At 64.7% G+C, this 113,727-nt stretch carries 105 protein-coding genes and 1 tRNA gene (2 of these 106 cut by a window edge); 63 read left to right on the top strand and 43 right to left on the bottom strand.

All coding sequences use genetic code 11. The annotated features are described in order from the left end of the window. On the bottom strand, positions 1-271 hold the 5' portion of the coding sequence (locus AB7008_RS45090) for an acyl-CoA synthetase (RefSeq protein WP_304491693.1). It extends 1,274 nt beyond the left edge of the window; 271 of the gene's 1,545 nt are visible here — the first part of the coding sequence; its start codon is at positions 269-271; its stop codon lies off the left edge, out of view. Between the two features lie 191 nt (positions 272-462). Continuing rightward, a complete protein-coding gene (locus tag AB7008_RS45085; RefSeq protein WP_304491692.1) occupies positions 463-1,635 on the bottom strand; it encodes an acetyl-CoA C-acetyltransferase in 1,173 nt (390 codons plus the stop codon). A 237-nt stretch (positions 1,636-1,872) separates the two neighbouring features. Here AB7008_RS45085 and AB7008_RS45080 point away from each other — a divergent pair, with 237 nt between their 5' ends. The 8 genes from AB7008_RS45080 to AB7008_RS45045 all read left to right on the top strand — a co-directional run bounded on the left by AB7008_RS45080 (position 1,873) and on the right by AB7008_RS45045 (position 11,038). Beyond that, positions 1,873-2,451: a TetR family transcriptional regulator gene (locus AB7008_RS45080; RefSeq protein ID WP_244463965.1), complete on the top strand. Its 579-nt coding sequence runs from the start codon at positions 1,873-1,875 to the stop codon at positions 2,449-2,451. Positions 2,452-2,521: 70 nt separating this feature from the next. Further along, positions 2,522-3,280, top strand: a complete 759-nt coding sequence (locus AB7008_RS45075) for an SDR family NAD(P)-dependent oxidoreductase (protein WP_028157772.1) — start codon at positions 2,522-2,524, stop codon at positions 3,278-3,280. A gap of 195 nt (positions 3,281-3,475) precedes the next feature. Next, positions 3,476-4,282 carry an enoyl-CoA hydratase/isomerase family protein gene (locus AB7008_RS45070; RefSeq protein ID WP_028157773.1) on the top strand — a complete coding sequence of 269 codons (807 nt, stop codon included), beginning with the start codon at positions 3,476-3,478 and terminating at the stop codon, positions 4,280-4,282. Between the two features lie 44 nt (positions 4,283-4,326). After that, a complete protein-coding gene (locus tag AB7008_RS45065) occupies positions 4,327-6,198 on the top strand; it encodes an AMP-binding protein (RefSeq protein WP_304491691.1) in 1,872 nt (623 codons plus the stop codon). 143 nt (positions 6,199-6,341) lie between these two features. Next, positions 6,342-7,469, top strand: coding sequence for an acyl-CoA dehydrogenase family protein (locus tag AB7008_RS45060; RefSeq protein ID WP_304491690.1), 1,128 nt, complete (start codon positions 6,342-6,344; stop codon positions 7,467-7,469). 118 nt (positions 7,470-7,587) lie between these two features. Beyond that, positions 7,588-8,832 carry an acyl-CoA dehydrogenase gene (locus tag AB7008_RS45055; protein ID WP_441260949.1) on the top strand — a complete coding sequence of 415 codons (1,245 nt, stop codon included), beginning with the start codon at positions 7,588-7,590 and terminating at the stop codon, positions 8,830-8,832. A gap of 123 nt (positions 8,833-8,955) precedes the next feature. Then, positions 8,956-10,200, top strand: a complete 1,245-nt coding sequence (locus AB7008_RS45050) for an acyl-CoA dehydrogenase (RefSeq protein WP_304491688.1) — start codon at positions 8,956-8,958, stop codon at positions 10,198-10,200. 136 nt (positions 10,201-10,336) lie between these two features. Continuing rightward, positions 10,337-11,038 carry a nitroreductase gene (locus AB7008_RS45045; RefSeq protein ID WP_028157778.1) on the top strand — a complete coding sequence of 234 codons (702 nt, stop codon included), beginning with the start codon at positions 10,337-10,339 and terminating at the stop codon, positions 11,036-11,038. 97 nt (positions 11,039-11,135) lie between these two features. Here the strand turns inward: AB7008_RS45045 and AB7008_RS45040 are convergent, their stop codons facing one another. After that, on the bottom strand, positions 11,136-11,684 hold the full coding sequence (locus AB7008_RS45040; protein ID WP_014491704.1) for a sigma-70 family RNA polymerase sigma factor: 549 nt from the start codon (positions 11,682-11,684) through the stop codon (positions 11,136-11,138). Further along, positions 11,684-11,914 (bottom strand): NepR family anti-sigma factor, encoded by a 231-nt coding sequence (locus AB7008_RS45035; protein ID WP_028157779.1) that lies wholly within the window; start codon positions 11,912-11,914, stop codon positions 11,684-11,686. Before AB7008_RS45035 ends, AB7008_RS45040 begins: the two co-directional genes overlap by 1 nt. A 221-nt stretch (positions 11,915-12,135) precedes the next feature. On the opposite strand from AB7008_RS45035, the gene AB7008_RS45030 reads away from it, so the two are divergent. From AB7008_RS45030 to AB7008_RS45000, 7 genes are all read left to right on the top strand, one after another. Continuing rightward, on the top strand, positions 12,136-12,942 hold the full coding sequence (locus tag AB7008_RS45030) for a response regulator (RefSeq protein WP_028157780.1): 807 nt from the start codon (positions 12,136-12,138) through the stop codon (positions 12,940-12,942). A gap of 139 nt (positions 12,943-13,081) precedes the next feature. Continuing rightward, positions 13,082-13,696, top strand: coding sequence for a nuclear transport factor 2 family protein (locus AB7008_RS45025; protein WP_441260948.1), 615 nt, complete (start codon positions 13,082-13,084; stop codon positions 13,694-13,696). Positions 13,697-13,980: 284 nt separating this feature from the next. Further along, positions 13,981-17,610, top strand: a complete 3,630-nt coding sequence (locus AB7008_RS45020; RefSeq protein WP_441260947.1) for a hypothetical protein — start codon at positions 13,981-13,983, stop codon at positions 17,608-17,610. Positions 17,611-17,999: 389 nt separating this feature from the next. After that, positions 18,000-18,425: a hypothetical protein gene (locus AB7008_RS45015; protein ID WP_248880211.1), complete on the top strand. Its 426-nt coding sequence runs from the start codon at positions 18,000-18,002 to the stop codon at positions 18,423-18,425. Positions 18,426-18,561: 136 nt separating this feature from the next. Beyond that, positions 18,562-20,439 (top strand): molecular chaperone HtpG, encoded by a 1,878-nt coding sequence (gene htpG / locus AB7008_RS45010; protein WP_441260946.1) that lies wholly within the window; start codon positions 18,562-18,564, stop codon positions 20,437-20,439. A gap of 127 nt (positions 20,440-20,566) precedes the next feature. Further along, entirely contained in the window at positions 20,567-20,845 is a 279-nt protein-coding gene (locus tag AB7008_RS45005) for a DUF3551 domain-containing protein (RefSeq protein WP_028157785.1), read from the top strand. 26 nt (positions 20,846-20,871) lie between these two features. Next, the gene (locus AB7008_RS45000; protein WP_248880209.1) at positions 20,872-21,141 is read left to right on the top strand and encodes a DUF3551 domain-containing protein; all 270 of its coding nucleotides are present in this window, start codon (positions 20,872-20,874) and stop codon (positions 21,139-21,141) included. A gap of 44 nt (positions 21,142-21,185) precedes the next feature. On the opposite strand, the gene AB7008_RS44995 is transcribed toward AB7008_RS45000, so the two are convergent. Then, positions 21,186-21,881: an SGNH/GDSL hydrolase family protein gene (locus AB7008_RS44995; protein ID WP_441260945.1), complete on the bottom strand. Its 696-nt coding sequence runs from the start codon at positions 21,879-21,881 to the stop codon at positions 21,186-21,188. A 287-nt stretch (positions 21,882-22,168) separates the two neighbouring features. On the opposite strand from AB7008_RS44995, the gene AB7008_RS44990 reads away from it, so the two are divergent. The 5 genes from AB7008_RS44990 to AB7008_RS44970 all read left to right on the top strand — a co-directional run bounded on the left by AB7008_RS44990 (position 22,169) and on the right by AB7008_RS44970 (position 26,797). Next, on the top strand, positions 22,169-23,983 hold the full coding sequence (locus tag AB7008_RS44990; protein ID WP_441260944.1) for a long-chain-acyl-CoA synthetase: 1,815 nt from the start codon (positions 22,169-22,171) through the stop codon (positions 23,981-23,983). 148 nt (positions 23,984-24,131) lie between these two features. After that, complete coding sequence (locus tag AB7008_RS44985; RefSeq protein ID WP_014491754.1) at positions 24,132-24,377, top strand: acyl carrier protein; 246 nt, start codon at positions 24,132-24,134, stop codon at positions 24,375-24,377. Next, the gene (locus tag AB7008_RS44980; RefSeq protein ID WP_441260943.1) at positions 24,364-25,746 is read left to right on the top strand and encodes a class I adenylate-forming enzyme family protein; all 1,383 of its coding nucleotides are present in this window, start codon (positions 24,364-24,366) and stop codon (positions 25,744-25,746) included. The genes AB7008_RS44985 and AB7008_RS44980 overlap by 14 nt, the downstream gene beginning before the upstream one ends. Further along, a complete protein-coding gene (locus tag AB7008_RS44975) occupies positions 25,739-26,461 on the top strand; it encodes an SDR family NAD(P)-dependent oxidoreductase (RefSeq protein ID WP_014491756.1) in 723 nt (240 codons plus the stop codon). Before AB7008_RS44980 ends, AB7008_RS44975 begins: the two co-directional genes overlap by 8 nt. Before the next feature lie 126 nt (positions 26,462-26,587). After that, a complete protein-coding gene (locus AB7008_RS44970; protein WP_248880204.1) occupies positions 26,588-26,797 on the top strand; it encodes a hypothetical protein in 210 nt (69 codons plus the stop codon). Positions 26,798-26,801: 4 nt separating this feature from the next. Here the strand turns inward: AB7008_RS44970 and AB7008_RS44965 are convergent, their stop codons facing one another. Further along, the gene (locus AB7008_RS44965) at positions 26,802-27,188 is read right to left on the bottom strand and encodes a hypothetical protein (protein WP_441260942.1); all 387 of its coding nucleotides are present in this window, start codon (positions 27,186-27,188) and stop codon (positions 26,802-26,804) included. 222 nt (positions 27,189-27,410) lie between these two features. Between AB7008_RS44965 and AB7008_RS44960 the strand changes: the two genes are divergently transcribed. Then, on the top strand, positions 27,411-28,556 hold the full coding sequence (locus AB7008_RS44960; protein WP_441260941.1) for a DUF3095 domain-containing protein: 1,146 nt from the start codon (positions 27,411-27,413) through the stop codon (positions 28,554-28,556). 136 nt (positions 28,557-28,692) lie between these two features. Here AB7008_RS44960 and AB7008_RS44955 read toward each other — a convergent pair whose 3' ends face one another. The 3 genes from AB7008_RS44955 to AB7008_RS44945 form a co-directional block, all read right to left on the bottom strand. Then, on the bottom strand, positions 28,693-29,127 hold the full coding sequence (locus AB7008_RS44955) for a DUF2147 domain-containing protein (RefSeq protein ID WP_304491680.1): 435 nt from the start codon (positions 29,125-29,127) through the stop codon (positions 28,693-28,695). Between the two features lie 107 nt (positions 29,128-29,234). Then, entirely contained in the window at positions 29,235-30,620 is a 1,386-nt protein-coding gene (locus AB7008_RS44950; protein ID WP_441260940.1) for an MATE family efflux transporter, read from the bottom strand. 82 nt (positions 30,621-30,702) lie between these two features. Continuing rightward, a complete protein-coding gene (locus AB7008_RS44945; RefSeq protein ID WP_248880200.1) occupies positions 30,703-31,230 on the bottom strand; it encodes a GNAT family N-acetyltransferase in 528 nt (175 codons plus the stop codon). A gap of 245 nt (positions 31,231-31,475) precedes the next feature. Here AB7008_RS44945 and AB7008_RS44940 point away from each other — a divergent pair, with 245 nt between their 5' ends. The 13 genes from AB7008_RS44940 to AB7008_RS44880 all read left to right on the top strand — a co-directional run bounded on the left by AB7008_RS44940 (position 31,476) and on the right by AB7008_RS44880 (position 43,815). Next, positions 31,476-32,072, top strand: coding sequence for a superoxide dismutase (locus AB7008_RS44940; protein WP_014491764.1), 597 nt, complete (start codon positions 31,476-31,478; stop codon positions 32,070-32,072). A gap of 268 nt (positions 32,073-32,340) precedes the next feature. Next, entirely contained in the window at positions 32,341-32,952 is a 612-nt protein-coding gene (locus AB7008_RS44935; RefSeq protein ID WP_028157795.1) for a permease, read from the top strand. Beyond that, positions 32,949-33,449: a hypothetical protein gene (locus AB7008_RS44930; RefSeq protein WP_008138982.1), complete on the top strand. Its 501-nt coding sequence runs from the start codon at positions 32,949-32,951 to the stop codon at positions 33,447-33,449. The genes AB7008_RS44935 and AB7008_RS44930 overlap by 4 nt, the downstream gene beginning before the upstream one ends. A 44-nt stretch (positions 33,450-33,493) precedes the next feature. After that, entirely contained in the window at positions 33,494-33,730 is a 237-nt protein-coding gene (locus AB7008_RS44925; RefSeq protein WP_041954190.1) for a hypothetical protein, read from the top strand. 2 nt (positions 33,731-33,732) lie between these two features. Further along, positions 33,733-34,485, top strand: coding sequence for a metal ABC transporter ATP-binding protein (locus AB7008_RS44920; protein WP_441260939.1), 753 nt, complete (start codon positions 33,733-33,735; stop codon positions 34,483-34,485). 6 nt (positions 34,486-34,491) lie between these two features. Further along, a complete protein-coding gene (locus AB7008_RS44915) occupies positions 34,492-35,361 on the top strand; it encodes a metal ABC transporter permease (protein WP_441260938.1) in 870 nt (289 codons plus the stop codon). 2 nt (positions 35,362-35,363) lie between these two features. Beyond that, positions 35,364-36,227: a metal ABC transporter solute-binding protein, Zn/Mn family gene (locus tag AB7008_RS44910; protein WP_039154266.1), complete on the top strand. Its 864-nt coding sequence runs from the start codon at positions 35,364-35,366 to the stop codon at positions 36,225-36,227. 54 nt (positions 36,228-36,281) lie between these two features. Further along, positions 36,282-37,325: a CobW family GTP-binding protein gene (locus tag AB7008_RS44905; protein WP_028157801.1), complete on the top strand. Its 1,044-nt coding sequence runs from the start codon at positions 36,282-36,284 to the stop codon at positions 37,323-37,325. Beyond that, positions 37,325-38,344, top strand: coding sequence for a WD40 repeat domain-containing protein (locus tag AB7008_RS44900; RefSeq protein ID WP_304491674.1), 1,020 nt, complete (start codon positions 37,325-37,327; stop codon positions 38,342-38,344). Before AB7008_RS44905 ends, AB7008_RS44900 begins: the two co-directional genes overlap by 1 nt. Positions 38,345-38,555: 211 nt before the next feature. Further along, on the top strand, positions 38,556-41,723 hold the full coding sequence (locus AB7008_RS44895; protein ID WP_441260937.1) for a beta strand repeat-containing protein: 3,168 nt from the start codon (positions 38,556-38,558) through the stop codon (positions 41,721-41,723). Positions 41,724-41,831: 108 nt separating this feature from the next. Further along, positions 41,832-42,548, top strand: coding sequence for an MgtC/SapB family protein (locus AB7008_RS44890; protein ID WP_028157803.1), 717 nt, complete (start codon positions 41,832-41,834; stop codon positions 42,546-42,548). Positions 42,549-42,649: 101 nt separating this feature from the next. Further along, positions 42,650-42,982, top strand: coding sequence for a hypothetical protein (locus AB7008_RS44885; RefSeq protein WP_304491672.1), 333 nt, complete (start codon positions 42,650-42,652; stop codon positions 42,980-42,982). Between the two features lie 92 nt (positions 42,983-43,074). Continuing rightward, the gene (locus AB7008_RS44880; protein ID WP_041954186.1) at positions 43,075-43,815 is read left to right on the top strand and encodes an acetoacetate decarboxylase; all 741 of its coding nucleotides are present in this window, start codon (positions 43,075-43,077) and stop codon (positions 43,813-43,815) included. Positions 43,816-43,878: 63 nt separating this feature from the next. On the opposite strand, the gene AB7008_RS44875 is transcribed toward AB7008_RS44880, so the two are convergent. The 5 genes from AB7008_RS44875 to AB7008_RS44855 form a co-directional block, all read right to left on the bottom strand. Continuing rightward, positions 43,879-45,321 (bottom strand): homospermidine synthase, encoded by a 1,443-nt coding sequence (locus AB7008_RS44875; protein ID WP_304491671.1) that lies wholly within the window; start codon positions 45,319-45,321, stop codon positions 43,879-43,881. A gap of 64 nt (positions 45,322-45,385) precedes the next feature. Continuing rightward, a complete protein-coding gene (locus tag AB7008_RS44870; protein WP_028157807.1) occupies positions 45,386-45,775 on the bottom strand; it encodes a RidA family protein in 390 nt (129 codons plus the stop codon). A 135-nt stretch (positions 45,776-45,910) separates the two neighbouring features. Continuing rightward, positions 45,911-46,498, bottom strand: coding sequence for a GNAT family N-acetyltransferase (locus AB7008_RS44865; RefSeq protein ID WP_304491670.1), 588 nt, complete (start codon positions 46,496-46,498; stop codon positions 45,911-45,913). 132 nt (positions 46,499-46,630) lie between these two features. Then, entirely contained in the window at positions 46,631-47,773 is a 1,143-nt protein-coding gene (locus tag AB7008_RS44860) for a type III PLP-dependent enzyme (protein WP_041954178.1), read from the bottom strand. Positions 47,774-48,448: 675 nt separating this feature from the next. Next, positions 48,449-48,703 (bottom strand): hypothetical protein, encoded by a 255-nt coding sequence (locus AB7008_RS44855; RefSeq protein ID WP_028157810.1) that lies wholly within the window; start codon positions 48,701-48,703, stop codon positions 48,449-48,451. Positions 48,704-48,841: 138 nt separating this feature from the next. Here AB7008_RS44855 and AB7008_RS44850 point away from each other — a divergent pair, with 138 nt between their 5' ends. Genes AB7008_RS44850 through AB7008_RS44840 form a run of 3 tightly spaced genes read left to right on the top strand, consistent with a single transcriptional unit; the run spans position 48,842 to position 52,697 of the window. Continuing rightward, entirely contained in the window at positions 48,842-50,923 is a 2,082-nt protein-coding gene (locus tag AB7008_RS44850; RefSeq protein WP_304491669.1) for a M3 family metallopeptidase, read from the top strand. Then, positions 50,923-51,561 (top strand): DUF1007 family protein, encoded by a 639-nt coding sequence (locus AB7008_RS44845; RefSeq protein ID WP_028157812.1) that lies wholly within the window; start codon positions 50,923-50,925, stop codon positions 51,559-51,561. The genes AB7008_RS44850 and AB7008_RS44845 overlap by 1 nt, the downstream gene beginning before the upstream one ends. Beyond that, entirely contained in the window at positions 51,552-52,697 is a 1,146-nt protein-coding gene (locus AB7008_RS44840) for a nickel/cobalt transporter (RefSeq protein WP_304491668.1), read from the top strand. The genes AB7008_RS44845 and AB7008_RS44840 overlap by 10 nt, the downstream gene beginning before the upstream one ends. 175 nt (positions 52,698-52,872) lie before the next feature. Here the strand turns inward: AB7008_RS44840 and AB7008_RS44835 are convergent, their stop codons facing one another. Then, positions 52,873-53,271 carry an MAPEG family protein gene (locus AB7008_RS44835; RefSeq protein WP_304491667.1) on the bottom strand — a complete coding sequence of 133 codons (399 nt, stop codon included), beginning with the start codon at positions 53,269-53,271 and terminating at the stop codon, positions 52,873-52,875. Positions 53,272-53,353: 82 nt separating this feature from the next. Between AB7008_RS44835 and hemH the strand changes: the two genes are divergently transcribed. From hemH to AB7008_RS44810, 5 genes are all read left to right on the top strand, one after another. Continuing rightward, on the top strand, positions 53,354-54,385 hold the full coding sequence (hemH, locus tag AB7008_RS44830) for a ferrochelatase (RefSeq protein ID WP_304491666.1): 1,032 nt from the start codon (positions 53,354-53,356) through the stop codon (positions 54,383-54,385). 11 nt (positions 54,386-54,396) lie between these two features. Then, entirely contained in the window at positions 54,397-55,374 is a 978-nt protein-coding gene (locus AB7008_RS44825) for an ABC transporter substrate-binding protein (RefSeq protein ID WP_304491665.1), read from the top strand. A gap of 184 nt (positions 55,375-55,558) precedes the next feature. Next, positions 55,559-56,008, top strand: a complete 450-nt coding sequence (locus AB7008_RS44820) for a hypothetical protein (RefSeq protein ID WP_304491664.1) — start codon at positions 55,559-55,561, stop codon at positions 56,006-56,008. 195 nt (positions 56,009-56,203) lie between these two features. Beyond that, positions 56,204-57,208: an SPFH domain-containing protein gene (locus AB7008_RS44815; protein ID WP_028157818.1), complete on the top strand. Its 1,005-nt coding sequence runs from the start codon at positions 56,204-56,206 to the stop codon at positions 57,206-57,208. Positions 57,209-57,320: 112 nt separating this feature from the next. Next, positions 57,321-57,764, top strand: a complete 444-nt coding sequence (locus AB7008_RS44810; RefSeq protein WP_304491663.1) for an NfeD family protein — start codon at positions 57,321-57,323, stop codon at positions 57,762-57,764. Positions 57,765-57,943: 179 nt separating this feature from the next. Here the strand turns inward: AB7008_RS44810 and AB7008_RS44805 are convergent, their stop codons facing one another. Beyond that, positions 57,944-58,270 (bottom strand): winged helix-turn-helix transcriptional regulator, encoded by a 327-nt coding sequence (locus AB7008_RS44805; protein WP_304491662.1) that lies wholly within the window; start codon positions 58,268-58,270, stop codon positions 57,944-57,946. 72 nt (positions 58,271-58,342) lie between these two features. Between AB7008_RS44805 and AB7008_RS44800 the strand changes: the two genes are divergently transcribed. Beyond that, complete coding sequence (locus AB7008_RS44800; RefSeq protein WP_304491661.1) at positions 58,343-58,897, top strand: carboxymuconolactone decarboxylase family protein; 555 nt, start codon at positions 58,343-58,345, stop codon at positions 58,895-58,897. 230 nt (positions 58,898-59,127) lie between these two features. Here the strand turns inward: AB7008_RS44800 and AB7008_RS44795 are convergent, their stop codons facing one another. After that, positions 59,128-60,135, bottom strand: coding sequence for a KpsF/GutQ family sugar-phosphate isomerase (locus AB7008_RS44795; RefSeq protein ID WP_028157821.1), 1,008 nt, complete (start codon positions 60,133-60,135; stop codon positions 59,128-59,130). A 191-nt stretch (positions 60,136-60,326) separates the two neighbouring features. On the opposite strand from AB7008_RS44795, the gene AB7008_RS44790 reads away from it, so the two are divergent. Then, a complete protein-coding gene (locus AB7008_RS44790; protein ID WP_304491660.1) occupies positions 60,327-62,069 on the top strand; it encodes an outer membrane beta-barrel protein in 1,743 nt (580 codons plus the stop codon). A 211-nt stretch (positions 62,070-62,280) separates the two neighbouring features. Here the strand turns inward: AB7008_RS44790 and AB7008_RS44785 are convergent, their stop codons facing one another. Beyond that, positions 62,281-63,732, bottom strand: coding sequence for a glutamate synthase subunit beta (locus tag AB7008_RS44785; protein ID WP_304491659.1), 1,452 nt, complete (start codon positions 63,730-63,732; stop codon positions 62,281-62,283). A gap of 145 nt (positions 63,733-63,877) precedes the next feature. Next, positions 63,878-68,611 carry a glutamate synthase large subunit gene (gltB, locus tag AB7008_RS44780; RefSeq protein WP_441260936.1) on the bottom strand — a complete coding sequence of 1,578 codons (4,734 nt, stop codon included), beginning with the start codon at positions 68,609-68,611 and terminating at the stop codon, positions 63,878-63,880. A gap of 491 nt (positions 68,612-69,102) precedes the next feature. Between gltB and AB7008_RS44775 the strand changes: the two genes are divergently transcribed. After that, the gene (locus tag AB7008_RS44775) at positions 69,103-69,882 is read left to right on the top strand and encodes a hypothetical protein (RefSeq protein ID WP_441260935.1); all 780 of its coding nucleotides are present in this window, start codon (positions 69,103-69,105) and stop codon (positions 69,880-69,882) included. Positions 69,883-69,989: 107 nt separating this feature from the next. Here AB7008_RS44775 and AB7008_RS44770 read toward each other — a convergent pair whose 3' ends face one another. Together AB7008_RS44770 and AB7008_RS44765 are read right to left on the bottom strand one after the other, a co-directional pair. After that, positions 69,990-70,760: an alpha/beta fold hydrolase gene (locus AB7008_RS44770; RefSeq protein WP_441260934.1), complete on the bottom strand. Its 771-nt coding sequence runs from the start codon at positions 70,758-70,760 to the stop codon at positions 69,990-69,992. A 155-nt stretch (positions 70,761-70,915) separates the two neighbouring features. Beyond that, complete coding sequence (locus tag AB7008_RS44765; protein WP_028157827.1) at positions 70,916-71,377, bottom strand: Hsp20 family protein; 462 nt, start codon at positions 71,375-71,377, stop codon at positions 70,916-70,918. A 207-nt stretch (positions 71,378-71,584) separates the two neighbouring features. On the opposite strand from AB7008_RS44765, the gene AB7008_RS44760 reads away from it, so the two are divergent. Further along, complete coding sequence (locus tag AB7008_RS44760) at positions 71,585-72,532, top strand: alpha/beta fold hydrolase (RefSeq protein ID WP_028157828.1); 948 nt, start codon at positions 71,585-71,587, stop codon at positions 72,530-72,532. A 175-nt stretch (positions 72,533-72,707) separates the two neighbouring features. On the opposite strand, the gene AB7008_RS44755 is transcribed toward AB7008_RS44760, so the two are convergent. Further along, on the bottom strand, positions 72,708-75,518 hold the full coding sequence (locus tag AB7008_RS44755; protein WP_441260933.1) for a di-heme-cytochrome C peroxidase: 2,811 nt from the start codon (positions 75,516-75,518) through the stop codon (positions 72,708-72,710). A 190-nt stretch (positions 75,519-75,708) separates the two neighbouring features. After that, positions 75,709-77,505, bottom strand: coding sequence for an adenylate/guanylate cyclase domain-containing protein (locus tag AB7008_RS44750; protein WP_441260932.1), 1,797 nt, complete (start codon positions 77,503-77,505; stop codon positions 75,709-75,711). A 214-nt stretch (positions 77,506-77,719) separates the two neighbouring features. Here AB7008_RS44750 and AB7008_RS44745 point away from each other — a divergent pair, with 214 nt between their 5' ends. Beyond that, positions 77,720-78,352: a LysE family translocator gene (locus AB7008_RS44745; RefSeq protein WP_028157831.1), complete on the top strand. Its 633-nt coding sequence runs from the start codon at positions 77,720-77,722 to the stop codon at positions 78,350-78,352. 66 nt (positions 78,353-78,418) lie between these two features. Next, positions 78,419-78,829, top strand: coding sequence for a GFA family protein (locus AB7008_RS44740; protein ID WP_441260931.1), 411 nt, complete (start codon positions 78,419-78,421; stop codon positions 78,827-78,829). A 3-nt stretch (positions 78,830-78,832) separates the two neighbouring features. Here AB7008_RS44740 and AB7008_RS44735 read toward each other — a convergent pair whose 3' ends face one another. Continuing rightward, the gene (locus tag AB7008_RS44735) at positions 78,833-79,585 is read right to left on the bottom strand and encodes a sulfite exporter TauE/SafE family protein (RefSeq protein ID WP_441260930.1); all 753 of its coding nucleotides are present in this window, start codon (positions 79,583-79,585) and stop codon (positions 78,833-78,835) included. 92 nt (positions 79,586-79,677) lie between these two features. Here AB7008_RS44735 and AB7008_RS44730 point away from each other — a divergent pair, with 92 nt between their 5' ends. Next, entirely contained in the window at positions 79,678-80,568 is an 891-nt protein-coding gene (locus tag AB7008_RS44730; RefSeq protein ID WP_028157833.1) for a LysR substrate-binding domain-containing protein, read from the top strand. A gap of 38 nt (positions 80,569-80,606) precedes the next feature. Here the strand turns inward: AB7008_RS44730 and AB7008_RS44725 are convergent, their stop codons facing one another. From AB7008_RS44725 to AB7008_RS44715, 3 genes are all read right to left on the bottom strand, one after another. After that, positions 80,607-81,572, bottom strand: coding sequence for a Bug family tripartite tricarboxylate transporter substrate binding protein (locus tag AB7008_RS44725; RefSeq protein ID WP_441260929.1), 966 nt, complete (start codon positions 81,570-81,572; stop codon positions 80,607-80,609). A 33-nt stretch (positions 81,573-81,605) separates the two neighbouring features. Next, positions 81,606-82,388: a histidinol-phosphatase gene (gene hisN, locus AB7008_RS44720; protein ID WP_014491808.1), complete on the bottom strand. Its 783-nt coding sequence runs from the start codon at positions 82,386-82,388 to the stop codon at positions 81,606-81,608. Positions 82,389-82,935: 547 nt separating this feature from the next. Continuing rightward, entirely contained in the window at positions 82,936-83,826 is an 891-nt protein-coding gene (locus AB7008_RS44715; protein WP_014491809.1) for an N-formylglutamate amidohydrolase, read from the bottom strand. A 329-nt stretch (positions 83,827-84,155) separates the two neighbouring features. Here AB7008_RS44715 and cpdR point away from each other — a divergent pair, with 329 nt between their 5' ends. Beyond that, complete coding sequence (gene cpdR, locus AB7008_RS44710) at positions 84,156-84,515, top strand: cell cycle two-component system response regulator CpdR (protein ID WP_007597092.1); 360 nt, start codon at positions 84,156-84,158, stop codon at positions 84,513-84,515. Positions 84,516-84,588: 73 nt separating this feature from the next. After that, positions 84,589-84,663 (top strand) — tRNA-Val (locus AB7008_RS44705). A 199-nt stretch (positions 84,664-84,862) separates the two neighbouring features. Here the strand turns inward: AB7008_RS44705 and AB7008_RS44700 are convergent. Both AB7008_RS44700 and AB7008_RS44695 read right to left on the bottom strand, forming a co-directional pair. Continuing rightward, the gene (locus AB7008_RS44700; protein ID WP_028157835.1) at positions 84,863-85,387 is read right to left on the bottom strand and encodes a hypothetical protein; all 525 of its coding nucleotides are present in this window, start codon (positions 85,385-85,387) and stop codon (positions 84,863-84,865) included. A 159-nt stretch (positions 85,388-85,546) separates the two neighbouring features. Further along, positions 85,547-86,845, bottom strand: coding sequence for a heme-binding protein (locus AB7008_RS44695; protein ID WP_441260928.1), 1,299 nt, complete (start codon positions 86,843-86,845; stop codon positions 85,547-85,549). A gap of 449 nt (positions 86,846-87,294) precedes the next feature. Between AB7008_RS44695 and AB7008_RS44690 the strand changes: the two genes are divergently transcribed. Together AB7008_RS44690 and AB7008_RS44685 are read left to right on the top strand one after the other, a co-directional pair. After that, a complete protein-coding gene (locus AB7008_RS44690; protein ID WP_304491652.1) occupies positions 87,295-87,768 on the top strand; it encodes an L-2-amino-thiazoline-4-carboxylic acid hydrolase in 474 nt (157 codons plus the stop codon). An 11-nt stretch (positions 87,769-87,779) separates the two neighbouring features. Then, complete coding sequence (locus AB7008_RS44685) at positions 87,780-88,025, top strand: hypothetical protein (RefSeq protein ID WP_038935633.1); 246 nt, start codon at positions 87,780-87,782, stop codon at positions 88,023-88,025. A 104-nt stretch (positions 88,026-88,129) separates the two neighbouring features. Here AB7008_RS44685 and AB7008_RS44680 read toward each other — a convergent pair whose 3' ends face one another. After that, positions 88,130-88,603 carry an NUDIX hydrolase gene (locus tag AB7008_RS44680; protein WP_304491651.1) on the bottom strand — a complete coding sequence of 158 codons (474 nt, stop codon included), beginning with the start codon at positions 88,601-88,603 and terminating at the stop codon, positions 88,130-88,132. A 231-nt stretch (positions 88,604-88,834) separates the two neighbouring features. On the opposite strand from AB7008_RS44680, the gene AB7008_RS44675 reads away from it, so the two are divergent. Continuing rightward, positions 88,835-89,257: a RidA family protein gene (locus tag AB7008_RS44675; RefSeq protein WP_304491650.1), complete on the top strand. Its 423-nt coding sequence runs from the start codon at positions 88,835-88,837 to the stop codon at positions 89,255-89,257. A gap of 9 nt (positions 89,258-89,266) precedes the next feature. On the opposite strand, the gene AB7008_RS44670 is transcribed toward AB7008_RS44675, so the two are convergent. Then, positions 89,267-90,358: an enolase C-terminal domain-like protein gene (locus tag AB7008_RS44670; RefSeq protein ID WP_441260927.1), complete on the bottom strand. Its 1,092-nt coding sequence runs from the start codon at positions 90,356-90,358 to the stop codon at positions 89,267-89,269. A 194-nt stretch (positions 90,359-90,552) separates the two neighbouring features. On the opposite strand from AB7008_RS44670, the gene AB7008_RS44665 reads away from it, so the two are divergent. Next, complete coding sequence (locus AB7008_RS44665; protein WP_304491648.1) at positions 90,553-92,115, top strand: adenylate/guanylate cyclase domain-containing protein; 1,563 nt, start codon at positions 90,553-90,555, stop codon at positions 92,113-92,115. 170 nt (positions 92,116-92,285) lie between these two features. Here AB7008_RS44665 and AB7008_RS44660 read toward each other — a convergent pair whose 3' ends face one another. The 5 genes from AB7008_RS44660 to AB7008_RS44640 form a co-directional block, all read right to left on the bottom strand. Continuing rightward, positions 92,286-93,509 (bottom strand): ABC transporter substrate-binding protein, encoded by a 1,224-nt coding sequence (locus tag AB7008_RS44660; protein ID WP_304491647.1) that lies wholly within the window; start codon positions 93,507-93,509, stop codon positions 92,286-92,288. Between the two features lie 450 nt (positions 93,510-93,959). Then, complete coding sequence (locus AB7008_RS44655) at positions 93,960-94,892, bottom strand: alpha/beta hydrolase (RefSeq protein WP_304491646.1); 933 nt, start codon at positions 94,890-94,892, stop codon at positions 93,960-93,962. Positions 94,893-95,035: 143 nt separating this feature from the next. After that, positions 95,036-95,551, bottom strand: coding sequence for a hypothetical protein (locus AB7008_RS44650; protein ID WP_304491645.1), 516 nt, complete (start codon positions 95,549-95,551; stop codon positions 95,036-95,038). A gap of 20 nt (positions 95,552-95,571) precedes the next feature. Then, entirely contained in the window at positions 95,572-97,194 is a 1,623-nt protein-coding gene (locus tag AB7008_RS44645; protein ID WP_441260926.1) for a flavin monoamine oxidase family protein, read from the bottom strand. A 328-nt stretch (positions 97,195-97,522) separates the two neighbouring features. Next, the gene (locus tag AB7008_RS44640; RefSeq protein ID WP_304491643.1) at positions 97,523-98,092 is read right to left on the bottom strand and encodes an alpha-ketoglutarate-dependent dioxygenase AlkB; all 570 of its coding nucleotides are present in this window, start codon (positions 98,090-98,092) and stop codon (positions 97,523-97,525) included. A 79-nt stretch (positions 98,093-98,171) separates the two neighbouring features. Here AB7008_RS44640 and AB7008_RS44635 point away from each other — a divergent pair, with 79 nt between their 5' ends. Continuing rightward, the gene (locus AB7008_RS44635; RefSeq protein WP_007597071.1) at positions 98,172-98,312 is read left to right on the top strand and encodes a hypothetical protein; all 141 of its coding nucleotides are present in this window, start codon (positions 98,172-98,174) and stop codon (positions 98,310-98,312) included. 84 nt (positions 98,313-98,396) lie between these two features. Here the strand turns inward: AB7008_RS44635 and AB7008_RS44630 are convergent, their stop codons facing one another. The 3 genes from AB7008_RS44630 to AB7008_RS44620 are packed head-to-tail and all read right to left on the bottom strand — an operon-like array spanning position 98,397 to position 102,197. Further along, a complete protein-coding gene (locus AB7008_RS44630; RefSeq protein WP_304491642.1) occupies positions 98,397-99,983 on the bottom strand; it encodes an ATP-binding protein in 1,587 nt (528 codons plus the stop codon). Then, on the bottom strand, positions 99,980-100,684 hold the full coding sequence (locus tag AB7008_RS44625; protein WP_304491641.1) for a response regulator: 705 nt from the start codon (positions 100,682-100,684) through the stop codon (positions 99,980-99,982). Before AB7008_RS44625 ends, AB7008_RS44630 begins: the two co-directional genes overlap by 4 nt. Before the next feature lie 16 nt (positions 100,685-100,700). Then, the gene (locus AB7008_RS44620; RefSeq protein WP_304491640.1) at positions 100,701-102,197 is read right to left on the bottom strand and encodes a DUF4153 domain-containing protein; all 1,497 of its coding nucleotides are present in this window, start codon (positions 102,195-102,197) and stop codon (positions 100,701-100,703) included. A 189-nt stretch (positions 102,198-102,386) separates the two neighbouring features. Here AB7008_RS44620 and AB7008_RS44615 point away from each other — a divergent pair, with 189 nt between their 5' ends. Next, positions 102,387-103,793: a glycoside hydrolase family 3 N-terminal domain-containing protein gene (locus AB7008_RS44615; RefSeq protein ID WP_441260925.1), complete on the top strand. Its 1,407-nt coding sequence runs from the start codon at positions 102,387-102,389 to the stop codon at positions 103,791-103,793. Here the strand turns inward: AB7008_RS44615 and AB7008_RS44610 are convergent. Both AB7008_RS44610 and AB7008_RS44605 read right to left on the bottom strand, forming a co-directional pair. After that, positions 103,788-105,410: an ABC transporter substrate-binding protein gene (locus AB7008_RS44610; protein WP_304491638.1), complete on the bottom strand. Its 1,623-nt coding sequence runs from the start codon at positions 105,408-105,410 to the stop codon at positions 103,788-103,790. The two genes, AB7008_RS44615 and AB7008_RS44610, sit on opposite strands and share 6 nt — an antisense overlap. A gap of 109 nt (positions 105,411-105,519) precedes the next feature. Then, positions 105,520-106,410, bottom strand: coding sequence for a LysR family transcriptional regulator (locus AB7008_RS44605; RefSeq protein ID WP_028157853.1), 891 nt, complete (start codon positions 106,408-106,410; stop codon positions 105,520-105,522). 97 nt (positions 106,411-106,507) lie between these two features. On the opposite strand from AB7008_RS44605, the gene AB7008_RS44600 reads away from it, so the two are divergent. Then, on the top strand, positions 106,508-107,185 hold the full coding sequence (locus AB7008_RS44600) for a peroxiredoxin-like family protein (RefSeq protein ID WP_304491637.1): 678 nt from the start codon (positions 106,508-106,510) through the stop codon (positions 107,183-107,185). A gap of 233 nt (positions 107,186-107,418) precedes the next feature. Continuing rightward, positions 107,419-108,132 (top strand): outer membrane protein, encoded by a 714-nt coding sequence (locus tag AB7008_RS44595; RefSeq protein ID WP_304491636.1) that lies wholly within the window; start codon positions 107,419-107,421, stop codon positions 108,130-108,132. An 18-nt stretch (positions 108,133-108,150) separates the two neighbouring features. Here the strand turns inward: AB7008_RS44595 and hydA are convergent, their stop codons facing one another. Then, complete coding sequence (hydA, locus tag AB7008_RS44590) at positions 108,151-109,605, bottom strand: dihydropyrimidinase (RefSeq protein WP_441260924.1); 1,455 nt, start codon at positions 109,603-109,605, stop codon at positions 108,151-108,153. A 114-nt stretch (positions 109,606-109,719) separates the two neighbouring features. After that, positions 109,720-110,328, bottom strand: coding sequence for a TetR/AcrR family transcriptional regulator (locus AB7008_RS44585; protein WP_304491634.1), 609 nt, complete (start codon positions 110,326-110,328; stop codon positions 109,720-109,722). Positions 110,329-110,431: 103 nt separating this feature from the next. Between AB7008_RS44585 and AB7008_RS44580 the strand changes: the two genes are divergently transcribed. From AB7008_RS44580 to AB7008_RS44565, 4 genes are all read left to right on the top strand, one after another. Beyond that, positions 110,432-111,127 (top strand): PspA/IM30 family protein, encoded by a 696-nt coding sequence (locus AB7008_RS44580; RefSeq protein ID WP_304491633.1) that lies wholly within the window; start codon positions 110,432-110,434, stop codon positions 111,125-111,127. A gap of 40 nt (positions 111,128-111,167) precedes the next feature. Continuing rightward, positions 111,168-111,443, top strand: a complete 276-nt coding sequence (locus AB7008_RS44575; RefSeq protein ID WP_014491840.1) for a YiaA/YiaB family inner membrane protein — start codon at positions 111,168-111,170, stop codon at positions 111,441-111,443. A gap of 261 nt (positions 111,444-111,704) precedes the next feature. Beyond that, positions 111,705-112,766 (top strand): amidohydrolase family protein, encoded by a 1,062-nt coding sequence (locus AB7008_RS44570; protein WP_304491632.1) that lies wholly within the window; start codon positions 111,705-111,707, stop codon positions 112,764-112,766. A 71-nt stretch (positions 112,767-112,837) separates the two neighbouring features. Continuing rightward, positions 112,838-113,727 carry the 5' portion of an amidohydrolase family protein gene (locus tag AB7008_RS44565; protein ID WP_248880157.1) on the top strand. It continues 223 nt past the right edge of the window, so only the first 890 of its 1,113 coding nucleotides appear in the window; it begins with the start codon at positions 112,838-112,840; its stop codon lies off the right edge, out of view.

Raw genomic sequence — 113,727 nt, 5'->3', positions numbered from 1 at the left:
AGTCGATCTCGTCCTGCTTCAGATAGCGGCTGATGGCGGTGTAATAGAGCCCGCTGCGTTGCGCCGCCCAGCAGATCTCCATGAACGCGAGACGGTTTTCCATCAAGAGCGCGATGTGGTCGCCGGCCTTCAGGCCGAGCGAGCGGAACAGGTTCGCGCCCTGGTTCGATAGCTCGTCGAGCTCGCGATAGGTGATCGCCTTGCCGGTCCCGGCCATCTGGTAGGCGATCTTGTCGGGCGTGGTGCGGGCGTAGATGGAGGGATGGGTCATAAGCGCAGGTCTCGCAACAGGAAAGGTGTCATCCCGGCGAAGGCCGGGATCCATAACCACAGGCCTTGGTTGTTGAAACGAGATGGGGCTCCAGCGCGGCATAACCACAGCCTTCTGTGGTTATGGGTCCCGGATCGGCGCGCGCTTTAGGCGCGCTTGTCCGGGACGACACCATCTGTGTGGAAGCAAGCTTACAGCCGCTCCACGATCGTCACGTTGGCCATGCCGCCGCCTTCGCACATGGTCTGAAGACCATAGCGCTTGCCGCGCTGGTGCAGGGCGTGGACCAGCGTCGTCATCAGCTTGGTGCCGGAGCCGCCGAGCGGATGGCCGAGCGCGATGGCGCCGCCATTGACGTTGAGGCGGGCCGGATCGGCGCCGGTGGTCTTCAACCAGCCGGTGGGCACCGAGGCGAAGGCCTCATTGACTTCGAACAGATCGATATCGTCGATCTTCATGCCGGCCTTCTCCAGCGCGCGCTTGGTGGCGTGCAGCGGAGCATCGAGCATGATGACGGGATCGCCGCCGGTCATGGTCATGTGATGGATTCGCGCCAGCGGCGTGAGGCCGAGCTGCTTGAGGCCGCGCTCGTTCACCACCATCACGCCGGAGGCGCCGTCGCAGATCTGGCTGGCGCTGGCCGCGGTGAGCTTGCCGTTCTCGGCGATCAGCTTGACGCCCTTGATGCCGTCGAGCGTTGCGTCGAAGCGGATGCCTTCATCGATGTGGTGGGTGTCCTTGCTGCCGTCGGCGCGGGTGATCTCGAGCGGCACGATCTCCTTCTTGAAGTGGCCGGCTTGCGTCGCCGCGATCGCGCGCTGATGGCTGTTGAAGGAGTATTCGTCGAGGTCATCCTTCGACAGCCCGTACTTCTCCGCTATCATCTCGGCGCCGGTGAACTGGCTGAACACGATGTTCGGATATCTCGCTTCAATGCCCGGGCTCTTGTAATTGCCAAAGCCGTTCTTGGCCGGAAGCTGCGAGGACAGGCCCATCGGCACGCGCGTCATCGATTCCACGCCGGCGGCGATCACCACGTCCATCGTGCCGGACATCACGGCTTGCGCCGCGAAGTGCAGCGCCTGCTGCGACGAGCCGCACTGGCGGTCGATCGAGGTGCCCGGCACGCTCTCCGGCAGCTTCGAGGCCATGATCGCGTTGCGTGCGACGTTGTTGGACTGCTCGCCGACCTGCATGACGCAGCCCATGATCACGTCCTCGACCAGGGCTGGATCGACCTTGGTGCGATCGACCAGCTCGTCCAGCACTTTTGCGGCGAGATCGGCCGGATGCCAGCCGGCGAGGCGGCCCCCCTTGCGCCCGCCCGCGGTACGCGCAGCGGCGACGATGTAAGCCTCGGCCATGTCGGTCTCTCCCTGGATTGTTCTGTATCGCGTTGGATTGTCGGCGCGGATTTAATGGGCGCGATATCGTTTAGTCAATCGATCAATTAACTCTTGTGATGAGGCGCTGCTTCGGCTTATCTGCGGCCGCTTCAAGCGGCGAGAACAGGGAACTCCGTGACTACCAGCGTACCGAACAGGCTCCCGAGCGGAAAGAATTCCACGGCAGAGAAATTGCTCGTGGCCGCGAGCGAGCTGATGATCGAACGCTCCTCGATCGAGATCTCGCTCTCCGACATCGCCCAGAAGTCGGGCGCCAATGCCGCGCTGGTCAAATATCATTTCGGCAACAAGGACGGCCTGTTGCTGGCGCTGCTCGCGCGCGATGCCGCGACCGAGATGTCCAACCTGGAATATCTGCTGGCGCAACCGATCGCATCGACGGCGAAGCTGAAGCTGCACATCGCCGGCATCATCCGCGCCTATTACCGGTTCCCCTACATGAACCGGCTGATTCACTATCTGCTGCATGAGACCAATGCCGGCTCTGCCGACGAAGTCTCAAAGTTCTTCGTGGCGCCGCTGCTGGATTTCCATCGCCGCCTGCTCGCTGAGGGCATCAGCCGCGGCGAGTTCCGCGCCACCGATCCGGTGCTGTTCTACACCAGCCTGATCGGCGCCTGCGATCACCTGTTCTTCGGCCGGCACGCGATGTCTCGCGCGACCGGCGTCGGTCCGGTCACCGATGATGTCTGCCGGCAATACATCAAGCACATGGAAACGCTGATTTGCGGCGGCATCCTCACGCAAGCCGGGGAAGCTGCCGCGGCCGGATAATCCGGCATCACTTGTGAATCTGAAGACTTGCAAGTCTAGAGAAGAAACGCCCAAGGAAAGGTAGATTACGATGGAGTTGAAAGACGTAGCCGTTCTCATCACCGGCGGTGGTTCGGGCCTCGGCGAAGCGACCGCTCGTGCCATGGCGGCCAAGGGCGCCAGGATCGGCGTGATCGACCAGAACAAGGAGAACGCCGAGAAGGTCGCCGCCGAGGTGAAGGGCGTAGCCCTCCATGCCGACGTCACCAGCGAAGAGCAGATCAAGGCGGCGATCGCGAAGGCGGAAGCCGCGCACGGCGTCGCCCGCGTGCTGATGAACTGCGCCGGCATCGGTGGCTCGCAGCGCATCGTCGGCCGCGACGGCGTCTATCCGCTGGAAAAATTCGCGCGCATCATCAACGTCAACCTGATCGGCACCTTCAACTGCCTGCGTCTGTTCGCCGAGCGCCTCGTCACCATCGAGCCGGTCGGCGAAGAACGCGGCGTCATCATCAACACGGCTTCGGTGGCCGCCTATGAAGGCCAGATCGGCCAGATCGCCTATTCGGCCTCGAAGGGCGGCGTCGTCGGTCTGACCCTGCCGGCCGCGCGCGACCTCGCCAGCCAGAAGATCCGCGTCAACACCATCGCGCCCGGCCTGTTCTTCACGCCGTTGCTGATGGGCCTGAACGAGGAAGCCCGCAAGAGCCTGGGCGCCCAGGTGCCGCATCCCTCGCGCCTCGGCGATGCCAAGGAATACGGCGCGCTCGCGGTGCATATCGTCGAGAACGCGATGCTCAACGGCGAGACCATCCGTCTCGACGGCGCCATCCGCATGGCGCCGCGGTAGTAGAGGCGTACTCCGCTGCCGTCCTTCTCTCCTGGTGGGAGAAGGTGGCGCGAAGCGCCGGATGAGGGGTTCTCTCCGCGGAGACAGACCCCTCAGCCCAAGCGAACTCTGGGCTCACAGCGATCATGCCCTCTCCCACAAGGGGAGAGGGCGCAGCAATCGGCACCGCGATCGGCGGCAAGCAGGAGCGCTCCCATGTCCCAACCGCTGCTGATCGAGCATGACGACGGCGTCGATACGGTGACGCTCAATCGTCCTGAAAGCCTCAATGCGCTCGATCCCGCGCTGATCGATGCGCTCAACGTCTATTTCCAGGGCCTCCAGCGCAACCGTGACACCCGCGTCGTCGTGCTGAAGGGCGCCGGCAAGAATTTTTGCGCCGGCCTCGACCTCAAGGCGGCGATGGCCCGCCGTGCCGGGCAGCAGGAACTACCCGGCGTTACCGAGTCGCTCGACTCGCAGCGTCGCATCGCCGACATCGTGATGCTGATGCGGCGTTGTCCGCAGCCGATCATCTCGCTGGTGCAGGGCGCGGCGGCCGGCGGCGGGTTCGCGCTGGCGCTTGCCTCCGACATCCGCATCGCGACGAAGTCGGCGCGGATGAACTGTGCCTTCATCAAGCTCGGCCTTGGCGGCTGCGATATCGGCACCAGCTACTTTCTGCCGCGGCTCGTCGGCGTCTCAGTCGCATCCGAGCTGATCCTGACCGGACGCTTCATCGGTGCCGAGCGTGCGCTCGCGGTTGGGCTCGTCTCGGAAGTCGTCGACGAAGGCAAGCTCGACGAAGCCGCTGAACCTTACGTCGATGCGATGATGACGGCCTCACCGGTGGGGCTGCGCCTGTCAAAAGAATGTCTCAACATGAGCGTCGATGCGGGGTCGCTGGAATCCGTGATCGCGACGGAGGACCGCAACCAGGTCCTGTGCAGCCGCTCCGAGGAATTTTCGGAAGGCGTCAGGGCCTTCCTTGAGAAGCGAAAGCCTGTCTATATCAGGCGCTGAAACGAGAACGATCCGCAAAGGACGATAATTCCGGGAGACGCAAAATGAGTGGAAGCGCGGCGGCCGTGATGACGAAGCCCGCCTTTCGCAAGGTGGAGTGGCTCGCGCGCGACATCGACGTCGAGCGCCGCGGCGACGGCACCGTGGTGCTGAAGTCGCGCATTCCGCTGCAAGCCTACGAGACGCATCTTCCCGCCTCGCTGGCGAAATGGGCGAGGCAAGCGCCTGAGCGCATCTGGCTCGCACAGCGCGGGGGAGCGAACCGCGAATGGCGCAAGGTCTCCTACGGCGAGGCCAAGCGTACCGTGGATGCGCTGACGCAGGCGCTGCTCAATCTCAGGCTCGACGGGCGCCCGGTCACGATCCTCTCCGGCAATTCGATCGAGCACGCGCTGATGACGCAGGCCGCGATGCAGGCGCGCTCGCCGGCGGCTCCGGTGTCGCCGGCCTACTCCTTGATGAGCCATGATCACGTCAAGCTGAAATATCTGTTCGATCTGATCAAGCCGGCCGTGGTGATGGTGCAGGACGGCCCGACCTTCGAGAAGGCGCTGAACGCACTCGACCTCACCGGCGTTACCGTCGTTCACGTCGCGCGTCCCTGCGACGGCATCAAGAGCGTCAGCTTTGCCGAGCTCGCGGCAACGTCCGTGACCGCCGACGTCGAAGCATCGATCGCGAAAATCACGCCGCAGACCGTGGGCAAACTGTTGTTCACCTCCGGCTCGACCGGCATGCCCAAGGCGGTCATCAACACGCAAGAGATGATGTGCGCCAATGCGGCGATGATGATGCAGGTGCGGCCGCGTGATCCCAGCGGTCCGATCTCGACCATGCTGGACTGGATGCCATGGAACCACACCATGGGCGGCAATGCGGCGTTTCACCCGGTGCTGGTCGACGGTGGCACGCTCTATATCGATGACGGCCGGCCGATGCCGGGCCAGTTCGAGGAGACGCTGCGGAATCTGCGCGAGATCTCGCCGACCTATTACGCCAATGTGCCGGCCGGCTATGCCGCGCTCGCGGCGGCCATGGAGAAGGACGATGCGCTGTGCCGCTCGTTCTTCAAGAACCTCTCGATCATGGCCTATGGCGGCGCACGCCTGCCCGACGATCTCTATGAGCGCATGCAGGCCCTCGCCGTGAAGACGACCGGCGAGCGCATCGTGTTCTACACCGGCTGGGGCTCGACCGAGACGGCGCCGACCTCGACCGGCACCTATTGGGACACCGAGCGCGTCGGCCTGATCGGCCTGCCATTCCCCGGCGTCGAACTGAAGATGGTGCCGTGCGGCTCGAAATACGAATTGCGCCTGCGCGGCGTCAACGTCACGCCCGGCTATTTTGGCCAGCCGGACCTGACGAAGAAGATGTTCGACGAGGAAGGCTTCTACTGCATCGGCGATGCCGGCATCTTCGTCGACGATGCCGATCCGGTGAAGGGCATCATCTTCGCCGGCCGTGTGGTCGAGGATTTCAAGCTCACCACCGGCACCTTCGTCCATGTCGGATCGCTCCGCACCGACGCGATTGCCGCGACGACGCCCGTTGTGCATGACGCGTTGGTTGCCGGGCAGGATCAATGCTCGATCGGTCTGCTGGCCTGGCCCAATCTGCATGCGTGTCGCCAGCTGGTCGGCAATCCCGATCTGAGCTTCGAGGACGCCGTGAAGCATCCCGAGGTGATCGCCTGCTTCAGACGCGGCCTCGAAGCGCACAACGCGGAGTGTGGCGGCGCCAGCAGCCGCGCTATCGCGCGCGCGATGCTGATGGCCGAGCCGCCCTCCATCGACGGCAATGAGCTCACCGACAAGGGCTACATCAACCAGCGCGCCGGCCTGGAACGCCGCGCGGCGCTGGTGGAGCGGCTCTACGCGGACAAGCCGGATCAGGACGTGATCGTGCTGCGATGAATCAAGACTCTCTCCAATCGTCATTCCGGGGCGCGCGCAGCGCGAACCCGGAATCCATCGGGCCGCAAGCGCGTGGCGAAATGGATTCCGGGCTCGCGACTTCGTCGCGCCCCGGAATGACAGTAAGAAAAAGGTAGCCCGCCATGAACTTCGATTTCTCTGACGACCAGAAACAGCTCCGCGACCAGGCGCGCAAATTCCTCACCGAGAAGTGCTCGCCCAAGGCGGTGCGCGTCGTGCTCGACGGCAAGGCTCCTTACGACAAGGAGCTGTGGAAGGGCCTCGCCGAGATGGGTTTTCTCGGCGTCGCAATCCCGGAAGAATATGGCGGTGCGGGCGCGGGCCATCTCGAGCTTTGCGTGATCGCGGAGGAGATGGGCCGGGCGAATGCGCCGGTGCCGTTTTCCTCGACGGTGTATCTTGCCGCCGAAGCGCTGTTGATCGCGGGCAGTGACGCCCAGAAGAAGAAATGGCTGCCGGCGATCGCCTCGGGCGAGGCGATCGGCACGCTGGCGCTGTTCGAGGGCAAGGGCAATCCGTCGCCGAAGAACGTCAAGCTCACCGCCGCAAACGGCGTGCTCAACGGCGTCAAGAAGCCGGTCGCCGATGGTGCGATCGCCGACTTCGCTGTCGTCGCCGCGCGCACCGGATCGAGCGGACGTGACGGCGACATCTCGCTGTTCCTCGTCGACCTCAAGGCCGGTGGCGTCGCGGTGAAAAACCTCACCAATCTCGATCCGACCCGCGGGCAGGCCGAGATCACCTTCAAAGACTGCAAGGCGGAGCCGCTCGGCGCGGCCGGTGAAGGCTGGAGCATTTTGACGCAGGTGCTCGACCGCGCCGCGGTGCTTTGCGCCTTCGAGCAGGTCGGTGGCTCCGACCGCGCGCTGGAGATGGGCCGCGACTACGCGCTCGACCGCATCGCCTTCGGCCGCCCGATCGGCTCGTTCCAGGCGGTCAAGCACATGCTCGCGGACATGTATGTGTCGGCGACGCTGGCGCGCTCCAACAGCTATTACGGCGCCTGGGCGCTCTCGACCAACGCAGCCGAGCTGCCGGAAGCCGCAGCGGCGGCACGCATCAGCGCGACGCAGGCGTTCCAGCACTGCGCCAAGAACAACATCCAGGTTCACGGCGGCATGGGCTTCACCTGGGAGTTCGACTGCCACATGTACTACCGCCGCGCCAACGCCATGGCGCTGGGGCTCGGCAGCCTGTCCTACTGGGAAGACCAGTTGATCGACCGCATGCGCAAGAAGAACGCGGCGTGATGTTGTCGTCATTCCGGGGCGCCGCAAGGCGGCGAACCCGGAATCTGGAGATGAGTGAATAACGTCGAGATTCCGGGTTCGCGCTACGCGCGGCCCGGAATGACAGAGAGAAAAGACCATGAACTTCGACGACACCCCGCAGGAAGCCGAATTCCGCAGCGTGGCCCGCGCCTGGATCCGCGCGAACGCGCCCAGGCAGTACGAGGAAGAGCTGCGCAAGTCCTCGCTCGGTCGCACCCAGCTCAAGAACGCCAATATTCTCGAGGTCGCCAAGGCCTGGCAGAAGAAGAAGGCTGATGCCGGCTGGGCCTGCCTGCACTGGCCGAAGGAGTATGGCGGCCGCGGCTCGTCGCCGATCGAGCGCGTGATCTGGCAGCAGGAAGAAGGGCCGTTCGGCCAGCTCTCCCGCATGTTCATCATCGGCCATGGCATGTGCGGGCCGACCATGATGGCGTTCGCGCGCGAGGAGCATAAGCGCACGTACCTGCCGCCGCTCGCCTCCGGCGAAAAGGTCTGGTGCCAGCTGTTCTCCGAGCCGGCTGGCGGCTCCGACGTCGCGGGCCTGCGCACGCGCGCGGAAAAGGACGGCGACGACTGGGTGATCAACGGCCAGAAGATCTGGACGTCGGGCGCGCATTATTCGGACTACGGCATCCTGCTCACCCGCACCGATCCGACCGTGCCCAAGCACAAGGGCCTCACCATGTTCTTCCTGGACATGAAGAGCCCGGGCGTCGAGGTGCGGCCGATCAAGCAGGCGAGCGGCGCCTCCGACTTTAACGAGGTCTATTTCACCAATGTCCGCATTCCCGATCATCAGCGTCTCGGCGAGGTCGGTGACGGCTGGAACGTCTCGCTGACCACGCTGATGAACGAGCGCAGCGCGATCGGCGCGGCCGTCTCGACCGGTTTCCCGGAGCTGTTCGAATATTGCTCCAGCCTCATGTTGGATGACGGTCCGGCGATCGAGGATCGTGCGGTGCGCTCGAAGCTTGCGAACTGGGCGGCGAAGGCGAGCGGGCTGAAGTACACCAGCATGCGCGCGATCTCGGCGCTATCGAAGGGCGAGCGCCCGGGTCCGGAGAATTCCATCGGCAAGCTGGTGGCGGGCTCGATGATCCAGGACGTCGCGACCTACGCGCTGGACCTGCAGGGTGCGAGCGGCGTCGTCAGCGGCGAGGATGCCCAACTCGCCGGCCGTTTCCAGGCGATGCTCTTGCGCGCGCCCGGCACGCGCGTCGAAGGCGGCACCGACGAGATCATGCGCAACATCATCGCCGAGCGGGTGCTGGGCCTGCCCGGCGATATCCGTGTCGATAAGGACGTGCCGTTCAACAAGATCCCGACGAAGGGAAGAGGTTAGAATTGTAGGGTGGGCAAAGGCGCGTAGCGCCGTGCCCACCAATTCTGTCGAGAACGAGGGAAGGTGGTGGGCACGCTTCGCTTTGCCCACCCTACGCACCGAGCACGAATTGAGAGGTTCGCCATGAATTTCGACGACACCCCGCAGGAAGCCGCTTTCCGCGAGACCGCGCGCAACTGGGTCGCGGCCAACGCGCCGAAGGAGTTCGAGCAGGAGCTGTCCAAATCCTCGCTCGGCCGTATCCGGCTGGCCAATCATGACATCGTCGATGTCGGCAAGGCCTGGCAGAAGAAGAAGTTCGAGGGCAATTGGGCCTGCCTGCACTGGCCGAAGGAATATGGCGGCCGCGACGCCACGCCGATCGAGAAGGTGATCTGGCAGCAGGAAGAGGGCGTCTACGGCAAGCTGACGCAACCGTTCCAGATCGGCGAGGGCATGTGCGGCCCGACCGTGATGGCTTTTGGCAGCGAGGATGCCAAGCGCCGCCATCTGCCGAAGCTCGCCTCCGGCGAGGAGATCTGGTGCCAGCTGTTCTCCGAACCGTCCGCCGGCTCAGACGTCGCGGGGCTGCGGACGCGCGCGGAGAAGAAGGGCGACAATTGGGTCGTCAACGGCCAGAAGATCTGGACCTCGGGCGCACATTATTCCGACTTCGGTCTGTTGATCGCGCGGACCGATCCGAATGTGCCCAAGCACAAGGGCCTCACCATGTTCTTCCTGGACATGAAGAGCCCGGGCGTCGAGGTCCGCCCGATCAAGCAGGCCAACGGCATGCAGGAGTTCAACGAGGTCTATTTCACCGATGTGGTGATATCAGACAGCCAGCGCCTCGGCGCCGTCGGCGAGGGCTGGAGCGTGTCGCTGACGACGCTGATGAACGAGCGGATGTCGATCGGCTCGCGGCTTGCGACCGGCGTCCCCGAAATGTTCGAGTTCTGCTCCAATCTGATGCTCGAGGACGGGCTCGCCATCGACGATCCCGCCGTGCGCTCGAAACTCGCGAGCTGGGCGGTGAAGTCGAGCGGGCTGAAATACACCAGCTACCGCGCGATCTCGGCGCTCTCGAAGGGCGATCGGCCGGGGCCGGAGAATTCGATCGGCAAGCTCGTCTCGGGCATGATGCTCCAGGACATCGCGACCTACGCCATGGACCTCCAGGGCGCGGCCGGTGTTCTCACCGGCGCCGACGAGGAGACGGTGCAGGGCCAGTTCCAGCAGATGCTGCTGTCCTCGCCCTCGATGCGCATCGCCGGCGGCACCGACGAGATCTTGCGCAACATCATCGCCGAGCGCGTGCTGGGATTGCCGGGCGACATTCGCGTCGACAAGGATTTGCCGTATAACAAGATCCCGACCAAGGGTCGGTGATCGAGCCTCTCGCTGTATCGCGTAGGGTGGGCAAAGCGAAGCGTGCCCACCATATGCAGATGCGCCGGGGTAAGTCTGTCGGTGGGCACGGCGCTATCGCGCCTTTGCCCACCCTACGAGGAGCGCGAGCCAATTCATGGATGCAAAAGTGAGCCAGACCCAAGACCGCATCGGCGTGCTCGAGGAGCTCCTTAACGAGCGCTACTCCGTCCGCGCCTTCCTGCCCAAGCAGGTCGACCGCGCGACCATCGAGCATGTGCTGGCCACCGCGCAGCGCACCGCGTCCTGGTGCAACAGCCAGCCCTGGCAGGTCATCATCGCCAGTGGCGCGGCCAAGGAGCGCTTCCGCCAGGCAATCTACCAGGAAGCATCGGGCGGATTGGGTGACGATTACGACTTCACCCCGCCGCGCGAATATGTCGGCGTCTATCTCGAGCGCCGCCGCGAGAGCGGCTTTCAGCTCTACAACACGCTCGGCATCGCGCGCGGCGACAGAAGCGCTTACGCAAAGCAGGCGCTGGAGAACTACAATTTCTTCGGCGCGCCGCATGTCGCGATCATCCACACCAACGAGCCGCTCGGCATCTACGGTGCGATCGATTGCGGCGCCTATGTCTCGAATTTCATGCTGGCCGCCCAGGCGCTCGGGCTCGGCACGATTCCGCAGGCGGCGCTGGCGCGCCATTCCGGACTGATCCGCCGCCACTTCAATCTGCCCGACGACCGCCGCGTCGTCTGCGGCATCTCGTTCGGCTATGCCGACGACGCCCACAAGGTCAACAGCTACCGGACCTCGCGCGCGACCGTCACCGACACCGCCACCTTCGCGGACGAATGATCCAGTCTCGCACCCGCCGTCCGGTTTTCACACACGCGCAAAGGCGGCCGCAGACACGGCCGCCTTCACATTCGTCGCGGTCCGGTTGACGAGGCCGTTATCCGCCGCTGCCGCCGATCACGGCGCGCACGGTCTCGTCGGGCCCGAAGTCCTCGGCGCCATCGACATAAAGCAGCGCAGCGAGCTTCGAGCGCGCGCGATTGACGCGACTCTTGATCGTGCCGACTGCACAGCCGCAGATCGAAGCTGCGTCCTCATAGGAGAAGCCGGAGGCGCCGACCAGGATCAAGGCCTCGCGCTGGTCCTGCGGAAGCTTTTCGAGCGCGCCGCGGAACTCCTCGAACTCGAGATGCGCGTTCTGCGACGGCTGCGTCTTCAGCGTCTTGGCATAGTTGCCCTCGGCATCCTCCACCTCCCGCCGCCGCTTGCGATAGTCGGAGCGGAACAGGTTGCGAAGGATCGTGAACAGCCACGCCGGCAGGTTCGAGCCGGGCTGGAACGAGTCGATGTTGGCGAGCGCACGCAGAAGCGTTTCCTGCACCAGATCGTCGGCGCGATCCGCATTGCCGCTCAGCGAGATCGCGAACGCGCGCAGACTGGGCACGGCCGCGAGGATGTCGTCACGTAGGGAGTCCGTGAGAGGCATTAATCCCTCCCATTGTTGTCGTTGGAGCTCCTGTCTGGTTCCACTTGGGGTGCGCCTCCCGGCGCATCAAGCTTCTTGATCAGTTCCGCGAACCGGTCCGGAACCCCCTGCCGCACCACGTCGTCGTACATGGCGCGCAGCTGGTGGCCGATCCGGGACTGGATTTCCGGAGTGAGGCCTCCCTTGCCGGGGGTCGTGCTTTTGCTGGCTTGAGACTTGAGATCTTTCATGACCTGTTCCACGTTTCCCCGAGTTAAGTAACTGTAAAATCGAGAAGTTCTCTCAACCGGGAGCCGTTCCCTGGATAGGCACAATTCCAGGTTCGACAAAAAGTTCCCAGGTAAGCGGAACTTTTCTTGGCGTGAGGCGTAGACAGCCCAGCAGGGGAACCCGGGCCTCCCCGCTTGTTGCGTGGTTCGTCAAGGTCGGCCCGAAGATGAATGGAGTGGGGATGTCCCGTTCGCAGCTTGTTGCTGAACACTTGCCGTTGTTGCGCCGGTACGCGCGCGCCCTGACGGGCAGCCAGGCCTCCGGTGACGCCTATGTCGCAGCCATGTTGGAAGCGATGCTCGGAGATCCGTCCGTGCTCGACGAGAGCCATGGTCCGCGCGCCGGCCTGTTCCGGCTGTTCACCCAGATATGGAATTCGGTCTCCGTCAACGACGATGCCGAGGTGACGACCTTGCCGATGCCGCCGGAGCGGCGGCTGTCGAACATCACGCCGCTGCCGCGGCAGGCATTCCTGCTGCTCTCGCTGGAAGGATTCTCGGAAGAGGAAGTCGGCTTCATCCTCGGCACCGACGTCGCCGAGACGCGGCGGCTTGCCGATGCCGCGGGACGCGAGATGGCGGCCGAGATCGCGACCGACGTGCTGATCATCGAGGACGAGACCTTCATCGCCATGGACCTCGAGAGCCTGGTGAAGAATCTCGGTCACAATGTCGTTGGTGTCGCGCGCACCCATGCCGATGCGGTGGCGCTGGCCAAGAACAAGCGGCCGGGCCTGATCCTCGCCGACATCCAGCTTGCCGACGGCTCGTCGGGCCTGGACGCCGTCAACGAGCTGCTCCGCACCTTCGAGGTGCCGGTGGTGTTCATCACCGCCTATCCGGAGCGCTTCCTGACCGGCGAGCGCCCCGAGCCGGCGTTCCTCATCTCAAAGCCGTTCCAGCCCGCGATGGTGTCGGCGGTGGCGAGCCAGGCGTTGTTCTTCCAGCGCAACTCGCGCAACCGCGCGCCGAAGGCGCCGGCGGCGTAAGCAAGGCGCAATTTGGCGAAACAATCTGATCCGGCGTGCTGTCAGGCACGCCGGATTTTTCGTGGCCGCTCCGCCGCGCTTGACGGCCATCGCGTTCGCCGCTCATACCTCATGCATCGCCCCAATCGGAGATGTGCCAATGGACCAGCAACTCCTCGATCGCCTCGCCATCCGCGACCTCGTCGAGAACTGGGCGGTGTGGCGCGATGCCGGCGACTGGGAGCGCTTTGCCACGGTCTGGCATGACGAGGGCTGGATGTCCGCCACCTGGTTTCAGGGGCCGGCGCGGGATTTCATGCGGGTTAGTCGGGAGGGGTTTGCCAAGGGCGTGCGCATCCTGCATTTCCTCGGCGGCACCAGCATCGATTTGTCCGGCGAGCGCGCCATCGCGCAAACCAAGATGACGATCTCGCAGCGTGCCCCGGTGCATGACGTGCTCTGCGACGTCGTCTGCACCGGGCGCTTCTACGATTTCCTCGAGAAGCGGCATGACCAATCAGGTATTGGAAAATGGGGCATCGTCCGCCGCCAGCCGATCTACGAGAAGGACCGGATCGATCCGGTCGATCCCGCCGCAACGCTTCAGCTCGACCAAAAAGCGCTCGCTGCGCTGCCCGAAGGCTATCGCCACCTCGCCTACATGCAGGAGCTGATCGGCTACAAGGTCAAACGCGACATGCCGGGCCTGATCGGCACTGAAGTCGAGAAGCTCTATGGCGAGGGGCGGGACTGGCTCGCGGGGAAGCCGAAGTAAATCCCGGACAATTCTTGACGCGCCATGATCCGCTTCTAACGCGGATGCCTCGTGCAAATCTTGAATGCGCGTGGTCGCCGCAATTTTCGTCACGCTGCTGATAAATTCATCCAGCAATATTCACGCGCATACGCCTCACGGCTTTGTCACTGATCAACACCGTGGCGAAAAATATGCGCGGCTTGACAGGCATTTTCAGCCGTCGCAGTTTTAAGTTGAAATGGTCGTCGAATGATTTTGCTTTGCTCGTTTGATTTTCCAGGCACCAAACGCGGAGCATTCATATGACGGCTATTCCTCCCGCCAGTGGCGTTACGCTCCACGACGGTGACACGATGGATGTCAGTGGCGGCATTTCCGTCGATAGCACGACGATTTTTGTTGGCGGCTTGCAGACGGTCGGCGGATCCTTCGCGACGAGCACGGCAACCCACACTGTCATCTATGGCGGAGAACAGGACGTCGTCTTTGACGGCGTCGCCAGCTATACGACCATCTACCAGGGCGGCATCCAGCGCGTCACCGGCCAATATATCCATGAAGGTCCAACCCCGGGCGCAGCCGATCACACCACGATCAATGGCGGCGGCGAGCAGGACGTCGACACGGGAAGCGCAACGGCGACGACTGTCAATTCCGGCGGCCTCCAGAACGTGACGAATGGTGGCAGCGCCAGCGGCACCATCGTCAATTCCGGCGGTGTTCTCAAGGTTTCGGGTGAAGCGGTCGAAACGGCGCCCGTGTATCCGGAGCCGGTCATCCGAAGCGTGGCGACCGCTGCAACCATCAACTACCAGGGCGAATTCGACGTCACTGGCGGCGGGACTGCAGTGAATGCCGTCATCAACGGCGGCGTCATGACTGTCTCGGGATCGATACCCGATCCGTTCGCCAACGTCCCCGGCCAGCCGGCCGTCGACGCCAGCATGGCGACGGGCACCATCGTTGAAGGTTTTGGAACATTGACGGTGTCGGACGGAGCGGTCGTATCGGGCACGATACTCCAGAACTTCGGCACGTTGAACGTTGATGCAGGCGGCACTGCCACCGGCACGACCATCAATTACGGAACGATGGTGCTGTCCGCCGGCGCGACGGCGACCAACACGACCGTCAATCAGTATGGCGGCCTCATTGTGCTTGGCAACGCCGATTTTTCGGGGACAGTCTTTAACGCCGGCAGCACCTTGCAGATCGGCGATGGCACGATTGAAAACGGATTTGTTGTCGCGAACAGCGTGACGCTCGCCGTCCTGGACGGCGGTGTCGCCAAAAACACTGTTGTTTCCGCAGGCGCAACGCTCATCGCTGAAACTGGCGCGACGCTGTCCAATACGACGTTCCAGAGCGGCGCAACGTTTATTGTCGACTACGGCTACACGGAAAACGGCTTCACCGTATCGAACGGCGTATTGTTCAAGGTGTTCGGCACGGCCACGAACACGACGATATCAGCGGGTGGCAAGGAAATCCTGGGCAACTTCGACTTGGGAGCCACCGCCAGCAACACCGTTATCAATGGCGGCGAACAGGATGTCGGCCTTAGCTCCACCGCGAGCTACACCACGATCAACATGAGCGGCATTCAACGTGTCGCCGGCATCTATCTGCACGATGCGCCGGGGCCGGGCCGGGCCGATCACACCATCGTCAACAATGGTGCCGAGCAGGACGTCGATACCGGCATCGTGACGTCAACCACCGTCAATGCCGGCGGCGTCCAGAATCTCACCAATGGGGGCTTTGCCAGCGCCACCATCGTTCACTCGGGCGGCGCCATCAATGCTTCGGGAGAGACGCTCTATCATTCTCCCGGGGCCCCTTACAGCACCGTCATCAGAAGCGAAGTCGATTTTGCGGTTGTCGACAGCGGCGCCGAACTGCACCTGTTCGGGGCGGGGATCGCCAAGAAAGCCACCATCAATGGTGGTGTGATGGCGGTTTCGGGATCCATTGCAGACCCCACGAACGACCCAAGCGTACCGGCGGTCGATGCCAGTGCGGCGAGCGGGACGATCCTCAATTCAGGAAGCATCTCCGTCTCGGACGGTGGCATCGTCACCTCCACGACTCTGAACGGCGGCACGCTTGACGTGCTCGATCATGGCACCGCGAACGCTTCGACAATTTATCACGGCGCCACAGAATTCGTCGAAGCGGGTGGCATTGTCGGCGCGACCACGATTGCCGGCGGCATGCTTGATCTCAAGGCGGGTGCGATTTCCGACGACGCGATCACCTTCTCCGGCCAAGGCATGCTCAAGATCGAGCAGAAGCTGGTTTCGGGCCAATCGACCTTTGCGAGCCAGCTCAAGGGCATCGTGCTCGGCGACCAGATCGACCTGTCCGGGCTGTCCTATACAAGCGGCGCAACGGTGACTGTATCCGGCTCGAAGCTCACGGTCAGCAACGGTGCGGCCAGCGAGACCTTCACACTGGCGGATACGTCGGTCACGCGCTTCGGCATCGCGAAAGACAGCTCCGGCGGCATTCTGCTGACAGCCGCAGCCCTGCCGACCATCGCTGGAGCCGTGTCGGGACAAACGACCAGCAACGGAGCTGCGATCAATCCATTCTCGAGCGTAACGATCACAGATCCGAACGCAGCAGCAACGGACAGTTTGATCATCACGCTCGCGGGTGCCGCCGGCATCCTGTCCGGAGCAGGATTGATCTCGCTTGGAAACGGAACCTACGAGCTGACGGCGACCACCGCCGCCAACCTGACCGCCGAGTTGCACGCCCTCACCTTTGTCGCCTCGCCGCACGGAGACGGCAGCGCAACGACCACTTTCACCCTGAGCGACACGAGCAGCGTCGGCGTGACCGTCAGCGACGCCCACACGTCCGTCACAGACACGCATCAAGCCGGGAGCACGACGATCGACGGCCCGGCATCCGGTTATGCGGTCATTCAGGGCACGACGGGCAACGACATCATCCACGCCTACGGCATGTTCAATACCATCCACGGCAATGGCGGGAGCGACACGATCTACGCCGGATCATACGGTACGGTTGATGTGCCGAGCGGTGACAGCACCGTCTATCTGGAGGGGATCGTCAACCACGTAACCGGCGGCAACGGCAACATCGCGGTGACGGGATCGACGGGCGCCACGACGATCGCCCTCGGCGACGGCAACGACACCATTAATGCCGGCGGATATGGGAACGTCATCACGCTGGGCAACGGCAACGATGTTGTCCATCCCGGTGACGGCGCGAGCCAAACGACGGCCGGCAATGGCAACGACCGCGTGACGCTGTCCGGATATGGCAACACGGTTCTGCTTGGCAATGGCAACGATGTCGTCACGGGCGGAGATGGCGCCAACAGTGTCACTCTCGCCGATGGCAACAACACCGTGAATCTCGGCGGGACGGGAAACCAGATCACCGTCGGCTCGGGAACGAACACGATCATGGCCGGCAGCGGATCCGACAACGTCGTTGCAGGCGCGGGCCACGATACGATCACGCTCGGCGGCGCTGCCAATCACGTGGTGCTCAACGGGTCCCAGGCAAATGTGACAAACCAGATTGGCCAGGACGTCATTACGGTCAATGGCGGATCAGACCAGTTTAACTTTGTCGGGTTTGGCAATCAGGCCATCATCAATGGCCCGGCCCACGTCAACATCGTTGATCACGGCACGGGTCTGGCAGTCTCGATCAACTCCAGCAGCCAGGTCGATACGATCTCCGGATTTGGAAATGACACGCTCGGCGTCGTCGCTCTTGCGAACGGCATAGGTGATTACCATTCCGTCGTCGACATCATGGGCGCTCTCAGGAGCGATGGGCATGGCGGGGCCCTGCTTGCGCTGGGGAGCAGTCCTGACGCAGGGTCCATCGACTTCGTCGATACCGCAGTCAGTCAATTGCACGCATCGAATTTCATGATCGTGTAGAGACCCAGCCTCCCTGCAACGATAGCGAAGCATTCGGTCCCATGAGGGCGCCCTTGAGGTTTGCCCTCGCTGGCCTGGCCGGCCGGCGCGGAAGATGGGGGCGGAGCCAAAAAACTTGGAAAATTCCCCCGGACAAAAGTAAGGCGCGACTGGCATCACCACAGTCGCGCCCTACGTCGCCGGCTTATGGGGCAGGGGGGAATAGCCGGCTGTTGAGACGACTCTCGGGCCCGGGAGTCGTTCCAGGCTGGTGAAAATTTTTTTGTGCGGCCTTTTTATGCGGCCTGCCGTGAATTTCGCACACGGTTAAGTGATCTGAACGGCTGAGAACTGCCGGTCCTCCCATCGCGTTGTTCCCGGGATCGCCATGGGGCGAGGGATTGTCAGTCATGTTACAGATTCAAAAGGTATTTTTGGGTGCTGTCGCGATTGCTGCGACCTTTGGTGCCGTCCAGGTCGGTGCCGTGCAGCTGGCCTCCGGCCATGATTTGGCCGCCCGCTGGCAGGCGGTCGCCGACAGACCCACGCAAGATGTGGATCACAACGTCAACCGTTCTGGCAAGGCCGACCGGTTCGCCGACCTGAAGCAGGCCCGGGTTCCCACCCGGACCGTGTCGATGCGGCTGAACGATCTGGCCGAGACGTCGGTCCTGCTGCGGGTCCCCGCAGTCATCGAGACCGGCAACGCCAAGCCGCCGGTGCTGCTCCAGAACCTGAAGCAGGGCCCCAAGAGGCCGACGATTGCCTGCGAGCCGATGGTCAGCTCCCTGACCGAGGTCGCAAAACTGCTCCAGCCCGGCCGCTGTGTGACCTGATCCTTCTTCGCCGCCCTGGCCACCATGGACAATTCGCCCTCCTACCGGGAGGGCGATCTTTCACGTCCACTTGATCCCCTATCCCCTCGCGTTATATCCCGGGTTTCTTTCCCCCCTTAATTGACCGGATAAACGCATGACGACGTCAGATACGGCCGCGCATACGCAGCCTTTCCAGGCCGAGGTTTCCGAGCTCCTGCACCTCATGGTGCACTCCGTCTATTCCGAGACCGACATCTTCCTGCGCGAGCTCGTCTCCAACGCATCCGACGCCTGCGACAAACTGCGCTATGAAGCCATCGCCAGCCCGGCGCTGCTGGGCGAGGGCGACGCGCTCAAGATCCGGATCATCCCCAACAAGACGTCCGGAACGCTCACGATCGCCGACAACGGCATCGGCATGGAGCGCCAGGAGCTGATCGACCATCTCGGCACCATTGCCCGTTCCGGCACCAAGGCGTTCGTCTCGAAGCTGAAGGAGGCCAAGGACGGCCTCGGCCTGATCGGCCAGTTCGGCGTCGGCTTCTATTCCGCCTTCATGGTCGCCGAGAAGATCGTCGTGGTCAGCCGCCGTGCCGGCGAGAGCGACGTGTGGAGCTGGACGTCCTCCGGCGGCTCCGGCTTCGAGATCGCGCGCGCAAGCGATGAGGAAGCGGCGCGCGTGGCGCGCGGCACCGAGATCGTCCTGCACCTGAAGGACGACGCGAAGAAATATCTCGAGACCCACGAGATCGAGCGCATCGTCAGTGCCTATTCCGACAACATCCTGTTCCCCATCGAGCTGGTGCCCGAGGAGGGCGAGCCGCGCCAGATCAACTCGGCGAGCGCGCTGTGGCAGCGTTCCAAGTCCGAGCTGACGGCCGAGGACTACAAGAAGGCCTATCAGCAGATCGCATCGGCCTTCGACGATCCCGCGATGACGCTGCACTACCGCGCCGAGGGCCGCTATTCCTACGCCGTGCTGCTGTTCGCGCCGTCGACGAAGCCGTTCGACCTGTTCGAGCCGAACCGCAAGGGCCGGGTGAAGCTTTACGTCCGTCGCGTCTTCATCACCGACGATGCCGATCTGTTGCCGGGCTATCTCCGCTTCATCCGCGGCGTGGTCGACAGCGAAGATCTCCCGCTCAACATCTCGCGCGAGATGCTCCAGAACAATCCGCAGCTCGCGCAGATCCGGAAAGCCGTGGCGACCCGGGTCGTATCCGAGCTCGAAAGCCTTGCCGACAAGGACCCGGAGAATTTTGTCAGGATCTGGGACGCCTTCGGCGCAGTGCTGAAGGAAGGCATCTACGAGGATTTCGAGCGGCGCGAAAAGCTGCTGTCCTTGTCGCGTTTCACCACCACCTCGGGCGAGAAGCGTTCGCTGAAGGACGTCATTGCCGGTTTCAAGCCGAACCAGACCGAGATCTATTATCTCGTCGGCGACAGCATCGAGCGGCTGAAGTCCAATCCGCGGCTGGAAGCCGCGACCGCGCGTGGCATCGAGGTGCTGCTGCTGTCGGATCCGGTCGACGCCTTCTGGACCTCGATGCCATCGGAGTTCGACGGCAAGCCGCTGAAATCGCTGAGCCAGGGCGATCTCAATCTCGACCTGATCCCGCGCACCGACGAGGCCGACGAGGCGAAGCAGGACGAGCCGGCCGCCGACGAGGCCGCCACCATCGCGGTGATCAAGGCCGCGCTCGGCGAGCGCGTCAGCGACGTCAAGGTCTCGACGCGCCTCACCAGCTCCGCCTCCTGCCTCGTCGCCGACAGCCAGGGCCCGAGCCGCGAGCTCGAGCGCATCTTGTCGCAGCAGAACCGCGGCATGCGCACCAAGCCGATCCTCGAGATCAATCTCCGCCATCCGCTGGTGACGGCGATCACCAGGGCGCAGGCCGGCTCCAGGGCGGTCGATGATCTCAGCTTGCTCCTGCTCGAACAGGCGCAGATCCTGGACGGCGAACTGCCCGAAGACCCTGCCGCGTTTGCGGCAAGGTTGAACCGGCTGGTCCTGCAGGGGCTGGGCGGGTAGCGCGCGCAGCGCACCCCGCTCACCTTGCCGTCATCCGCCGGAGGAACAGTCGCCTCCGGCGTGGTGTTATGCCATAGGAGGATGTCGGCACGAGATTCGACGCCGCCATCGATTCGAGGATGTCTCCATGCGCCTGCCTCTCCTGACCCTCACCGCGATTGCCGCGCTGTTCGCGGCGGCAGATGCCGACGCCCAGACCTATGATCCGCGCTATCCGGTGTGCATGCACGTCTATACTTCGGGCGGCCGGGGCGGTGGCGGCGACTATTACGACTGCTCGTTCACCTCGATCCCGCAGTGCCGGGCGACGGCGTCGGGCCGCGCGGCGAGCTGCGACGTCAATCCCTACTATGTCTTCGATGAACCGCCGCCGCCGCCGCGCCGGCGTCACAAGAAGTCGAATTAGCGATTGCGATTTCGGGGACATTTTTCATGCTTCGCTCATTCGGCCCGATCGCGTTCGTCGGTGCATTGCTCATGGCCGCGCCGTCGCATGCGCAGACCTTCGATCCCAGCTTTCCCGTCTGCATGCACGTCTACTCAGGCGCGAACGGTGGCGGCGGGGAGTGGTACGATTGCTCCTTCACTTCGCTGCCGCAGTGCCGCGCCACGGCGTCAGGCCGCCCGGCGAGCTGTGACGTCAATCCTTATTATCCGGTCAACGTAGCGCCGCCGCGCCCACGTTACAGGCGAGGCGGCTAGCGCCTATCGCTCGTTCGGCGCCCGGTCCGACGGAGCATGCAGAACTAGGTGTCGTGAGGCGTCGCCGCGAAGATCGCGTCGGTCAATTGCCAGGTCATCTTGTCCGTGGTCCAGTCGCTGGCGTGCAGCCTGGTGTCATCGCCCGGGTCGACCAAACGGTCGAACGAGATCCTTGCGACCTCGTGCCAGCCCTTCATCAGCGCGAAACGGCGGAAGACGCTGACCTGTTTCTCGTAGGCGATCTGGCTGATCGCCTCGACCATGGCGTCCGCTTTCTGGCGCTTGGCCGGTGTCAGCACCGCAGGCACATATTGAAGGTCCATCAGGATCACGTCGATCCGTTCGGCGCGGAGTAGCCGGTCGACACCCTCCCGGATGGCCTTCGTGGTGTCCGCGAACGAGGGACCGTCGGCTTGCCACACCGAATTGGTGCCGACCTGCCAGATGACGAGATCGGGATTGAGATCGAAGACGTCGTGCTCGAACCGCTTCAGCTCCAAAGGAGCGTCTTCGCCGCCGACGCCCCGGTTGATCACCTCGATTCCGACATTTGGAAATTTGATCCGAAGATCCGCCAGCAGCCGTTGCGGATAGGGCGCGATGCCGCCTTCGCCCGCGGTGGTCGACGAGCCGATCGCAACCACCCTGGCCTGTCCACCCTTCACGCGGTTGGCGAATTTCGTCAGGCGCTGCCCGAACGGCGTGGCCTGGACCGGAAACTCTGACGGATCGAGAGCCACGGGACGCCTCCCTTTTCGTAACCCTGACAACGCAGGGTAGAAAAGCATAGCCCGTTTACCAGGGAGCGCCTAGCCTCGGCGAGGCCGGATCGCTGCGCCTTCCTGATCCCTGACAAACTCGACCACCTTGCGCCAGCGCTCGGTCGCCGCCGTCCGCATGCCACCAGACGCGCCCGCGTCGGATGGCCAGAGTTAATCACGTCCTAACCTCGCTTTACCTTGTCTCTTAACACCTGGGCAGGGCGTGCGAGCTAAGCTTGGGGAAACAGCAGATACGTTCCGAAAGAATGGACGGCATGACCACCGGCGTCATCGAGCAACCGAAAGTCGCGCGCGCACCTTCGGCTTCAAAGATCTGGCTGAAGGCGATCGAGCTCACCGCGCGCATCGAGACGCTGCCGGGCCGGCTGTTCGCCGACGTCGTCGACGATTGGGCGCAGCGTCAGCCCGATCGCACCGCGCTGGTCGCAGATGAGACAACGATCGACTACGCAGGCCTCGCGAAGCGCATCAACCGCTATGCGCGCTGGGCGCGCTCGGCCGGCGTGGCCAAGGGGGATATCGTTGCGCTGATCATGCCGAACGGCATCGACTATGTTGCCGCGTGGCTCGGCATCAGCCGCGTCGGTGGCGTGGCCGCGCTGATCAACACCAGGCTCGTCGGCCAGTCGCTCGCGCATTGCCTCGATGTCGCCAGGCCGTCGCACATCATCGTCGCGTACGAGCTCGTGGAAGCCTTGGACGGCGCGTCGCCGCACCTGAAGACAGCAGCAAAAGTCTGGACCCATGGCGATGCCCGCAGCGAGCGCGCGATCGACGTCGCACTTGCCGCGCTCGAGGACGGGCCGCTCTCGCCGGACGAGCATGGCGAGGTGACGATCAACGACCGGGCCCTGCTGATCTACACCTCCGGGACCACCGGCCTGCCGAAGGCGGCGAGCATCAGCCACCGCCGGATCCTCAACTGGGGCTTCTGGTTCGCCGGCCTTACCGGCGCCACCCCGCAAGACCGGCTCTATGATTGCCTTCCGCTGTTCCACTCGGTCGGCGGCATTGTCGCCCCGTGCAGCATGCTGGCTGCCGGCGGCTCGGTGGTGATCGCGGAAAAATTCTCGGCCTCGAACTTCTGGCCCGACATCGTGCGCCACGATTGCACGCTGTTCCAGTACATCGGCGAGCTCTGCCGCTATCTTCTGAAGGCGGCGCCGTCGGAATACGAGAACCGTCACCGCCTGCGGCTCGTCTGCGGCAACGGCCTGCGCGGCGACATCTGGGAGGATTTCCAGAACCGCTTCGCCATTCCGCGCATCCTCGAATTCTATGCGGCAACGGAAGGCAATTTCTCGCTGTTCAACGTCGAGGGCCAGCCGGGTGCGATCGGCCGCGTTCCGCCATTGCTCGCGCATCGTTTTCCGGCGGGGCTCGTCAAGCTCGATCCTGATAGTGGTGCACCCTTGCGCAATGAAGAAGGCTTTTGCGTTGCGTGCGCCCGGGGCGAGGCCGGCGAAGCCATCGGCCGCATCGGCACCGCGGACGAAGGCGGCGGCCGTTTCGAGGGCTATACCGACGCCGGCGAGACCGAGAAGAAGATTCTGCGCGACGTCTTCGCCAGGGGCGATGCCTGGTTCCGCACCGGTGATCTGATGCGGCTCGACGACAAGGGCTTCTTCCATTTCGTCGACCGCATCGGCGACACCTTTCGTTGGAAGGGTGAGAACGTCGCGACATCGGAGGTCAACGACGCCGTCCGCGATTTCACCGGCGTGATCGATGCCACCACCTATGGCGTCAGCATCCCCGGCACCGATGGCCGTGCCGGCATGAGCGCGATCGTCGTGAACGAGGGGTTTGATATCGAGGGGCTGCCGGCCCACCTCGCGCAGCGCTTGCCGGCTTATGCCCGCCCCGTCTTCGTTCGCATCTCCCGTGAGCTCGATGCGACCGAGACGTTCAAGCAGAAGAAGGGCGAACTGACCCGGGAGGGCTTTGATCCGGGGCCGATAAGCGATCCGCTGTTCATGCTCGAGCCGAGGTCCGGCGGCTACATCGCCTTGGACGCGGACGTGTACGCAGGGATCATCGATGGCGCGATCAGGCTCTAGCCACACGAAAATCCGCCAGATAGGTCCAATTTTATCTGAATTGTCCAAGAAGCCATTTACTTCTGTCGGGTAAACAACACGGGCCTTGGGGAGGCGGTCATCAAGAGCCGCTGCAACACGAACCAGCAATAACAAGAGTGAGCCAGCCATGTCGGTAAGGTCTAAGGTCATCGAGGCGATCCAGCAGATCGCCAAGGAGCAGCACGTCACGCTTCCCGCACTCTCGGACGATCTGTCGCTGCACGAGACCGGTTTCGATTCCCTCGCCTTCGCAATTCTGGTGGCGCGCCTCGAGGACGAGACCGGCGTCGATCCCTTCACCATTTCCGAGGACGTAGCGTTCCCCGCCACCGTGGGCGATTTCGTGCGGGCCTACGAAAATGTCCCCGCGTGAGATCTTCGCGCTTCGCGACTATCTAGGCCCGGAGCTCAAGGGCCGTACGATCTCCGACGCCCATCATGTGGTGTCGCTGACGGACGTCCTCGCGCATACGGTTCTGGGCGGCCGCCTGCGTGAGCTGGCGGGCCGCTCTGTCCTGCTGAAGCTGTCGGACCAGCTCAAATCCGGCCTCGCCATGATCGAGCTCGACGGTGTCGCGCGGCGCATGCTGCTGTGCCCGCCCGATCTCAATCCCGACCATCTCGATGCGCTGATCGCGGACGCCGAGATCGATGCCGTCGTCACCGACGAGCCTGCGCAATGGGCCGCAAAGGCGGTCGCGCTCGTCGTCACCGCGCAATTGCCGCTTCAGGCCGCCACGCCGGCCAGGACCGAACGCGCCACGGAATGGCTGATGCTGACGTCCGGCACGTCGGGCGTGCCAAAAATCGCCGGCCATACGCTGGAAGCGCTGACGGGCGCCATCGTCGCGGAAGGCCCTGCGCGCGGACCCGCGCCGGTCTGGGCGACATTCTACGACATTCGCCGCTATGGCGGCCTGCAGATCTTCCTGCGCGCGGTTCTCTGCGGCGGCTCGATGGTGCTGTCCGATCCGCATGAAGCGCTCGGCGACCACGTCGCGCGCCTGAACGCGGGCCGCGTCTCCCATATCTCCGGCACGCCATCGCACTGGCGCAAGCTCTTGATGAGCGGCTCGGCTGCGCAGTTCGCGCCGGGATATGTCCGTCTCTCCGGCGAGATCGCCGACCAGGCGGTGCTCGACGGCCTGAAGGCCGCGTTCCCCAATTCCTCCGTCGGTCATGCCTATGCCTCGACCGAGGCAGGTGTCGGCTTTGCCGTCAATGACGGGCTGGAGGGTTTTCCGGCCGATTATCTCGGCAACCGCAACGGCGTCGAGATGAAGGTCGTGGACGGCTCGCTGCGCATCCGCTCGACGCGCACGGCGCATGCTTACATCGGCCGCAATGCGGCCGCGCTCACCGATGACGACGGGTTCGTCGACAGCGGCGACATCGTCGAGTTGCGCGGCGACCGCTATTATTTCGTCGGCCGCCGCGGCGGCATCATCAACATCGGCGGGCTGAAGGTTCATCCCGAGGAGATCGAGGCGGTCATCAACCGCCATGCCGACGTGCGAATGTCACGGGCGAAATCGCGCCGCAGCCCGATCACCGGCGGCATCGTCGTCGCCGACGTGATCCTCGCCGACGGCACCGATCAGGCGCAGGTGAAGGAGATCCGCGACCAGATCATGGACCAGTGCCGCGCGCAGCTTGCTTCTCACAAAGTGCCGGCGGTGATCCGCTTCGTCGAGGCGCTCGATGTCACCCCGGCCGGAAAACTGGCGCGCACCGATGCATAATGTCCTCGTCACCGGCGGCAGCCGCGGCATCGGCCTTGCCATCGGCAGGCGGCTGGCTGATGCCGGCTATAACGTGATCGCGGCGGCACGGCGCGAGAGCGACGAGCTCAGGGCGGCGATCGGCCTCTCCGAAGGGCGCCTGCATTTCCGCGCCTGCGACCTCGCCGTGATCGACGCGATCCCGGCGTTCGCGAAGCTTATCCGCGACGAGTTCGGCCCGATCTACGGCCTCGTCAACAATGCCGGCCTCGGCACCGAAGGCCTGCTCGCCACCATGCACAATTCCGAGATCGAGGCGCTGGTGCAGCTCAACGTGCTGTCGCCGATCATTCTCACCAAATATGTCGCGCGCCAGATGATGGCCGACGGCGCCGGCCGCATCATCAACATCTCCTCGATCATCGCGACCACGGGCTACAACGGCCTCTCCGTCTATGGCGCGACCAAGGCCGCCGCCACCGGCTTCACCCGCTCGCTCGCGCGCGAGGTCGGCAAGCTCGGCATCACCGTGAACGCGATCGCGCCTGGTTTCATCGACACAGAGCTGACACACAATCTCTCCGACGAAGGACGCAAGCGCATCGCCGGCCGCAGCGCACTGCGCCGCCTGCCGGAGACCGACGATGTCGCGCGCATGGTGGAATATCTGCTGGGCGAGGGCGGCCGCAATGTCACCGGCACCGTGTTCACGATCGACGCGGGGAATACGGCGTAAGCGGAACTCCGCCGCCACAATTGAGTTGATCCGGCGCAATGACATCAAGCCGGATTTGGTCGTAAGATGCCCCGCAATCGATTGGGTTACGTCAATCGATCTGCCCTAATCGAAGGGGAGCAGTCGATGGCCGCGCAAAGCATGACCGCTTCAAATCAGAGTCGGACCGAGCAGCCTCTTGCGAAGCCGGACGACATCCATTGCACGCCGATGACAAATCAGAATTCGGGCAGTCACGGCTATGAGATGTATCCGCAGCAATTCGTGCGCCTCGTCGGCTGCCACGACGCCTCGCTCGAGGCCTTTCGCAAGCGCGAGGACGAAAAGCTGCACTAGGCGTTCACGTCGCTTGCTTCGGCAGATCAATCCGGTCGTGTGAAAATTCCGGCGGTCCTTCGGTCAGGCGGCGAATGCGGCGTTCGCGTTCGTCCGTCGGCAATGCGGGGTCGAGCAGCCGCTCGATCTCGTGCACGGCCAGCGCCTCGATCCTGGTGGCGTCGGATACGACCGGCTGGGCCGACGTGAATGCCGGGGGCGCGACCTTCAGGCCCAGTTCGACCAGCTTGCAGATCGCAGCCGAGCGAGACAGGTGATGAGCTTCAGCCCAGGCATCGACGGCCGCGGTCAGTCGCTCCGGCATCTTCACCGCGCTGATCGGGTCGAGCCCTGTGCGCCGGTGCACCGGAGCGGTCGAGTCCTTGTTGCCGAAGTCGGGCACCTCGATCATCCCATCATCTCTGGAGATGCCCCTACCATAGCCGCTCTTCCGGCCGGCTGTTTGACACCGATCAATGACGGACCGCGGCATTCGCGGCGGCGCGATCTTGTTGTCCGGGTGCATTTCGGCCAATGATCGGGAATCGAACGAGCGGACGCCGGTCGCCGAACCCGGATCGATCCTGCCTCGTATCTTCCTCGGACGCGCTTCCCAACCATCCGGCATCACCCGATGACATCAGGCGAATCCTTCTACGGCGGCATTCCCGTCTTCCGCGGCTTCACCAGCCTGATGGATCCCGGGCTCTATTCGCCATTGCCTGACGACTGGAGCATCGGCGTTGCCGACATCGTCGATTCCACCAAGGCGATTGCGGCGCAGCGCTACAAGGCGGTCAACATGGCCGGTGCCGCCGTGATCGCGGCGGTGACGAACGCATTGGAGGGGCGCGAATTCCCCTTCGTGTTCGGCGGCGACGGCGCGAGTTTTGCGGTCGCGCCGTCCGATCTGGAGGCCGCCCGCGAGGCGCTGGCTGCGACCGCAACTTGGGTGCGGGAAGATCTCGATCTGACGATGCGCGTGGCGCTGGTGCCGGTGAGCGCCATCCGCGCACAGGGCCTGGACGTGCGCGTCGCGCGCTTCGGTCCGTCGGCCAATTTGTCCTATGCGATGTTTTCCGGCGGCGGGCTCGCCTGGTCCGACGCCGCCATGAAGCGCGGCGAGTTCGCGGTCGCCGAGGCGTCCGCCGGCACGCAGCCCGATCTTTCCGGCCTGTCCTGCCGCTTCGAGGTGATGCCGGCCGCGCGCGGCCTGATCCTGTCGGTGCTGGTGATGCCGGCCCGCGGTGGCGATCCGCAAGCCTTCCGCAAGGCGATCGAGGACATCATCCACCTCGTCGAGCGCAGCCCTGACGGCGGCCGCCCGGTGCCGCCGCAGGGGCCGCCGCTGAAATGGCCGCCGCAGGGGCTGGAATTCGAGGCCCGCACCAAACGCGGCGGTCCGCTGGTCGCGCGCCGCGCCCGCGTGCTGGCCTACACGCTGTTCGTCTACCTGATCATGCGCTTCGACCTCAACGTCGGAGGCTTCGTGCCAAACGTCTACAAGCGCCAGGTGGTCGAGAACTCAGACTTCCGCAAATACGACGACGGCCTGCGCATGATCCTCGACTGCACTCCGCAGCTCGAGCGCGCGTTGAGCGACCGTCTCGCGGCCGCGGCGCGCGACGGCGTCGTGCGCTACGGCCTCTACCAGCAGGACGCCGCGATGATGACCTGTTTCACGCCATCGGCCCTGCGTAGCGACCACGTCCATTTCATCGACGGCGCACGCGGCGGCTACGCGTCGGCGGCAACGGCTTTGAAGGCGATGATGGGATAAGGCGATTCTCGTGTCCCGGACGCGCTGCGGCACGCAGTGACGCTGCGCAGAGCCGGGACCCACACTGCGATGGGCCCCGGTCTGCAGCGCATCACTATGTGCTGCGCTGCGTCCGGGGCACGAGAGTTCGTCGACCTCAGCGTCCCGCGCGCGTCCAGGTCTCGCCGCCGCAGAGCGCGCCGACGCAGCCTTCGACCCGCAGCGAATCCGCACCAGTCACGGAGACGTTGCTCGCATAGGTGCTGCCGTCATCGGCATTGTAGATCTGGCCCGACCATTTGTTCGGCCCTGAAGGCTCCATGCCGCTGAACAGCGGCAGGCCGATCATCGCGCGTTTGGCGAGCGCGGGATTGGGATTCTTGCTGTCGGTCGCAGGCTGGCCAGTTGCGGTGTCATAGGGCTCGCGCAACCAGACGATATGGCCGCAGATGCCGCCGCCGCATTTGCTGATCTTGACGCGCGCATCGCCGGCCTGCGTCAGCCAGGTCCCATCGGCGCTCTGTGCGTGGGCGGCGGTCGCACCGAACAGTGCGGTCAGGACGACGGAAAGGATGGCGAATCTGCCGAACATAGAGAGCCCCTAAAATGGAGGCGCCTCAATAGCAGTCCGGCAGGATAGTGCAACGCTGGATGGAATCACATTCCTGCGTTTATCCGCTCACGTTCATTTGCCTGCGCTCATTTGCCCCAGCGGGCGAAGGCGACCGAGGCCGCGGTCGAAAGTCCGAACACGACCATGGCGCCGCCGACCAGTGCGAACAAGGTCCAGGCCGGCGCCTGCGCCGTCATGAGACCGACGCCGCCGATCGCGACGATCAGCAGCCGCGCCGTGGATGCGAGCACCGGACCGCCGACGCGCGCCGCGCCTTGCGAAGAGAAGTACAGCGACACGCCCATGCCGAAGAACACGAAGGCCGGACCGGCCCAGTGGAAATAGCTGTGCGCCGCCGCGGTGACGCCGGGATCCGCGGTGAAGAGCGATACCCACAATGCCGGATCAAGCGCGATGACGAGGCCGATCAGGCCGACGGTCAATCCCGAGGCCGCGGCCGCGGTCCAGGCGACACGTCGGGCGCGTTTCAAATGTCCGGCGCCCATCGCCATGCCGACCATCGGCACCGAGGCGATGCCGAAGGCGAAGGTGATCGGAATCAGCAGGAATTCCAGCCGCGAGCCGATGCCGTAGCCGGCCAGCATCTCGGTGCCGAAGGTCGCGAGGATTTTTGTGAAGATCAGAATCGTGAGCACGGTCTGGAGCGGCGACAGGCAGGCGACCGCGCCGACCTTGAGGATGTCCAGGAACATCGCGCGTTCGAAATGGAAGGCGCGGATCTTCAACGGCAGCCGGCTGCGGCCGGACAGGAGATACCAGACGAAGAAGATCGCCGCGCAGGTGAAGGCGATCAGCTGGCCGGCGGCGACACCGGGCATGCCGAATTGCTTCACGCCGAACAGGCCGAGCCCCAGCGTGCCGCCGAGCACGATCTGGAGCGCGCTCGCCCCGATCAGAATCATCGAAGGCAGGCGCATGTCGCCAGTGCCGCGGATCACCGAGGCCAGCGTGTTGACGAGCCAGATCGCGACCGCGCCGGAGAATAGCATTTGCGAATAGCCGCTGGCTTCCTCGAGCACGCGCTCGCGTCCGCCGAGTAGCGTGAAGAAGCTGCGGCCGAAGGCGAGCATCATCACCGTGAAGAACAGTCCGCCGCAGAGGCCGATGATGGCGGCGTGCAGCGCCAGCGTCGCGGCGCGGTCACGATCGCCTGCGCCGAGCGCGCGGCTGATCGCGGACGAAACGCCGCCGCCCATCGCGCCCGCGCTCATCATCTGCGTCAGCATTGCGAACGGAAATACCAGCGCGATCGCCGCCAGCGGAATGGTACCGAGCCGGCCGATATAGGAGGTTTCGGCAATCGCAACCAGCGTGCTGCCGACCATCGCGATCATGTTGGGGATCGCGAGCCGCAGCAGTGTCGGCAGGATCGGCGCCGTCAGCAGGCTCGCAATGGGGGAAGCGACCGGTGCACGTGGCGGCGCGGCGTCTGCGGAGGCGTCGATCGTCATGTTCACCGGGCGGAATATTGGATGATGATCGACATCTTATAGGGCGCGGCACCTTCGCGCCAGTCCTCCCCTCACGCAGGGCTCACCACGGCAGGCCGCATAGGTCGATGGTGCCCAGCGTCGGCGCGCGGACGATGTTGAAGACGTAGGGCGCCATGTAATCGAAGCGGATCCGCCCCTCCGGCTGCTCGCAATAGACCTCGCCCTTGAAGGGCAGCCAGCTGCGGGCTTCGTAGAACGCAAAATTGTTCGGTTCGGAGAACAGCAGCCCGAACCGGACCGCCTCGTTGGCGCGCATGGTGTGGATGGCTGCGTCGATCGCCATGGTCGCGTAGCCGCGACCGCGCCGGTCCTCGCGCGTGCAGACCCCGCCGATGCCGCCGACATGGACCTTCTGCCCGTTCCAGGTGACGGTGCGGAAATAGATGCCGACATGGCAGACGAGGCCGTCCTCGGGCGTCTCGATCAGCACGCGAAGGTCGGCATTGGCCCATTTGACCTGGGCCCAGGACGGTTTCTCGGCGGCGTCACGTCCCCAGACCGCGCTGAGCAGGGGCTGTGCGATCGGCCACGAGGCGTCGCCATTCAAAATGTCGATCTCGATGCTCATCGTTCTGTCTTTCGCAGCTCCGTTCCGTGGAGCATTCGTTCTGTCATAAGCGCTTCAAAGGCAATGATATTTTGCGGACCAACGCTCGCACTTGGAGAAACATTCGCTTGCCCGCGTCGATTTTATGCAATCCGGCCAAGCGGCCGCATCACGCATTTTCGCAAATTGGCGGTATTTTACGACGGTGGAACCTTCTATAAGAGTCCCCGTTAAGCCAATTCCCCATCAGTCGCGGACAACAACCCATGACCTTTACGCTGCCCCCACTCCCTTACGCCTATGACGCCCTCGGCCAGTTCATGTCGAAGGAGACGCTGGAATTCCACCACGACAAGCATCATCAGGCCTACGTCACCAACGGCAACAACGCGCTTAAGGGCACCGAATGGGAAGGCAAGTCCCTTGAGGAGATCGTCAAGGGCTCGTTCGGCAAGAACCCCGCGGTGTTCAACAATGCCGGCCAGCACTACAACCACATCCACTTCTGGAGCTGGATGAAGCCCAATGGCGGCGGCACCAAGCTGCCGGGCAAGCTTGAGAAGAAGATCAACGAGGACCTCGGCGGCTTCGAGAAGTTCAAGACGGACTTCCAGGCGGCCGGCGTCGGCCAGTTCGGCTCCGGCTGGTGCTGGCTCCAGGTCAAGAACGGCAAGCTCGAAATCTCCAAGACCCCGAACGGCGAGAATCCGCTGGTGCACGGCGCCACCCCGATCCTCGGCTGCGACGTGTGGGAGCACTCCTACTACATCGACTATCGCAACCGCCGTCCGGACTATCTCAAGGCGTTCGTCGAGAATCTCGTGAACTGGGAATACGTCGAGTCCCTGTTCGACAAGGCGTAAGGCTTCCTGGTCATTCCGGGGCGGCGCGTCAGCGCCGAGCCCGGAATCCATCGGGCGTCAGTCCTCGTGGACAAATGGATTCCGGGCTCGCGCTCCGCGCGCCCCGGAATGACGAAAAGGCGGTCGCATGTGCGGCCGCCTTTTTGCTGTGCGGAATTCGCCGAACTAGTCCTGCGCAGTGCGCGCATCGGCCTGTGATCGTATCGTTTGCACCGCGTGGACGCCGCCCTTAATCAGAATGGGCATCACCCTCGATCCGACCGAGCCGTTGTCAGAACCTTCCCCGAACAATCCGGCGCCTGCCGAGGACGCTGAGTCCGAGCCGCGGCCGGGGCGTGTGCGCAAGCCGATTGGCTGGTCGACCATCATCATCGCGGCGCTGGTGGCGGTGAGCGCGGGCCTGGTCTGGCGGCGTGATGGCACAGACGGTGTCCTGGAGATTCTCACGCACGACCTCTCGCTGTTCGGCGGCATCCTGCCGCGGGTGCTGGCGGGCTGCCTGCTCGGGGCCTTCATCTCCGAGATCCTGCCGCACGAAAAAGTCTCGCGCTCGCTCGGGCCGAAATCCGGCCTGATGGGCCTTTTGATCGGCACCGCCTTCGGCGCGATCCTGCCGGGCGGACCCTTCACCGCCTATCCCGTGGCGAGCGCGCTGCTCGCCGTGGGCGCCGATTTCGGCGCCACCATCGCCATGGTCGTGAGCTGGACCCTGATCGGCTACGGCCGCGCGGTTGCCTGGGAAATTCCGATCATGGGCACCGACTTCACGCTGTGGCGGATCCTGATCTCGTTGCCGCTGCCGGTGCTCGCCGGCGCGCTCGGCCGCTTCGTCTATGTCCGGATCTATCCGCAGCCGGCCGCGAAGGACGACGAGAATTGAGCGCGGCGCTTCTGATCGACATCCTGCTGTGGGGCTCGGTGTTCGGCGTCGGCCTGATCGCCTTCCGCCGCGGCCCGCCGGTGTTCAAGGCCTCGCTCCGCGAAGGCTCCATGGACTTCATCAACATCGTGCCGCGCATCGCGCTCGGGGTGATCGGCTCCGGCTACATCGCCGCCATCATCCCGCAGGAGGTGATCACCGGCTGGCTCGGGCCGGACAGCGGCTGGCTCGGGGTTGCGACCGCCGTGGTCGCCGGCGCCGCTACCCCTGGCGGACCCGTGATCGGCTTCTCCATCGGCACGGTGGCGCTGAAGTCCGGCGGTGGGGTGCCGCAGGTGGTCGCCTATGTCGTCGCCTGGGCCCTGTTCGCCTTCCAGCGGGTGATTTTGTGGGAAATCCCGTTCATGCCGGCCCGGTTCGTCTGGTTCCGCTGTGCGGTGTCGGTGCCGTTCCCCTTCGTCGCGGCCGCCATCGCGATGGTGATCGGCAAGCCCTGAGCCGGCCGTGGACAGGGGTAATGTTATAATATAACGTCGCTGGCATGGTTCCCGCCGCGTCCCACGCCCATCACCACGACCACGTTCATGGCCATTCTCATGATCACGCCCATTCGCATGGGCACGACCATACCCACGCCCACGTCCACGATGCGGCCTCGCCCCATCCGGCCCAGGACGCGCCCTGGTCGATCCTGCGCATGACCTTGGCCGGCCGGCTCGCGGCCGCGCTTGCCGTCTGTGCCCTGCTCTGGGGCGTGGTCTTCCTGGCGATGAGGTGAGCATGTCGGCCGTGCACTTCCATAATGTCACGCTCGGCTATGACCGCCACCCGGCCGTGCATCATCTCAACGGCGAGGTCGCGCGAGGCGCGCTGGTCGCCGTGATCGGCCCGAATGGCGCCGGCAAGTCGACGCTGTTGCGCGGCATCGTCGGCATCCTCCGGCCGCTCGACGGCAGCATTCATCTCGGCGGGCTCGACAGCCGCGATATCGCCTATCTGCCGCAGAGCGCGGAGATCGACCGCAGCTTCCCGATCTCGGTGTTCGACTTCGTCGGCACCGGGCTGTGGCGCGACGCGGGCCTGTTCGGCGGCATCGGCAAGGCCGCGCGGGAGAAGATCCTGCGCGCGATCGCTTCCGTCGGTCTCAACGGCTTCGAGAACCGCCCCATCGGCACGCTCTCGGGTGGCCAGATGCAGCGCATCCTGTTCGCGCGCGTGCTGCTCCAGGACGCGCGCCTGATCGTGCTCGACGAGCCCTTCAACGCCATCGACAGCAAGACCACGGCCGATCTGCTCGCGCTGGTGAAGCACTGGCACGGCGAAGGCCGCACCGTGCTCGCTGCGCTGCACGACATGGAGATGGTGCGCAACCATTTCACCGAAACGCTGGTGCTGGCGCGCGGCCCCGTGGCCTGGGGACCGACGGCGGAGGTGCTGACGCCGGAAAACTTGCTGGTCGCGATGCGGATGTGCGAGGCTTTTGACGATAGCGCCGCGGCTTGCGCCGAGGACGGACGCTCGCGGGCGGCGTGATCGCAGATGATCTATGACGCACTGATCGGCCCGTTCACCGAATTCGAGTTCATGCGGCGCGCGCTTGCCGCCGTGATCGCGCTGTCGCTGGCGGGGGCGCCGATCGGCGTGTTCCTGATGCTGCGGCGCATGAGCCTCGTCGGCGATGCCATGGCGCATGCGATCCTGCCCGGCGCTGCCGTCGGCTTCCTGCTCTCCGGCCTCAATCTGTTCGCGATGACGGCCGGCGGCCTGGTTGCAGGCTTTGCCGTCGCGATCCTCGCCGGCGTTGTCGCCCGCTCGACCGGGCTCAAGGAGGACGCTTCGCTTGCGACCTTCTATCTGGCCTCGCTGGCGCTGGGTGTGACCATCGTCTCGATCAAGGGCACCAACATCGACCTCTTGCACGTGCTGTTCGGCAACATTCTCGCGATGGACGACCAGACGCTGCTGGTGGTCGCCTTCAACGCCACGGTGACGCTGCTGGTGCTCGCGGTGATCTATCGCCCGCTGGTGATTGAGAGCGTCGATCCCCTGTTCATGCGCACGGTCAGCCGCGCCGGCGGCCCCGCGCATCTCGCCTTCCTCGCGCTCGTCGTGATCAACCTCGTCAACGGCTTTCAGGCGCTCGGCACGCTGCTCGCGGTGGGCCTGATGATCCTGCCGGCGGGCATTGCCCGGTTCTGGTCGCGCGATCTCACTGCCATGATCTGCATCGCCGTCGTCGCTGCCGCCGTCGCGGGCTATGCGGGCCTTGTATTGTCGTTCCAGACCCGCGTGCCGTCGGGCCCTGCGATCATTCTGGTGGCGACCGTGCTTTACATCGTCTCGGTGCTGTTCGGCCGCGTCGGCGGTATTGTCCGGCAGATGTTTCCCGGCCGGCATCTGGAAGCGTGACGATGCGGCGTCTCCTGCTTTGTGTGCTCCTGCTGATCGCCTCGCCGCTGCATGCAGCCGAGCGGCTCAACGTCGTCGCGAGCTTCTCGATCCTCGGCGATTTCGTCCGGAACGTTGGCGGCGATCGGGTCGACGTCACGACGCTGGTCGGCCCCGACAGCGACGTCCACGTCTACACGCCCGCGCCAAGCGATGCGAAGCGGATTGCGGATGCAAAGCTCGTCATCGTCAACGGGCTGGGCCTCGAGGGCTGGCTGCCGCGTCTGGTGCAGTCCGCAGGAAGCAAGGCGCAGGTGGTCACCGTGAGTGCCGGCATCGCGCCGCTGAAGCTCGGCTCGGCCGCGGATCCGCATGCCTGGCAGTCCGTCCCGAACGCCAAGATCTATGTGGGCGACATCGCCAATGCGCTGGCCGCGGCCGACCCTGACGACGCCGAGTTCTTCCGCGCGCGGGCAAAGGCCTATCTGGACAAGCTCGAAGCGCTCGACCGCGAGGTGCGGGAGGCCGTGGCGAAAATCCCACTGGGCCGGCGCAAGGTGATCTCCACCCACGACGCCTTCGGCTATTTCGCGGCCGAATATGGTGTCCAGTTCGTGGCCCCCTTGGGGGTCTCCACGGAGACCGAGCCCAGCGCGCGGGACATCGCCGCCATCATCGGCCAGATCAAGACCCAAAAGATCCCGGCCGTGTTCCTGGAAAACATCAGTGATGACCGCCTGATCCGGCGGATCGCGGCCGAGACCGGGGCCAGGGTCGGCGGGACCCTGATTTCGGACGGTTTGACCGGCGAAAAGGGGCTTGCACCCACTTACATTGATATGGTCAGGCACAATATAAAGGCCCTGACCAGCGCGCTTGACCACTAGGGCAGGGGGCCACCCCGCCGTGCGTCGCGCGGAAAAGCCCGACCCGGAGTTGCTATGTCTGAAGCGTCCCCCAAAATTCCCGTGACCGTGCTGACCGGCTATCTCGGCGCCGGCAAGACCACACTGTTGAACCGCATCCTGTCGGAAAACCACGGCAAGAAATACGCCGTCATCGTCAACGAATTCGGCGAGATCGGCATCGACAACGACCTCATCATCGGCGCCGATGAGGAAGTGTTCGAGATGAACAACGGCTGCATCTGCTGCACCGTGCGCGGCGACCTCGTGCGCATCATGGACGGCCTGATGAAGCGCAAGGGCAAGTTCGACGCCATCATCGTCGAGACCACCGGCCTTGCCGATCCCGCACCCGTTGCCCAGACCTTCTTCGTCGACGAGGACGTGCAGAAGAATGCGCGGCTCGACGCCGTCGTCACGGTCGCCGACGCCAAATGGCTGTCCGACCGGCTCAAGGACGCGCCCGAGGCCAAGAACCAGATCGCGTTCGCCGACGTCATCGTGCTGAACAAGACCGATCTCGTCACCAAGCCGGAGCTCGCCGAGGTCGAGGCCCGCATCCGCGGCATCAACCCCTACGCCAAGCTGCATCGCACCGAGCGCTGCTCGGTGGCCCTGGCGGACGTGCTCGACCGCGGCGCGTTCGACCTCGACCGCATCCTCGACATCGAGCCCGATTTCCTGGAGGCCGATGATCATGACCACGACCATGATCACCACCATCACGGCCACGATCACCACCACCATGATCACGGCCACGGCCTGAAGCATTATCACGACGAGGACATGCAATCGCTGTCGCTCAAGACCGACAAGCCGCTCGATCCGAACGTGTTCATGCCCTGGCTCCAGAACCTGGTGCAGGTCGAGGGCGGCAAGATCCTGCGCTCCAAGGGCATCCTCGCCTTCCACGACGATGATGACCGCTATGTCTTCCAGGGCGTCCACATGATGCTGGAGGGCAACCACCAGCGGAAGTGGAAGGACGGCGAGCCGCGCGAGAGCCGCCTCGTCTTCATCGGTCGCGAATTGCCGGAAAAGGCCATTCGCGAGGGTTTTGAGAGCTGCATCGTCTCGTGATGAAAGAGTTTACGCCGGCCCCCGATTCCGCCTCGATCGTCTCCGTCACCGATCGCGTCAAGCCTGTTACGCTCGGCATGGGCGTGACCTCGGTGCATTTCCTTGGGCCCCGCGCCGCCTTCGTCGGCGGCGAGGAGAATGTCGCGCTCGTCGACGCCAAGGGCGAGATCACGACGGTCGCCGTGCATAGCGGCGGCATTCTCTCCACCGCCTCCGACGGCAAGCGCCTCGTCATGGGCGGCGACGACGGCAAGGTCGTCTCGCTCGACGCCAAGGGCGAGGTGACGCTGCTCGCCACCGACCCCAAGCGGCGCTGGATCGACGCGGTGGCGCTGCATTCGGACGGCGCCTTCGCCTGGTCGGCCGGCAAGACGGCGACCGTCAAGAGCGGCAAGGCCGAGGAGAAGTCGCTCGAGGTGCCCTCGACCGTCGGCGGGCTCGCCTTCGCGCCGAAGGGCCTGCGGCTCGCGATCGCGCACTACAATGGCGCGACGCTGTGGTTTCCGAACATGGAAGGCTCGGCCGAATTCCTGCCCTGGGCCGGCTCGCATCTCGGCGTCACCTTCAGCCCGGACAACAAGTTCCTGGTCACCACGATGCACGAGGCGGCGCTGCACGGCTGGCGGCTTGCCGACAACAGGCACATGCGCATGACCGGCTATCCCGGCCGCGTCCGCTCGATGTCCTGGAGCGCGGGCGGCAAGGGTTTGGCGACTTCGGGTGCCGACACAGTCATCATCTGGCCGTTCGGCAGCAAGGACGGCCCGATGGGCAAGGAGCCCGCGATGCTTGCGCCGCTGCAGGCGCGCGTGTCGGTGGTCGCGTGCCATCCCAAGAACGACATCCTCGCCGCCGGCTACAGCGACGGCACCGTGCTGATGGTGCGGCTCGAGGACGGCGCCGAGATTCTCGTTCGCCGCAATGGCACGCCTCCGGTCGCAGCGATCGCCTGGAACGCCAAGGGCACGCTGCTGGCCTTCGCCGACGAGAACGGTGACGGCGGATTGCTGGAGCTGTGAGGCCGACTATCCTCAGCCTCTCCACGTTATGTTATTTTTGTTAACGTGTAACATAATCGACAAGCAGCCTCTGTAGGGTCGCAGATGTAGAGAGCACGGCGTGCAATTTCGAATTGCCGTCGTGCGGTCAATTGCGCACGGCGCCGGTCTCCCCGGAGTTTGCGTGCAATTCGATTTCTCGCATCAACACGCGCGACCGCAGGGAATTCAGATGCCCGTCATCCCCGATCTTCCGACCATCACCAGCATCACAGCGACCGATCCGACCCAGACCGACGCCGGAACGGTGCACTACACCGTCACCTTCTCGAAGCCCGTTCTCGGCGTCACGATCGATCAGTTCAGCCTTGCAACGAGTGGCAGCATCGGCGGCGCGGGCATCACCGACGTGACACCGGTCGCCGGCAGCAACCTTTCGAGCTATACGGTCACGGTGAATACCGGATTCGGCTCCGGCTCGGTGGCGCTCCAGTTCGCGGGAAGCAACGTCCACGATACCAATGGTTACTATGTCGGACCGTACCAATCCGAATCGAAGCTGACCGTAAACAGCCCGACGTCCTTCGCGATCGGCGACGTCAACGGAGACGGGAAGCTGGACGTCGTGATGGGGACAAACTTTTTCGTCAACCCGAGCTATATCAGCGTGGCGCTGAACGACGGGACCGGTCACTTCTCCTCAGCCTCGAACACCTCGAGCCCAGGCCTATTGCCCTTGCTGGCGCTTGCCGATCTGAATGGCGACGGCAAGCTGGACATCGCACAGGTCACCCTCGACGGTACCGTGACTGTTCGTCTCGGCAACGGTAACGGCACGTTCGGGGCCAACACGAGCTATTCCGCCGGCAGCGGCGTCTATCAAACACCTAAAGTGATCGACGTGACCGGCGATGGCGTGCTCGACATCGTCGTCGGCAGCACGGTCCTGCCAGGAAATGGCAATGGTACGTTTGGGACTGCCATCACCACGAATCTCGGCGTCGGCTCCATCGCCTATGGCGACTTCAATGGAGACGGCAAGCTCGACCTCGTGACGAGGAATTCGACCAATCTGGCAATAGCGCTGAGCTTCGGCAATGGTGACGGCACGTTCCAGGCTCCGTCGTCCCCGGTCGGGACGGCGACATCTGTCCTCACCGGCGATTTCAACGGTGACGGCAAGCTCGACATGGCGGCCGTCAGCAGCGCCACAATCTCGATCCTGCTCGGCAACGGCGACGGTACTTTCACCTCGTCCGGGACGACTCTTCAGGCGGCGGGTACGATCGGATCCGGCGCGGTCGCCGACATCAACGGCGATGGCGTGGCTGATCTCGTGGTCGTCGGAACCAACAACACGCTCTCGACCTTCTTCGGTCACGGCGACGGCACGTTCGGGCAAGTGAGGATCTCGCCGCTCGACAAGACCGCCGGGCAGATCGGCGTCGGTGACCTGAACGGCGACGGCAAGGCCGACGTTCTGGTCGGATATCAATTCGGCACCAATCCTTTCACTCAAAGTTCGGGCACCGATATCCTGCTGACCGGTTCATCCAGCGAGACGGGACCGGCGTACACGATCGTGCGGACGTCGCCGGCGCTGACCATCACCGACGGGGACGTCACCCTCGGCGCCGACGGCAACAACTACATCAACGCGGCGCATTTCCATGGTGGGGCGACGACGTTGGCCGGCACCGGCAATGCCGGCGACACCATCTCGGTCACCGACGCCGTGACTCACGCAGTCGTCGGCACGGCCACGGTCGGCCAGAACGGTACGTGGAGCCTCGGCGTGTCCGGCCTGCAGGACGGCACCACTTACAGCTATGTCGCGGCTGCGACCGACTCCCTGGGCAACAGCACCGTCGGCCCGGCGTTCACCTTCACGGTCGATGCGACGGCGTCGCTCGGGATCACGGGCATCAATTTGTCTGCCGACTCGTCGGTGTCAAACCCGAAGATCACTCTGCAGGGGACAACCGACGTGGCGGCACAGGTGACCGTCTCGGTCGGAGGGACCGACGTGATCGTCTCCAGCGCGACCGGATCGTGGCAGTTCAACAGCCAGGTCCAGCCGTTCGGATTGACGACGATCGCGGCTAGATTCTCGGATGTGGCAGGCAATGTCGGCACCTCGCCGACCTATACGCTCATCAGGGGCGGCTATACGCTTGCCCAGAACACGCAGCTCGCCAACGCGGTGGTTGTCGACAGTTTCTTCACCGTGGATTTCAACGCCGCGGAAACCGGCGCGATCGTTCTCTCTGGAGCGGGCGAAATCGTCCGCGGGACCTCGACCGGGGCAACGATATACAGTGGTGGGAGTCAAGGGCTCGAATATGGCATGGCGTCCGGGGCCCTGGTGCAGGCTGGCGCCACTCAGCTCGTGAGCTTCCAGGGGACCGCCAAGGACACGGTGCTTTATGGCACGCAAACGGTCGGCAACACGGCGATCCACACTACGATCAAGGCGGGCGGACTCCAGAACGTCTACGTCAACGGCAGCACCTACGGCACCGTCATCGAGGCTCTTGGCACCCAAAGCACGGCCGGCGCTGACCACGATGCGATCGTCTTCGGCACGCAATATGTGACGGGCAGCAGCGCGAATGCCACGATCGGCGCCGGCGGCAATCAATACGATTACGGCACAGCGGCCGGTGCGCTGGTCCAGAGCGGCGGCGCCCAGCACATCTATCAGGGCGGCAGTGCCAGCGGCACCACCGTTGCTGCGGGCGGCTACCAGGATGTTTACCAAGGGACCGTCACCGACGCCGTGCTCGACGGCAATCAGCAGGTGCTCGACAATGGCCACGCGGCCGGCACCGTCATCAATGCCGGCGGGCGGCAATATGTCGGCTCCGGTGGCGCGACAACGGGCACGACGATCGCAACCGGCGGCTTCCAATATGTGGACGCCGGCGCCACCGACGGCAGTGCGACGATCAATGGCGGCTATCAGTTCGTCGCAGGTGCTGCGACCGCCGCAACTGTCAGCGGCGGTGGCGAGCAGGAAGTGGGCGCGGGCGGCATCGCCTCGAACTCGCATCTCGACGGCGGCAGCGAGCATGTCTACGCGGGCGGCCTCGCCCAGAACGTCGATTTCGGCGGCTCCGGCGGCGCAACGCTGGTGCTGGACACGCCGGCGGGCCTGGCCGGCTCGATCGCCAATTTCGGCGCCGATGACACCATCGACTTCCGCAACACGGTGATCTCCAGCGTCGATGTCGACGGCGCGAACAATCTGACGGTCACGACCGACGGCGGCCAGAGCTACTCCTGGGCTCTGCTCGCGCAGTACTCGGCCTCGTCCTTCGCGCTCTCGGCCGACGGCAATGGCGGCACAGTGCTGAGCTATACGCCGCCCCAGCAGACGTTGCTCGCGGCCGCTCACTAAAGCAGAGAGAACAAGACGACCGGGCATCGGCTTCCACAGCCGGTGCCCGTTCAAATTGACCTCGTCGGCACTCTCGCATAGATCGTTTGCCAACCCGTGCGAGGGACCATGCGGTTTTTGACGACATTCCAGATTGCTGATTTCGCCGACACGCTGGTCAGCCTGTTCACGGCCTTCGTGCTGGGCACGCTGATCGGTGCCGAGCGGCAATACCGCCAGCGCACCGCGGGCCTGCGCACCAACGTGCTGGTCGCGGTCGGCGCCGCCGCCTTCGTCGATCTCGCGATGCATCTGACCGGCGCCGACGGCGCGGTCCGCGTGATCTCCTATGTCGTATCAGGCATCGGCTTCCTCGGCGCCGGCGTCATCATGAAGCAGGGCATGGACGTCCGCGGGCTCAACACCGCGGCGACGCTGTGGGCTTCGGCCGCAGTCGGCTCCTGTGCCGGCGCCGACATGGTCGCGCAGGCGGCCGCGCTGACCGTGTTCGTCATCGCCGGCAACACCATGCTGCGCCCGCTGGTCAACGCCATCAACCGCATTCCGCTGAACGAGAAGACCTCGGAGGCGACCTACTACTTCAAGCTCGCCGTCGCGGCCGACGCCCTGCCCGACATGCGCGACCGGCTCGTCGACAAGCTGGAGGCCGCGAAATATCCGGTGGCCGATGTCGACGTGGTTGAGATCGGGGATGATATTCTCGAGGTCGTCGCAAAGCTGGTTGCGACCGCAGTCGATCCGAACGAGCTGAACGCGGTGGCCACCGATCTCCAGCACCTGCCGGGTGTGCGCCACGCCACCTGGGAAGTCAGCACCTCAGACTGAGAGCGGCGTTTTGGCGCGAGAAGGCAGGGTTCCCGCCTCGTCCGGCACGGAACCGCAGTCGGGCAAGTTCGTTGATCCCGCGGATAAAGGCGGTGATCGACATGCCCGGCCCAAATGACAAGCGCAGACTGAAACGCGACCTGATGATCGCCTGCTCGCTGTTCGCGGCCGGCGTCGTGGTGTCAGGTCTATCGCTGGCGCAGATCCGCGCCGAGAGCCGGATGCTGACGGCGCAGGCGACGCAACCGCTCCAGGGCACGCCGTCCAACGATCAGGACAAGATGCCCGCGGAAGCCAAGCCCGGTGGCGACCGGCCGACCACGCCGGCCCCCGAGCCCGCGCGCCCCGACCCGCAGACGCAGGGTGCGGCGACCAGGCCGGCACTGCCGGCGGCGCCCGCGGAGAAGATGGCGCCGCCGATCAAGGAGAAGTAGCCCGGCGGCGCGTATTGTGACGCGCATTTGATCTCGCCTCGGCAGCCGGCCCGTTCCATAATCTGTCGTGCCAACGACAGATGGGGCCTCCCATGAAGATCGAAGACGTCCGCCGCACCGCTTATTCGATGCCGCTCACCAACCCGTCATTCCCGCCGGGGCCATATCGCTTCTTCGACCGCGAATATTTCGTCATCACCTACAGGACCGATCCCGAAGCCCTGGCTGCCATCGTGCCCGAGCCCCTTGAGGTGACGGAGCCGGTGGTGAAATACGAATTCATCCGCATGCCCGACTCGACCGGATTTGGCGACTACACCGAAACCGGGCAGGTGATCCCGGTCCGCCTCAAGGGCGAGGAGGGGGCCTACACCCACGCGATGTATCTGGACGACGAAGGACCGATCGCCGGCGGTCGCGAACTGTGGGGCTTTCCGAAGAAGCTGGCGCGGCCGAAGATCGAGGTCGAGAGCGACGTGCTGGTCGGCTCGCTGCATTACGGCTCGGTGCTCTGCGCTTCGGCCACTATGGGCTACAAGCACCGCAAGGTCGACCATGACGTCGTGCTGAAGTCGATGGCAGCGCCGAACTTCATCCTGAAGATCATCCCGCATGTCGACGGCAGCCCGCGGATCTGCGAGCTGGTGCGCTTCCATCTCGAGGACATCACGCTGAAGGAAGCCTGGACCGGCCCGGCCGCGCTCGGCCTGTTTCCCCACGCACTCTGCGACGTCGCCCGCCTGCCGGTGCGCGAGGTGGTCTCGGCGCTGCATTTCAAAGCGGACCTGACGCTCGGGCTCGGCAGCGTGGCGTTCGATTACTTGGCGAAATAGATCACGAAACGACAATGCCCGGCACGAAGCCGGGCATTGCGATCGTTCGAGTCCGTTGGGCGATCAACGCACCAGGACATTCCGGAACTGCCAGGGATCGCTCGTGTCGATATCTTCCGGGAACAGGCCCGGACGATCCGTCAGCGGCGTCCAGTCGGTGTAGAAGCCCTTCACCGGGCCGAGATACGGCAGCTGGATTTCCAGCAAACGATCGAAATCCATCTCGTCGGCTTCGACGATGCCTTCGTTCGGGTTTTCCAGCGCCCACACCATGCCGCCGAGCACGGCGGAGGTCACCTGCAGGCCGGTGGCGTTCTGATAGGGCGCGAGCTTGCGGGTCTCCTCGATCGAGAGCTGCGAGCCGTACCAATAGGCATTGTTGTCGTGGCCGAACAGCAGCACGCCGAGCTCGTCGATGCCGTCGACGATCTCGTTCTCGTCGAGGATGTGGTGCTTTTCCTGCATCTTCGCGGCGCGGCCGAACATTTCGTGCAGCGACAGCACGGCATCGTCGGCCGGGTGATAGGCATAGTGGCAGGTCGGCCGGTAGACCGCCGTGCCGGATGCGTCGCGCACCGTGAAGTAATCGGAGATCGAGATCGACTCGTTGTGGGTGACGAGGAAGCCGTACTGCGCGCCGCGGGTCGGGCACCAGGTGCGGACGCGCGTGTTGGCGCCGGGCTGCATCAGATAGATGGCGGCACCGCAGCCGGCTTCGTGGGTCCGCGCGTTCTCGGGCATCCATTTTTCATGGGTGCCCCAGCCGAGCTCGGACGGCTGCACGCCTTCCGACAGGAAGCCTTCCACCGACCAGGTGTTGACGAAGACATCAGGCTCCTTGGGCGATTTGGAACGCTGGGTGTCGCGTTCGGCGATGTGGATGCCCTTGATACCGGCCTGCCGCATCAGGTCCGCCCACTCGGCCTTGGTCTTCGGCTTGGGGGCATTGAGCTTCAGATCCGCGGCGACATTGAGCAGCGCCTGCTTGACGAAAAAGGAGACCATGCCGGGATTGGCACCACAGCAGGAGACGGCCGTCGTCGAGCCCGCCGGGCGCGCCTTCTTGGCGGCCAGCGTCACTTCGCGCAGCGCGTAGTTGGAGCGCGCCTCCGGGCCCTTCGAGGAGTCGAAATAGAAGCCGAGCCAGGGCTCGTTGACGGTGTCGATGTAGAGAGCGCCCAGCTCGTTGCAGAGCTCCATGATGTCGGTGGAGCCGGTATCGACCGAGAGATTGACGCAGAAGCCCTGGCCGCCGCCTTCGGTGAGCAGCGGGGTCAGCAACTCGCGGTAATTGTCCCGGGTCACGGCCTTCTGGATGAAGCGGACGTTCTGCTTCTCACAATGCGCCTTGCGGCCCTCGTCCTTGGGATCGATCACGGTGACGCGCGACTTGTCGTAGTCGAGATGCCGCTCGATCATCGGCAGCGTGCCTTTGCCGATGGAGCCGAAGCCAACCATGACGATGGGACCAGTGATCTTCGCGTAGATCTGCGAGGGGTGGCTCATGGGATGGTTTCTCCGGAACGTGCTGGCAGACAAAGGGTGGGTGGATCAGGCGCTGCGGCGCTTGTCAGACGCTGCGGCGCTTGGCGGTGACTTCGATCTCGACCTTCATCTCGGGCTTGGCGAGGGCGGAGACGACAAGCAGGGTCGCAGCCGGCCTGATGTCGCCGAGAACCTCGCCGCAGACGGCGAAGTGGGCATCGATGGTGCTGGCGTCGGTGACGTAGTAGGTCGCACGGACGATATCGGCCATCTCGAATCCGCCCTCCTTCAGGGCGGCTTCGATGGTCTTGAAGCAGTTGCGTGACTGGCTCGTGACATCTGATGGCATCGTCATCGTCGTGTAGTCATAGCCGGTGGTTCCGGCGACAAAGGCGAACTCGCCGTCGATCACGGCGCGGCTGTAGCCGACGGTCTTCTCGAGAGGAGAGCCGGTGGAGATCAGGCGACGGGACATGGTCGTGGGCCTCGACTGAAGGGGGTGTTTGGCGGGTTAAAGGGCGTTTCTCAGGCCCGCGCAACCCCAAAGGAACGGGCACGCGCGGGCATCGCCGCGGAACGCGGCTTAAGTCGTCGCCATCATGGCAATCCCTTAGGCCGCGTGCGCCTGGAGGGCGCGAACTACCCTCCGCTTGGGCAGGACCGCACCGGTCGGGACGATCATTCCCTCAACGCCATCCAGGGCACCGGCCTGGAATTCGATCGCCAGCAGGCGATCGCGTTCGAACGGGCCGGGCAGCATCAATGCGCCGGTCTTCTCGGGCGAGAAGCCGAAGCGGGCGTAATAGGGGGCATCGCCGAGCAGGATCACGGCGGCATGCCCGCGTGCCCGGGCGGCGGCCAGCGCTTGATGCATCAGCGCGGCGCCGATCCCGAGCTCGCGGAAGGCAGGGTCCACCGCCAGCGGTCCGAGGACCAGAGCGGGTCTGCCTCCGGCGCTGACGTGCCACAGCCGCACGGTTCCCACGAGTGTCCCCTCGCACACAGCCGACAGGGCAAGGCCTGCGGCAGGTGCACGTCCGTCGCGCAGGCGCTGGCAGGTGCGGTCATGGCGGTTCTCGCCAAAGCAGGCATCCAGCAGCGCTTCACGGGCGGCGACGTCGGCAGCACGTTCCGCACGGATCGCGAACGGAGCGGCTTTCGAAGTGAGGGCGACTTGTGGCTTCCGAAAAGCAGTCATGGCGCGTCAGTCCCCGCTTGAACCCGCGTGCGAGAGGCACGCCGGCTCAAGACGTCGTCAGAATGGCAATGTCAGGAAGGGAGCCGGCGGACCGGCTCCCGGGTTCGTCAGGCCTCGGAACAGTGAGGCTGCTTAGATGTGGTACGTCTTCAGCGGCGGGATGCCGTTGAACGCCACCGCCGAGTAGGTCGACGTATAGGCCCCGGTGCCTTCGATCAGCAGCTTGTCACCGATCTCGAGCGTGACGGGAAGCGGATACGGGGTCTTCTCGTACAGCACGTCGGCGCTGTCGCAGGTCGGGCCCGCGAGCACGCACGGCGTCATGTCCGCGCCGTCATGCGGAGTGCGGATGGCGTAACGGATCGACTCGTCCATCGTCTCGGCGAGACCGCCGAACTTGCCGATGTCGAGATAGACCCAGCGCACCTCGTCATCGTCGCTCTTCTTCGAGATGAGCACGACTTCGGATTCGATGATGCCGGCGTTGCCCACCATGCCGCGGCCCGGCTCGATGATGGTCTCCGGAATCTGGTTGCCGAAGTGCTTGCGCAGCGCGCGGAAGATCGAACGGCCGTAGGTCACGACCGGCGGCACGTCCTTCAGGTACTTGGTCGGGAAGCCGCCGCCCATGTTGACCATGGTCAGGTTGATGCCGCGCTCGGCGCAGTCGCGGAACACCTGCGAGGCCATCGCCAGCGCACGGTCCCACGCCTTCACCTTGCGCTGCTGCGAGCCGACATGGAAGGAGATGCCGCACGGCTCCAGGCCCAGGCGCTTGGCGACGTCGAGCACCTCGACGGCCATCTCGGGGTCGCAGCCGAACTTGCGCGACAGCGGCCACTCGGCGCCGGCGCAGTCGTAGAGGATGCGGCAGAACACCTTCGCGCCGGGAGCGGCACGCGCGATCTTCTCGACCTCGGCGGCGCAATCCACGGCGAAAAGCCGAATGCCGAGCGCGAAGGCGCGCGCGATGTCGCGCTCCTTCTTGATCGTGTTGCCGAAGGAGATGCGGTCGGGCGTCGCACCCGCGGCGAGCGCCATCTCGATCTCGGCGACCGTCGCGGTGTCGAAGCAGGAGCCCATGGACGCGAGCAGCGCCAGCACTTCCGGCGCCGGGTTCGCCTTGACGGCGTAGAACACGCGGCTGTCGGGCAGCGCCTTGGCGAAGGTCTGGTAATTGTCGCGCACGACCTCGAGGTCGACGACGAGGCACGGCTCAGTGTCGAGGCCCTCGCTGCGGCGGTTGCGCAGGAATTCCTGAATACGTTCGGTCATAGCACTCTCCCAAACGGCCCAGCGACGGGGATCCGTTCAAAAAAAATCGTCGGATAAGAGCGCTCCGGCCAGATCGCGCGATGGAGGCGCGACGAGCCAAAGACTCAAACCAGACTGTGCTGCCGTGGATTGGTTGGGATTGTTCCCGCCCGCACACCTGGCAATGAAGGACAAGCCTTTTCAGTAGCCCGCGCCGGCGTTGGACCGCCGGTAGAGACCAAAAAAGCCCGATCCGTCGTTGCTTTAAGTCGCGTCCCCCGTTGAGAGCGGGGTGCGCCGGTTCGCCTCCGGCTGCCAGTCACGGTTGCAAAAAGTGAAGTCACCTTCGACATGGCATCTCTTTGAGAGAGATGCTGGACGCTTCGGGTTTGCTTCCTCGTCCGACCTTTCGGTCTTTCGACTTCCGCACTTCCGAAGAGCCCCTCGGCTTCTTCACCCCTTGGCGGCTGTCCGGCCTCTTGTCCGGATACCTACCGACTGACACACGACCACAGGCACGTGCGAAATTGGGCAAGAGCGCACATAAGCGTTTTGACTCAGCTTCGCAAGAATTTTTTTAGGCTGAGGACAGAATTGCCTAACATCTGCTTGCGCAGTGTTGCGCGAGCGACGCGGAAGATGAACGCGCGTTAAGTTTTCTCAGCCGTGCGCGCGTGTTGCGCGCGCGAGGAAGCGTCAGCGGCGCTTCGTGAACGGCTCGACGCGCTGAGCCGCGCGGATGAACGCGGTCATCACGAGCACGCCGAGCGCGAACAGCACGGCCTGCAGGATGTGCGTGCCCTGATCGCCAAGTCCGAACAGGATCGCGAGCGCCCAGCCGCCGGCGAACGCGGCGCCGAACACCTCGGCGCCGATCAGGATGGCCGCGCTGATGACAGTGATGACGCTCGGCCAGACGATCTGACGGGAAGAGGAGGCAGGCGCGTTCATGAGCTCTGGGGTCCGTGGTTTCGAGGGCCGCAATCTCCCCGAAAAGGCGGCCGGGAGCAAGGGCAAATGGCCCAAAAAAGCCCCATCGCGTGCTATAGCTGACCCCAACAATCGAGCCACAAAAAACCGGGACTTGCGATGTCAGACCCCCGCCCAACCACGGACCCCGAGACCAACCCGCTGCTGAAGGCCTGGGTGACGCCGTTCGCGACCCCGCCCTTCGACGAGCTCAAGCCCGAGCACTTTCTGCCGGCCTTCGAGCAGGCCTTCGCCGATCACTCCGCCGAGGTCGCGGCGATCACCAACGATCCGGCGGCCGCCGACTTCGCCAACACCATCACGGCGCTGGAGCGCTCTGGCAAGCTCCTCACCAAGGTCGCGGCGGTCTTCTACGACCTCGTCTCGGCGCATTCCAACCCGGCCATCCTGGAGATCGACAAGGAGGTCTCCTTGCGGATGGCGCGGCACTGGAATCCGATCATGATGAACGCCGTGCTGTTTGGTCGCATCGCCCATCTGCACGAGAACCGCGCCAGTCTTGGTCTTTCGCCCGAGCAGCTCCGGCTGCTGGAGCGTACCTACACCCGCTTCCACCGTTCCGGCGCCGGCCTCTCCGAAGAGGCCAAGGCGCGGATGGCGGAGATCAACGAGAAGCTCGCCCAACTCGGCACCAGCTTCAGCCACCACCTGCTCGGCGACGAGCAGGAGTGGTTCATGGAGCTGGGGGAGGCCGACCGCGAGGGCCTGCCCGAGAGCTTCGTCGCCGCCGCCAAGGCTGCGGCGGAAGAGCGCGGCATGGACGGCAAGGCCATCGTCACGCTGTCGCGCTCCTCGACCGAGCCGTTCCTGAAGAGCTCGGCCCGCCGCGACCTGCGCGAGAAGGTCTACAAGGCCTTCACGGCGCGGGGCGACAACGGCAATGCCAACGACAACAACGGCACCATCGTCGAGATCCTGAAGCTGCGCGAGGAGAGCGCCAAGCTTCTGGGCTATCCGACCTTCGCTGCCTACCGGCTCGAGGATTCCATGGCCAAGACGCCGGATGCGGTGCGCGGCCTGCTGGAGCGGGTCTGGAAGCCGGCGCGGGCGCGCGCGCTCGCCGACCGGGACGAGATGCAGGCGCTGATCACGGATGAGGGCGGCAATTTCAAGCTCGCGCCCTGGGACTGGCGCTTCTATGCCGAAAAACTCCGCCTCCAGCGCGCCAATTTCGACGACGCCGCGATCAAGCCGTATCTCACCCTCGATCACATGATCGCCGCCGCCTTCGACTGCGCCACCCGCCTGTTCGGCATCACCTTCGAGGAGCGCAAGGACGTGCCGGCCTGGCACCCGGATGTCCGGGTCTGGGAGGTGAAGGGGCCGGACGGCAAGCACAAGGCGCTGTTCTACGGCGACTACTACGCCCGGCCGTCGAAGCGCTCCGGCGCCTGGATGACCTCGCTGCGCGACCAACAAAAACTAGATGGCGAGATCGCGCCGCTCGTCATCAATGTCTGCAACTTCGCCAAGGGCGCGAACGGCGAGCCCTCGCTGCTCTCGCCCGACGATGCCCGTACCCTGTTCCACGAGTTCGGCCACGGCCTGCACGGCATGCTCTCCAATGTGACCTATCCGTCACTCTCGGGCACCGCGGTGTTTACCGACTTCGTCGAGCTGCCCTCCCAGCTCTACGAGCACTGGCAGGAGCGGCCGGAGGTGCTGCAGCAGTTCGCCCGCCACTACCAGACCGGCGAGCCGCTGCCGGACGATCTGCTCCAGCGCTTCCTCGCCGCGCGAAAGTTCAACCAGGGTTTTGCCACGGTCGAGTTCGTCTCCTCGGCGCTGGTCGATCTCGAATTCCACACCCAGCCGGCTTCCGCCGCGCAGGATGTCCGCGCCTTCGAGAAGAAGGAGCTGGAGAAGATCGGCATGCCCGAGGAGATCTCGCTGCGCCACCGCCCCACCCAGTTCGGCCACATCTTCTCCGGCGACCACTATGCCTCCGGTTACTACAGCTACATGTGGTCGGAGGTGATGGACGCCGACGCCTTCGGCGCCTTCGAGGAGGCCGGCAACATCTTTGATCCCGCGGTGGCAAAACGCCTGCACGACGACATCTACTCCTCGGGCGGATCGGTCGATCCGGAAGCGGCCTATGAGGCCTTCCGCGGCCGTCCGCCGGAGCCCGACGCGCTGCTGCGCCGCCGCGGCCTTCTCGACGACGCCAAGGCGGCCTGATGGGCATGCGTGCCCTGTTCGGCCTGTTGCTCGCCGCTGCGATGACGCTCGCAGCAGGCGCTGCGAGCGCGCATCCGCATGTCTGGATCACCGCGACCAGCGAACTGCTCTACGCCGCGGACGGCAGCGTCACCGGCGTGCGCCACGCCTGGACCTTCGACGACATGTTCTCGGCCTATGCGCTGCAGGGGCTCGAGAGCAAGACCAAGGGCGCCTACACCCGTGAAGAGCTGGGGCCGCTGGCGCAGACCAATGTCGAGTCGCTGAAGGAATACGCCTACTTCACCTTCGCGCGAGCCGACGGCAAGAAGGAGCGTTTTAACGAGCCCGTCGACTACTTCCTCGACTACAAGGATACCGTGCTGACCCTGCACTTCACGCTGCCGCTGAAGAACCCGGTCAAGCCCAAGCAGCTGGTGCTCGAAGTGTTCGACCGTTCCTACTTCATCGACTTCCAGATGGCCAAGGACAATCCGGTCAAGCTGGTCGGGGCGCCCGCCGGCTGCCAGATGAAGCTCGATCGGCCCAGCGACGGCTCCGCCACCGCGCAGAAGCTCAACGAGCAGACCTTCCTGAACGGTGAGAACTCGAATTTCGGCATGATGTTCGCCAACAAGATCACGGTGGATTGCCCTTGATCGGTCGTCTTCGCTCCCCGCTTGTGCGCGGGCTTCTGGCCTGTGCGGCCGTGCTCGTTGTTGTGAGCGTGGCGGACGCCGCGCTTCACGATCTCCTTGCGCAAAATCCGTTCGGCGCACCACGCCCGGCGCAGGCGGCCGAGCCGGAGGCCAGCGGCGTGATCGGCTGGCTGTTGGCAAAGCAGTCGGAATTCTATCGCCAGATGTCGGCGACCATCCGCGCCGCCAAATCCGACGGCTCGGCGGTGTGGACGCTGCTCTTCATCTCCTTTGCCTATGGCATCTTCCACGCTGCCGGCCCCGGCCACGGCAAGGCGGTGATCGCCTCCTATCTCGTCGCCAACCGAGAGACCGCGCGGCGCGGCATCGCGCTGTCGTTTGCCTCGGCGCTGATGCAGTCGCTGGTGGCGATCCTGATCGTCGGCATCTCGGCCTGGGTGCTGAACGCGACCGCCAAGACCATGTGCAAGGCGGAAGGCGCGATCGAGATCGCGAGCTACGGCCTGATCGCGCTGTTCGGCCTGCGGCTGGTCTGGGTCAAGGGCCGCACCTTCATCCGCGCGCTGCAGGCGGTCCAGCCGGTGCCGGCGATCGCCGGCGTGCCGCATGACCATCATGATCACGACCATCACCATCATCATGATGCCCATGATCATCACGACCACGGTCACGGTCATGATCATGATCACCATCATCACGACCATGGTCACACCCACGCCCATCACCACCACGGCCACGTCCATGACGAGCATTGCGGCCATTCCCACGGTCCCGCGCCGAGCGAGCTCGCCGGTCCCGGCGGCTGGCGGCGCGGGTTCGCTGCGATCCTGACCGTCGGCATCCGGCCCTGCTCGGGTGCGATCCTGGTGCTGGTGTTCGCGCTCGCGCAGGGCCTGTTCTGGGCCGGCATCGCCGCGACCTTGCTGATGGGGCTCGGCACCGCCATTACGGTCGCGGCCATCGCCGTTGTCGCCGTCTCCGCCAAGGACATCGCCGCCCGTCTCAGCGCCGGGCGCGACGGCGGCGGTGCTCTCTTCATGCGCGGCATCGAATTCGGCGCCGCCGCTCTCGTGCTGCTGTTCGGCGCGGGCCTGTTGTTCGGCTACATCGCCGCCGAACGGACGACGTGTTTTTGACGTTGCTCTTTCCCTCCCCCCTTGTGGGGGAGGGTGGCTCGCCGCGTAGCGGCGAGACGGGTGAGGGGTATCTCTCCGCGAGCAAACCTCTCACGATTGGATCGTGCGGAGAGATACCCCTCATCCGTCGCGCTACGCGCGCCACCTTCTCCCACAAGGGGAGAAGGAAGAAAGATCACACCGGCAGAAACCGCGTCAGCGCCGGCATGAAGAAGATCCCGAGATTGATCGCAAAGCCGATGCTCCAGAGGATCGAGCGCAGGGTCGGGCGGTTGCCGAGATAGGTCAGCACGTAGGCGATCCGCACAATCAGGAACAGCACGGCGAGCTCGTCGATCAGCCGCTGCGGCGAATCCCGGAATTCGGCAAGCAGCACCGCGAAGGCGAAGAACGGAAAGGTCTCGATGCCGTTCTGGTGGGCACCGAGCGCGCGCTGCGCCAGCGCATCCTCGAAGAAGGCGGGGTCGCGCGGCCGGGAATTGTCGAAGGTGCGAAACCGCGTCCATTTGACCGAGACGATCGTCGCCAGATAAAGCAGCAGCGCTCCAAGTACGCAGAATTCCGCGAGTGTCATCTTTCCTCCCCCGCTTGGGCGCGACCCTAGCGAAACCGGCCTCATCTTGACAAGATCGGTGCAACGCGCGACGCAACGGGCCATGACGATCGCAGCCCCCATCGAGACCGCGAAGCCGACCGTTCAGTCCAGCCGGGTCGGCGTGCTCCTGGTCAATCTCGGCACGCCCGATACGGCCGATGCGCCCGGCGTGCGGGTCTATCTCAAGGAGTTCCTCTCGGACGCCCGCGTCATCGAGGACCAGGGGCTGGTCTGGCAGTTCGTGCTCAACGGCATCATCCTGCGCAGCCGTCCCCGCACCAAGGCGCTGGACTACCAGAAGATCTGGAACAATGAGCGGAACGAGTCGCCGCTGAAGACCATCACGCGCTCGCAAGCCGACAAGCTTGCGGCCGCACTGTCTGACAGCGACCACGTCGTCGTGGACTGGGCGATGCGTTACGGCAATCCCTCGATCAAGTCGGGCATCGACGCACTGATCGCGAAGGGGTGCGACCGCATCCTCGCCGTGCCGCTCTATCCGCAATATTCCGCCTCGACCTCGGCGACGGTCTGCGACGAAGTGTTCCGCGTGCTCGCCCGCTTGCGTAACCAGCCGACGCTGCGGGTGACGCCGCCTTACTACGAGGACGAGGCCTATATCGAGGCGCTCGCGATCTCGATCGAGGCGCATCTGGCGACGCTGCCGTTCACGCCGGAGCTGATAGTGGCGTCCTTCCACGGCATGCCGAAATCCTATGTCGACAAGGGCGATCCCTATCAGTCCCACTGCGTCGCCACGACCGAGGCGCTGCGCCGCCGGCTCGGCATGGACGAGACGAAGCTGCTGCTGACCTTCCAGTCGCGCTTCGGCAATGACGAGTGGCTCCAGCCCTACACCGACAAGACCATGGAGCGGCTGGCCAAGGAGGGCGTGCGACGCATTGCGGTGGTGACGCCGGGCTTCGCCGCCGACTGCCTTGAGACGCTGGAGGAGATCGCGCAGGAGAATGCCGAGATCTTCAAGCACAATGGCGGCGAGCAGTTTTCCGCGATCCCCTGCCTCAACGACAGCGATCCAGGCATGGACGTGATCCGCACCCTGGTGCTGCGCGAGCTTCAGGGCTGGATCTGATGGTGTGTCCCATGAACCGCCGCGAGACTTTGGCGCTTCTTGGGACGATCGCCGCGCTGCCGGCCTCGGTGCTGGCGCAGCAGCCGAACGCGACGCGGCGGCTCGGTGTGCTCTCGGTCACGGCCGCGGATGACGCGATCGGGCAGGCCCGCAGCACGATCCTGGTCGAGACGCTCGCCGCCCATGGCTGGAAGGAGCACGACAACCTCAGGATCGATTGGCGCAGCGGCGCCGGCGACCGGGTACGCATCGCGCGCCTCGCCGACGAACTCGTGGCGCTCAAGCCGGACATCCTGCTTGCGGTCGGCACGCCCTCGGTCGAGGAGCTACGCCAGCGCACCGCGACGATCCCGATCGTGTTCGCCGTCGTCACCGATCCCGTCAGTCAGGGCTTTGTCAAAAACCTCGCCCATCCCGGCGGCAACATCACCGGCTTCACCGATTACGACGGCCCGCTCGCCGGCAAGTGGCTGGAGATGCTGACGCAGGTCACACCAAAAGTGTCCCGCGTCTTCGTCGTCTACAATCCCGCCACCGCGCCGTTCGCGCCTTTGATGCTGCGCACGATCGAGGACGCCGCACGGACGCTTCACGTGACGGTCGAGGCAGCACCGGTTCACGACGCCGGCTCGATCGCCGCGCTGGCTTCGCGGAAGGACGGCGCCCTTTTGGTGCTGCCTGACTTCTTCACCATGGCCAATCGTGCCCAGCTCCTGGCTGCAATCGATGAAGCCCGCGTGCCGGCGGTGTTCTGGAGCCGCACCTTCGTCGACGAGGGCGGGCTGATGTCCTACAGCACCGACAGCGCCGAGCAGCTTCGCCGCGCCGCCAACTACATCGATCGCATCCTGAAGGGCGCGCAGGCAGCCGACCTGCCGGTCCAGAACCCCACCAAGTTCGAGCTTGCGATCAACCTGAAGACGGTGAGGGCGCTGGGGTTGACGATGTCGCCCTCGTTGCTTGCGATCGCCAACACCGTGGTTGAATAGGGGCGCCGATGCCACCTTCGACTGGTGATTCCATAATTCCTGGGGCAGAATGACCGTGGGGATGTTGCCGCGAGCGATGCGGCTCGAACGGGGCGGGCGCGATTAGATGCGGGGATTGTTGCTTGTAGCTGTCGTGGCCTGCGGACTCGCTGGCTGCAACACGACCGGGGACGTAGCGTCGACCATGTATCCGGAAGCGGTGCGGGCCGGCGGTGCCGTCAAGAGTGATACGGCCATTGTCCTGGTCGCAAACGGCGGCAACGAGACGATCAACTATCTTCAGTTCGTTCACAACGGTTTTCCCGCGATCAATGCGCGAGGGATCAGCCTGGCTCCGGACGGCCTTGTAGCGATTCCGGTCGCGGTCGGAACGACGGGGCTTGAGCTGCAAAACTATACGATGACGGGTCGCCCAGGCACCTATCTCCCGAATGGCGCGTCGATGGGATTCGTGCCGGTGCATACGCCCAAGATCGATCTTCCTTCCCCCGGACTGTATTACGTTGCGACCGTCTTTCCGGGGCAGCAACGCAGTTTCGAGACGAGGCCGACGGCCGTCCAACTGGCGAAGCTGCGAAAGGAGCGGCCCGAGCTCGCCGCACTGAAGCCGGTGAATTTTACATGGTCCAACTAGGACGCTGGTCGTTGCTAGGTTGCCTCCGTGCCGTTTCAAGGGCTTTCTCACAATACTTATCGGCGATCGTTCCGCCTCCGTACTTCTTGTGGAATTGTCGCTCTGCGCCGACGTGAATGGTGACCGCTGAACCGGTAGGGTCACGTTCCCGACCAATGACAGCGCGGGAAAGGGCTTTCCCGCCTTGGAGGAAATATGAGCGGTTTCGATGTCTTCGCGATTGTTCTGGTTTTGCTCGTCATCGTCACGCTGGTCGCCGGCGTGAAGACGGTGCCGCAGGGCTATGACTGGACCATCGAGCGGTTCGGCAAATACACCCAGACGCTGAGCCCCGGGCTCAACCTGATCGTGCCGTATTTCGATCGCGTCGGACGCAAGATCAACATGATGGAGCAGGTGATCGACATTCCCGAGCAGGAGGTCATCACCAAGGACAACGCCACCGTGACGGTGGACGGCGTCGCCTTCTTCCAGGTGTTCGATGCCGCGAAGGCGAGCTACGAGGTCGCCAACCTCAACCAGGCCATCACGGTCCTGACCATGACCAACATCCGCTCGGTGATGGGCTCGATGGACCTCGACCAGGTGCTGTCGCACCGCGACGAGATCAACGAGCGCCTGCTGCGCGTCGTCGACGCTGCGGTCTCGCCCTGGGGCGTCAAGGTCAACCGCATCGAGATCAAGGACATTGTGCCGCCTGCCGACCTCGTCGAAGCCATGGGCCGGCAGATGAAGGCCGAGCGCGTCAAGCGCGCCGACATTCTGGCCGCCGAAGGCCAGCGCCAGTCCGAGATCCTGCGCGCCGAGGGCGCCAAGCAGGGGCAGATCCTCCAGGCCGAAGGCCGCAAGGAAGCCGCGTTCCGCGACGCCGAGGCCCGCGAACGCTCCGCGGAGGCCGAGGCCAAGGCGACGCAGATGGTCAGTGAGGCCATCTCCAAGGGAGACGTCGCCGCGCTGAACTATTTCATCGCCGACAAGTATATCAAGGCGTTCGGGCAACTGGCCGACTCGCCGAACCAGAAGGTCATCATGCTTCCGGTCGAGGCGATGAGCATGCTGGGCTCGCTCGCCGGCATCGGCGAGATCGCCAAGGCAACGTTCGGCGAAAGCGCGGCGTCCGCGGCCGCTGCCGCCCGCCGCGGCGGCTCGGTGCCGACGACCGGCCCCACGCCGCCGGCGGTGCCGCCGCGACAGGGGTAATCAAAGCGCATGCGCTTCCGATGAGGGCATGCGTCAATTTAAAGCGCATGTCCCGGAAAAGTGGAGACCGGTTTTCCGATCAGGGCATGCGCCAATAGAAGGAGGTCGTGTCATGACCGACATGTTCGTATCGCTCGGCACCTGGAATTGGCTGATCTTCGGCTTCATCCTGATGGCGCTGGAGGTGCTGGCGCCGGGCGTATTCCTGTTCTGGCTCGGGCTCGCCGCGTTGCTGGTCGGCCTGATCTCCTTTGCCGTCGCCGTGTCGTGGCAGATCCAGCTCGTGATGTTCGCAATCTTCGCAGCCGCCGCCGTGCCGGTGTGGCGCCGCCTCGCGCGGCCGAAGCTCGAAGCAAGCACCAGCCCCTTCCTGAACAAGCGAAGCGAGGCATTGCTCGGCCGCGAGTTCACGCTGGAGAAGCCGATCATCGATGGCAACGGCACCGTGCGCCTCGGCGACACGGTGTGGCGCGTCGCCGGGCCCGATACGCCGGCCGGGACGCGGGTGAAGGTGGTGCAGGTGGACGGTGCGAATCTCACGGTGGCCGCGGCGTAGCTGCTTCTTACCCTCCCCTGGAGGGGGAGGGTCGATCGCGCGAGGCGCGAGCGGGGCGAGGTGATCTCTCCACGCGGGCACTGTTGGCTGGGGAGGCACCGTCACCCCACCCCGCTACGCATTTCGCTCCGCTGCATGCGTAGCGACCCTCCCCATCCAGGGGAGGGTAAGCGAGAGCTCTACCTCCTCCACCTCTCCGCAAACCGGTGCAGCGGCATGAACGTCTCGCACAGCTCGCGCCCCAGCGGCGTCAGCCCGTAACCTCCACCGTCGCCCAGCTCCACGAACCCCGCGTCGCGCAGCTCCGTCAGCCGCGCCTGCAGCACCGTCGGCGAGGCCTCGTCGCAGGCGGTGCGCAACGCGCGGGAGGTGAGGGGCTCATCGCGCAATTCCCACAGGATCCGCAGGCTCCAGCGCCGGCCGAGAAGGTCGAGCAGCGCCATGATCGGCCGGCCGGTGCGCGAGCCGCGCACGGTCCGGCTCCCTGATGCTGCCTGCTTCGCCATCCCGGCCCTCTTGCGTTGTGCTACAAATAATGTAGCGTATTGCTACGATAATTGTAGCAACGGAGACAGCTGATGTCCCAGGCCGCGCCGCGCATCGCCCCGCTCGTCCCGCCTTATCCCCCGGAGATCCAGGCGCAGTTCGACCGCATCATGCGCGGCGCCCCGCCACTGGCGTTGTTCCGGGTGATGGCGGGCCACGCCCGCGCCTGGGACAAGTTCCGCGCCGGCGGGCTTCTTGATCCGGGTCCACTTTCCCTGCGCCAGCGCGAGATCGTCATCGACCGGACCTGCGCGCTGAACGGATGCGAATATGAATGGGGTGTGCATGTCGCGATCTTCGCCGGGCCGGCGCGGCTCAGCGAAGAGGAAGTGCACGCGACCGCGCGGGGCGATGCGACGTCACCGTGCTGGTCGCCGGCGGAGCGGGCGTTGATCGCGGCCGTCGACGCGCTGCATCACCGTGCGACGTTGACCGACGCCGAATTCGCCGCGCTGTCGGCGTATTACGACGAGGCGCAGATTTTGGAAATCATGCTGCTGTGCGGCTTCTACCGCACGGTGTCGTATCTGGCGAACGGGCTGAAGCTGCCGCTGGAGGAGAAGGCAGCGCGGTTTCCGACGGTCTAACCACCGACATTGCGAGCGCAGCGAAGCAATCCAGAATCTTTCCGCGGAGGCAGTCTGGATTGCTTCGCTACGCTCGCAATGACGATGGGGAGGCAGGTGTCGCCACACCCTCACTGTCATTCCGGGGCGCGCCACTTGGCGCGAGCCCGGAAGCCATGGCGAGACAAACTCTGCGGCACGATGGATCCCGGGCTCATCGCTTCGCGATGCCCCGGGATGACGGGTAAACCTTACGCCACGCCCGCCCGCAGCAGATCGTGCAGGTGCACGATGCCCACCACCTTGTCCGCTTCGGTCACGACCAGCGTGGTGATCTTGCTTGTGTTCAGCACCTCGATCATCTCGGTGGCGAGCATCGAGGGCGGCACGGTCTTCGGCTGTCTCGTCATGATGTCGTCAGCAGACGCCGTCAGGAGATCCGGCCGCATGTGGCGGCGCAAATCGCCGTCGGTGATGATGCCCGCGATGCCGCCGGCATCGTCGACGATGCAGACGCACCCGAGGCCCTTGGCCGACATCTCCATCACCGCGTCCGACATCTTGGTGCCGAGCGGCTTGAGCGGGATCTCCGCGCCCGTGCGCATGTAGTCGCGGACGAATTTCAGCATCGCGCCGAGCTTGCCGCCGGGGTGGAAATGCGCGAACTCCAGCGCGGTGAAGCCGCGGCCTTCGAGCAGCGCGATCGCGATGGCATCGCCGATCGCGACCTGCATCATCGTCGACGTCGTCGGCGCCAGATTGTGCGGGCAGGCCTCGCGTGCCTTCGGCAGCTCGATCACGATGTCGGCGGCCTGGCCCAGCGAGGACGCGGCGTTCGACGTCACCGCGATCATCGGGATCGCGAAGCGCGCCGAATAGTTCACCAGCGTCTTCATCTCCGGCTGCTCGCCGGACCAGGACAGCGCCATGATGACGTCGTCGGCGGTGATCATGCCGAGGTCGCCATGGGCGGCTTCCGCGGTGTGGACGAAGAAGGCCGGCGTGCCGGTCGAGGCCAGCGTCGCCGCGATCTTGCGCGCCATGTGGCCGGACTTGCCGAGGCCGGTGACGATGACGCGGCCCTTGGCATTGCGGATCAGGTCGACCGCCCTGGCGAAGGTCGCGCCGAGCGGACCGCGCAGGGCGGCGGCGAGCGCATTGATGCCGCCGCTCTCCGTCTCCAGCGTGCGGAGCGCGGATTCGACGCTATCGGGGATGGGGCCGGATGATGGGGTCATCAGCGGTTTCGAGCTCGGCATGTTCAGGTCCAGGGAGGAGGGGCGCTCGCCCGTTTGCGCCTGCTTAGCATGCCCGAGCGGGAGAGGCGACGCGGCCGCCAAAGCCCTCAACCGGTCATTAACCATAATTGTTTTAACTCCATTAACGATGGTTCCCGCTCGCCAGCGGAGGTCGTCGTGGAAGTCTTTGATTTCGTTGGAGTTCTTACATCGTGGGGGCGCCTCCAGGCACGAGCCGGAGCAAACGCGGGCATTTCCTGCGCGCGGCTTTGCCGTGCCTCGCGCTGACCGCCCTGCAAGGCGCGCCGGCGGCCGCCCAGAGCCTCACGCCCGACCTGTTCAATCCCAACCGCGGCGGCTTCGCCGCGCCCGACACGCTGCCGACGCGCCGCACCGCGGGTGTGCCGCAGGCGCCGTCGGATGCGCTCCCGGCGCTGCCCGATCCCAATGCCGATCCGCGCAAGCGCCAGCAGGCGCCGTCGACCTCGCGCGTCGGTCAGGTCCCGACCTACGGCCTGCCCGCCGCCAACGGCGCCAGCGGCTCCGGCTACGACTCGCTCAATCGCAAGCGGCAGCAGCCCAAGCTCTATCCCGGGCAGCCGAAGCCGAAGCGCCCGGTCGGACCGGGCTCGCCGGTGCCGTCGGCAACGCCGGACAGGACGCTCGGCCCGCCGCGCATCGCACCGCCGCCGTCCGAGACCGCGCACAAGACACCGGTCGCCCCGGCGATGGCCGGCAACGTGCCAGGCCAGCCGCTGCGCCGTCGGCTCAAGGTCGATGACGACGCGTTCGGCGCGGTCGGCGACTATGCCGGCAGCTTCCTGATCAAGGGCGGGCTCGAGCTCTCCGCCGGCTACGACACCAATCCGGCGCGCCTGAACAAGCCGGTCGGCTCGCCGGCCTATGTCGTCGCGCCCGATCTTCTCGTGATGTCCGACTGGGAGCGCCACGCGCTGGTCGCCGATCTGCGCGGCTCGTTCTCCGGCTACACCAACAACATGCCGGCGACGATCGACGGCTTCGCCTCGCCGTCGCCGGTCGAGATCGACCGCCCCGATTTCACCGGCCATGTCGACGGCCGCCTCGACGTCGACCGCGATTTCAAGCTGACCTCGCAGCTCCGCCTGCGGATCGCCACCGACAATCCCGGCAGTCCGAACGTGCAGGCCGGCCTGCAGAAATATCCGGTCTACGCCGCTTACGGCACCACGCTCGGCTTCGACCAGACTTTCAACCGCTTCCAGGTCGCCGCCGGCGCCACGGTGGATCGCATCGCCTACACCGATTCCAAGCTCACCGATGGCTCGACCTTCAGCAACGGCGATCGCGACTTCAACCAGTATGGCGGCATCGGCCGCTTCTCCTACGACCTGAAGCCGGGCCTGAAGCCGTTCGTCGAGATCGAGGGCGACACCCGCGTGCACGACCAGGCCGCCGACCGCAACGGCTACTTCCGCGATTCGAACGGCGGCTACGCCAAGGTCGGCTCGTCCTTCGAATTCTCGCGCATCCTCATCGGCGAGATCTCGGTCGGCTATTCCGCGCGCAATTACGTCGACCCGCGCCTCAGCCAGCTCGCGGGCTTCCTCACCTCGGGCTCGCTGATCTGGAACGCGAGCGGCCTGACCACGGTGAAATTCGCCACCGACACGCAGATCGCCGAGACCACGGTCCCGGGCTCCTCCGGCGTGCTGGTGCACACCTACGGGGTCGAAGTCGATCACGACTTCCGTCGCTGGCTCACCGCCGTCGGCAAGTTCACCTACGGCACCTACGACTACCAGAACCAGAATCGCAACGACAAAACCTACTCGCTCGAAGGCAATCTGATCTACAAGCTCAACCGCAACATCTGGATCAAGGGCACGCTGCGCCACGACATCCTGGATTCGAACCAGGCGGGCTCGAGCTCGCAGGGCACGGTGGTGATGCTGGGGGTGAGGCTGCAGAATTAGCGGGCATGGCGGAGCGCGTTTGAGCGTATGCGCATGCGGCTTAGTTGGCTCCGCTCTCGCCACCTACTCCGCTGTCATGCCCCGGCTTGACCGGGGCATCCAGTACGCCGCGGCCTATCATTTCAATTTCGACTGTCTCTGGAATGCTGGATCGCCCGATCAAGCCGGGCGATGACAACGTTTGTTGAACTGGCAGCAGAACCAGCCGCGCTTAACGCGGCAGATCCGTCTTCCCCATCAGGAACGTGTCGATCGACCGCGCACACAGCCGGCCTTCACGGATCGCCCACACCACCAGCGATTGGCCACGGCGCATGTCGCCGGCGGTGAACACGTTCGGGCGCGAGGTCTGGTAGTCGAGCGTGTTGGCCTTGACGTTGCCGCGCGGGTCGAGGTCGACCGAGAGCAGCTTGAGCAGGCCCTCGTGCACGGGATGCACGAAGCCCATCGCGAGCAGGACCAGCTCGGCATCGAGCTCGAACTCGGTGCCGGCAATCGGCTTGAACTTGTCGTCGACGCGCACGCAGTGCAGCTTCTTGACCTTGCCGTTCTCGCCGGAAAACTTCTGCGTCAGCACGGCGTATTCGCGGATCGCGCCTTCGGCCTGGCTGGAGGAGGTGCGCATCTTGAGCGGCCAGTTCGGCCAGGTCAGACCCTTGTTCTCGCGCTCGGGCGGAGCGGGCATGATCTCGAGCTGGGTCACCGAGAGCGCGCCCTGGCGCAGCGAGGTGCCGATGCAGTCAGAGCCGGTGTCGCCGCCGCCGATGACGACGACGTGCTTGCCGCCGGCCAGGATCTCGGCGACGCCGCCGAGCGGCTCCTCGGAGACGCGGCGGTTCTGCTGCGGCAGGAAGTCCATGGCGTAGTGGATGCCTTGAAGATCGCGGCCGGGGATCGGCAGGTCGCGCGGGGCTTCCGCGCCACCGGTCAGCGCGAGGGCATCGTACTCGTTGAGCATTTCGCGCGGGTCGACATTGCCCTCAGCGCCGACATGGCTGTTGTAGTGGAAGGTGACGCCTTCGCCTTCCATCTGCTTGACGCGGCGGTCGATGACGCCCTTCTCCATCTTGAAGTCGGGGATGCCGTAGCGCAGCAGGCCGCCGGCCTTGGCGAACTTCTCGAACAGGTGCACGTCGTGGCCGGCGCGCGCGAGCTGCTGCGCGCAAGCCATCCCGGCCGGACCCGAGCCGATCACCGCGACCTTCTTGCCGGTCTTGACGGCCGCCACTTCCGGCCTCAGCCAGCCATTGTCCCAGGCGCGGTCGACGATCGCGCATTCGATGGTCTTGATGGTGACGGGGTTGTCGTCGATGTTGAGCGTGCAGGACGCTTCGCACGGCGCCGGGCAGATGCGCCCCGTGAACTCCGGAAAATTGTTGGTCGAGTGCAGGTTGCGCGAGGCCTCTTCCCAATTGCCCTGATAGACGAGGTCGTTGAAATCGGGGATCTGGTTGTTGACCGGGCAGCCGGGCGTGCCGGGCGCGACCGAGCCGGTGCCGTGGCAATAGGGAATGCCGCAATTCATGCAGCGTGCGGCCTGGTCCCGCGTTTCCTTCTCGGTCAAGGGAACGACGAATTCGTTGTAATGCTTCACGCGCTCGGCGACCGGGGTGTACTTGCGATCATGCCGTTCGATTTCGAGAAAACCCGTGATCTTGCCCATTAAACCCGAAGTCCCTGCCGCTTAATTCGTTTGTTGCTTCTTCAACCGTCATTGCGAGGAGCGAAGCGATGAAGCAATCCAGTCTGTTACTGAGGAGAAAGTCTGGATTGCTTCGCTACGCTCGCAATGACGGGCGCTGATATTGCTACGCGCCGATCGCGATTTTCGGCTCGGCGTCCGCGTTGGCGGCCATTTCGCGCAGGGCGCGCCGGTACTCCACCGGCATCACCTTGCGGAATTTGGGCAGCCAGTCCTTCCAATTGGCAAGGATCTCGGCGGCGCGCTTGGAGCCGGTCGCTTTCGCATGGCGCGTGATCAGGACGTGCAGGCGCTCGACGTCGGAGTCGAGCAGGTTCTGGAACACGTCGACCCGGCCATGCGCCTCGAGGTCACCGGCGTGATTGTAGGTGCCGGCGTTGATCAGCTCTTCCGATAGGACCGGCTCGAGCTCAACCATGCTGAGATTGCACAGCTTGTCGAAGTCGCCGGTCTCGTCGAGCACGTACGCGATGCCGCCGGACATGCCGGCCGCGAAGTTGCGCCCGGTCTTGCCGAGCACGACCACGATGCCGCCGGTCATGTATTCACAGCAATGATCGCCGGCGCCTTCGACGACCGCCACCGCACCCGAGTTGCGCACGGCGAAACGCTCGCCGGCGACGCCGCGGAAGTAGCACTCGCCCTGGATGGCGCCATACATCACCGTGTTGCCGACGATGATGCTCTCTTCCGGCACGATGCCGCTGTTGGCGGGGGGCTTGACGATGATCTTGCCGCCCGAGAGGCCCTTGCCGACATAGTCGTTGGCTTCGCCTTCGAGCTCGAAGGTGACGCCTTGCGCCAGCCACGCGCCGAACGCCTGGCCGGCGGTGCCCTTGAGGCCGACATGGATGGTGTCGTGCGGCAGGCCGGCGTGGCCGTAGATCTTGGCGACCGCGCCCGACAGCATCGCACCCGCGGAGCGGTTGGTGCTGTTGATCCTGGCCTCGATCTTCACCGGCGCGCCGCGGTCGAGCGCGGGCGTCGCCTTCTCGATCAGCGTGCGGTCGAGCACCGCTTCCAGATGATGGTTCTGGCGCTCGGAGTGATAGATCTTCTGGCCCTTCTCTTCCTTCTGCTTGACGAACAGCTTCGAGAAATCGAGGCCCTTGGCCTTCCAGTGAGCGACCAGCCTGGTCTGGTCGAGCAGCTGAACCTGTCCGATCATCTCGTTGAAGGTGCGGAAGCCGAGCGACGCCATGATCTCGCGGACTTCCTCGGCGACGAAGAAGAAGTAGTTGATCACGTGCTCGGGCTGGCCGGTGAAGCGCTTGCGCAGGACGGGGTCCTGGGTCGCGACGCCGACCGGGCAGGTGTTGAGGTGGCACTTGCGCATCATGATGCAGCCGGCCGCGATCAGCGGCGCGGTGGCGAAGCCGAACTCGTCGGCGCCGAGAAGTGCGCCGATCACGACGTCACGCCCGGTGCGGAAGCCGCCGTCGACCTGGACCACGATGCGGCTGCGCAGCCGCTCGCGCACCAGGGTCTGGTGGGTTTCGGCAAGGCCGATCTCCCAGGGCGAGCCGGCATGCTTGATCGAGGTCAGCGGCGAAGCGCCGGTGCCGCCCTCGAAGCCCGCGATGGTGACATGGTCGGCGCGCGCCTTGGCAACGCCGGCGGCGACCGTGCCGACGCCGATCTCGGAGACGAGCTTGACCGAGACGTCGCCCGTCGGGTTGACGTTCTTGAGGTCGTAGATGAGCTGCGCCAGATCCTCGATCGAATAGATGTCGTGGTGCGGCGGCGGCGAGATCAGGCCGACGCCCGGCGTCGAGTGGCGGACCTTGGCGATGGTCGCGTCGACCTTGTGGCCGGGCAGCTGGCCGCCTTCGCCGGGCTTGGCACCCTGCGCCATCTTGATCTGCATCATGTCGGAGTTGACGAGATACTCCGTGGTGACGCCGAAACGGCCTGAGGCGACCTGCTTGATCGCCGAACGCATGGAATCGCCGTTCGGCATCGGCTTGAAGCGGTCGGCTTCCTCGCCGCCTTCGCCGGTGTTCGACTTGCCGCCGATCCGGTTCATGGCGACCGCGAGCGTGGTGTGCGCTTCGCGCGAGATCGAGCCGAAGCTCATCGCGCCGGTGGCGAAACGCTTGACGATGTCCTTGGCCGGCTCGACCTGGTCGATCGGGATCGGCTTGCGCTTCTCCTCGTCCGCGTTCTTGATCCGGAACAGGCCGCGCAGCGTCAGCAGACGCTCGGACTGCTCGTTGAGAATCTTGGCGAAGGCGCGATAGCGCTCCAGCGAATTGCCGCGCGCGGCGTGCTGCAGCAGCCCGACCGACTCGGCGGTCCATGCATGGTCCTCGCCGCGGCTGCGATAGGCATATTCGCCGCCGACGTCGAGCGCGGTCTTGTAGACCTGCGCCTCGCCGAACGCGTCGGCATGACGGCGCACCGCTTCTTCCGCGATCTCGGCAAGGCCGACGCCCTCGACGCGGGTATGCGTGCCGGCGAAGAACTTGGAGACGAAGTCGGCCTTGAGGCCGACGGCGTCGAAGATCTGCGCGCCGCAATAGGACTGGTAGGTCGAGATGCCCATCTTGGACATCACCTTGAGCAGGCCCTTGCCGATCGACTTGATGTAGCGCTTGACGATCTCGTAGTCGTCGAGCGAGCCGGGCAGGCGGTCCTTCATCGCGATGATGGTCTCGAACGCGAGATAGGGGTTGATCGCCTCGGCGCCGTAGCCGGCGAGGCAGGCGAAGTGATGCACTTCGCGCGGCTCGCCGGATTCGACGACGAGGCCGACCGAGGTGCGCAGTCCGACGCGGATCAGATGATGATGCACGGCGGCGCAGGCCAGCAGTGCCGGGATCGGCACCCGGTCGGTGCCGACCATGCGGTCGGACAGGATGATGATGTTGACGCCCTCGCGGACGGCGGCTTCCGCACGCGCGCAGAGCTCGTCAAGCACCTGGTCCATGCCGGCCGCACCGAGGCCGGCGTGGAAGGTGGTGTCCAGCGTGCGCGACTTGAAGTGCGACTCGGCCACATCGGAGATCGAGCGGATCTTTTCGAGGTCCGCGTCGGTCAGGATCGGCTGGCGCGCTTCGAGACGCTTGGTGGTGGCAAGGCCCTGCAGGTCGAACAGGTTCGGCCGCGGTCCGATGATGGAGACGAGGCTCATCACCAGCTCCTCGCGGATCGGGTCGATCGGCGGGTTGGTGACCTGCGCGAAGTTCTGCTTGAAGTAGGTGAACAGCGGCTTGGCCTTGTCCGACAGCGCCGAGATCGGCGTGTCGTTGCCCATCGAGCCCGCGGCTTCCTCGCCGGTGGAGGCCATCGGCGTCATCAGGATGGAGATGTCTTCCTGGCTGTAGCCGAACGCCTGCTGGCGATCGAGCAACGACAGGTTGGAGCGCACGCCGGTGGTCGGCACCTTCGGCAGCTCTTCCAGCACGATCTGGGTCCGCTCCAGCCACTCCTTGTAGGGATGGCTCTTGGCGAGCTCGGCCTTGATCTCGTCGTCCGGAATGAGGCGGCCCTGCTCGAGGTCGACCAGCAGCATCTTGCCGGGCTGCAGACGCCACTTGGTGATGATCTGGTCCTCGGGGATCGTCAGCACGCCCATCTCGGACGCCATCACGATGCGGTCGTCTTTGGTCACGAGATAGCGCGCCGGCCGCAATCCGTTGCGGTCGAGCGTGGCGCCGATCTGGCGGCCGTCGGTGAAGGCGATCGCGGCGGGGCCGTCCCACGGCTCCATCAGCGCGGCATGATATTCGTAGAAGGCGCGGCGCTTCTCATCCATCAGGGGATTGCCGGCCCACGCCTCCGGAATCATCATCATGACGGCGTGCGGCAGTGAGTAGCCGCCCTGCACCAGGAATTCGAGCGCGTTGTCGAAGCAGGCGGTGTCCGACTGTCCTTCGTAGGAGATCGGCCAGAGCCGGTTGATGTCCTTGCCGTACAGCTCGGAGCTGACGGAAGCCTGGCGCGCCGCCATCCAGTTGGTGTTGCCGCGCAGCGTGTTGATCTCGCCGTTATGCGCGATCATGCGGTAGGGATGCGCCAGCGACCACGCCGGGAAGGTGTTGGTCGAGAAGCGTTGATGCACCAGCGCCAGCGCGCTCTCGAAGTCCGGCTCGTGCAGATCGGGATAGTACTTGCCGAGCTGGTCGGCGAGGAACATGCCCTTGTAGATCACGGTGCGGCACGACATCGAGCAGGGATAATAGCCCGCAAGGCCGCGGTCGCGGCGCTGGTAGATCGCCTGCGAGATCGACTTGCGCAGGATGTAGAGCCGGCGCTCGAAATCGTCCTCGGTCTTGGCGGTGCCGTTGCGGCCGATGAACACCTGGATGCAGGCGGGCTCGGTCGGCTTCACGGTGACGCCGAGCGAGGAATTGTCGGTCGGCACGTCGCGCCAGCCGAGCAGGGTCAGGCCCTCTTCCTTGATCTGGTCGGCGATGATGCTCTTGATGACGTTGCGCCAGGCGGTGTCGCGCGGCATGAACAGCGCGCCGATGGCGTATTCGCCCGGAGCCGGCAATGCGAAGCCGAGCTCCTTGGCCTTGCGGCTGAAGAAGGCGTGCGGGATCTGCACCAGGATGCCGGCGCCGTCACCGGCGCGCGGGTCGGCGCCGACGGCGCCGCGATGCTCGAGGTTGCAGAGGATGCTGAGCGCGTCCGCGACGATCTCGTGGGACTTCTTGCCCTTGATGTTGGCGATGAAGCCGACGCCGCAGGAATCCTTTTCCAGGCTCGGATCGTACAGACCTACAGCCGGCGGGCGCGAATTGTGTTCCTGAATCGGATCGGTCGTTTTCGAGGCGACGGTCGCCGACAGCTCTTCTGCCACGATGTTTGCGCGCTCGAATTGCGACCCGTTCATTGTTCCAATCCTCTCCATGCGGCAAGCTGCCTCACCGCTATCTTCGGCGCACCTTGGGCGTTCCGCGGCACCCGCCTCTGGGTCACCGCTCGTCCGCTGCGAGCCGCATTTTCTTAAATTCAGGCCAAGGCGTTCTTCGTCCCCGAGAACGGCTTTGCCTGTTGCCTTCCTGGCGCTCGAAAGCACCGACTTTCGTTGCAATCCGTATGCCGGAACTGCAAGCAAAATTGAGACAGTCTTCCTGTCCTAACAATCACCTTGCCAAATTTTTGTCTATCACACAAGCGCGCGGAAGTCCCGATTCCCAGAGTGTCAATCAGCGCTTTCCGCATGGCACGCGGCCCCGGTTTTGAAGCAAACGCGCCCTGATCCGGCCCTGCCGACGCCGAAATCCCGAATGAAGCTTCGGATCAGCCCTTCGAAAGGCGCGCCACGCCGCAAGAAGCGAAAGAGCGCGAGACATTCGGGGGCCTGACAGGAGCGTGTCGACCATGAAGTTTTTCACAGGATGTGTGGCCGCTGCCACGCTGGCGCTGGTGGCGACGGCCGCCGAGGCACAAGTTCCGGCCAACGGCGCTGCGCGGGGCGCCTATATCGCGGTCTCGGATTTCGACGGACCCTATGGGCCGCCGGAAGCCGCGCCGCCACCGCCGCCGCGTTACGGTTACGGCAATGGCTATGGCTACGAGGAGCGCGGCCCAGCGCCGGTGCTGCTGCCGCCGATCGAGGTCTACGCGGTGCTGCGCGACAACGGCTTCTCGCCGCTCGGCATCCCGCGTCTGCGCGGCAACGTCTACACCATCGCGGTGATCGACCGCCGCGGCGACGACGGCCGGCTGGTGATCGATGCCCGTGACGGGCGAATTCTGCGCTTCATGCCGGCCGCCGATGCCTTCGGCATGGCGCCCAGCGATGAGGTGCCGACGGTTGCACCTTACCGTCCGCAAGGCGCGCTGCCGCCGCCGACCATGGTCCGCGGCGGCCCGCCGCGTCCGCCGGCCTCGATCCCGCATGTCGCCAGCCGCACCGTGCCGCTGCCGAAGGCCGCCCCGCGCCGCGGCGAGGCGCCTGTCGCCGCCGCCAAGCCGGCCGCGTCTGCTCCGCAGCAGGCACAAGCGCCGCAGGCACAGCCCACCCAACAGACCGCTGCCGTGCAGGCAAAGCCCGCTGAAGCCGCCCCGCAAACCGCCGCGCCAACCGTCGGTCAGGCCAAGCCGGCCCCGACGATCATGCCGACGCAGGAGATGCCGGCGGCGCAGGGGCTGGACTAGCGCGTCGCTGATTTGACGCGACTGCGCGCCACGCGCTGGATGGAGACCCGAGCAAAACAAAAGCGCCCGAAGAGCTCGGGCGCTTTTTCATTGCGGCGATCGCGCGCTCAGCTGCGCGCATACCCCGCGGCTTCCAGGATCAGATTCGCCACGTCCTTCGGATGCGACACCAGCGAGAGGTGGCCGGCATCGAGCTCGATCGTGGTTGCGTTCATGCGCTTGGCGAGGAAGCGTTCGAAATCGGGATTGATGGTGTAGTCGTTCTTCGACACCGCGTACCAGCTCGGCTTGGTGTGCCATGCAGCTTCCGTGGTGCGGCCGGCGAAGATCGAGGCGGCCGTCGGCCATTGCACGGCGTAGAGCTCCCTGGCCTGCTCCGGCTTCACGCCATTGGCAAAATACTTCAGGAAGGCGTCTTCGGAGAGCTTTGTGTAGCCGTCACGCTCGACGATGCCGGCGCGGGCCGGGCCTGCCGGAAACTGCTTCGACAGCGCGACGAAGTCTTCGTTCGCATCGGGCGCGCGTGCGGCGACGTAGACGAGGCCGGTGACCTTCGGGTCGTTGCCGACCTGGCTGATCACGGTGCCGCCCCAGGAATGCGCGACCAGCACCGTCGGGCCATCCTGTTCGGCCAGCGCGCGCTTGGTAGCCTCGACGGAGTCCGCAAGCGACGACAGCGGATTTTGCACGGCGGTGACGTGCAGGCCCGCGGCCTGGAGGATCGGGATCACCTCCGACCAACTCGATCCGTCGGCCCAGGCGCCGTGCACCAGCACGACGTTCTTCGCCTTCACCGTCTGCGGCGTCTGCGCGTGGGCAAGGCCGATGGGGGCCGCCAGCAGGCTCGCGGCGACGAAAAGGCTGCGCCAAAGTGACATGATCGTGCTCCGTGTTGTTGTTGCTGCGATGCCCAAAGGACGGAGCGCGTGGTCGCGGCGTTACGTGTCCTCACCGTTCTGTGATGCGATGCAAAACGAAAAAAAACGCCCCGGGGCACCGGGGCGTTTTCGCAACTTGGCGGCTGTCGGCGTGCTTAGGCGGCGACCGAGCTCTCGATCACCTGCGCCTTCGGCGCGCCCGCGTTGATGGCGATCTGGCGCGGCTTCTTGGCTTCGGGAATCTCGCGCACGAGGTCGACGTGAAGCAGCCCGTTCTCGAGCGAGGCGTCCTTCACCTGCACGAAGTCGGCAAGCTGGAAGGCGCGCTCGAAGGCACGCGCGGCGATGCCGCGGTAGAGCACTTCGGACTTCGAGTTCTCGTTGGCGACTTTCTCGCCCTTGATCGTCAGCGTGTTTTCCTTCGCGACGATGGAGAGCTCGTCCTTGGCGAAGCCCGAGACCGCAACCGTGATGCGGTAGGCGTTCTCGCCGGTACGCTCGATGTTGTAGGGGGGATAACCGGGGCTGCCGTCCGAACCTGCCTGGTCGAGCAGGCTGAAGAGGCGGTCGAAGCCGACGGTGGAACGGTAAAACGGAGTCAGGTCGTAGCTACGCATGGTCTAGTCCTCCATTGAGCGACTGTTGGTAACCCGCCCGCCAATCGGGCCGGGCTTTAGTCTGTGTGCAGCCTGATGTTCCGGTTCCGAAACACTGGTAGCGGCCTGCACCATGGTGATATGGGTTCAGGGGAACGGCGTTCAAGAGGGCGGCAATCTGCGCCTTTTCGGCGCTCCAGCCCCTTGATTTGCAGCATTTCTCGCCCAATGACGCTGATCTCGATTCCGTCCAATCCCGTTCCCGAAGACGTCGTCAGCGGCACCATCAAGACCCCCGATGGCGCCGAGCTGCGCTTTGCGCGCTGGGCGCCGCCGGCGAACCGCAAGGGCACGGTCTGCGTCTTCACCGGACGCAGCGAGCAGATCGAGAAATATTTCGAGACCGTGCGTGACCTGCGCGACCGCGGCTTCGCGGTGGCGATGATCGACTGGCGCGGGCAGGGCCACTCCTCGCGCCGCCTGCGCGATCCGCGCAAGGGCTATGTGCGCGACTTCTCCGATTTCGAGATCGACGTCGAGACCTTCGTGCAGCAGGTGGTGCTGCCGGATTGCCCGCCGCCCTTCTTCGCGCTGGCCCATTCCATGGGCGGCACGGTGATGCTGCGGGTGGCGCATGCCGGCAAGCGCTGGTTCGACCGCATGGTGCTGTCGGCGCCGATGATCGACCTGCCCGGTCGCGCCACCTCGTTTCCGGCGCGGGCGCTGCTGAAGACGATGCGCCTGATGGGGATGGGCGGTCGCTATGTCCCCGGCGGCAGCGACCACATCACCGGGCTCAATCCCTTCATCAACAATCCGCTGACCAGCGATCCCGTGCGCTATGCGCGCAATGTCGCGATCCTGGAGGAGGATCCGACGCTCGGGCTCGCGTCACCGACGGTCGCCTGGGCCGATGCCGCCTTCCACGCCATGAGCACCTTCAAGGGCAAGAACTACCCGTCCGAGATCCGCCAGCCGATCCTGATGCTGGCGGCCTCCAGCGACACCGTGGTCTCGACCGCGGCGATCGAGGAGTTCGCCTATCATTTGCGCGCCGGCTCCCATCTCGTGATCGCCGGTGCCAAGCACGAGATCCTCCAGGAGCAGGACCGCTACCGCTCCCAGTTCTGGGCCGCCTTCGACGCCTTCGTGCCGGGCACGCCGCTGTTCAAGTGAGGAAGCAGCGGCGGTGCGCTCCCTCGCCCCGCTTGCGGGGAGAGGGTTGGGGTGAGGGGGAGTCTCCGCAAGGGAGGTGAGAGTTGGACTCGTGGAGAGTCCCCCTCACCCGGATTGCATCTGCGATGCAATCCGACCTCTCCCCGCAAGCGGGGAGAGGTGAGCAGGCAGCGCGCTACAGCGTCTTCAGATACTCGATCAGGTCGTAGCGCTCTTGCTCCTTGAGCACGCGGCCGATGGTGCCGTCCTTGCCGGGGCCCGGCGTGCCATCGAACGAATGGCCGGCATTGCTGTTGCCGAAGGTCTCGGTGCCATCAGACGCTCGCGTCGAGAAGCGCGACTGCCCGGTCTTGCAGCTCTCGCCGTCGACGACCGCGAAGCCGACCTGCTTCGGATCGTAGTCGCGACCACCACCCATGCAGAACGATTTGGGGCGCTCGGCCGCGGGGCTCAGCATCCAGTAGAGCGAGGGCACCGATCCGTTGTGCAGGTAAGGCGCGGTGGCCCAGACGCCGTTGAGCGGGCGCGCGCGATACCAGGGCCGCGGCTCCTTCGCCTCGGGCGGCTGCGGACCGGGATTCGGGCAGTTCTTGCGCTCGCCCCACCAGGCCTGCTGGACCTTCGGGTCGATCTTCGCATCGTCCATCGCCTTGCGGCTGACGATGTCGACGAGCACCATCAGCCCGAGCGAGTACGGCATGTCGGTCGAAGAGACATCCGGCAGGTTGCAGCTCCACCAGGCATTGAGATTCTGCGTGGGATCGAGCTTGAGAAAGCCCGGGACCTGAATCGTCCGCGTCTCCAGCACGCTGGCCTGAGCGGGATCGGTGCCCATGCCCTTGACGCTTTTCTGGACCTCGTTCAGGAATTTGTCTTTGCCGATGGTCTCCCAGCGCGACGAGGACCAGATGCTCTGGTCTGGAAACTCGGTGTCGAACACGGGATCGTTGACCGGCCCGAGATGGCATTCGACGCAGATCTGCGCGTAGAGCTTGCGGCCGTTCTTGACGCGCTCGCCATCGATCTTCCAGGCATTGTCGCCGAAGATGTCCGACGGCCATTTCGGCGATGTCAGTCCGGAGAGCTGCTTTTTCGGATAGGGCGCCGACCCCTTCAGCAGATCCTCGATCCAGTTCAGATTCTTGATATCCATCGACGAGCGGAACAGCGTGTCCTTGGGGGTATTGTCGGACAGATTGAGCAGCGCCGTCACGCCCAGCGCTTCGCCGGCGTTGCGGATCAGCGGTTGTTCGATGGACGCGTCATATTGCGCGAATTTGAGCCAGGGCACGGTCCAGATCGGCGGGAAGCTGACCGGCGCGTCCTTGGCATGCAGATTCTTTTCGAAGCCGCTGAGGCCGCTGAGCGTCATGTCCTGGGCGAAGACCTGATTGCCGATGCGGTTGAGCGCGTCGAGACGACCGTATCCTTCCTCGGTGTCCTGCTGCTTCTCTTCCCGCTTCGTCTTCTCGTTGAACCGCGTCTTGCCGTCGATGGTTTTCGCGTAGGTCTTCTCCCAGTCGATCAGGAATGTGCTGATCGTGCGCAGCTTCTGCTTCAGCGCATCGCGATCCGCATCGCTGGCGGAGGGGCCGAGCACACGGTCGGCGAAGCGCGTAAAGCGGCCCGGCACCAGCAGCGTGTAGGCGATCGACAGACCCGTCGTGACCTCGAGCTTCCTCAGGTCGGTCATCGCCGGGCCGCCGTCGAAACGGACGTCGATGCCTTTGTAGTGGATCTGGCCGGTGTGGCAGGCGGCGCAGGTCAGGCCGATCCGGTCCTCGCCGACTTGGCCGGTCGCAGGATCCGGCACGCCGGTCATGCGCGCAAAGCCGACGGGCAGGCCGTCGACGTTTTCAGCCTGGGCGCCCCAGTTAACCGGCGGATCCCAAAGCCGCGCCGGTATCGGCTTGGTCTTGTCGTAGACGTTGGCGTAGCCGAACCGGCGCAGCGTGGCGTCGTCGGTGTTGATCGTCTGCGGGCTCGGGATGAAGCCGAAGCGCTGCAGATGGTCGCTATCATGCAGCATCCCGGGCTTGGCGAAGAAATGAAGCCGCGGCTGCTCGAGCGCCATGAACCAACTATAGGGCACCGGGAAGGTCGCGGTGCCCTGGCTGGCGTGATGAAACCAGTGCCGGTCCTCCAGCGCCCAGTTTTGCTCGAGCCAGTACGCGGCCCGGGGTTCGACGAGCTTCGGCAATGGCGGCGCCACGAGGTCACCGAGGATGCCGGGCAGCATCGGCTGGAATTGATCCGGAAAGCGCAGCGCCACGACGCCAAAGACGAGGAGCGCGGCGACCAGTCCGCCGGCAACGCGCAATATGAGCGAGGGCGGTTTGACCGGCTGGCTGACGACCCTCTGCGTGATCCTCTCAGGGAATTTGCGCTCGTTGAACAGCGTACGCACGTCGGCGATGGCGAGATAGCGGTTCTCGCCTTCGCCCTTGCCCATGATCTTCAGCAGGATGGGCCATTCGAATTGCATCAAGATCCGGTAATACCAGCGCGCAGCGCTCCCGGCGCGCTTGAGATTGTCGCGCATGTAGGTCTGTATTTCCGACGCGTTGATGCCGGGCTCGGTGCCGCCGCCGTTCGGATCGGTATAGTCCCTGCCGAAGCTGGCCAGGCGGGCGATCTGATCCTCGTTGACCTTGCCGTCGACGCCGAGGATGCGCGAACCGGCGCCGCGCTTGTCCAGCGGGCCGCCGCGCAGCGCATCGAGCTGTGCGCCCGAAAAGATGCTCTTCAGGATGTGACCGAAGCCGTTGGCGATCAGTGCGATGCCGCGGGTCTCGACGCGGGCCACCGTCTTCATCAGCCCCTTGTCGCCGCTCGCATTCGCGATCGTCTGCGATAGCTTACCGATCGGGACGGTCCCGCCGTCGACGAAACCTTCGCCGACGAGGCCGCGCAGGAAGGGGCAGGGATTGTCTGGCGAGACCTGGATCGAGGGATCGAAGGGAGGCTTCGAGGCGGGGTCGTTCATGGCCCAAAATCCTGAAAACAGCGAATCGTGAAATGAAGACGCGCCGATAGAGCGCGGAAAGTCCTAACAAACCGACAGCAACTTATACTACTTCAGCGTGTAAAGAAGTGTGGCTGAATTCACTGTCCTGTCAATAAAGGCCGGTCCGCGGTTTGCGAAGGGACTGGATCGGGACCGAGAAGGCCGCCTGTCAGGACTCGGCCGCGCGTTTGACGTCGCTTTGCACCAGGGTCAGCTTGCTGAGCGGCACGCCTGCGTTCAGAAGCCCCTCGCGGTAATGGGCAAGGTCCTCGGGCCGCTTCCAGTGGAAATTGCGCAAGTGACGATCGACATTCAGCGTCGGGTAGTTGCGCATCAGCACGCCGACGGCCTCGCCCGCCTCATCGTCCCTGCCCAACTGTGCCAGCGCCGCGGCACGGATCGCCAGCGCCTGCATATGGTTCGGGTTGACGTAGAGCTGCTCGCGGGCCCAGGACAGGGTCGCGTCGTATTGCCCCAGCAGATAATGGCTGAAGGCGTTCAGCGCGGCCCATTGGTAGCGCGGGTCGCTGTTGTCGCGCTGCGCGGCCATCGAGAACAGCTCGATCGCCTCGCGGTGCTCGCCGATGACGAAATGGCAGATGCCGAGCACGCCGCGCGCGCCCATGTCGTAGGGATTGAGCGCCACGGCGCGCTTGGCGGCGTCCATCGCGGCCTCGTAATGCCCCTCCATGGCATGCGCCCAGGACAGGATCGAGAAGGCGAAGGAGGAGCGCGGGTCGAGCCGCACGCTGGTCTCGGCGAGGGCCATCGCCTCGGTCCACATCTCGCGCGTGCCCTTGACCCACCCGAACTGGATGCTCTGGATCTGGATCGTGGCGAGATAGGCGTGAGCGATCGACAGTTTGGGGTCGAGGCTGATGGCTTCGCGGAACAGGCCGACGGCGGTGGCCAGGTCTTCCTTGGTCTGCCGGTAGTAGTGCGACAGCCCCTTGAGGAAGCGGTCCCAGGCGGTCACGTCGGTGGAGAGCCGCGCCGGCGCCGAGGCCTCGGCACGGACGATCTCGGTGGCGATGGCGGCAGACAGATTGGTGGTGATCTCGTCCTGCATCGCGAACAGGTCGCCGATGTCACGGTCGTAGCGGCCGGTCCAGAGCTGCTCGCCGGTCTCCGGCGCGACCAACTCGGCGGTGACGCGGATCTTGGCTCCGGCGCGCCGCACCGAGCCCTGGATCAGATAGGTGGCATCGATCTCGCGCGCGATGAGGCGGGTGCTGGTGTTCTTGCCCTTGAACGCGAAGGTCGAGTTGCGGCTCAGCACGCGATAGAAGGATTGCAGCGACAGCGCGTGGATCAGATCCTCGGTGAGGCCGTCGGAGAAATATTCGTCCTGGGCGTCGCTGAGATTGGCGAAGGGCAGCACGCCGACGATCGCTGTGCGGTACTGCTGCGACAGCGCCGACGCCTCCCGGAGCTCGGGCGCGAGCACCGGCGCACCCTCGGGCATCCAGGTCCAGACCCCGATCGGGTCCTTGATGTTCTTGAAGCGATGGTTGCCGGCATCGACCAGCAGCGCGGTCAGGTGCTTGCTCGCCTCCCGGTAGGCCTTGGCCGAGATGGCGAAGCCGCCGGGGCTCGCCACCGATTCGAGGCGGACGGCAATGTTGACGTCGTCACCGAATACCTCGTCCTCGTCGGCGATGACGTCGCCCATGTGGATGCCGAGGCGAAACTGCATGGCGCGCTCGGCAGGCAGGTGATGGTTGCGCTCCGCCATCAGCGTCTGCATCGCGATCGCGGCCTCGACGGCGCCAACGATGCTCGGGAACTCCAGCAGGAAGCCGTCGCCGGTGTTTTTGACGACGCGGCCGCCATGGTTGAGGATGATGGGATGGATCGCGCCGCGATGGGCCTTGAAGGCGGCATGGGTGCCGGCCTCGTCGCTGCCCATCATGCGCGAATAGCCGGCGACATCGGCGCAGACGATGGCGGCCAGACGTCTTTCCATAATCCGGAGCTCCAAGAGATCGATGACCGGCCACGGCGTGGCAGTCGCCTCGAATCCCGCATTTCCAAGAACCTTGCCTTTATAGAGCAGATAAGGCTGAGCGAAAGCATGATCCGCATTGCAAATTTGAGGTAAATTCCCCGCAATCCTGGTGGTGGACGGCGGCGGCCGAACCGAATAAGCCCGCCTTTCAGGACGGACAGGGGCACCTCCCATGCTGGGCATTCACGAGATCTGGCTCTTCATCCTGTCGGGCATCTTGCTCAACATCACACCCGGCCCGGACTCGGTCTACGTGATCGGCCGCAGCATGCAGATGGGCTGGCGGGGCGGCGCCGCGGCCGCGCTCGGCATCAGTTTTGGCTGCTTTTTCCACGTCGCGGGCGCGGCAATCGGCCTTTCGGCGCTGCTGATGGCCTCATCGACCGCCTTCTCGATCCTGAAGCTGGTCGGCGCGGCCTATCTCGTCGTGACAGGACTTCAGATGCTGTGGTCGCGCCCGGTGCTGGCCGCAGTCACCGACGAGCCGGCGCGGAGCCCGCTGCGGCGGGTCTTCCTCCAGGGCGTCTTCACCAACGCGCTCAATCCCAAGGTCGCGCTGTTCTTCCTGGCCTTCCTGCCGCAATTCGTCGCAGCCGATTCCCCGGACAAGCCGCTCGCTTTCCTGACGCTCGGCCTGATCTTCATCTTTACGGGGACGCTGTGGTGCCTGGTGCTGGCGGCGTTCGCGGCAAGGGCCGCCCATCGCTTGCGGAGCTCCGAGGGCGCGATCGCCTGGGTCAACCGCGCGCTCGGCGGCCTCTTCATCTATCTCGGCATCCGCGTCGCCATGCTGGAGACGCGATAACTCATCCGAACGGATGACTGGTCAGGCATGCAGTCGGCCCGATAGAGGCCGCGCGGGGAGGGTTCGATGGTTCGTGGAAGCTGCCTATGCGGCGCCGTGCGTTTCGAGATCGATCAGGTGCGAGCGCTGACGCATTGTCATTGCGCCAATTGCCGCAAGCTGACCGGCGCGGCCTTCGCCACCTATGCCCATGTCGATGCCGACAAGTTTCGCTTTGTTGCCGGCGAGGACATCACGGTGGCTTACGAATCCGCGCCGGGGAGCTTCCGCCATCGCTGCAAGACCTGCGGCTGCCTGACGCCGGGCAAGGCGAGTTATCTGCCGACCGTCAGCATTCCCGCCGGCCTGCTCGATGACGATCCCGATGTCAGGCCCCGCCTCCACGTCTTCACCTCGTCGCGCGCGCCGTGGTGGACGATCCAGGACGATCTGCCTCAGCACGAAAAATGGGTGCCGGGCTACGAACCCAAATCGTAGGCCTCAGGCGAACTCCTTCAGCAGCGCGCTGCCGGCGAGATAAACGCCGAGCAGGATCATCGCGATCAGGAACCAGCGGCGAAACGCTTCCGCCGGCATCCGCGCCCGCACCGATTGGCCGACGAACATGCCGGCAAAGGCCATGGCCATGCCCACGGCGCCCGGCACGGCGTTCGCCGGCGTCAGCAATCCGCCGGCGGTGAGATTGAAGGCGAGCGCCAGCGTCGCGGTCGTGAAGAACACGCCGAGCGCCTGCACCAGCTCGTCCTTCTCCATGCCGATCGCCTGCATGAACGGCATCGAGGGGATCACCTGCGCGCCGGTCGAGGCCGAGATCACGCCGGTGATCACGCCGACCACGCCGCCGGCCCATTTCTCGTTCTGCGGCGCGACGTGGAACTTGAATTTGCTGAGCCCGATGATCGCGTAGACCACGAGCAGGATTCCGAGCACGATCGTGCCGTAACGGGCATGGGGACCGGTCAGCGCGCCGGCATTGAGCCAGCATCCGATCACGGTGCCGATCATCAGCGGCCACAGCCGCTTCAGGATGTCGCGCAGATGGGGGCCGGCGAAGGTCTGCCAGATATTGGTGACGATGGCGGGCACGATCACGATGGCGATCGCGCGGCTCGGCGCCATGCTCACCGCGAGCAGGCCCATGGACACGGTCGGCAGGCCGAGCCCGACCACGCCCTTGACGAATCCGGCGATCAGGAAGACGGCGGCGATGAGGATGAGGAGCGGGTCGATCATATCTTGCACATTGACCGAAGCCGCGCGCGGGCACAATCTGGAGGTTACGGAGACAGCCTTCGTTCCTGGCGGAGGCTGAGGAGAATCCAGCCATGCGCTTCGACCTCGTCGACCTCCAGCTCTTCATCGCGGTCGCCGACCAGCGCAGCATCACCCGCGGCGCCGAGCGATCGAATCTCGCCCTGGCCTCTGCCAGCGCGCGCATAAAAGGGCTCGAGGACGCGCTCGGCGTCGCGCTGCTCAAGCGCGGGCGGCGCGGTGTCGAGCTGACCGCGGCGGGCGAAAGCCTGCTCGATCATGCACGGGTCGTGATGCACCAGGTCGACGCCATGCGCGGCGATCTCGCCGGCTTTGCCAGCGGCGTGCGCGCGAGCGTGCATTTTCTCGTCAACACCTCGGGGCTGTCGGAGCATCTGCCGAAGGCGCTGGCGGGCTTCCTGCGCGAGCATCGCGACGTCGCCATCGACATCGAGGAGCGCGAGAGCACCGATATCGCGGCAGCGATCACCGCCGGTGCCGCCGATCTCGGCTTTGCCGCCGAGCACGCGCTGCCCGACCATATCGAGCGCTTCGTCTTCAGCGAGGACCACCTGACATTGGTGACGTCGCGGCGCGGCCCGTTCGCGGGCCGTCGCCAGATCGATTTTCAGGAGACGGGCGCTTGCGATTTTGTCGGGCTCACCAGCGCCACGGCGCTCCAGATGCACATTTCGAAGCACGCCGCCCGGCTCGGCATGCGTCCGCATTACCGTGCGCGTCTGCGCGATTTCGACGCGATCTGTCAGATGGTCGCCGCTGACGTCGGCATCGCCCTGGTGCCGATATCCGCCGCCCGCCGCTGCGCCAAGCTGATGCCGCTCGCCATGGTCCGCCTGCGCGATGCCTTCGCCAACCGCAAGCTCGTGATCTGCGCACGCAGCTTCAAGGCGCTGCCAAGGCCGGCCAAGATGCTGGTGGAGCATTTGCGGGCAGAGGCGGTGTGAGGGCTTATCCTCCCCCTCCAGGGGAGGGTAAGACAGCGCTACTTCGCCGTCTCGACCCCGGCGTCCTTGATCACCTTCGCCCACTTCTTCGTCTCGTCCGCGATGAAGCTGCGAAAATGCTCCGGCTCGTCGCCGATCAGGGTCGCGCCTTGCTGGCTGAGCTTTTCCTTTACGGCCGGATCCGCCATGGCCTTCGTCGCCAGTCCATGCAGCGCGGTGACGATCTCCTTCGGCGTGCTCTTCGGCGCCACCATGCCGTACCAGTTCTCGATGCGAAGATCGGCAAAGCCCGCTTCCGCGGTGGTTGGCACGTCGGGCGCGGTCGCGGAGCGCTCGGCCGAGCCGACCGCGATCGGCTTCAACGCGCCGGCCTTGACCTGCGGCAGCAGCACCGGAAGATCCAGGAACGTCATCTGCACCTGCTGGCCCAGGAGATCGTTCACCGCGGGAGCTGCGCCACGATAGGGCACGTGGACGATGTCGATCCTGGCCGTCAGCTTGAACAACTCGCCGGCGAGGTGCGGTAGGCTGCCGGGGCCGGAGGAGGCGAAATTGAGCTTTCCGGGCTGCGCCTTGGCAAGCGCGATCAGCTCGCCGATGTCCTTGGCGGGCACGTTGGTGGCGACGACAAGCATTTCCGGCACGGTCGCAACCAGCGTCACCGGCGTAAGGTCGCTCGAGGTGTCGTAGGCGACCCGCTCCATGCTCGGGCTGATCGCGAGCGCGCCGGCTGAGGAGATGGCGATGGTGTAGCCGTCGGGCGCAGCCTTCGAGACCGCGTCGGTGCCGAGCACGCCGCCCTGGCCGCCGCGGTTGTCGATCAGCACCGGCTGCCCTGATAGCTCCGACATGCGCTGGCCGATCACCCGCGCGATGATGTCGTTGGGACCGCCGGCCGGGAACGGCACGATCAGCTTGATCGGTTTTGCGGGAAAGTTCTGCGCGGAGGCGAGGGTAGGAAACAGAAGCAGGAATGTGAGGAGGAGCTTAGGCCAGTTGTTCATGCAGGCTCTTTTCATGCACGCTCCTTGGGGCGTTTATCCGTTGAGCAGTTTCAGTGCTTCTTCGTGAACTCTGGCGTCGCCCGCGGCGATGATGCGGCCGCCGCCCTGGGCCGGCTTGCCTTCCCAGGTGGTGACGACGCCGCCGGCGCCGGTCACGATCGGGATCAGGGCCGCGATGTCGTAAGGCTTCAGCTCGGTCTCGACCACGAGATCGACGTGGCCGGCCGCCAGCATGCAATAGGAGTAGCAGTCGCCGCCATAGCGCGACAGCCGCGCGCCCTGTTCGATGCGGCTGAAAATGGCGCGGTCGCGCTCGTTCATCAGCAGCGGGCTGGTGGTGTAGCTCGTTGCTTCCGACAGCGAGGCGCAGCGGCGGACCTGGAGCCGGCGTTCGCCGGACGGGCCTTTATAAGTGGCCGAGCCGTTGTCGCCGGAGAAGCGCTCGCCGATGAAGGGCTGGTGCATCATGCCGTACACCGGCGCGCCCTTGTGCAGCAGCGCGATCAGCGTGCCCCAGATCGGAAAGCCGCCGATGAAGGATTTCGTGCCGTCGATGGGGTCGAGCACCCAGACATAATCGGCGTCCTCGCGCTCATTGCCGAATTCCTCGCCGACGATGCCATGCTGGGGGAAGCTCGCCTTGATCAGCCGGCGCATCACCGCCTCCGCGGCGCGGTCGGCCTCCGTCACGGGGTCGAAATCCTTGGTCTTGCTCTTGTCGTCGATCGACAGCGAGGTGCGGAAGAACGGCAGGATGGTTTCGCCGGACGCGGTGGCGAGCCGTCCGATGAAGGCTGAGAAGTCGATCACCGTCACGGCGCATCCTCAAAACGAAAGTCGGGTGAAGCTCGCTCCTGCCTAGCTCAATTCGCTTCTCGCGTGCAGCGCTGAGTTGGTTTGCTCCCTGGTATTTTGGATGCCGCAACTGGTTGCTCCATCCCAGTTATATGCTGGCCAAATATCGATCACAGAGTTGAAAACTTAGTTCCGAGTATGCCTTGTTCGTATGCAAACGGTTATCAACCCATTGAATTTCCTTATCAAAGAAACTGAATCTGGGTTTCGCTATAAGCAAATGAGCCATGTGCATATTGCATGGGAAACGGCTCGAAAGCCCTTGCACTTTGTGCGTCGCGGCCGCATATTGTTGCGGTGCGGTAGCGCTCTGCGTTACCGCTGCCCTCCTTGGGCGTTTCCTCCCTAGACTTGGGCCGCTTCTTCATCAGAAGCGGCCCTTTTTTCTTTGAGCCTCGATCTTCACTTCGAGCGCGCGAAAACGCGAAGCGAAGATTCGGCGCACGATACGCTGACAGCTTGATCTGATGTTTGATCGGCGATGCGATCGCGCGGCGGCGGCTCGCTATTATTCCGCCGCGGCCTGGAACGGGCCGAGATCGCCGAATGGGATCGTCGTCGCCAGCACGTCGGCGAGCACGCCGAAGTCGCTTGCCACTTGCGCAAAGCGCGGACTGCGCTCGCGCCGCCGCTCGTCCATGTAGATCGCACGGTTGAGCTCGAGCTGCACCGCGTGCAGCCCGCTTGCGGGGTTGCCGTAATGCTCGGTGATGAAGCCGCCGGCATAGGGCTTGTTGCGGCCGATCGAATAGCCGAGCCCGCCCATGGTCTCCTCGACCCTGTCCGGAAGCAGCGGCGTGCAGCTCGTGCCGTAGCGGTCGCCGATCACGATGTCGGGCCGTCGCGGCTCGTCCCTGCTGACGCCGACCGAGGGCATCGAGTGGCAGTCGACCAGCACCACGGTGCCGAACATCTGGTGCACCTTGTTGATCAGCCGGCGCAGCGCGCGATGATAGGGCTTGTACAGCGTCTCGATCCGCGCCAGCGCATCGTCGACCAGGATGCGTTCGCGGTAGATCTCCTGGCCGTCGCCGACCACGCGCGGGATGGTGCCTAACCCGCCGGCGACCCGCATCGAGCGGGTATTGGCAAAGCTCGGCAGCCGTCCGGTGAACATGCGGGGATCGAGCTCGTAGGGCTCGCGATTGACGTCGACATAGGAGCGGGGAAAGTTGACCCGCACGGTCGGAAAGCCGCGCTCGCTCAAATGGCCGATCAGCTCGTCCATGAAGGAATCTTCAGACCGCCGCAGCGTCGTCAGGTCGATCCTGGAGGCGCTGAGGAATTCGTCCGGATAGGTCGAGCCGGAATGGGGCGAGTTGAAGATGACAGGCGCGCGCCATTGCGCGGGCTCCACGATCTCGAAGGCGGGCGACACGTCGCCGTCAAACCGGGTCATCTTCTCAGGCTTCGTCCCTTCGCGCCGCAGGATCCGGGTCTCGGATCGAATTGATTCGGCCGGTGGAGCGGCTCTTATGTGTCGTCATTGTCCGGAATCGCAACCATTCTGCCAAGCGAAAAGATGTGATCAGCGCTGGAACATGTCTTAACCGTGTGGGCAGGGAAGCGGGGATGCGCCGGCGCGGCTCGATTGATTCGTACCGCATTCGGGTTCACAAGGGACCGGCAGCGCAGCCAGCCCAGGGTAAAGATTTTCACCCCAAATTTACCGTCTATCGGGCTTAGTAACCTCTGCTGTTATCCTCTGGGGATTTGACGTTTCCTGCCATGCCCAAAATCCTGCTCGCCGAAGACGACAACGACATGCGCCGTTTCCTGGTAAAGGCGCTGGAAAACGCTGGTTTTCAGGTCTCGTCCCATGACAACGGCATGGCCGCCTATCAGCGGCTCCGGGAAGAGCCGTTCGAGATGCTGCTGACCGACATCGTGATGCCGGAGATGGACGGTATCGAGCTCGCCCGCCGGGCCTCGGAACTCGACCCCGACATCAAGATCATGTTCATCACCGGCTTCGCCGCGGTCGCCCTGAACTCGGATTCGGACGCCCCCAAGAACGCCAAGGTGCTGTCCAAGCCGGTGCATCTGCGCGAATTGGTCAGCGAAGTGAACAAGATGCTGGCGGCCTAAATCGGCCCCCTTCGGTCCTTGCACCGGCTCCCCTGAGCCGTTATAGGGACCCGACCCGATCTAGAGACATCTAGGGCGCGTAGCTCAGCGGGAGAGCACTACCTTGACATGGTAGGGGTCACAGGTTCGATCCCTGTCGCGCCCACCATCCTTCGCTCGCAAAGCGAGAGAAGGATGCCACGCCGAAGCCCAAAGGGCGCAGGCAGGCTGCCGCCGCGAGCTTCGGCCAGGCAAGCCCCAACAATCCGCGATTGCGAAGCGTGCGTGTCGCCCGCATGGAGCGAAGCGCAACCCGGGATTTGCCCCGGTGCTGCAGCAAACCACGCCCCGACGATACTCGATCGCAGCTATTTCAGTTCCGTGTTCGCAACCGGCAGGACGGAGGCGACGGACCAGCCGTTCGCATCCCGCACGTAGGTCTGGCTGATCAGAAACGTATTCTGTTGGGGTGGCTTGCCGGGAAGGCCACGCGTGAAGACGATGGGAACGAGGACCTGCATGACCTCGTTCGAGATCACGGCGACGTGGAATTTCGACATGTCGGGTTCGAGGTGCCAGGTGCCCTCGTAATAGCCCTTGAAGCGGTCCGCGACCGCATCACGGCCTCTGGTTTCGATACCTCTCGCAAACAACAGCGTGCCGGGCGAATTCCACAGCATGGCCTTCACATCGTCCGCGTTGTGCGCATTCTGCGCGGCAATGAATTTTTCGAAGATGGCTCGCGCCTCCGCATCATCTGCCGCGGCCAGCGCCGGTCCGGCCGACCAGGCGGTCGCCGCGAGAAACAGCGCTGCAGCAATTGCCGCAACATGACCGCGCCGCGCAAATCGTCGTAGCCTGATGGCGCCGCGGGACATCTTGGAAGGGGGCATGATCATCTCTCTTTTGGATGACAATGATCATACCATTGATCGTCTCGCCGGCCTTTCAGGATCGCGCGAGCGGCGATCACCGTCGCATCACGGATGCGTTGGTTCAGGCCACGTCCGATGCCGCGGACGTGGCGCATCGTCGTCACACCGCCATCCGCCTCACGTCAGCGGCAACAGATGATCCGGGATCGGCACCGGTGCTGCCGGCACCAGCGATGCGACCGAGACGTGCGGCCAGGTCAGGCCGGCGAAATCCAGCATGACCTTCTGTGAGTACTGGATCTGCGTCGTCGCCACTTTGACGTGGCCGCCCTTGAAGCCCTTGTTGGGCACGAACGGGATCGCGGCGACGAACCTCGGAACCAGCGGCACGTTGCTCCTCTGGCGCGGCTGCAGGATCACCGGCGGCGTTCCCGGCGGCAGGGCCGGCACGTCGATGTCGTAGACCACCGTCTCGATCCAGAACACCGCGTCCATCTGGAAGGCGTTGGCGTTCGCGCCATTGCCGCCCGGCGGCGGAACGGGCAAGCCCTGAAGGAACGCGATGTTCGCGGTGCCGCCGGCGAAGCTCGGCGCCTGCGGATGCGGGCCGGGCGAGGGGATGGCCGGCAAGGGACCGCCGGACAGCGGCGTGCCGGGCTTCGTGGATGTCTCGATGACGATGGTCTGCGTGATGGTCTGATGCGCGATCTGATTGCGCAATACCGTGTTCGGGTCGGTGATCATGGCCTGGGTGAGCTTGCCGGAGGCCATCAGTGCGGTCAGATCCTGAGGTAGCCTGCGGGTCGTCTTGTTGGCCGCGGTCTGATTTTGGAAGGTGATCTTGTTGCCCGGATTGCCGCCGATGAACGGGGTGATGTCGATCGCTGCGATGGTCGGTTTGCCGGCGACCGGAGCCAGCGCGGTGCCTTGCGCAGTGATCGTCGTGCCGTGCGGGATCGACGCCATGCGCGCAACGGTGAACGGCTCGTGCGGATTGGTGGTGGCCGGCACCGCCAGCCAGATGCCGGGTTCGAAGTGAATGCCCACGGGCGTTCCCGTGGTGATGTCGTTGATGGTCTGGAGGTACGGCACGCCGTTGAGGAATGCGTCCGCCTGTTGCAGCGAGCCGCGATTGGGGATCGAGCCGAGACTGTTCGAGAACGACATCGTCTCGTCGGTGAGATTCAGCTCCAGCACGTTGTCGTCGGGGTCGGTGGTGTTGATCGGCCCCGGCATCGGCGTCGGCGTGATCTTGCTGTCGGGCCGGAAGATCGTATTGAACCCCTGTCCTGTGAAGGTGCCCGTGAAGGCCGACAGCGGACCGAGGATGGGCGGCAGGGTGACCGGCGGACGCGCGGCTCGGGCAGCGGCCCCCGCGGCGGGCTGCGCGGCGTCCCTGAACACCTCGTCGACCTCGTGGATGGAGAAGTTCGCGGTCTTGGTGAACGCACTGGTGAGTGGTTTGGGCTCGTCCATGGTGATCCCTCGCGATGCTGCAACTGTCGATGCCGGCATTTCCCCGGGCCGGCTGTCCGGGCAGGTGAGTCCTCCGCTATTGCACCTCGTGATCCGATGCCGGGCATGACAACATCGTTCACGCGCGCTCATGCGCGCGTGCCGACTACGAACATCGATCGGCCCTACGTTGTCGGCCGGGCCGGATACTCAACGGATCCGCGTGAATCGATCGTGATTTTCAACTTGCGGTTCGGGCAAATGTGCGGTCGGGAAATAGGCGAGCCCTGCGAACTGAGCGAAGCATTGCTTCCTTCTCCGTGCTCGAAAATGAGATCATCAAAATGGATGTCGGGCGACTGGCCGGCTTCGGTTATGCTGGGCTATCATACAACCTTAAGATGGTCGCAAATGTGTGCCAGGTCACAGGGCCAAAGAGTCGCAGCAACGAGAGACGAGCGAGGCTGCCCATGAGCGTTTCCGTCATCGAGCAGGCAAAAATTCAGGCGCAGGTGCTGGTGCCGCTGGTCAAGGCATTGCAGGCCGAGCTCGGCGAGGCGCGCGCCAACGCACTGGTGCGCAAGGCGCTCGGCGATCTCTATCGCGGCTTCGGTGAGGAGTTCTGGAAAACGAAGAACGAGACCGATCTCGGCAAGGCCGTGTCGTCGGCGTTCAAGACCTATGCCCGCGACGATGCCCTCGCCTATGACGTGATCGCGCAGACCGAAGACGCCTTCGCGTTCGACGTGACGCGATGCGCCTATGCCGAGTTCTACAAGGCGCTGGGCGAACCGGAGCTCGGCTTCCTCCTGGTCTGCACCGCCGATTTCGCGACCGCGGACGGGTTTGGTCCCGACGTCAGGCTCACGCGCACGCAGACCATCATGCAAGGCGCCAGCCATTGCGATTTCCGCTACCGGCGCGATACGGGGGGATCACGGTGAAGGGGACGCAAATGATGCGGGCAAGCTGCCTTGCCATGGCAATGCTGGCGCTGATGGCGTCATGCGCCGATGCGGCGATCATCGACTGGCAGGCCGAGCTCCAGCGCTGCCGCGTGCTGCGGCAGAACGTGGCGCCGCTGCTTCAGGCCGGCGAGGGGATATCCGCCGTCGGCCGCTCCAACAGATCCGTCCGCCGTTGCATCTGGATCCAGCGCATGGCGGTGCGCAAGAAGATCCCCGGCGCGGAAGTGTGGTAGCACTCCGTCTTGCGCGCGCAGCGAAGCAATCCAGAATCTTTCCATGGTGACAGTCTGGATTGCTTCGCTGCGCTCGCAATGACGATGTGGAGGCAGCGACGTCCTCAGGGTGACGGAGCAGAAACCTTGCTCCGGAGCAGCACATCCTTCAAGCCGTTCGGATAAAGGCTCGGTCCGCCCTCGACGTCGAGCTCCGCAAGATCGAACCAGCGTGCGACGATCTCTTCGCCGTTATCCTCGCGGAAGTCGATGCGGTCCTGGCCGCTGAACGCGCCGTCTGGAAGCGCGACCTCCGCGATGAACATCACCTCGTGCCCGGTCGATCCCTCGTGCACAAAAATGTTCTCCATCACCAGCGGCTCGCCGATGATCGTGATGTCGATGCCGAGCTCTTCGTTGAATTCCCGCACCAGCGCAGTCCGCCACCTCTCGCCGAACTCGATCTCGCCGCCGAGCGGGCGCACGCCCTTGATCCGTCCTGCATCGTCACGCACCTCGGCTGCGAGCAGCCGCGCGCCCCGCCAGTGCAGGCCGATCGCGACGACGCGGATGTGAGGGTGGGGCCGCCATGTGGACATGAGGCATCGTTATCGTGCCCGCCGCCGCTGCGCAATGCGCGGTGGCGAGGCCTTGTCGGGCCGGATGCGCACCGCCGTCGGCAGGCAAATGCTTCGCAGCCTTGATCCGTGACTCTCCGCCTGCCATTGTCCGGTCATCCATGACGGCGACCAGCCTGGCGGGATACAATTTGCGGCGTTCGGCGAAAATTGTCGCTTCGCCGGACGTGACGAGAAGGCAGGTTTTTCGAGATGAGCAGCGTGAACAAGCCCGGCGGCAACTATTTGCCGGTGATCATCCATGGTGGAATTGCGTATGTCAGTGGTCAGCTGCCGCGTCGCGGTGAGGACCTGCTGTATGCGGGCAAGGTCGGCGCAAATGTCGATATCGCGGCCGCGCAGGAGGCCGCTGCCCTCTGCGCCGATCTCTGCATTTCGGCCATCAACCACGCAACAGGCGGAGAGGACAGGATCGTTCAGGTCCTGCAGCTCGTTGGCTACATTGCTTCAGCGCCCGGATTTACCCAGCAGTCGCAAGTCATGAATGGGGCCTCCGACCGGCTGATCGAGTGCTTGGGCGATCGCGGTCGTCACACGCGCACGTCTGTCGGCGTCGCCGAGTTGCCGCGGGGCGCTCCCGTCGAGCTGAGTATGATTGCCGCTGTTCGGTCGTAAGAGGCGGTCTTATCCGACGAGATACTTCTTCACCGCCGCCTCGTCCCAGGCAATCCCGTTGCCCGGCTCTTCGCCCGGCAGGGCAAAGCCGTCCTTGATCTTCAGCCGTGTCGCCAGCACCGCGTCTGCCCAGTCGACATATTCCAGCCAATGCGCGGTCGGCGTCACGCAGAGCAAATGCGCGCTGACCTCCGAGAACAGGTGCGTCGACATCTCGATGCCGGCGGCCTGCGCGAGCGCGGCGGCGCGGAGCCAGCCGGTGACGCCGCCGATGCGCTGCACGTCGGGCATCACGTAGTCGCAGGCCTCAGCGGACAGCGCCGCCTGCATCGAGAAGGCGCTGTCAAAATTCTCGCCGATCTGGACCGGCGTGCGGAGCGCATCCGCAATGCGCGCGTTGCCAGCGTAATCGTCGTGGCGGATCGGCTCCTCGATCCAGGTCAGGCCCTCGTCGTCGAGCATCTCGCCGCGGCGGATGGCCTCGGTGACCGTCAGGGCCTGGTTGTAGTCGCACATCAGCGTGACCTGATCGCCGACGGCCTTGCGCACCGCGCGCACCACGGCGAGATCCTCCCGCGCATCGGACCGGCCGACGCGGATCTTTGCGGCGTGAAAACCTTCGGCCAGCAGCTTGTGGGCTTCGTCCACCGCGGCGCCCGCCGGCATGATGCCGAGCCCCTTCGAATTGTAGGCCCTGACCGGCTTCGGCGCGCCGCCGAGCAGGCGCGCGAGCGGCAGGCACTTGCTGCGTGCCAGCGCGTCCCATGCCGCCATGTCGATGCCGGATTGCGCCAGCCGCTGCAGGCCGGCGAGGCCGAGCAGGGTGAAGCGCTGGGTCAGCTTGCGCTCGATCTCGAACGGCAGCAGCTCGTCGCCGGCGAGGAGCTCCGACATTTCCGCGACCATCGCCGTCAGCGGCTTCAAGGCCGAAGGCGTGATCGAGAACAGATAGGCATGCCCCACCGCGCCCTGGTCGGTCTCGCAGTCGATCAGCACCAGCGGCGCCTTTGCGACCGCGCCGGTCGAGGTCTTGAGCGGCAAATTCATCGGCACGATCACGGGGCGCGCATTGAAGCGCCTGATGCGGATGGTCTCGGTCATATGGAGGATCTCCCGGCGGAGTGAATGCAGGTTAATGCCGATCTTAAACAATCGTCATGAAACGAAAAGCCATTTGCTGCGACCACCATGAAATGGGGTTGCGCGGCCTCGGATTTGCGGGCTCTGTGCCGCCGCAAGCTCTTGCCGCGAATTCCCGGGATTTGCGACAAGATCGCACACGACGGAGCCACAGGGTGAAACAAGAGATCTCCGAAGAACAGCGCAAGAGCGGCATCCTCACGGGGGCCGTGATCGCCTTGCTCCTGCTCGCTTTGCCGCTCGCGGTGTGGCTGGACCTGACCGACCTCAGCAAGACCGCGCTGCGCCGGCAGGCCGCCGACCTCAACTCGGTGATCACGAGCGTGCGCAGCTACTATGCGTCCAACGTGGTCGGCCGCATCCTGGCCAACCCTGATGGCACCACCAGGGTCGTCCACAATTACGAATCCGTCCCCGGTGCGATCCCGATCCCGGCGACGCTGTCGCTGGAGCTCGGACGGGTGATCGGCGCGCAGCAGGAGAACATCACCTACCGCTTCGTCTCGGATTTCCCGTTCCAGAACCGTGCCGCGCACCAGCTCGACAAGTTCGAGAAGGACGCGCTCGACGCGCTTCGGAAGGATCCCGAGCAGAAGATCGTCGAGACCGAGACCTCGCTGTTCTCCGACAAGGTCCGGTTGGTCGCGCCCGTTACGATGGGGCCGGCCTGCGTCAGCTGCCACAACAGCCACCCCGAGAGCCCGAAGAAGGACTGGAAGGTGGGCGACGTCCGCGGCATCCAGGAGGTAATCATCGCGCAGCCGATCGCCGCCAACATCTTCTCGTTCAAGTTCCTGCTGGCCTATTTCCTGATCGCCGCGGGCTGCGGCCTGTCGTTCCTCTCGCTCCAGCGCCGCCAGGCCGGCCGCATCAAGGGCATGAACAAGGAGCTCGAATCCGCCAACGACTTCCTGGCTTCGCTCTCCATGAAGATCTCGCGCTACATCCCGCCGCAGGTCTACAAGAGCATCTTCAGCGGCCAGAAGGACGTCACCATCCACACCGAGCGCAAGAAGCTGACGATCTTCTTCTCCGACATCCAGAATTTCACGGCGACCGCGGAGCGGCTTCAGCCGGAATTGTTGACGCAGCTCCTCAACGAATATTTCACCGAGATGTCGGCGATCGCGCACGAACATGGCGGCACCATCGACAAGTTCATCGGCGATGCCATGCTGATCTTCTTCGGCGACCCCGAGACCAGGGGCGACCGTGCGGACGCTGAGGCCTGCCTCCAGATGGCCTGGCGCATGCAGCAGCGTCTTGCCGAGCTCAATGCGAAGTGGCGCGCGTCCGGCATCGAGCAGCCGTTCCGCTCGCGCATGGGCATCAACTCAGGCTATTGCAATGTCGGCAATTTCGGCAGCAGCGACCGCATGGACTACACCATCATCGGTGCCGAAGCGAACCTCGCCGCGCGCCTGCAGTCGATCGCCGAGCCCGGTGGCATCGTGCTGAGCTACGAAACCTTCGCGCTGGTCAGCGATATCGTCCGCGCGCACGCATTGCCCGCGATCACGATGAAGGGCATCAGCCGCGAAATCATTCCCTATTCGGTCGACGCGCTCAACGACGCGGCGGCGGAGAAGAGCGGTGTCATCACCGAGCGCGCGCCCGGCCTCGAGCTGTATCTCGACCCCGCGGTGGTGAAGTCGGGCGATGCCGCACGCGTCCGCTTGCTGCTGGAAAATGCGCTGGCTTCGCTGAAGCCGGCGTGAGGGGCGCTCTTACCCTCCCCTGGAGGGGGAGGGTCGATCGCGCGCAGCGCGAGCGGCGTGGGGTGATCTCTCCCCACGGGCAGAGCATGTGTGGAGAGACTTTCACCCCACCCCGTCTCACATCTCGCTGCGCTCAATGTGACCCCCTCCAGGGGAGGGCAAGTGGCACCTTACCGCGCCGCCCCCTCCGTAAACGCGGTCTCGATCACATCACCAAAAGGCTGCCACGACCTGCCGTCAAACTGCACCAGCCGCATCTGTTTGATCGGCAGATAGCTGTTCGGCGAGGTGTTCATCCTGATGTTGGGCAAGGCGACGGAGGGCTGCTGATCCCTCAGCGAAGCCGCCTGGCGCATGATATTGTCGCGTGACAGGTCGTCGCCGCATTGCTTCAGCACTTGCGTCAGTGCCTCGGCTGCGGCGTAGCCATAGACCGCGGCACTGTTGTTGGTGCTTTCGATGTGGTGGTACTTGTCCATGAAGGCGAACCAGTCCTTCATGGCGGGGTCGTTCTTCCATGCGGGGTCGCTCGGGTCCTTCAGGAACGCCGCCGAGATCACGCCGGCCGAATTCTCCAGGCCCGCGGGCGCCATCGCGTTGGCGATCGAGGCGGAGGCGTCGTTGACGATGATGACCGGGCGCCATTTGAGGGATGCCGCGAGCTTGATCACCTTGGACGCCGTCGACGGCACGCCGAGAAAGACGAAGATGTCGGCGCCCGCGCGCTTGAGGATCGAGACGTGCCCTTCGAGATGCTCATCGTTGATATCGAAGGCGATGTCGACGAGAACGAGACGGTTCAGGTCGCCGAGACCTTCCTGGATGCCCCGGTAGAGCATGCGTCCGAACTGGTCGTTCTGCCAGAGCACCACGATCTTCTTCTTGGGGTAATAGGCCTGGATGTAGTTGGCATAGATGCGCCCCTCCGACCGGAACGACGGCTGCCAGCCCATGGTCCAGGGAAACGCCTTGGCCTGGCTCAGCTCCTCGTCGCCGGAGGCGACGAACAGCTGCGGGATTCTCTTCTCGTTCAGGTACCAGCGCGTGGCGATATTGCCGGGCGTGCCGAACGAGCCGAACATCAGGTGCACGTCGTCCTTCTCGACCAGGTTGCGCGTCAGCTCCAGCGCGGTGGCCGGATCGGAATTGTCGTCGCGCGTGATGAAGCGGATCTTGCGGCCGTTGATGCCGCCGCGCGCGTTGACCATGTCGAAATAGGCGGCCTCGGCCTGGCCGATGGCGCCGAATTCCGAGAGCGGTCCCGAATACGGCATCACGTTGCCGATGCGGATTTCGTCGCCGCTCGCGGGTTGTTCGGCGTGTTGCTGGGACATCGCGCCAAGCGACGCGAGTGCGGCGATCAAGACGAACAGCAGTCTGCCGATGACGCGCATGCTCGATACCTTGATATTGGCCCCTCCAAGAGGTCGGCTCAATCTGCACCAAGTTCGCTTGATCTACGTCAAGCGTTTGTCAAAGCTGTGGCTGCGTGGGCTTCAGCAAACGACAGGCGTGCTGACGCGCCGTTCGTGTTGTGGTCAGTCGCTCCGTCATCCTTGTAAGTCTCGAATCGCTGGATCGGATAGAGTGTCCGGTGCGGTAACGGACGGGAGACCGCTTCATCCAAGGGCTTTGAAGCCCGTGCCTCAGCGCGATGCAGCGCATCGCGGGCGGAGAAGGATGAACGGCCCCCGCTACAACCGAGCGGAGACGACCGGGCCGTCGCCCTTCGAGGGCCGCTGAAGAAGCGGCCACCTCAGGGTGACGGTGATAGCCTCATTGTCGCGGCCGGGTTCGTAGGGCCCGACCATGACGCTGCGGGAGCTTGGAGTGCCCGCGCGCCGCTACGGCAGCCCGCGCGCCTCGAGTTGATGCACCAGCAGCAGCGTCGGTTCGGCGAGGCTGTCGCCGGAGCCGTCGAGGCCGAAGGCGGCGGCGATGCCGTCGCGGCTCCGCAGCAGCGTGCTGCGCGGGCAGTGGCCGGCGCCGCACAGCGTCTTCTTCAAGGTCTCGCCCTGCGCCACGAGGTTCGCGGGATCGTTCGCGGCCCAGGCCAGCACGATCGGCGCGTCGATGTTGAGGATGCCGGGGAAGACCGACCGCTTGTCATATTGGGTGGGGTCGGTGCCGAGATAGGCCTTCTCGCTGTCGCTCGCGTCCTTGCCCGCGCGATAGATCCCGGACACCAGCACGACGGCAGCGACATCGGAGCGGTCGGTCTGGAACTCGGGATGCGCCAGCAAGGTGGCGACATGGAAGGCGCCGGCGCCATAGCCGACCGCGACGATCTCGCGGGCATCGCCATTGAACAGGTCGATATTGCCGTGGACCCAGGACAGCGCCGCCGCCACGTCGGTCGCACCCATCGGCCAGGCCGCCGCCGGCGCAAGGCGATAGCTGACGCGCACGCCGATCATGCCGTTGCGCGCGGCAAAGCACATCGCCTGGTCCTGGATCTCGCGGGACAGGTCCGGCGCGCCGCGATCGCCGGTAAAGGTGTCGCCCCCCACGAACAGCAACACGGGCCGGGGCGTATCCGCCTTGGTCTCGCTGGTGGTGGCGACGTCGAGCACGTTGGCCTCGCTTTCGCCGTAGCGCAGCCCGCGCGCGAACGAGACCTGCTCGCACAGCCGCGCGGTGCCGCCGGCGGTCGTGTCGTTGTCGGTGAGGCCTACGCGGACGAGATGGGACGGCCCCGTGAGCCGCGCCGGCGCCGGACCGTGTGCGGAGGCTGCCGTCATGCCCAGGATGAGAAAGAAAGCGAGATAATTCTTCATGTTGGTATGTTGGTGCCGGCCCTGCGTGCCCGATATGGGCTCGCGCGTTTGGCCCGTCTTTTCAATTCGCCTTATTAGTTAGTTCGCCTTGAGGCGATTTCACGGCACCCGGTTTCTTGCCCATGTTCTTGCCCATGCGCGGTTCAATTCCCCGGCTGGAACGTGCAGTCGGCCCCGCTGCCGTCCTTGCGGCGGATGGCATTGGGGTCGATCGTGCAGCTCAGCTGGCTCAGGCTCTCGAAGTTCGATCCCGCCGCACCATCGGGCGGAATACCGGCGAGCGCTTCCGTCGCGAAAATTTCATTGGCCGTCGAGCCGTTCACGGTCTTGCTCTTCTTGCCGAAAGTCAGCTCGCAATTGCGTAGCGTGATGTCGACATTGCCGGTGCGGCAGACGATTCTGTCCACGGTCACCACAATCGGCTTCTTGTAGGGAATCTCGGCATTGGCGGCGAACAGCATCGCCACCGCCTTCTTCTCGGCGCCGGTCAGGTCCGGCGACAGCGGCGCGATCACGCCGGCGAGCGCCAGCGCGGTCGAACCCGAGACTTTTGCAGGCGTTGCCCCCGAGGCTCCGGTGGCGTTGAAGGCACCGGCAAGAACGAGCGCGGAGACGATGCGGGCCCAAATCCGGGATCGGGCCCCTATCGTGAATGTCATTCGCGTCGCTCCCTCTCCCGTCACGGCCTTGATGCCGCGAGGCGCCCCGAGCCTATGACAGAATTTCCGTTCCTGGCAGAGCCCTGCGCTTCAGGCTGCTTGTCGATGGCCTTGATGATCGCAGCCGCCGCCGTCTGGCCGGACTGGAGGGCGCCCTCCATGTAGCCGAAATAGGCAAAGCAGGTGTGCTCGCCGGCAAAGAACAGGCGGTCCTCGAAACCCTTGGCCAGCAGCGGCCCGGCGCGGCAGACCTCGCCGGGGGCGGGACAGGAGTATCCAGCGGCGGTCCATTCGTCGCGCGGCCATGCCATGAACTCCGGTTGATCGGCCAGATGCGCGACATAGCCCTTGTAGACGCTGCCGAGCTGCTGCGCGTAGAACGCATCGACCTGCGTCTGGTCGCCGGACCGGTAGTGCTTGAGAGCTTCCGCCGCGACGTCGGCGCCGGCGAACAGGCTGAGTTCGACCGGGTGCTCCGGCGGGGCGATCTGGTTGTCCGTCCCTTCCCAGGTGACACCGAACTGGTTCGAGATGGCCGTCGGCGCCAGGCCCTCGCCGATCCAGAAGCGCTTCTTGAGCGGGCTGAGATATTTCACCGCCGTCCCCATCGTGACGTAGTAGTCGTGCGGCAGGTGGGGCGTGATCGTGATCTTGGCGTTGGGTGAGTCCGGCCACAGGCTCGGGGGGATCGCGAGCACCGCATAATCGGCGGCGAAGGGCGCGCGTGCCGTTCCGTTGCTGGAGGGGCTGAACTCCAGGGTCGCGCCTTCGCTGTCGATGCGGATGGCGCGCACCGGCGTCGACAGATGGGTGCTGGCGCCGTTGCTCTCGATGTCCTGCGCGAGGCGAATGGCGAGTTCCTGATTGCCTTCCGAGCAGCGCAACGTCTCGGTCTGGGTGAAGAAGGCGTCGATCTGGTTCTTCATCCGTCCGCCCGCGACGACGGCCAGATTGGCGAGAAGGCTCTGCTTGGTGGTCGGCTGGCCGGCGTCATTGGAGAACTGCTCCTCCATGGCGTGCTTGGTGAGCTTCGAGCAGTCGAGGCTGGCGATCCACTCCGCAATTGTCCTGGCGTCGAGTTTCCTTGCGCCCTTGGCGCGCCAGGGCTTGTCAGGCTTGACCCGGCCGGCCCACCGGCTGAGCTTGCCGAAAGCATCGTCCATCTCGTGATAGACCAGCTTCATCTGGCCGTCGGAGAGCTTGTGGCCGTCGAGAAACAGCGGCATGTCGAGCTCGAGCGCGTCGAAATTGGTGTCCGAGGTGATGACGGACAGGCCGAGCTCGAACCGCTTGGCATATTTCAGCCAGAGCGGATGGTTGTAGCCGATCAGCTCGCCGCCGGCCTCGACGATCCCGCTCGGCTTCTTCTTGCTGAGAACCCGGCCGCCGAAGCGGTCGCGGGCCTCGAACAGCGTCACCTCGCAATGCGCGACGAGCTCGGAGGCCGCCATCAGGCCGGCGAAGCCGCCGCCGATGATCGCGACTTTCGGGCGTCGCACCGCCAGCGCGCGGAGCGCGGTGGGTGAGCGGATCGCGGGCGGGGTGGGTTGAAGGGCGAGCTTGTCCTTCACTCGCCGCTGGCGCTCCGCCCCCGAAATCCTGGGCCCGTAACGCCGGTGCAGCCGCGCAAACAGCGAACGCATCGCGAGCTTCCCTTGAAAATGTCTTCTGCCGGGACGGCGCCGTGCCGCGCCCTGAAATGCTGCAACATCGGCTAAAAATGGACCAGCCGATAGAAGCGAGATTAACTTACAATCTTGCGGAGAGTCGAGTGGCGGCTTCTCTTCCGCCCGACGTCTTGCCCCTCGCCGGCAATTGAAGGGAAAATCCGTGAACCGCGCGACGATTGCGCGGTGCGGCTGTTTTGGTCCGACGCGTCAAACATTTGGCACGCGCGACCGCGGTCGCATGCCGGCCGCGCGTTCTACTGTGCATGGGGTTGTTTTCGCAATTTTAGTTTTGGACCGGCCGCTACGCCCGCTGCATCGTCCGGAAGGTGATCGAATAGCGGCGTGCCTCGACCGGCGGGATGCTGTGCTCCCATTGCGACCGCGCCTCGCCGTCCATCAGGTAGAGCGAGCGCGGCAGGGCTTCGAGTGCGTGGCGCTCCCATTTGTCGCCGCTGCGGCGGCGGAAGCGGAATTTGCACGGCGAGCCCAGTGACAGGCCGAGGATCTCCTTGAAATGCGGCTTGTCGCGGTGCCAGCCGATGCCGACGCCGGTGTCATATTCGGTGCAGAGCACCTGCCGGACGCTGCCGGCGGCGAGGCCCGCCCAGGCCTCGGCCTGCCGCGCAACGGGCAGGACCCAGTCCGGGATCGGCTCGGCCTCGGCCAGCCGTTGCAGCGAATAGTCATAGCGATAGCCGAACGACGCCACCCGGCGGTTGCCCTCGAAGGCACCGAACTGGAAGCGCTGCAGCGGCAATGCTGCGATGCGGTCGATCAAGTCCTGCTCGACGGTGGCCTCGACGAAGTCATCGGTATAGCGAAGCCCCGCAGGGCCGGCTTGCGGGTCGGCGAATAGACCAAGCTGCGTCATTGCTCGCATTTCCGTGATGGAACCTATTGGCGGCTGATGCGACTTACATAGGACACGGAAAAAAACGTGCGAGGCTGTCATGGCAGAGAAGCATACCGCCGATCCCGCAGAGATCATGCGGGCGACCGGTCATCCCGAGCTGGAATACGCCGCCGGCTGGACCATCGCCGGTCTGGTCACCATCGGCACCATCGTCGCCGCCTGGGTGTTCGCGATCTAGGGCATGATCCGGAAAAGTGTGAAGCGGTTTTCCGGACAGATCATGCCCAAATGAAAAGCTGAGGGACGATGACCTCATCGCGCCTCAGGCGATTGGAAACTGGAGCTCGAAGGCCGCGCCCTCGTCGGTCGGCTTGAGCCTGATCGAGCCGCCATGGCTCGCCATCACCGCGCGCGCGATCGCCAGCCCCATCCCGGTGCCGCCCTGGTCGCGGCGGGTGGTGAAGAACGCATCAAAGATCCTGTCGCGGTTCGGCGCCGAAATCGGTTCGCCGTCATTGCTGACCGTCACAAGCAGGGTCGTCCGCGCGTCCACCGCCTCCAGCCTGATGGTCCTCGCCCTGTGCCGCATCGCGTTGTCGGCGAGATGCGACAGCACGATCAGCGCCTTCTCGCTGGACATGCCGATCGCCCGGTCGAGGCGGCCGCTGGCCTCGATTGAGCTTGCCGGAAACCGGCTCCGGAGGTCGGCGATCACGGGCGCAAGCTCGGTGCGCTCGTTCTGCGGCAGGCTCTCCGCGCGGGCGAGCTCGCGCAGCCGCTGCGCCATCGCTTCAAGCCGCTGCGTGTCCGACAGGATGTTGGCGATGAACGTCTTCTGCTCGGCCGGCGTCAGGCCTTCCGGCTTTCCTTGAAATGAATCCTGCAACAGCTCGGCCGCACCCTTGATCGAGGTCAGCGGCGATTTCAGCTCGTGGGTGAGGTGGGCCGAGAACGTCGCGATATAGTCCGAGCGCCGCGCCAGCTGCTCGGCCATGCCGAGAAAACTGTGCGAGAGCTGGGCGAACTCGCGGGTGCCGTAGTGCCGGAGCGGCCTGAACGCCTCGCGATCGCCGCGGCCGATCCGCGCGGCGCGGTCGATCAGTTCGCGCATCGGCAGCGTGATGGTGCGAGAGAACACCAGCCCGATCGCGATGGTGCCGAGGATCACGGCAAGCCCCGCCAGCACGAACTTGGCACGCTCCTGGTAGAGATGATCAAAAATGTTGCTCGGCGTCCGCGTGCTGTAGATCACCCCCGCAACGCGGTTGTTGACGATGACGGGCATCGCCGAGAACACGTGCACGCCGAGGCCCCGGCTGAAGGAATAGATCGGCGGCGGCGGCCGATCCGGGACGCGGTTGCGCAAGGTGGCGCGGTACTGCCCGTGCAGCGCGTCCGCGACCTCCTCGATATGGGCGAGCGATTGCCCGACCTCGTAGCGCCCGGCGATCACCACGCCCTGCGGATCGAGGATGCGAAAGCCCGCCAGCGTCACCTTCTGGGTCTCGCGGATGATCGGCGTCAGCCTTGCGCCGATCTCGACATAGGTTAGCTGCGCCGGCTGGGGCGCTGCTTGCGCATCCGGCCGCCGCCGCAAGAGATCGTTGGCGGTGAGGTCGAGCGCGGGACGGATCGGGGTGACCTGGTCGCCGGGGTCGGGCAGCACGTTGGGCGGCACCTCGGCGCCGAGCGTCAGGCCGCTGTCGAGCCGCGCCGTGACCTCCTGCGCGTAGATGGTCGCGAGCACACGGCTCTGCGCGATCAGCTCGGCCTGGGTCTGGCGGATCAGCTGGTTGTCGTAAAGGCGGAAGAAGAACAGGCCGACCAGCGGCAGCACGCCGACGGTCGCAAGCACCGTGAAAATCACGAGGGTGAGCGACGGCCGCCATTTGTCAGGCGCCGCGCTCATGCCTCTTTCTCGCAGCGGCCGAGCTTGAAGCCGACGCCGTGGATGGTCTCGATCACGCTCTCGCAATTGTGCGCCGCGAGCTTGGCGCGGATGTTGCGGATGTGGCTGTCGATGGTGCGGTCGGAGACCTGGATGTTGAGCTGATAGGCCGCCCGCATCAGCTGCTCGCGGTTGAACACCGAGGTCGGCCGGGTCAGGAACGCGCGCAAGATGCCGAACTCGATCGCAGTCAGCTTCAACGGCGTGCCGGCAAAGGATGCGGCATGCTGTTCGGGATCGATCAGGAGGCCGCCTTGCGACAGCGCGCCCGGCCCGGCCTTGGCCTCGCCATTGCGCGGGCTGAGGCGGCGCAGGATGACGTTGACCCGCGCCACCAACTCGCGCGGGCTGAACGGCTTTGTCACGTAATCGTCGCCGCCGATCTCGAGGCCGAGGATGCGGTCGATCTCCTCGTCGCGCGCCGACAGGAACAGGATCGGCACGTCGGAGGTCTTGCGGATCTCGCGGCAGACGTCGAGGCCGTCGAATTCGGGCATGCCGATGTCGAGTACGATCAGGTCGGGCTTGTCGGCGGCAAAGCGGGCGAGTGCCTCCTTGCCGTCGCGCGCCTCGATCACGTCCATGCCGGCCTTCTTCAAGGCGACGCGGATGACTTCGCGGATGTGGCCCTCGTCGTCGACGATGAGAATGCGATGCGCCAAGAACCTCTCCGCTTCCTCAGCCTGCCTGCTGATCCTTCGCCTGCGCGTCCAGCCTGCGCTGGAGCCGCCAGCTTCGAAAGCCCCAGCTCCGCCAGGCCAGATCCTGGCGCTGCTGTTCTACAAGGCGGTCGCGGCGCGACACAAGGCAGCTCTCTGGGGTGCCGGGCCGGAGCAAGATGGCCTTGTCGATGGCAGGCAGCGCCTGCGGCCCGAGCGTCAGGAGATAGTTGATGTCGATCTGCACGCCCTTGCCCGATGCTTCCCGGCTGTGGACGACATTGTAGTCGGCAATGAACGCATCGAAGTTCACGAGCGAGCAACCATAGAGCACGATCATCAGCGCGATCAGATTGGCGCCGACGAGCCACTGGTTGGACCGGTTGAGCGCGATGCGCGCCACGATCAGGACCAGCCCGAGCGCCACCAGCCCCATCCAGATGAAGGCCGCGATGCGCCAATAGGTCAGCATGTAGATGTCGACGTAGAGATCGAGGCGGAGGATGGAGGAGGCGACGAGCAGGACGTTCTGCCCGACCCAGAGATAGACCAGCGGCCGGATCACCTTCGATTTCTCGGCCGCCCCGCCCGGGCGCATCGCCACCAGCACAAAGGCAGCGGCGAGCAACGCGGTCGCTATCAGCGGATAGGCGCCGCGATGGGCGTAGGCCGCATAGGTCAAATTGTCGGGCAGCGCCACATGGCCCCAGAGATAGATCCCGTCGAGGATGGACTGCGCCGCGAACAGCAGGTTGAACAGGATCAGCGAGCGCAGAATGGTGGAGGGGTTCAGAAATTCAGCCGAGACCAAGGGCGGGAGCGGGGGCGGCACGGGGCCGTCGGCAACGGCGGTGGTGACAATCGTCCTGCGCCGCCAGCGCACGTGGATGAACGGCCAAACCAGCACCAGCATCATGGCCCAGAACAGCACGCGCGGGATGCTGATATATTCGAGGATGAGCTTTGGATTGAGCAGCGACACCCACTGCTCGATCACCGGATTGGCCGCAGCGAACAGCGCGACGAAGACAGTGCTGAGCGTTGCCGGGAGCAGCCAGAGCGCGAGGCCGCGGGTGAACGCCGACATGTTGAAGATCTGGATCGCCTCGAGGAAGAACCTGAAGGGGCCGAGCAGGAAGAAATTGCGCAGCGCGCGGGCACGCTCAGCGAACCCGGTCGTTTCCGGATTGGTCGCGATCAGAAGCGCAATGGCCAGCGTCATGGTGAGGATCAGGAAGGACAGCATGTTCAGCTCCTCGACGGCCGGCACGAGACCGGCGACGAGAACGGCCGTGCCGATCATGGCACGCCGCAGATCCAGGGCCGCATGATTGAAGAGCACCGACACGCAGGCCATCACGATCGCAAAGAGCGTCAGCGACAGCCCGATCCGCTGGCCGTAGAACAGCCAATCGGCGAGCGCGGCCAGCACCAGCGCGAGGCCGACCTTGGCCGGGATCGAGGAATGCCTGATCGGCTGGATTTCCGCTGCTATCGTCGAAACCAGGCTCGTCATGTCCGAATGACCTTTCGTGATGGGTGGCATCACGAAGTCTGAACACCTCTTGTGCAGAAGGCGGGACCATCGTCTGCACGGTTTCAGGAGTCTTTTGCAGTTTTCGTGCAGGCGCGCGTTTGCCTCTCGTACAGCGTGATTCGTTTTGATAGGTGCGAAGCATTCGCCACTCATAGCGTGTGACGCATCATGCAATTTCTCGGTCGTATCGGTCTCGTCCTGATCTGGTTGGCCGCGCCGCTCGTCGCATTCGCGGCCGCCAACAAGAACGATCCCTATCTGGTCCCGCTGCGCGGCGCGGGAAACTTCGCGCTTGTCGTCGCAAGCCTCGCGATCGTCATCGTCCTGCTGCGCAGAGGATGGTGGCGCACCATCGCGGGCAAGCTGCTCGTCGTGCTCTGGTGCCTGCCGCCGGTCCTGATGTCGGCGGCGCATCTGAAGTTCGAGCTGCGCAAGCACGAGGTGCTTGCCGCGAGCGCCACCGAGGCGCGTCAGCTCGGACCTCACTTCATGGTGGGCTATTCCTCCTTTCCCGAGGTTGCGCGCCTCGCCGAGCAGGGCTTGATCGGCGGCGTCTACGTGACCCGGCGCAACATCCGTGGCCGGACCGTCGAGACGTTGCGTACCGAGATCGCGGCGCTCCAGGACAAGCGGCGCGCCGCCGGCCTGCCGCCGCTGGTCGTCGCGGCAGACCAGGAGGGCGGCATCGTCGGACATCTCGCGCCGCCGCTGACGAGGGTGCCGGCACTGGCGACGCTCAGCGGGCTCGCCCCCGACGAACAGCAGGCCAAGGCCGAAGAGTTCGGCCGTATCCACGGCCGCGAGCTCGCAGGGCTCGGCGTCAACCTCAACCTCGCGCCGGTGCTCGACCTCAAGCCGCCGGTCCGGCGCAATCGCCTCGACTTCCATACGCTGATCGGCCGGCGCGCGATTGCGACCGACCCTGCCGTCGTCAGCACGATCGCGAGCGCCTATGTGCGCGGGCTGGAAGAGTCAGGCGTCGGTGCTACGCTGAAGCATTTTCCCGGCATCGGTCGCGTCCGCACCGATACGCATCATTTCAGCGCCAATCTCGATACGCCGGTCAGGGAATTGGAGGCAACCGACTGGCTGCCGTTCCGCGAGGTGCTGTCGCATTCGCGCAGCGCGCTCATGGTTGGGCATGTCACACTCACGACCGTCGATCCCGATCGCGCGGCCTCGCATTCGAAGCGCGTCATCGATGGCATCATCCGCGACAAGTGGGGTTACCAGGGCATGGTGATGACCGACGACCTCGTGATGGGTGCGATCTACCAGCACGACGTCTGCAAGGCCGTGATCGAGGCGATCAACGCCGGCGTCGATCTGCTGCTGGTTGCCTATGACGGCGCGCAATTCTACCGGGTCTTCGCCTGCGCGCTGGATGGGGCGCGGCAGGGCAAGCTCGACGCGGCGATGCTGCGGACGAGCGCGGCACGGTTGGCGCGTCTCGTCATGCCCGGGCTTGTCCCGGGCATCCACGTTCTTGGTGCAGATAGCCAAGACGTGGATGGCCGGGACAAGCCCGGCCATGACGATGAGAACACGTCGAGTGCTCGGCATGCGAGGCTATGATTTCGTGAACTGGCGGTAGTCCGGCTCGCGGTGAAACCAGAACTCGTAGCCTGTGATGGCCTTCTGCATGGCGACGTCGTGGATCGGCTGGTTGAGTGGAACGATGGGAACATCGCGCATGCAGAGCGCGATGAAATCCTTCACGCACCGGTCGTAGTCCGCCGCATCCGCTGTGAAGCGCGCCTCGTCGATTAGCGCGTCCATCGCCTTGTTCTGGTAGGAGGAGATGTTGAAGATCGAATTGTTGCCGTGGAAATTCCAGTAGAAATAGTACTCTGGATAGTCGAGCCAGCCGCTGAAGCGGTTGAGCGCGAGCGGCAGCTCCTTCTTGTTCAGCGTCGTGCGCCAGTTTGCGCCGGGAATCTTTTCGATAGCCGCCTTGATGCCGATTTTTGCGAGGCTCTCCTGGATCAGGATCGCGGTCGGCTCGCCGACCGTGGCCGTGCCCGTGTCGAGCGACAGCGTCGTCTCCAGGCCGGACTCGAAGCCTGCCTCCTTCATCAGGGCCTTGGCTTTGTCGAGATCGGTGACGTAGGGAGACGGTTGCGGCCAGACCGGTTTTGAGATATCAGCCGCACCGCCGTACATGGGAACGGCGCGACCGAAGAACGCGCTGCTCTGGATCTGCTCATACGGCATTGCCCAGGCGATGGCCTGACGCAGCTTCACATTGTCGAATGGCGGTTTCGCGGTGTTGAGTGCGACATACCAGAGCGCGTTCGGGATCGGCACGCCCGAGACCTTGACCTTGCCTTCTTTGATGATCTGCTCGAAATCACGCGGCGCAAAGCCGCTGGAAATGTCTGCATCGCCCCGCTCCAGCATCGCGCGGCGCGTGCCGGCCGAGGGGACGTCGCGCGCGATCACGCGCTTGATCTTCGGTAGCGGACCACTCTTCCAATCATCGAACCGCGCCAGCACGGTCTCGCTGCCGGGCTTCCAGCTTTCGATCCTGTAGGCGCCGCCACCGGCCTCGTTGGTCCTCAGCCAGGCCAGCGCCCATGGGTCTTCCGGGGTCGCGTTCTTCTTGGCGAGTTCGGAATTGATGATGAAGGGCACGACGACGGCGACGTTGAACAGCAGCATCTTGTCCTTGCGGACATAATCGATGCGGAAGGTGTGGTCGTCGACGACCACGAACTGCTCGGGCTTCTCCAGTGAACCCGCCGACATCTGGAAGGTCGGGAAGCCGCCGACCTTCACGGCACGGTCGAACGACCATTTGACGTCCTTGGCGGTAACAGGCGTGCCGTCGTGGAATTTCGCGTCCTTGCGAAGCTTGAAGGTGCAGGACATGCCGTCCGCGGCGACCTCCCAGCTCGCGGCGAGTTCAGGCGCGAGCTTCTCGCGATCATAGGATACGGTCCCGTCGGGCAACGTCCTGGAGGCGTAGGTGAGCAGGCGGTCGTAACAATTCCAGGACAGGCCGTTCACGGTCTGGTTGGAGCCGACGCCCTGCATGTCGAGCGAGTTCGGCCCGAGCTCCTGCACCACCAGCAGCGTCTCGGCACGCCCTTGGGCAGTAGCGAAGCGAGGTGCGATGGCGGTCAAGCCGGCTGCGCCAAGGCCTCCCAGCAACACATTGCGGCGGCTGATGTCGAAAGACGATGCGTTCATCGATGCCTCCTTGAGCCAATTTGCGACCAAGGGAGGCAAGCGCCATGCCATTAAATGCGACGCATGGTGTCGCGCTTCGCCGTGCCCGCGGAACGGTCCGGCGCGTCCCTCATGGCGTCTGCTTCATGTCGGTTGCGAGATAGTCCACCAGAGCGCGCACCTTGGTCGAGGGGCGGCGGCCACCCGGGAATACGGCATAGACGTCGATGGGCGAAAGCTTGTAGCTCTTCAACAGAGGGACCAGCGTGCCGGCGGCGATCTCGGGTCCGGCCATGATTGGCGATGTGATCGCGATGCCGAGCCCCGCCTGCACACAGGCGAATACGCCGGGGCCGGAATCGGTGGTGATGCGGCCGCGGACATCGACCGATGTCTCCGTTCCGTTCCGCGTGAACGACCAACTGGTGCGGCCGGACTGGCCTGGTCCGAAAATGCAATCATGGGACGCGAGGTCCGCCGGCGTTTTCGGTGTGCCACGGATGGCAAGATAAGACGGCGATGCCACCACCAAGCGCGGCAATATCCCGAGACTTCGCGCGCCAAAGCCGGAGTCGTTGAGCAGGCCGAGCCGAATGGCGACGTCGGTGCCCTCGGCGACGAGGTCCTGGCGTTCGTCGACCACGGATAGCTCGACGCGCAGCAGCGGATGCGCAGCCAGGAATTTCGGCAGGCGCGGGATGATGTTCCGGGCGCCGTACATGACGGGCATCGAGATGCGGATCGTGCCACGTAGCGAGTCGATGCCGCGCGCGGCATCCTCGGCGTCCTCGATATCGGCCAGCACTTCGCGCGCGCGGGTGAGGAACAGCGCGCCGGCGTCGGTGACGGTGATGCGGCGCGTGGTTCGCAGCAACAGCTTGACGCCCAGCCGGGCCTCCAGCTCGCCGATGATGCGCGACACCGAGGGCTGCGACAGGCCGAGCTCGCGCGCGGCCTTCGAAAAGCTGCCGCTCTCCGCCGCGCGGACGAACACGGCCAGTTCTTGCAGCCGATCACTCATTTGAAACCCGGATAGATGTTCTCCGTATGCGCTGTATACCCCTTCATTCACAAATGATCCAGATAGAGCGGGCCAACAGCAATTGATGGAGTTACCCATGGCCCTGCAAGACAAACTCGATGCCTTCAAAGCCGATTTCGAAGGTGGCCGCTTCCCGCTCAAGCCCAGCAAGGAGGCGCTCGACACCATGCACCGCGCCACCGCCGAATTGATCGCGAGCGGCCAGGCGCAGCGCGCGAAGAAGGCCGGCGACGCCGCGCCGGAATTCATCCTCAGGGATCCCGAGGGCAAGCCTGTGTCCTCGCGCGACCTGCTCGCAAAGGGACCGCTGGTCGTGTCGTTCTATCGCGGCGTCTGGTGCCCGTATTGTAACCTCGAGCTCCAGGCGCTGCAGGAGGCGCTGCCGGAGATCGCCGCGCGTGGTGCGAGCCTCGTTGCGATCTCGCCGCAGACCGCGCCGAACAGCCGCAAGTCGGAGCGCGAGAACAAGCTGTCGTTCCCGATCCTGAGCGACGTCGCGAGCGGCGTCGCCGACGCCTTCGGCATCCGCTTCGCGCTGCCGGCCGATCTCGTCGCGCTCTACAAGTCCTTCAAGAACGACCTGCCGACGTTCAACGACAATCCGGCCTGGGTACTGCCGATGCCCGCGCGCTACGTCATCGGCCGCGACGGCATCATCGCCTATGCGGAGGTGAACCCGGACTACACGCAACGCCCCGATCCATCCGAATTGCTGCCGGTGCTCGACCGGTTGCGGGCCGGCAAGGCGGCTTGAGTCGTTCGCCATTCCGGGGCGAGCCGACGTGACCACGAAACGTGGTCGCGATCTCGCCCCGGAATTCCGACGGCGTCGCAGGTCTGCCCCGGTAGAGCATGGCGCTGTTTCCGCTGTGGCGCGTTGGTCACACATCAAGATAAAGTCAACCTTAGGGGTGTGGCTGCTTGTCGCAACAACCCGTTTCCGGCAACAAGAGCGGCATTGCTTTTGGGAATTGGCGGGGGCCGGGAATGCATCGTCTTGCGGTGATTGGCGTGGGGTTGGTTTCGATTCTGGGATTTGCAAGCGCGGCCGGTGCGGCGGATATGGCGGTCAAGGCCCCAGTAACGACCAAGCAATTCAGCTGGACCGGGTGCTTCATTGGCGTTCACGCCGGCGGCGATTTCAGCTACGACAAGATCAGGAGCTCGGGCGATTTCAGCTCCACTGGTTTCATCGGCGGCGGGCAGATCGGCTGCGATTATCAGTTTGCATCGGCTTGGGTCGTCGGCGTCGAAGGCCGCGCGGCCTGGTCCAGCCTGACCAGCAAGACGCCCGGTCTCGGCAGTTTCGGCGGCGTGATCGTCCCGACGCAATTCACCGTCAGCAACGACTTCCTGGCATCGGCGACTGCGCGGCTGGGCTATAGCTTTGCCGGCAACTGGCTTGCTTATGGCCGCGGCGGCGTCGCCTGGACGCGGGAAAAGGCCGACAATGTTCTCACACCTCCGCTTCTTGGATTCCCGGTCGATCCCAAGGCGACCGCGACGCGCACTGGCTGGACCGCCGGCGTCGGCCTCGATTGGGCATTCGCGCCGCACTGGTCGACGAACTTTGCGTACGACTACTATGATTTCGGCGCCAACGATTTCCTTCTGACCAATTCCGTCCCGCTAGTGACCTTCAGCGGAAACCTGAAGGACAGAATCCACGCCGTGACCGTCGGTGTGAACTATCGCTTCTGACCGAGGACCGGAGAAGTCCTATGGCGTGACCGCGCCGCGTGCGACCGCGCGCGGGGCGGTCAGTTGTTTCCATGTCGAGTTGGCGACGTGCACCGGCGAGAACGCCGGACGCTCGATGTAGTGACCGTCGCCGGCCTCGGCGTGGAGATCGCCATCCCTCCAGACGACGCGGCCACGCGACAGCGTCGCGGCCGTTCCGCCGGTGCAGGCAAAGCCTTCGAACACGTTGTAATCGATCCGGCTCATCTGCCGCTTCGCGCTGATGGTCTTGCTCGCCTTGGGGTCCCATACCACGATATCGGCGTCCGAACCGACGGCGACGGCGCCCTTGCGCGGGTAGATGTTGAGGATGCGCGCGATGTTCGCCGAGGTCACGGCGACGAATTCTTCCTTCGTGAGCCGCCCCGTGGCGACGCCCGCGGTCCACAACAGTGCGAGCCGATCTTCGAGGCCGCCGGTGCCGTTCGGGATCTTCCTGAAATCGCAGCGCCCGAACCGCTTCTGCTCGGTGGTGAAGGCGCAATGGTCGGTGGCGACCACCTGGAGCGAGCCTGATTGCAGGCCGGCCCAAAGACTGTCCTGATGCGATCTGTCGCGGAAGGGAGGCGACATCACGCGCTGCGCGGAATGATCCCAGTCCCTGTTCTGGTACTCGCCGGCATCCAGCAGCAGATGCTGGATCAGCGGCTCGCCATAGACACGTTTGCCCGCGGCCCGTGCGCGGGCGATTGCCTCATGCGCCTCACGGCAGCTCGTGTGCACGATATAGACCGGCGTGCCCGTCATGTCGGCGATCATGATGGCCCGGTTGGTCGCTTCGCCCTCGACCTCCGGCGGCCGTGAATAGGCGTGGCCCTCGGGGCCGGTGACGCCGCGCGCGATCAGCGCTTCCTGCATCAGGGCGACGACGTCACCGTTTTCCGCATGGACCACAGGCATGGCGCCAAGATGGGCGCAGCGCGCAAACGAGTTGTAGAGCTCGTCGTCGTTCACCATCAGCGCGCCCTTGTAGGCCATGAAATGCTTGAAGGTGTTGATGCCGTAGGTTTTGACCACGGTCTCCATCTCGTCATAGATCTGCTTCGACCACGACGTCACCGCCATGTGGAAGCCGTAGTCGGTCGCCGCCTTCTCGGATTTGTGCCGCCACTCCTGATAGGCCGCGAGCATCGACTGGCCGGGATCGGGCAGGCAGAAGTCCACCACCATGGTGGTACCGCCGGTCAGCGCCGCCTTCGTTCCGGATTCGAAATCGTCGGCGGTCACCGTGCCCATGAAGGGCATTTCGAGATGGGTGTGCGGATCGATCCCGCCCGGCATGACATAGGCGCCGCCGGCATCGACGATCTCCGCGCCCGTCGGTGCATCGAGCGATGTTCCGATCGCGACGATGGTCTCGTCCTCGATCAGCACGTCCGCACGGCGCGAGTGATCATGATTGACGACGGTGCCGCCGCGGATGAGGAGGGGCATGGGAGACTCCGGAGAGAGGTCGAGACGCGGCGAAAGCTAGGCGTGCTGCCAGCGATGCGACAGGCGAAATTTTAGTCAGGCGCCGCCGCCAGTTTCGCTGCGCTCTCTCGGCTTCTACGCTGCCCGCGCGATCAAGCCGTCGATCATCGCCCGCACCAGGCCCGCGATTTCCTTCCGCAGCGCCGGCAGCGGCACGGCGACCAGCCTCTGCTCGAGCCCCAGCGCCACCATGCCATGTACGGCCGAGAACAGGCTACGCGCGGTGATGCCGAGCTCCTCTGTCCCTCTGTCCGGAAACAACGCTGCCAGTGGCGTGTAGATGTGGCGGAACAGCTGCAACTGGTCGTCCACGGACCAGTCGGGGACTTCCTTGCCGGGCTCCATGCGATGCTCGAACATTGCGCGCCAGAGCTCGAGATTCTCTGCGGCGAAATCGCAATAGGCGATCGCGATGCGGACCAGCGTCTCCTGCGGCGATGGATTGCCCGCGCTCACCGCCGCGCTGAGCACCTTGTCGAGCCGGAGTAGCGTGCGAGAGCCGACGCGCAGGACCAACTCGTCCACGTCGGCGACGAGATTGTAGACCGCGCCATTGGCGCAGCCGATCTCGCGGGCGAGATCGCGGGTTTTGAGACCCGCCAACCCTCGCTCGGCGATCATCCGCTCGGCCGCCTGGATCAGGTCGGCCCGCAGTTTCTCTCGACGTTCCAAGGCTTTAGTCATTCATTAATCAAATTCTTGAGCGACGCTCAAATATTTATTGAACGATGTTCAAGGTCTCTGCTACAAACCATATGTGAGCAACGCTCATAACAGGGAGCAGCAAATGTTCAAGACTGTAGTGACACTTTTCCGCGGCAGCGTGGCCGCCGCGGGCGAGGAACTGGAAGACCGGACGGCCCTTCTGATCCTCGACCAGCAGATGCGCGATGCGGCCGCCGCCGTCGAGCGCAGCAAGCGGACGCTGGCGCTGGCAATCGCCCAGGACCAGCAGGAAGGCCGCAAGCTCGAGGCGACCGTGGCCCGCATCGCCGACCTCGAGATCCGTGCGGTTGCGGCGCTCGACGGTGGCCGCGAGGACCTCGCCAAGGATGCCGCCGAAGCCATCGCAGGCCTGGAGGCCGATCGCGATGCGGCGATGACGGCCCGCGCATTGTTCGCGACCGAGATCATCAGGCTGAAGCGCCACGTCGCGAGCGCGCAGGCCCGCATCACCGAGCTCGATCGCGGCCGCCGTGTCGCCCGTGCCTCGGAAGCGGTGCGCTCGCTTCGCCGCAGCGGCATCGAGGCGGCACGTCCTTACGAATCCACGCTGCCGGAAGCGGAGAGCACCTTGAGGCGCCTGCGCGACCGGCAAATGGAAGCCCAGGCCGCTGACGACGCGCTGGTCGAGCTCGATGCGGCCACTGGCCCGCTCGCCACTGCGGAACGGCTCGCCGAGCAGGGCTTTGGCCCCCGGCTCAAGACGACCGCGGACGACGTGCTGGCGCGGTTGAAGTCCAAGCGCATGCCGACGGCCTGACCCCAAACCCCATCATCATTCGAACCGACAGGAGACCATCATGAACCAGAACGGCCAGCCCCACAGCAGCGCCTGGGTGACCTTCACTTACGCGTCCTTCGCAGCCTCCGCGTTCCTCGTCGCCATCGGCATCTTCTTCCTGCCGATCGATCTCTGGATGAAGGGCTATCTCACCATGGGCATCGTGATGCTGATCCAGACCTGCATCACCCTGACCAAGACGGTGCGCGACAATCACGAGAGCAGCCGGCTGGTGAACCGGATCGAGGATGCCAAGGCCGAGCGCCTGCTGATGGAAGTGTCCAAGGCGGCTTGAGGCGAGAGCGCATATAAGCGCAAAGCTATTTGCAATATGGAGCGGCGGATGCCCTGGCATCCACCGCTCACGCCGTGAGACCATCTACCATCGAGTAGCCGTGGCGTGCGACGATCGCGGAGCTTCATATCGCGCCTGCGAAATGCAACCGAGCCATGACGGATCGCGCGGGCGGGCGACCTTGCGCGCCGGCGCGGGCAGGGGCACTCTGCGCAAGCGGCGCACAAGAACGCCGCCAATAAGATTGCGCGAGGAAGCTTCATGGCGGTGACGCGGATCGACTGCGATATCCACCCGGCGGTTGGTGGCACGCGCACGACGCTGCTTCCCTATCTCAGCGATCACTGGAAAGAGCAGGTTGTGAGCCGCGCCATCGACGGGCTCGATCTCACCTCCTATCCGTCGAGCATGCCGCTGACCGGCCGTGCCGACTGGCGGCCGGCCAATGGCGCCAAGCCCGGCTCCGACCTCGCCATGGTGCAGAAGGGCGCCTTTGATCAGTTGGGCGCCAGCCACGCGATCCTCAACGTGCTCTACGGCGCGCAGGCCGTATTCGACGCCTATATGGCCGCCGACTTCTGCAAGGCGATCAACGATTGGATCGCCGCCGAATGGCTGTCGCGCGATCCACGCCTGCGGGCCTCCATCGTGGTGCCGATGCAGGATCCGGAACTCGCGATCGAGGAGATCGAGCGCCGCGCCCGCGACAATCGTTTCGTCTCCATCCTGGTGTTGGCGCAGGGCGAGACGCTATTGGGCCGGCGGCATTTCTGGCCGGTCTACCGGCTCGCCGAGAAGTACCAGCTGCCGCTGGCGATCCATGCCGGCACGCAATATCGCCAGGCGCCGAGTTCGGCCGGTTGGCCGTCGCATCGCTACGAATATTACTTCGTCGAGGCGCAGGCGTTTCAGGCGCAGATATTGAGCCTGATCTATGAGGGCGTGTTCGGCAAGTTTCCGAACCTGAAGGTCGTGCTGATGGAATCCGGCGTGAGCTGGCTACCCGCCTTCATGTGGCGCGCCAACAAGACCTGGCGCGGCGTCCGCGTCGAGGTTCCCTGGGTCGAACGCGAGCCGGCCGCGATCATCCGCGACAATTTCCGCGTCACCATGCAGCCGTTCGACGCGCCGACCGATGCCAAGAGTGTCGAGGAGATCATCGAGCAGATCGGCTCGGAAAAGATGTTTTTGTTCGCGTCCGACTATCCGCACTGGCAGTTCGACGGCGACGATCCGATCCCGCCGAACCTGCCGAAGAGCATCATCGCGAAGATGTGCGTCGACAATCCGCTGGAAACGTTTCCGCGGTTGTCGATCAATTGACGCATGATCCGGAAAAGTGGGTACCGGTTTTCCGATAAGATCATGCGCAAACAAAAACTTTGGAGGATCGCATGAGTGAGGTCATCGACCGTCCGCTGCGTGACGACGAGAAGCCTGCCACTTCGCGGCTGCGCATCGTCGATTGCGACGTGCATCCGAGCCTGCGCTCGACCGACGATCTCAACGAGTTCCTGCCGAAACGCTGGCAGCAGCATCTGAAGGAATATGGCAGCCATTTGCGCACGCCTTATCTCTTCACCACGCCCTATCCGCGTTCCTCGCCACTGATCGCGCGGCGCGATGCGTGGCCGCCGACCGGCGGGCCGCCCGGCTCCGATCTCGCTTTCATGCAGAAGCAGCATCTCGATCCGCTCGACGTCGAGTTCGGGATTCTGCAGGTGCTCGATCTCTTCATCTTCTCGCAGCAGAATTTGGAATTCGGCGCCGCGATCCAGCGCGCCATCAACGACTGGCAGCTTGCGTTCTGGTCGCATCGCGATCCGCGCCTGAAGGCCTCGATCCTGGTCGGGCAGGACGGCGTGGATCTCGCCATCGCCGAGATCGAGCGCTGCGCCAAAATCGGCGAATACATCCAGATCAACGTCTCGCCGCGCGCCAACGAGCCGCTCGGCCGCCGCCGCTATTGGCCGATCTACGAGCGTGCGCAGGCGCTGGACCTGCCGCTCGGCATCCATGTCGGCGGCTATGGCGGCCATGCGCCGACCGGCGGTGGCTGGCCGTCTTATTATGTCGAGGAGCACCAGTCCAACGCGCACACCATCGCGGCGCAGCTTGCGAGCCTCGTCATCGAAGGCGTGCCGGAGCGCTTTCCGAAGCTGAAGATCGTCTTCATCGAGGGCGGTTTCGGCTGGATCCCCTCGGCGGTGTGGCGGATGGACCAGCATTTCGAGCGCTTCCGCAGCGAGGTGCCGCATCTCAGGCGCAAGCCGTCGGAATATGT

Source organism: Bradyrhizobium sp. 521_C7_N1_3, from assembly GCF_052075975.1.
GTDB classification, from domain to species: domain Bacteria; phylum Pseudomonadota; class Alphaproteobacteria; order Rhizobiales; family Xanthobacteraceae; genus Bradyrhizobium; species Bradyrhizobium japonicum.
The sequence above is the reverse complement of the archived record's forward strand: the minus strand, read 5'-3'. Positions and strand labels throughout refer to the sequence as shown.

Bases quoted from the DNA above. Each gene is read 5' to 3' on its own strand.
- AB7008_RS45085 (WP_304491692.1), bottom strand. From the start codon at position 1,635: ATGGCCGAGGCTTACATCGTCGCCGCTGCGCGTACCGCGGGCGGGCGC.
- AB7008_RS45080 (WP_244463965.1), top strand. From the start codon at position 1,873: ATGATCGAACGCTCCTCGATCGAGATCTCGCTCTCCGACATCGCCCAG.
- AB7008_RS45075 (WP_028157772.1), top strand. From the start codon at position 2,522: ATGGAGTTGAAAGACGTAGCCGTTCTCATCACCGGCGGTGGTTCGGGC.
- AB7008_RS45070 (WP_028157773.1), top strand. From the start codon at position 3,476: ATGTCCCAACCGCTGCTGATCGAGCATGACGACGGCGTCGATACGGTG.
- AB7008_RS45065 (WP_304491691.1), top strand. From the start codon at position 4,327: ATGAGTGGAAGCGCGGCGGCCGTGATGACGAAGCCCGCCTTTCGCAAG.
- AB7008_RS45060 (WP_304491690.1), top strand. From the start codon at position 6,342: ATGAACTTCGATTTCTCTGACGACCAGAAACAGCTCCGCGACCAGGCG.
- AB7008_RS45055 (WP_441260949.1), top strand. From the start codon at position 7,588: ATGAACTTCGACGACACCCCGCAGGAAGCCGAATTCCGCAGCGTGGCC.
- AB7008_RS45050 (WP_304491688.1), top strand. From the start codon at position 8,956: ATGAATTTCGACGACACCCCGCAGGAAGCCGCTTTCCGCGAGACCGCG.
- AB7008_RS45045 (WP_028157778.1), top strand. From the start codon at position 10,337: ATGGATGCAAAAGTGAGCCAGACCCAAGACCGCATCGGCGTGCTCGAG.
- AB7008_RS45040 (WP_014491704.1), bottom strand. From the start codon at position 11,684: ATGCCTCTCACGGACTCCCTACGTGACGACATCCTCGCGGCCGTGCCC.
- AB7008_RS45035 (WP_028157779.1), bottom strand. From the start codon at position 11,914: ATGAAAGATCTCAAGTCTCAAGCCAGCAAAAGCACGACCCCCGGCAAG.
- AB7008_RS45030 (WP_028157780.1), top strand. From the start codon at position 12,136: ATGTCCCGTTCGCAGCTTGTTGCTGAACACTTGCCGTTGTTGCGCCGG.
- AB7008_RS45025 (WP_441260948.1), top strand. From the start codon at position 13,082: ATGGACCAGCAACTCCTCGATCGCCTCGCCATCCGCGACCTCGTCGAG.
- AB7008_RS45020 (WP_441260947.1), top strand. From the start codon at position 13,981: ATGACGGCTATTCCTCCCGCCAGTGGCGTTACGCTCCACGACGGTGAC.
- AB7008_RS45015 (WP_248880211.1), top strand. From the start codon at position 18,000: ATGTTACAGATTCAAAAGGTATTTTTGGGTGCTGTCGCGATTGCTGCG.
- htpG (WP_441260946.1), top strand. From the start codon at position 18,562: ATGACGACGTCAGATACGGCCGCGCATACGCAGCCTTTCCAGGCCGAG.
- AB7008_RS45005 (WP_028157785.1), top strand. From the start codon at position 20,567: ATGCGCCTGCCTCTCCTGACCCTCACCGCGATTGCCGCGCTGTTCGCG.
- AB7008_RS45000 (WP_248880209.1), top strand. From the start codon at position 20,872: ATGCTTCGCTCATTCGGCCCGATCGCGTTCGTCGGTGCATTGCTCATG.
- AB7008_RS44990 (WP_441260944.1), top strand. From the start codon at position 22,169: ATGGACGGCATGACCACCGGCGTCATCGAGCAACCGAAAGTCGCGCGC.
- AB7008_RS44985 (WP_014491754.1), top strand. From the start codon at position 24,132: ATGTCGGTAAGGTCTAAGGTCATCGAGGCGATCCAGCAGATCGCCAAG.
- AB7008_RS44980 (WP_441260943.1), top strand. From the start codon at position 24,364: ATGTCCCCGCGTGAGATCTTCGCGCTTCGCGACTATCTAGGCCCGGAG.
- AB7008_RS44975 (WP_014491756.1), top strand. From the start codon at position 25,739: ATGCATAATGTCCTCGTCACCGGCGGCAGCCGCGGCATCGGCCTTGCC.
- AB7008_RS44970 (WP_248880204.1), top strand. From the start codon at position 26,588: ATGGCCGCGCAAAGCATGACCGCTTCAAATCAGAGTCGGACCGAGCAG.
- AB7008_RS44965 (WP_441260942.1), bottom strand. From the start codon at position 27,188: ATGATCGAGGTGCCCGACTTCGGCAACAAGGACTCGACCGCTCCGGTG.
- AB7008_RS44960 (WP_441260941.1), top strand. From the start codon at position 27,411: ATGACATCAGGCGAATCCTTCTACGGCGGCATTCCCGTCTTCCGCGGC.
- AB7008_RS44955 (WP_304491680.1), bottom strand. From the start codon at position 29,127: ATGTTCGGCAGATTCGCCATCCTTTCCGTCGTCCTGACCGCACTGTTC.
- AB7008_RS44950 (WP_441260940.1), bottom strand. From the start codon at position 30,620: ATGACGATCGACGCCTCCGCAGACGCCGCGCCGCCACGTGCACCGGTC.
- AB7008_RS44945 (WP_248880200.1), bottom strand. From the start codon at position 31,230: ATGAGCATCGAGATCGACATTTTGAATGGCGACGCCTCGTGGCCGATC.
- AB7008_RS44940 (WP_014491764.1), top strand. From the start codon at position 31,476: ATGACCTTTACGCTGCCCCCACTCCCTTACGCCTATGACGCCCTCGGC.
- AB7008_RS44925 (WP_041954190.1), top strand. From the start codon at position 33,494: ATGGTTCCCGCCGCGTCCCACGCCCATCACCACGACCACGTTCATGGC.
- AB7008_RS44920 (WP_441260939.1), top strand. From the start codon at position 33,733: ATGTCGGCCGTGCACTTCCATAATGTCACGCTCGGCTATGACCGCCAC.
- AB7008_RS44915 (WP_441260938.1), top strand. From the start codon at position 34,492: ATGATCTATGACGCACTGATCGGCCCGTTCACCGAATTCGAGTTCATG.
- AB7008_RS44910 (WP_039154266.1), top strand. From the start codon at position 35,364: ATGCGGCGTCTCCTGCTTTGTGTGCTCCTGCTGATCGCCTCGCCGCTG.
- AB7008_RS44905 (WP_028157801.1), top strand. From the start codon at position 36,282: ATGTCTGAAGCGTCCCCCAAAATTCCCGTGACCGTGCTGACCGGCTAT.
- AB7008_RS44900 (WP_304491674.1), top strand. From the start codon at position 37,325: ATGAAAGAGTTTACGCCGGCCCCCGATTCCGCCTCGATCGTCTCCGTC.
- AB7008_RS44895 (WP_441260937.1), top strand. From the start codon at position 38,556: ATGCCCGTCATCCCCGATCTTCCGACCATCACCAGCATCACAGCGACC.
- AB7008_RS44890 (WP_028157803.1), top strand. From the start codon at position 41,832: ATGCGGTTTTTGACGACATTCCAGATTGCTGATTTCGCCGACACGCTG.
- AB7008_RS44885 (WP_304491672.1), top strand. From the start codon at position 42,650: ATGCCCGGCCCAAATGACAAGCGCAGACTGAAACGCGACCTGATGATC.
- AB7008_RS44880 (WP_041954186.1), top strand. From the start codon at position 43,075: ATGAAGATCGAAGACGTCCGCCGCACCGCTTATTCGATGCCGCTCACC.
- AB7008_RS44875 (WP_304491671.1), bottom strand. From the start codon at position 45,321: ATGAGCCACCCCTCGCAGATCTACGCGAAGATCACTGGTCCCATCGTC.
- AB7008_RS44870 (WP_028157807.1), bottom strand. From the start codon at position 45,775: ATGTCCCGTCGCCTGATCTCCACCGGCTCTCCTCTCGAGAAGACCGTC.
- AB7008_RS44865 (WP_304491670.1), bottom strand. From the start codon at position 46,498: ATGACTGCTTTTCGGAAGCCACAAGTCGCCCTCACTTCGAAAGCCGCT.
- AB7008_RS44860 (WP_041954178.1), bottom strand. From the start codon at position 47,773: ATGACCGAACGTATTCAGGAATTCCTGCGCAACCGCCGCAGCGAGGGC.
- AB7008_RS44855 (WP_028157810.1), bottom strand. From the start codon at position 48,703: ATGAACGCGCCTGCCTCCTCTTCCCGTCAGATCGTCTGGCCGAGCGTC.
- AB7008_RS44850 (WP_304491669.1), top strand. From the start codon at position 48,842: ATGTCAGACCCCCGCCCAACCACGGACCCCGAGACCAACCCGCTGCTG.
- AB7008_RS44845 (WP_028157812.1), top strand. From the start codon at position 50,923: ATGGGCATGCGTGCCCTGTTCGGCCTGTTGCTCGCCGCTGCGATGACG.
- AB7008_RS44835 (WP_304491667.1), bottom strand. From the start codon at position 53,271: ATGACACTCGCGGAATTCTGCGTACTTGGAGCGCTGCTGCTTTATCTG.
- hemH (WP_304491666.1), top strand. From the start codon at position 53,354: ATGACGATCGCAGCCCCCATCGAGACCGCGAAGCCGACCGTTCAGTCC.
- AB7008_RS44825 (WP_304491665.1), top strand. From the start codon at position 54,397: ATGAACCGCCGCGAGACTTTGGCGCTTCTTGGGACGATCGCCGCGCTG.
- AB7008_RS44820 (WP_304491664.1), top strand. From the start codon at position 55,559: ATGTATCCGGAAGCGGTGCGGGCCGGCGGTGCCGTCAAGAGTGATACG.
- AB7008_RS44815 (WP_028157818.1), top strand. From the start codon at position 56,204: ATGAGCGGTTTCGATGTCTTCGCGATTGTTCTGGTTTTGCTCGTCATC.
- AB7008_RS44810 (WP_304491663.1), top strand. From the start codon at position 57,321: ATGACCGACATGTTCGTATCGCTCGGCACCTGGAATTGGCTGATCTTC.
- AB7008_RS44805 (WP_304491662.1), bottom strand. From the start codon at position 58,270: ATGGCGAAGCAGGCAGCATCAGGGAGCCGGACCGTGCGCGGCTCGCGC.
- AB7008_RS44800 (WP_304491661.1), top strand. From the start codon at position 58,343: ATGTCCCAGGCCGCGCCGCGCATCGCCCCGCTCGTCCCGCCTTATCCC.
- AB7008_RS44795 (WP_028157821.1), bottom strand. From the start codon at position 60,135: ATGCCGAGCTCGAAACCGCTGATGACCCCATCATCCGGCCCCATCCCC.
- AB7008_RS44785 (WP_304491659.1), bottom strand. From the start codon at position 63,732: ATGGGCAAGATCACGGGTTTTCTCGAAATCGAACGGCATGATCGCAAG.
- gltB (WP_441260936.1), bottom strand. From the start codon at position 68,611: ATGAACGGGTCGCAATTCGAGCGCGCAAACATCGTGGCAGAAGAGCTG.
- AB7008_RS44775 (WP_441260935.1), top strand. From the start codon at position 69,103: ATGAAGTTTTTCACAGGATGTGTGGCCGCTGCCACGCTGGCGCTGGTG.
- AB7008_RS44770 (WP_441260934.1), bottom strand. From the start codon at position 70,760: ATGTCACTTTGGCGCAGCCTTTTCGTCGCCGCGAGCCTGCTGGCGGCC.
- AB7008_RS44765 (WP_028157827.1), bottom strand. From the start codon at position 71,377: ATGCGTAGCTACGACCTGACTCCGTTTTACCGTTCCACCGTCGGCTTC.
- AB7008_RS44760 (WP_028157828.1), top strand. From the start codon at position 71,585: ATGACGCTGATCTCGATTCCGTCCAATCCCGTTCCCGAAGACGTCGTC.
- AB7008_RS44755 (WP_441260933.1), bottom strand. From the start codon at position 75,518: ATGAACGACCCCGCCTCGAAGCCTCCCTTCGATCCCTCGATCCAGGTC.
- AB7008_RS44750 (WP_441260932.1), bottom strand. From the start codon at position 77,505: ATGGAAAGACGTCTGGCCGCCATCGTCTGCGCCGATGTCGCCGGCTAT.
- AB7008_RS44745 (WP_028157831.1), top strand. From the start codon at position 77,720: ATGCTGGGCATTCACGAGATCTGGCTCTTCATCCTGTCGGGCATCTTG.
- AB7008_RS44740 (WP_441260931.1), top strand. From the start codon at position 78,419: ATGGTTCGTGGAAGCTGCCTATGCGGCGCCGTGCGTTTCGAGATCGAT.
- AB7008_RS44735 (WP_441260930.1), bottom strand. From the start codon at position 79,585: ATGATCGACCCGCTCCTCATCCTCATCGCCGCCGTCTTCCTGATCGCC.
- AB7008_RS44730 (WP_028157833.1), top strand. From the start codon at position 79,678: ATGCGCTTCGACCTCGTCGACCTCCAGCTCTTCATCGCGGTCGCCGAC.
- AB7008_RS44725 (WP_441260929.1), bottom strand. From the start codon at position 81,572: ATGAACAACTGGCCTAAGCTCCTCCTCACATTCCTGCTTCTGTTTCCT.
- AB7008_RS44715 (WP_014491809.1), bottom strand. From the start codon at position 83,826: ATGACCCGGTTTGACGGCGACGTGTCGCCCGCCTTCGAGATCGTGGAG.
- cpdR (WP_007597092.1), top strand. From the start codon at position 84,156: ATGCCCAAAATCCTGCTCGCCGAAGACGACAACGACATGCGCCGTTTC.
- AB7008_RS44700 (WP_028157835.1), bottom strand. From the start codon at position 85,387: ATGCCCCCTTCCAAGATGTCCCGCGGCGCCATCAGGCTACGACGATTT.
- AB7008_RS44695 (WP_441260928.1), bottom strand. From the start codon at position 86,845: ATGGACGAGCCCAAACCACTCACCAGTGCGTTCACCAAGACCGCGAAC.
- AB7008_RS44690 (WP_304491652.1), top strand. From the start codon at position 87,295: ATGAGCGTTTCCGTCATCGAGCAGGCAAAAATTCAGGCGCAGGTGCTG.
- AB7008_RS44685 (WP_038935633.1), top strand. From the start codon at position 87,780: ATGATGCGGGCAAGCTGCCTTGCCATGGCAATGCTGGCGCTGATGGCG.
- AB7008_RS44680 (WP_304491651.1), bottom strand. From the start codon at position 88,603: ATGTCCACATGGCGGCCCCACCCTCACATCCGCGTCGTCGCGATCGGC.
- AB7008_RS44675 (WP_304491650.1), top strand. From the start codon at position 88,835: ATGAGCAGCGTGAACAAGCCCGGCGGCAACTATTTGCCGGTGATCATC.
- AB7008_RS44670 (WP_441260927.1), bottom strand. From the start codon at position 90,358: ATGACCGAGACCATCCGCATCAGGCGCTTCAATGCGCGCCCCGTGATC.
- AB7008_RS44660 (WP_304491647.1), bottom strand. From the start codon at position 93,509: ATGCGCGTCATCGGCAGACTGCTGTTCGTCTTGATCGCCGCACTCGCG.
- AB7008_RS44655 (WP_304491646.1), bottom strand. From the start codon at position 94,892: ATGAAGAATTATCTCGCTTTCTTTCTCATCCTGGGCATGACGGCAGCC.
- AB7008_RS44650 (WP_304491645.1), bottom strand. From the start codon at position 95,551: ATGACATTCACGATAGGGGCCCGATCCCGGATTTGGGCCCGCATCGTC.
- AB7008_RS44645 (WP_441260926.1), bottom strand. From the start codon at position 97,194: ATGCGTTCGCTGTTTGCGCGGCTGCACCGGCGTTACGGGCCCAGGATT.
- AB7008_RS44640 (WP_304491643.1), bottom strand. From the start codon at position 98,092: ATGACGCAGCTTGGTCTATTCGCCGACCCGCAAGCCGGCCCTGCGGGG.
- AB7008_RS44635 (WP_007597071.1), top strand. From the start codon at position 98,172: ATGGCAGAGAAGCATACCGCCGATCCCGCAGAGATCATGCGGGCGACC.
- AB7008_RS44630 (WP_304491642.1), bottom strand. From the start codon at position 99,983: ATGAGCGCGGCGCCTGACAAATGGCGGCCGTCGCTCACCCTCGTGATT.
- AB7008_RS44620 (WP_304491640.1), bottom strand. From the start codon at position 102,197: ATGACGAGCCTGGTTTCGACGATAGCAGCGGAAATCCAGCCGATCAGG.
- AB7008_RS44615 (WP_441260925.1), top strand. From the start codon at position 102,387: ATGCAATTTCTCGGTCGTATCGGTCTCGTCCTGATCTGGTTGGCCGCG.
- AB7008_RS44610 (WP_304491638.1), bottom strand. From the start codon at position 105,410: ATGAACGCATCGTCTTTCGACATCAGCCGCCGCAATGTGTTGCTGGGA.
- AB7008_RS44605 (WP_028157853.1), bottom strand. From the start codon at position 106,410: ATGAGTGATCGGCTGCAAGAACTGGCCGTGTTCGTCCGCGCGGCGGAG.
- AB7008_RS44600 (WP_304491637.1), top strand. From the start codon at position 106,508: ATGGCCCTGCAAGACAAACTCGATGCCTTCAAAGCCGATTTCGAAGGT.
- AB7008_RS44595 (WP_304491636.1), top strand. From the start codon at position 107,419: ATGCATCGTCTTGCGGTGATTGGCGTGGGGTTGGTTTCGATTCTGGGA.
- hydA (WP_441260924.1), bottom strand. From the start codon at position 109,605: ATGCCCCTCCTCATCCGCGGCGGCACCGTCGTCAATCATGATCACTCG.
- AB7008_RS44585 (WP_304491634.1), bottom strand. From the start codon at position 110,328: ATGACTAAAGCCTTGGAACGTCGAGAGAAACTGCGGGCCGACCTGATC.
- AB7008_RS44580 (WP_304491633.1), top strand. From the start codon at position 110,432: ATGTTCAAGACTGTAGTGACACTTTTCCGCGGCAGCGTGGCCGCCGCG.
- AB7008_RS44575 (WP_014491840.1), top strand. From the start codon at position 111,168: ATGAACCAGAACGGCCAGCCCCACAGCAGCGCCTGGGTGACCTTCACT.
- AB7008_RS44570 (WP_304491632.1), top strand. From the start codon at position 111,705: ATGGCGGTGACGCGGATCGACTGCGATATCCACCCGGCGGTTGGTGGC.